106 protein-coding genes, 1 tRNA gene and 2 pseudogenes (2 of these 109 running past the window's edge) are annotated in these 110119 nt (G+C 72.0%); 56 read left to right on the top strand and 53 right to left on the bottom strand.

Going from position 1 to position 110119, the window contains the following annotated elements; all coding sequences use genetic code 11:
* The 12 genes and pseudogenes from purF to ACVWWH_RS00315 form a co-directional block, all read right to left on the bottom strand.
* Positions 1-385, bottom strand: partial view of an amidophosphoribosyltransferase gene (gene purF, locus ACVWWH_RS00260; protein ID WP_066500220.1) — the 5' end (the start) only. 1208 nt of this gene lie to the left of the window's left edge; only the first 385 of its 1593 coding nucleotides appear in the window; its start codon is at positions 383-385; its stop codon lies off the left edge, out of view.
* Between the two features lie 12 nt (positions 386-397).
* The gene (locus ACVWWH_RS00265) at positions 398-811 is read right to left on the bottom strand and encodes a hypothetical protein (RefSeq protein ID WP_457315209.1); all 414 of its coding nucleotides are present in this window, start codon (positions 809-811) and stop codon (positions 398-400) included.
* A 103-nt stretch (positions 812-914) separates the two neighbouring features.
* A complete protein-coding gene (locus tag ACVWWH_RS00270; protein ID WP_457315210.1) occupies positions 915-2408 on the bottom strand; it encodes a nucleobase:cation symporter-2 family protein in 1494 nt (497 codons plus the stop codon).
* Between the two features lie 241 nt (positions 2409-2649).
* The gene (gene pucL / locus ACVWWH_RS00275; protein WP_457315211.1) at positions 2650-3582 is read right to left on the bottom strand and encodes a factor-independent urate hydroxylase; all 933 of its coding nucleotides are present in this window, start codon (positions 3580-3582) and stop codon (positions 2650-2652) included.
* Between the two features lie 6 nt (positions 3583-3588).
* Complete coding sequence (gene uraH, locus ACVWWH_RS00280) at positions 3589-3930, bottom strand: hydroxyisourate hydrolase (RefSeq protein ID WP_066500213.1); 342 nt, start codon at positions 3928-3930, stop codon at positions 3589-3591.
* Positions 3927-4469, bottom strand: coding sequence for a 2-oxo-4-hydroxy-4-carboxy-5-ureidoimidazoline decarboxylase (uraD, locus tag ACVWWH_RS00285; protein WP_457315212.1), 543 nt, complete (start codon positions 4467-4469; stop codon positions 3927-3929). Before uraD ends, uraH begins: the two co-directional genes overlap by 4 nt.
* A 355-nt stretch (positions 4470-4824) precedes the next feature.
* On the bottom strand, positions 4825-5298 hold the full coding sequence (gene bcp, locus ACVWWH_RS00290) for a thioredoxin-dependent thiol peroxidase (protein ID WP_457315213.1): 474 nt from the start codon (positions 5296-5298) through the stop codon (positions 4825-4827).
* Between the two features lie 32 nt (positions 5299-5330).
* On the bottom strand, positions 5331-6674 hold the full coding sequence (gene allB, locus ACVWWH_RS00295; protein ID WP_457315214.1) for an allantoinase AllB: 1344 nt from the start codon (positions 6672-6674) through the stop codon (positions 5331-5333).
* A complete protein-coding gene (locus tag ACVWWH_RS00300) occupies positions 6671-7816 on the bottom strand; it encodes a glycerate kinase (protein ID WP_457315215.1) in 1146 nt (381 codons plus the stop codon). Before ACVWWH_RS00300 ends, allB begins: the two co-directional genes overlap by 4 nt.
* A gap of 20 nt (positions 7817-7836) precedes the next feature.
* A complete protein-coding gene (gene gcl / locus ACVWWH_RS00305) occupies positions 7837-9624 on the bottom strand; it encodes a glyoxylate carboligase (RefSeq protein WP_457315216.1) in 1788 nt (595 codons plus the stop codon).
* Between the two features lie 141 nt (positions 9625-9765).
* A pseudogene (locus tag ACVWWH_RS00310) lies at positions 9766-10647 on the bottom strand (2-hydroxy-3-oxopropionate reductase); the annotation flags it as partial.
* 34 nt (positions 10648-10681) lie between these two features.
* Entirely contained in the window at positions 10682-11473 is a 792-nt protein-coding gene (locus tag ACVWWH_RS00315; protein ID WP_457315217.1) for a hydroxypyruvate isomerase family protein, read from the bottom strand.
* A 168-nt stretch (positions 11474-11641) separates the two neighbouring features.
* Here ACVWWH_RS00315 and ACVWWH_RS00320 point away from each other — a divergent pair, with 168 nt between their 5' ends.
* Positions 11642-11947 (top strand): Cof-type HAD-IIB family hydrolase, encoded by a 306-nt coding sequence (locus ACVWWH_RS00320; RefSeq protein ID WP_141305656.1) that lies wholly within the window; start codon positions 11642-11644, stop codon positions 11945-11947.
* A 410-nt stretch (positions 11948-12357) separates the two neighbouring features.
* On the opposite strand, the gene ACVWWH_RS00325 is transcribed toward ACVWWH_RS00320, so the two are convergent.
* From ACVWWH_RS00325 to ACVWWH_RS00340, 4 genes are all read right to left on the bottom strand, one after another.
* A complete protein-coding gene (locus tag ACVWWH_RS00325) occupies positions 12358-13170 on the bottom strand; it encodes a bifunctional allantoicase/(S)-ureidoglycine aminohydrolase (protein ID WP_457315218.1) in 813 nt (270 codons plus the stop codon).
* A 16-nt stretch (positions 13171-13186) separates the two neighbouring features.
* Positions 13187-14551 carry a DUF6986 family protein gene (locus ACVWWH_RS00330; RefSeq protein ID WP_457315219.1) on the bottom strand — a complete coding sequence of 455 codons (1365 nt, stop codon included), beginning with the start codon at positions 14549-14551 and terminating at the stop codon, positions 13187-13189.
* Entirely contained in the window at positions 14551-16149 is a 1599-nt protein-coding gene (aceB, locus tag ACVWWH_RS00335) for a malate synthase A (RefSeq protein WP_457315220.1), read from the bottom strand. The genes ACVWWH_RS00330 and aceB overlap by 1 nt, the downstream gene beginning before the upstream one ends.
* A 67-nt stretch (positions 16150-16216) precedes the next feature.
* Positions 16217-17599 (bottom strand): malic enzyme-like NAD(P)-binding protein, encoded by a 1383-nt coding sequence (locus ACVWWH_RS00340; protein WP_457315221.1) that lies wholly within the window; start codon positions 17597-17599, stop codon positions 16217-16219.
* 213 nt (positions 17600-17812) lie between these two features.
* On the opposite strand from ACVWWH_RS00340, the gene ACVWWH_RS00345 reads away from it, so the two are divergent.
* The 3 genes from ACVWWH_RS00345 to ACVWWH_RS00355 all read left to right on the top strand — a co-directional run bounded on the left by ACVWWH_RS00345 (position 17813) and on the right by ACVWWH_RS00355 (position 19632).
* A complete protein-coding gene (locus tag ACVWWH_RS00345; protein ID WP_457315222.1) occupies positions 17813-18568 on the top strand; it encodes an IclR family transcriptional regulator in 756 nt (251 codons plus the stop codon).
* A gap of 262 nt (positions 18569-18830) precedes the next feature.
* Positions 18831-19022 carry a hypothetical protein gene (locus tag ACVWWH_RS00350; RefSeq protein ID WP_141305657.1) on the top strand — a complete coding sequence of 64 codons (192 nt, stop codon included), beginning with the start codon at positions 18831-18833 and terminating at the stop codon, positions 19020-19022.
* Positions 19023-19161: 139 nt separating this feature from the next.
* Positions 19162-19632, top strand: coding sequence for a hypothetical protein (locus ACVWWH_RS00355; RefSeq protein WP_457315223.1), 471 nt, complete (start codon positions 19162-19164; stop codon positions 19630-19632).
* Between the two features lie 155 nt (positions 19633-19787).
* Here the strand turns inward: ACVWWH_RS00355 and aceE are convergent, their stop codons facing one another.
* On the bottom strand, positions 19788-22541 hold the full coding sequence (aceE, locus tag ACVWWH_RS00360) for a pyruvate dehydrogenase (acetyl-transferring), homodimeric type (protein WP_457315224.1): 2754 nt from the start codon (positions 22539-22541) through the stop codon (positions 19788-19790).
* A 176-nt stretch (positions 22542-22717) separates the two neighbouring features.
* Between aceE and ACVWWH_RS00365 the strand changes: the two genes are divergently transcribed.
* Positions 22718-23488 (top strand): SDR family oxidoreductase, encoded by a 771-nt coding sequence (locus ACVWWH_RS00365; RefSeq protein ID WP_066502734.1) that lies wholly within the window; start codon positions 22718-22720, stop codon positions 23486-23488.
* Here the strand turns inward: ACVWWH_RS00365 and ACVWWH_RS00370 are convergent, their stop codons facing one another.
* Positions 23489-23926, bottom strand: coding sequence for a sterol carrier family protein (locus ACVWWH_RS00370; protein ID WP_457315225.1), 438 nt, complete (start codon positions 23924-23926; stop codon positions 23489-23491).
* 12 nt (positions 23927-23938) lie between these two features.
* Positions 23939-24946 carry an asparaginase gene (locus ACVWWH_RS00375; RefSeq protein WP_457315226.1) on the bottom strand — a complete coding sequence of 336 codons (1008 nt, stop codon included), beginning with the start codon at positions 24944-24946 and terminating at the stop codon, positions 23939-23941.
* Positions 24947-25027: 81 nt separating this feature from the next.
* On the opposite strand from ACVWWH_RS00375, the gene purD reads away from it, so the two are divergent.
* Together purD and ACVWWH_RS00385 are read left to right on the top strand one after the other, a co-directional pair.
* Positions 25028-26338: a phosphoribosylamine--glycine ligase gene (gene purD / locus ACVWWH_RS00380; protein ID WP_457315227.1), complete on the top strand. Its 1311-nt coding sequence runs from the start codon at positions 25028-25030 to the stop codon at positions 26336-26338.
* Entirely contained in the window at positions 26335-27249 is a 915-nt protein-coding gene (locus tag ACVWWH_RS00385; RefSeq protein WP_457315228.1) for a phosphoribosylaminoimidazolesuccinocarboxamide synthase, read from the top strand. Before purD ends, ACVWWH_RS00385 begins: the two co-directional genes overlap by 4 nt.
* Here ACVWWH_RS00385 and ACVWWH_RS00390 read toward each other — a convergent pair.
* A complete protein-coding gene (locus tag ACVWWH_RS00390) occupies positions 27242-28537 on the bottom strand; it encodes a helix-turn-helix domain-containing protein (RefSeq protein ID WP_457315229.1) in 1296 nt (431 codons plus the stop codon). The two genes, ACVWWH_RS00385 and ACVWWH_RS00390, sit on opposite strands and share 8 nt — an antisense overlap.
* A 210-nt stretch (positions 28538-28747) precedes the next feature.
* Between ACVWWH_RS00390 and ACVWWH_RS00395 the strand changes: the two genes are divergently transcribed.
* The 3 genes and pseudogenes from ACVWWH_RS00395 to ACVWWH_RS00405 all read left to right on the top strand — a co-directional run bounded on the left by ACVWWH_RS00395 (position 28748) and on the right by ACVWWH_RS00405 (position 31896).
* A complete protein-coding gene (locus ACVWWH_RS00395; RefSeq protein WP_457315230.1) occupies positions 28748-28981 on the top strand; it encodes a hypothetical protein in 234 nt (77 codons plus the stop codon).
* 187 nt (positions 28982-29168) lie between these two features.
* Positions 29169-31355, top strand: a pseudogene (locus ACVWWH_RS00400) (cation-translocating P-type ATPase); the annotation flags it as partial.
* A gap of 70 nt (positions 31356-31425) precedes the next feature.
* Complete coding sequence (locus tag ACVWWH_RS00405; protein WP_457315513.1) at positions 31426-31896, top strand: cation transporting ATPase C-terminal domain-containing protein; 471 nt, start codon at positions 31426-31428, stop codon at positions 31894-31896.
* A gap of 49 nt (positions 31897-31945) precedes the next feature.
* On the opposite strand, the gene ACVWWH_RS00410 is transcribed toward ACVWWH_RS00405, so the two are convergent.
* From ACVWWH_RS00410 to ACVWWH_RS00430, 5 genes are all read right to left on the bottom strand, one after another.
* Positions 31946-32022: transfer RNA gene (locus tag ACVWWH_RS00410), tRNA-Pro, on the bottom strand.
* Positions 32023-32121: 99 nt separating this feature from the next.
* Positions 32122-33978 carry an ABC transporter ATP-binding protein gene (locus tag ACVWWH_RS00415; RefSeq protein WP_457315231.1) on the bottom strand — a complete coding sequence of 619 codons (1857 nt, stop codon included), beginning with the start codon at positions 33976-33978 and terminating at the stop codon, positions 32122-32124.
* Complete coding sequence (locus tag ACVWWH_RS00420; protein WP_066502729.1) at positions 33975-35858, bottom strand: ABC transporter ATP-binding protein; 1884 nt, start codon at positions 35856-35858, stop codon at positions 33975-33977. The genes ACVWWH_RS00415 and ACVWWH_RS00420 overlap by 4 nt, the downstream gene beginning before the upstream one ends.
* An 85-nt stretch (positions 35859-35943) precedes the next feature.
* Positions 35944-36864, bottom strand: coding sequence for a metallophosphoesterase (locus ACVWWH_RS00425; protein ID WP_457315514.1), 921 nt, complete (start codon positions 36862-36864; stop codon positions 35944-35946).
* A 69-nt stretch (positions 36865-36933) separates the two neighbouring features.
* Positions 36934-39249: a transglycosylase domain-containing protein gene (locus ACVWWH_RS00430; RefSeq protein ID WP_457315232.1), complete on the bottom strand. Its 2316-nt coding sequence runs from the start codon at positions 39247-39249 to the stop codon at positions 36934-36936.
* Positions 39250-39285: 36 nt separating this feature from the next.
* On the opposite strand from ACVWWH_RS00430, the gene ACVWWH_RS00435 reads away from it, so the two are divergent.
* From ACVWWH_RS00435 to ACVWWH_RS00445, 3 genes are read left to right on the top strand one after another with little or no spacing between them, the layout of a single operon-like run.
* The gene (locus ACVWWH_RS00435; protein WP_084249599.1) at positions 39286-39444 is read left to right on the top strand and encodes a DUF4177 domain-containing protein; all 159 of its coding nucleotides are present in this window, start codon (positions 39286-39288) and stop codon (positions 39442-39444) included.
* Positions 39441-39941, top strand: coding sequence for a RidA family protein (locus ACVWWH_RS00440; protein ID WP_066500151.1), 501 nt, complete (start codon positions 39441-39443; stop codon positions 39939-39941). Before ACVWWH_RS00435 ends, ACVWWH_RS00440 begins: the two co-directional genes overlap by 4 nt.
* Positions 39925-40863, top strand: coding sequence for an NUDIX hydrolase (locus tag ACVWWH_RS00445; RefSeq protein ID WP_457315233.1), 939 nt, complete (start codon positions 39925-39927; stop codon positions 40861-40863). The genes ACVWWH_RS00440 and ACVWWH_RS00445 overlap by 17 nt, the downstream gene beginning before the upstream one ends.
* Positions 40864-40969: 106 nt before the next feature.
* Here the strand turns inward: ACVWWH_RS00445 and ACVWWH_RS00450 are convergent, their stop codons facing one another.
* Positions 40970-41647 carry a Crp/Fnr family transcriptional regulator gene (locus ACVWWH_RS00450; protein WP_066500145.1) on the bottom strand — a complete coding sequence of 226 codons (678 nt, stop codon included), beginning with the start codon at positions 41645-41647 and terminating at the stop codon, positions 40970-40972.
* A 171-nt stretch (positions 41648-41818) separates the two neighbouring features.
* Between ACVWWH_RS00450 and ACVWWH_RS00455 the strand changes: the two genes are divergently transcribed.
* On the top strand, positions 41819-43000 hold the full coding sequence (locus ACVWWH_RS00455) for a MarP family serine protease (protein WP_141305429.1): 1182 nt from the start codon (positions 41819-41821) through the stop codon (positions 42998-43000).
* Here the strand turns inward: ACVWWH_RS00455 and aroQ are convergent, their stop codons facing one another.
* The 7 genes from aroQ to ACVWWH_RS00490 all read right to left on the bottom strand — a co-directional run bounded on the left by aroQ (position 43001) and on the right by ACVWWH_RS00490 (position 52004).
* Entirely contained in the window at positions 43001-43468 is a 468-nt protein-coding gene (gene aroQ, locus ACVWWH_RS00460; RefSeq protein WP_066500141.1) for a type II 3-dehydroquinate dehydratase, read from the bottom strand.
* A gap of 77 nt (positions 43469-43545) precedes the next feature.
* Entirely contained in the window at positions 43546-44325 is a 780-nt protein-coding gene (locus tag ACVWWH_RS00465) for a DeoR/GlpR family DNA-binding transcription regulator (RefSeq protein WP_066500139.1), read from the bottom strand.
* Positions 44326-44327: 2 nt separating this feature from the next.
* Entirely contained in the window at positions 44328-45236 is a 909-nt protein-coding gene (locus ACVWWH_RS00470; RefSeq protein ID WP_084249598.1) for a carbohydrate ABC transporter permease, read from the bottom strand.
* Positions 45233-46144 carry a carbohydrate ABC transporter permease gene (locus ACVWWH_RS00475; RefSeq protein WP_218030568.1) on the bottom strand — a complete coding sequence of 304 codons (912 nt, stop codon included), beginning with the start codon at positions 46142-46144 and terminating at the stop codon, positions 45233-45235. The genes ACVWWH_RS00470 and ACVWWH_RS00475 overlap by 4 nt, the downstream gene beginning before the upstream one ends.
* An 82-nt stretch (positions 46145-46226) precedes the next feature.
* Positions 46227-47531 (bottom strand): ABC transporter substrate-binding protein, encoded by a 1305-nt coding sequence (locus tag ACVWWH_RS00480; protein WP_066500132.1) that lies wholly within the window; start codon positions 47529-47531, stop codon positions 46227-46229.
* Positions 47532-47655: 124 nt separating this feature from the next.
* Complete coding sequence (locus ACVWWH_RS00485) at positions 47656-49695, bottom strand: beta-galactosidase (RefSeq protein WP_457315234.1); 2040 nt, start codon at positions 49693-49695, stop codon at positions 47656-47658.
* A gap of 101 nt (positions 49696-49796) precedes the next feature.
* Entirely contained in the window at positions 49797-52004 is a 2208-nt protein-coding gene (locus ACVWWH_RS00490; RefSeq protein ID WP_066500129.1) for an alpha-galactosidase, read from the bottom strand.
* A 134-nt stretch (positions 52005-52138) separates the two neighbouring features.
* Here ACVWWH_RS00490 and ACVWWH_RS00495 point away from each other — a divergent pair, with 134 nt between their 5' ends.
* Positions 52139-53137 carry a LacI family DNA-binding transcriptional regulator gene (locus ACVWWH_RS00495; protein WP_066502724.1) on the top strand — a complete coding sequence of 333 codons (999 nt, stop codon included), beginning with the start codon at positions 52139-52141 and terminating at the stop codon, positions 53135-53137.
* A gap of 118 nt (positions 53138-53255) precedes the next feature.
* Here the strand turns inward: ACVWWH_RS00495 and acs are convergent, their stop codons facing one another.
* The gene (gene acs / locus ACVWWH_RS00500) at positions 53256-55241 is read right to left on the bottom strand and encodes an acetate--CoA ligase (RefSeq protein ID WP_229710835.1); all 1986 of its coding nucleotides are present in this window, start codon (positions 55239-55241) and stop codon (positions 53256-53258) included.
* 314 nt (positions 55242-55555) lie between these two features.
* Between acs and ACVWWH_RS00505 the strand changes: the two genes are divergently transcribed.
* Genes ACVWWH_RS00505 through ACVWWH_RS00515 form a run of 3 tightly spaced genes read left to right on the top strand, consistent with a single transcriptional unit; the run spans position 55556 to position 58574 of the window.
* Complete coding sequence (locus tag ACVWWH_RS00505) at positions 55556-57001, top strand: hypothetical protein (protein ID WP_457315235.1); 1446 nt, start codon at positions 55556-55558, stop codon at positions 56999-57001.
* A gap of 35 nt (positions 57002-57036) precedes the next feature.
* Entirely contained in the window at positions 57037-57900 is an 864-nt protein-coding gene (nth, locus tag ACVWWH_RS00510) for an endonuclease III (protein ID WP_084249801.1), read from the top strand.
* Positions 57897-58574, top strand: a complete 678-nt coding sequence (locus ACVWWH_RS00515) for an NUDIX hydrolase (protein WP_066500126.1) — start codon at positions 57897-57899, stop codon at positions 58572-58574. Before nth ends, ACVWWH_RS00515 begins: the two co-directional genes overlap by 4 nt.
* A gap of 19 nt (positions 58575-58593) precedes the next feature.
* Here the strand turns inward: ACVWWH_RS00515 and ACVWWH_RS00520 are convergent, their stop codons facing one another.
* On the bottom strand, positions 58594-60258 hold the full coding sequence (locus tag ACVWWH_RS00520; protein WP_457315236.1) for a bifunctional 3'-5' exonuclease/DNA polymerase: 1665 nt from the start codon (positions 60256-60258) through the stop codon (positions 58594-58596).
* Positions 60259-60380: 122 nt separating this feature from the next.
* Between ACVWWH_RS00520 and ssd the strand changes: the two genes are divergently transcribed.
* The 7 genes from ssd to ACVWWH_RS00555 all read left to right on the top strand — a co-directional run bounded on the left by ssd (position 60381) and on the right by ACVWWH_RS00555 (position 65590).
* The gene (ssd, locus tag ACVWWH_RS00525; protein WP_457315237.1) at positions 60381-61550 is read left to right on the top strand and encodes a septum site-determining protein Ssd; all 1170 of its coding nucleotides are present in this window, start codon (positions 60381-60383) and stop codon (positions 61548-61550) included.
* A complete protein-coding gene (locus ACVWWH_RS00530) occupies positions 61547-62731 on the top strand; it encodes a TadA family conjugal transfer-associated ATPase (RefSeq protein WP_457315238.1) in 1185 nt (394 codons plus the stop codon). The genes ssd and ACVWWH_RS00530 overlap by 4 nt, the downstream gene beginning before the upstream one ends.
* Positions 62728-63513 (top strand): type II secretion system F family protein, encoded by a 786-nt coding sequence (locus tag ACVWWH_RS00535; RefSeq protein WP_457315239.1) that lies wholly within the window; start codon positions 62728-62730, stop codon positions 63511-63513. The genes ACVWWH_RS00530 and ACVWWH_RS00535 overlap by 4 nt, the downstream gene beginning before the upstream one ends.
* The gene (locus tag ACVWWH_RS00540; protein ID WP_066500113.1) at positions 63510-64124 is read left to right on the top strand and encodes a type II secretion system F family protein; all 615 of its coding nucleotides are present in this window, start codon (positions 63510-63512) and stop codon (positions 64122-64124) included. The genes ACVWWH_RS00535 and ACVWWH_RS00540 overlap by 4 nt, the downstream gene beginning before the upstream one ends.
* 409 nt (positions 64125-64533) lie before the next feature.
* Positions 64534-64791, top strand: a complete 258-nt coding sequence (locus tag ACVWWH_RS00545; RefSeq protein WP_457315240.1) for a DUF4244 domain-containing protein — start codon at positions 64534-64536, stop codon at positions 64789-64791.
* The gene (locus ACVWWH_RS00550; protein WP_447419820.1) at positions 64788-65171 is read left to right on the top strand and encodes a TadE family type IV pilus minor pilin; all 384 of its coding nucleotides are present in this window, start codon (positions 64788-64790) and stop codon (positions 65169-65171) included. Before ACVWWH_RS00545 ends, ACVWWH_RS00550 begins: the two co-directional genes overlap by 4 nt.
* Complete coding sequence (locus tag ACVWWH_RS00555) at positions 65168-65590, top strand: Rv3654c family TadE-like protein (RefSeq protein WP_457315241.1); 423 nt, start codon at positions 65168-65170, stop codon at positions 65588-65590. Before ACVWWH_RS00550 ends, ACVWWH_RS00555 begins: the two co-directional genes overlap by 4 nt.
* 100 nt (positions 65591-65690) lie before the next feature.
* Here ACVWWH_RS00555 and ACVWWH_RS00560 read toward each other — a convergent pair whose 3' ends face one another.
* Together ACVWWH_RS00560 and ACVWWH_RS00565 are read right to left on the bottom strand one after the other, a co-directional pair.
* Positions 65691-68036: a DEAD/DEAH box helicase gene (locus ACVWWH_RS00560; protein WP_066500103.1), complete on the bottom strand. Its 2346-nt coding sequence runs from the start codon at positions 68034-68036 to the stop codon at positions 65691-65693.
* 58 nt (positions 68037-68094) lie between these two features.
* Entirely contained in the window at positions 68095-68784 is a 690-nt protein-coding gene (locus ACVWWH_RS00565; RefSeq protein WP_066500100.1) for a GNAT family N-acetyltransferase, read from the bottom strand.
* Positions 68785-68877: 93 nt separating this feature from the next.
* Here ACVWWH_RS00565 and trhO point away from each other — a divergent pair, with 93 nt between their 5' ends.
* Entirely contained in the window at positions 68878-69822 is a 945-nt protein-coding gene (gene trhO, locus ACVWWH_RS00570) for an oxygen-dependent tRNA uridine(34) hydroxylase TrhO (RefSeq protein WP_066500098.1), read from the top strand.
* Here the strand turns inward: trhO and ACVWWH_RS00575 are convergent.
* Positions 69809-70402, bottom strand: a complete 594-nt coding sequence (locus tag ACVWWH_RS00575) for a hypothetical protein (RefSeq protein WP_457315242.1) — start codon at positions 70400-70402, stop codon at positions 69809-69811. The genes trhO and ACVWWH_RS00575 overlap by 14 nt on opposite strands.
* 51 nt (positions 70403-70453) lie before the next feature.
* On the opposite strand from ACVWWH_RS00575, the gene ACVWWH_RS00580 reads away from it, so the two are divergent.
* The 7 genes from ACVWWH_RS00580 (at position 70454) to proC (ending at position 79442) form a co-directional block, all read left to right on the top strand.
* Positions 70454-72094, top strand: a complete 1641-nt coding sequence (locus tag ACVWWH_RS00580; protein ID WP_457315243.1) for a DUF7059 domain-containing protein — start codon at positions 70454-70456, stop codon at positions 72092-72094.
* A gap of 57 nt (positions 72095-72151) precedes the next feature.
* Complete coding sequence (locus ACVWWH_RS00585) at positions 72152-72886, top strand: ArsR/SmtB family transcription factor (protein ID WP_084249595.1); 735 nt, start codon at positions 72152-72154, stop codon at positions 72884-72886.
* Positions 72887-73049: 163 nt separating this feature from the next.
* Positions 73050-75827: a type I DNA topoisomerase gene (gene topA, locus ACVWWH_RS00590; RefSeq protein WP_457315244.1), complete on the top strand. Its 2778-nt coding sequence runs from the start codon at positions 73050-73052 to the stop codon at positions 75825-75827.
* Positions 75824-76360, top strand: coding sequence for an SseB family protein (locus ACVWWH_RS00595; RefSeq protein WP_457315245.1), 537 nt, complete (start codon positions 75824-75826; stop codon positions 76358-76360). The genes topA and ACVWWH_RS00595 overlap by 4 nt, the downstream gene beginning before the upstream one ends.
* Positions 76361-76367: 7 nt before the next feature.
* Complete coding sequence (locus tag ACVWWH_RS00600; protein ID WP_457315246.1) at positions 76368-77387, top strand: Ppx/GppA phosphatase family protein; 1020 nt, start codon at positions 76368-76370, stop codon at positions 77385-77387.
* Entirely contained in the window at positions 77384-78286 is a 903-nt protein-coding gene (locus tag ACVWWH_RS00605) for a sugar phosphate isomerase/epimerase family protein (protein WP_084249594.1), read from the top strand. The genes ACVWWH_RS00600 and ACVWWH_RS00605 overlap by 4 nt, the downstream gene beginning before the upstream one ends.
* 310 nt (positions 78287-78596) lie before the next feature.
* Positions 78597-79442, top strand: coding sequence for a pyrroline-5-carboxylate reductase (gene proC / locus ACVWWH_RS00610; protein WP_066500084.1), 846 nt, complete (start codon positions 78597-78599; stop codon positions 79440-79442).
* A gap of 11 nt (positions 79443-79453) precedes the next feature.
* On the opposite strand, the gene ACVWWH_RS00615 is transcribed toward proC, so the two are convergent.
* Positions 79454-80965, bottom strand: a complete 1512-nt coding sequence (locus ACVWWH_RS00615) for an HD domain-containing phosphohydrolase (protein ID WP_457315247.1) — start codon at positions 80963-80965, stop codon at positions 79454-79456.
* A 121-nt stretch (positions 80966-81086) separates the two neighbouring features.
* Here ACVWWH_RS00615 and ACVWWH_RS00620 point away from each other — a divergent pair, with 121 nt between their 5' ends.
* Positions 81087-81863: an alpha/beta fold hydrolase gene (locus ACVWWH_RS00620; protein WP_457315248.1), complete on the top strand. Its 777-nt coding sequence runs from the start codon at positions 81087-81089 to the stop codon at positions 81861-81863.
* A 22-nt stretch (positions 81864-81885) separates the two neighbouring features.
* Positions 81886-82719, top strand: a complete 834-nt coding sequence (locus ACVWWH_RS00625) for a uracil-DNA glycosylase (protein ID WP_457315249.1) — start codon at positions 81886-81888, stop codon at positions 82717-82719.
* 36 nt (positions 82720-82755) lie between these two features.
* Here ACVWWH_RS00625 and ACVWWH_RS00630 read toward each other — a convergent pair whose 3' ends face one another.
* Positions 82756-83454: a potassium channel family protein gene (locus tag ACVWWH_RS00630; protein WP_066500073.1), complete on the bottom strand. Its 699-nt coding sequence runs from the start codon at positions 83452-83454 to the stop codon at positions 82756-82758.
* Positions 83447-84859, bottom strand: a complete 1413-nt coding sequence (locus tag ACVWWH_RS00635; RefSeq protein WP_457315250.1) for a TrkH family potassium uptake protein — start codon at positions 84857-84859, stop codon at positions 83447-83449. The genes ACVWWH_RS00630 and ACVWWH_RS00635 overlap by 8 nt, the downstream gene beginning before the upstream one ends.
* A gap of 122 nt (positions 84860-84981) precedes the next feature.
* Here ACVWWH_RS00635 and ACVWWH_RS00640 point away from each other — a divergent pair, with 122 nt between their 5' ends.
* Together ACVWWH_RS00640 and ACVWWH_RS00645 are read left to right on the top strand one after the other, a co-directional pair.
* A complete protein-coding gene (locus ACVWWH_RS00640; protein WP_457315251.1) occupies positions 84982-86220 on the top strand; it encodes an acetoin utilization protein AcuC in 1239 nt (412 codons plus the stop codon).
* Between the two features lie 36 nt (positions 86221-86256).
* Complete coding sequence (locus ACVWWH_RS00645) at positions 86257-86805, top strand: ArsR/SmtB family transcription factor (RefSeq protein WP_457315252.1); 549 nt, start codon at positions 86257-86259, stop codon at positions 86803-86805.
* Positions 86806-86815: 10 nt separating this feature from the next.
* Here ACVWWH_RS00645 and ACVWWH_RS00650 read toward each other — a convergent pair whose 3' ends face one another.
* Positions 86816-87796, bottom strand: a complete 981-nt coding sequence (locus ACVWWH_RS00650) for a squalene cyclase (RefSeq protein WP_457315253.1) — start codon at positions 87794-87796, stop codon at positions 86816-86818.
* 83 nt (positions 87797-87879) lie between these two features.
* Between ACVWWH_RS00650 and ACVWWH_RS00655 the strand changes: the two genes are divergently transcribed.
* The gene (locus ACVWWH_RS00655; RefSeq protein WP_457315254.1) at positions 87880-88617 is read left to right on the top strand and encodes a dienelactone hydrolase family protein; all 738 of its coding nucleotides are present in this window, start codon (positions 87880-87882) and stop codon (positions 88615-88617) included.
* Between the two features lie 53 nt (positions 88618-88670).
* Here the strand turns inward: ACVWWH_RS00655 and ACVWWH_RS00660 are convergent, their stop codons facing one another.
* The gene (locus ACVWWH_RS00660; protein ID WP_457315255.1) at positions 88671-89447 is read right to left on the bottom strand and encodes an IclR family transcriptional regulator; all 777 of its coding nucleotides are present in this window, start codon (positions 89445-89447) and stop codon (positions 88671-88673) included.
* 180 nt (positions 89448-89627) lie between these two features.
* On the opposite strand from ACVWWH_RS00660, the gene ACVWWH_RS00665 reads away from it, so the two are divergent.
* From ACVWWH_RS00665 to ACVWWH_RS00675, 3 genes are all read left to right on the top strand, one after another.
* Entirely contained in the window at positions 89628-90344 is a 717-nt protein-coding gene (locus tag ACVWWH_RS00665; protein WP_066500055.1) for a CoA transferase subunit A, read from the top strand.
* A gap of 122 nt (positions 90345-90466) precedes the next feature.
* Positions 90467-91168, top strand: a complete 702-nt coding sequence (locus ACVWWH_RS00670; RefSeq protein WP_457315256.1) for a 3-oxoacid CoA-transferase subunit B — start codon at positions 90467-90469, stop codon at positions 91166-91168.
* Positions 91168-92358 carry an acetyl-CoA acetyltransferase gene (locus ACVWWH_RS00675; protein WP_066500051.1) on the top strand — a complete coding sequence of 397 codons (1191 nt, stop codon included), beginning with the start codon at positions 91168-91170 and terminating at the stop codon, positions 92356-92358. The genes ACVWWH_RS00670 and ACVWWH_RS00675 overlap by 1 nt, the downstream gene beginning before the upstream one ends.
* Positions 92359-92410: 52 nt before the next feature.
* Here ACVWWH_RS00675 and ACVWWH_RS00680 read toward each other — a convergent pair whose 3' ends face one another.
* From ACVWWH_RS00680 to ACVWWH_RS00690, 3 genes are all read right to left on the bottom strand, one after another.
* Complete coding sequence (locus ACVWWH_RS00680; RefSeq protein ID WP_457315257.1) at positions 92411-93466, bottom strand: zinc-dependent alcohol dehydrogenase family protein; 1056 nt, start codon at positions 93464-93466, stop codon at positions 92411-92413.
* A 22-nt stretch (positions 93467-93488) separates the two neighbouring features.
* On the bottom strand, positions 93489-93794 hold the full coding sequence (locus tag ACVWWH_RS00685; RefSeq protein WP_457315258.1) for a hypothetical protein: 306 nt from the start codon (positions 93792-93794) through the stop codon (positions 93489-93491).
* Between the two features lie 160 nt (positions 93795-93954).
* Positions 93955-94545: a hypothetical protein gene (locus ACVWWH_RS00690; protein ID WP_457315259.1), complete on the bottom strand. Its 591-nt coding sequence runs from the start codon at positions 94543-94545 to the stop codon at positions 93955-93957.
* A 334-nt stretch (positions 94546-94879) separates the two neighbouring features.
* Between ACVWWH_RS00690 and ACVWWH_RS00695 the strand changes: the two genes are divergently transcribed.
* The 3 genes from ACVWWH_RS00695 to ACVWWH_RS00705 all read left to right on the top strand — a co-directional run bounded on the left by ACVWWH_RS00695 (position 94880) and on the right by ACVWWH_RS00705 (position 96391).
* On the top strand, positions 94880-95617 hold the full coding sequence (locus ACVWWH_RS00695; RefSeq protein WP_457315260.1) for a LuxR C-terminal-related transcriptional regulator: 738 nt from the start codon (positions 94880-94882) through the stop codon (positions 95615-95617).
* Between the two features lie 88 nt (positions 95618-95705).
* On the top strand, positions 95706-95966 hold the full coding sequence (locus tag ACVWWH_RS00700; protein WP_457315261.1) for a hypothetical protein: 261 nt from the start codon (positions 95706-95708) through the stop codon (positions 95964-95966).
* Positions 95963-96391 carry a hypothetical protein gene (locus ACVWWH_RS00705; RefSeq protein ID WP_066500040.1) on the top strand — a complete coding sequence of 143 codons (429 nt, stop codon included), beginning with the start codon at positions 95963-95965 and terminating at the stop codon, positions 96389-96391. The genes ACVWWH_RS00700 and ACVWWH_RS00705 overlap by 4 nt, the downstream gene beginning before the upstream one ends.
* Before the next feature lie 54 nt (positions 96392-96445).
* Here the strand turns inward: ACVWWH_RS00705 and ACVWWH_RS00710 are convergent, their stop codons facing one another.
* Entirely contained in the window at positions 96446-97168 is a 723-nt protein-coding gene (locus tag ACVWWH_RS00710) for an ANTAR domain-containing protein (RefSeq protein ID WP_066500037.1), read from the bottom strand.
* 433 nt (positions 97169-97601) lie between these two features.
* Between ACVWWH_RS00710 and ACVWWH_RS00715 the strand changes: the two genes are divergently transcribed.
* From ACVWWH_RS00715 to ACVWWH_RS00725, 3 genes are all read left to right on the top strand, one after another.
* On the top strand, positions 97602-98747 hold the full coding sequence (locus tag ACVWWH_RS00715; protein ID WP_457315262.1) for a 3-deoxy-7-phosphoheptulonate synthase: 1146 nt from the start codon (positions 97602-97604) through the stop codon (positions 98745-98747).
* A 10-nt stretch (positions 98748-98757) separates the two neighbouring features.
* A complete protein-coding gene (locus ACVWWH_RS00720; RefSeq protein ID WP_066500031.1) occupies positions 98758-98961 on the top strand; it encodes a helix-turn-helix domain-containing protein in 204 nt (67 codons plus the stop codon).
* Between the two features lie 120 nt (positions 98962-99081).
* Positions 99082-99180 carry a 30S ribosomal protein bS22 gene (locus tag ACVWWH_RS00725; protein ID WP_003792170.1) on the top strand — a complete coding sequence of 33 codons (99 nt, stop codon included), beginning with the start codon at positions 99082-99084 and terminating at the stop codon, positions 99178-99180.
* A 125-nt stretch (positions 99181-99305) separates the two neighbouring features.
* On the opposite strand, the gene ACVWWH_RS00730 is transcribed toward ACVWWH_RS00725, so the two are convergent.
* Positions 99306-100115 carry an HAD family hydrolase gene (locus ACVWWH_RS00730; protein WP_457315263.1) on the bottom strand — a complete coding sequence of 270 codons (810 nt, stop codon included), beginning with the start codon at positions 100113-100115 and terminating at the stop codon, positions 99306-99308.
* 54 nt (positions 100116-100169) lie between these two features.
* On the opposite strand from ACVWWH_RS00730, the gene ACVWWH_RS00735 reads away from it, so the two are divergent.
* Both ACVWWH_RS00735 and ACVWWH_RS00740 read left to right on the top strand, forming a co-directional pair.
* Positions 100170-100424, top strand: a complete 255-nt coding sequence (locus ACVWWH_RS00735) for a glutaredoxin family protein (protein WP_457315264.1) — start codon at positions 100170-100172, stop codon at positions 100422-100424.
* A gap of 140 nt (positions 100425-100564) precedes the next feature.
* Entirely contained in the window at positions 100565-101317 is a 753-nt protein-coding gene (locus ACVWWH_RS00740; protein ID WP_457315265.1) for a redox-sensing transcriptional repressor Rex, read from the top strand.
* Between the two features lie 78 nt (positions 101318-101395).
* Here ACVWWH_RS00740 and ACVWWH_RS00745 read toward each other — a convergent pair whose 3' ends face one another.
* The 4 genes from ACVWWH_RS00745 to ACVWWH_RS00760 form a co-directional block, all read right to left on the bottom strand.
* A complete protein-coding gene (locus ACVWWH_RS00745; protein ID WP_457315266.1) occupies positions 101396-102082 on the bottom strand; it encodes a hypothetical protein in 687 nt (228 codons plus the stop codon).
* A 4-nt stretch (positions 102083-102086) separates the two neighbouring features.
* Positions 102087-102959 (bottom strand): hypothetical protein, encoded by an 873-nt coding sequence (locus tag ACVWWH_RS00750; RefSeq protein WP_457315267.1) that lies wholly within the window; start codon positions 102957-102959, stop codon positions 102087-102089.
* A 169-nt stretch (positions 102960-103128) separates the two neighbouring features.
* On the bottom strand, positions 103129-103305 hold the full coding sequence (locus ACVWWH_RS00755; RefSeq protein ID WP_157089140.1) for a hypothetical protein: 177 nt from the start codon (positions 103303-103305) through the stop codon (positions 103129-103131).
* A gap of 139 nt (positions 103306-103444) precedes the next feature.
* On the bottom strand, positions 103445-104089 hold the full coding sequence (locus ACVWWH_RS00760; RefSeq protein WP_218030570.1) for an NADPH-dependent F420 reductase: 645 nt from the start codon (positions 104087-104089) through the stop codon (positions 103445-103447).
* 201 nt (positions 104090-104290) lie between these two features.
* Here ACVWWH_RS00760 and ACVWWH_RS00765 point away from each other — a divergent pair, with 201 nt between their 5' ends.
* The 3 genes from ACVWWH_RS00765 to ACVWWH_RS00775 all read left to right on the top strand — a co-directional run bounded on the left by ACVWWH_RS00765 (position 104291) and on the right by ACVWWH_RS00775 (position 106532).
* Positions 104291-105070: an SDR family oxidoreductase gene (locus ACVWWH_RS00765; RefSeq protein WP_457315268.1), complete on the top strand. Its 780-nt coding sequence runs from the start codon at positions 104291-104293 to the stop codon at positions 105068-105070.
* A 122-nt stretch (positions 105071-105192) separates the two neighbouring features.
* Positions 105193-105549, top strand: a complete 357-nt coding sequence (locus ACVWWH_RS00770; RefSeq protein ID WP_457315269.1) for an SPW repeat protein — start codon at positions 105193-105195, stop codon at positions 105547-105549.
* 116 nt (positions 105550-105665) lie between these two features.
* On the top strand, positions 105666-106532 hold the full coding sequence (locus tag ACVWWH_RS00775; protein ID WP_457315270.1) for an SDR family NAD(P)-dependent oxidoreductase: 867 nt from the start codon (positions 105666-105668) through the stop codon (positions 106530-106532).
* A gap of 51 nt (positions 106533-106583) precedes the next feature.
* On the opposite strand, the gene ACVWWH_RS00780 is transcribed toward ACVWWH_RS00775, so the two are convergent.
* On the bottom strand, positions 106584-107132 hold the full coding sequence (locus tag ACVWWH_RS00780) for a YceI family protein (RefSeq protein ID WP_066500006.1): 549 nt from the start codon (positions 107130-107132) through the stop codon (positions 106584-106586).
* Positions 107133-107342: 210 nt separating this feature from the next.
* On the opposite strand from ACVWWH_RS00780, the gene ACVWWH_RS00785 reads away from it, so the two are divergent.
* The 4 genes in view from ACVWWH_RS00785 to resB are tightly spaced (at most 18 nt apart) and all read left to right on the top strand, a layout consistent with a single transcriptional unit that may run on beyond the window.
* Positions 107343-108011, top strand: coding sequence for a histidine phosphatase family protein (locus ACVWWH_RS00785; protein WP_457315271.1), 669 nt, complete (start codon positions 107343-107345; stop codon positions 108009-108011).
* An 18-nt stretch (positions 108012-108029) separates the two neighbouring features.
* Positions 108030-108668: a TlpA family protein disulfide reductase gene (locus tag ACVWWH_RS00790; protein ID WP_084249591.1), complete on the top strand. Its 639-nt coding sequence runs from the start codon at positions 108030-108032 to the stop codon at positions 108666-108668.
* Positions 108668-109417 (top strand): cytochrome c biogenesis CcdA family protein, encoded by a 750-nt coding sequence (locus ACVWWH_RS00795; protein ID WP_066500000.1) that lies wholly within the window; start codon positions 108668-108670, stop codon positions 109415-109417. The genes ACVWWH_RS00790 and ACVWWH_RS00795 overlap by 1 nt, the downstream gene beginning before the upstream one ends.
* On the top strand, positions 109417-110119 hold the 5' end (the start) of the coding sequence (gene resB, locus ACVWWH_RS00800; RefSeq protein WP_457315272.1) for a cytochrome c biogenesis protein ResB. 1124 nt of this gene lie beyond the right edge of the window; the window shows 703 of its 1827 coding nt (coding positions 1-703); the start codon lies at positions 109417-109419; the stop codon falls past the right edge of the window. Before ACVWWH_RS00795 ends, resB begins: the two co-directional genes overlap by 1 nt.

Here is a 110119-nt window from a genome sequence, read left to right on the forward strand (position 1 = left end):
TGGTCAGGTTGCCGTTGTGGGCGAGGGCCACGGTGCCGTTCGCGGTCGCGCCGAGCGTGGGCTGGGCGTTGGCCCAGTGGCTCGCGCCGGTCGTCGAGTAGCGGCAGTGGCCCACGGCCAGGTGGCCCGTGAGCGTGTTCAGTGTCGACTCGTCGAACACCTGGGACACGAGACCCATGTCCTTGTAGACGTTGATCCGGGTGCCGTCGCTCGTCGCGATGCCCGCGGATTCCTGCCCGCGGTGCTGGAGCGCGTACAGGCCGTAATAGGTGAGCTTGGCGACTTCTTCGCCGGGTGCCCACACCCCGAAGACGCCACAGGCGTCCTTGGGACCTTTGTCGTTTGTGTCTAAGTCGAGCGAGAGGAGTCCGTCACCACGTACCACTGGTCGATTGTCTCATGGAGCCGGGGCCGGGCCCGCCTCGGGGCCGTCCTCGTCCGTGGATGACGTGCCCGCCGCGGCCGGCGAGTCCGCGGACGACGGCGAGTGGCCGCCGTCGTGCGCCAGGGCGCCTTCCGCCGTGGCCTCCGCAGGAGGGGCCGGCTCCTCGACCTCCTCGACGGTGGCCCGCCGGGCGCGGCGCAGCGAGACGCGGTCGAGGACGAGGGCCGCCAGGCCGCCCAGGAGCACCCCGCCAGCGGCGAAGAGGACCAGGAAGTAGCCGAACACCGAGCCCTGCGTGTAGTTCTGCGGAGCGGGCTCCGCGTAGGACGTGATCGCCGCGACGATGACGCCGAGCACGCCGCCGGCCACGAGGAACGGCACGTACTTGGGGGCGCGGCGGACGCTGATCTGGCGCTGGGAGGGCATGGGACAAGCCTATCCGCCGCCGGCGGCACGCACGACGCCGCCCCGTCACCGGCGGATGGCGGTGACGGGGCGGCGCGGGCAGGGGTGCGAGCCCCAGTCGGGGTCAGTGCGCCCCGTGGGCCTCCTTCACGGGGAGCTCGTTGCCGTCCTTGTCCAGGACCTTGCCGTTCTCGCAGCGGTCGCCCTCCTGGAGGCAGTCGAGGACCTGGATCGGGATCATGCGGGTGGGGGCGGCGGCGAACACCGAGGGATCGTGCGGGGTGCCGCGCTTGACCACGTTGAAGATGATGTTCAGCAGGACCGCCATGATCGCCGCGGAGGAGATGCCCGAGTCGAAGATGACCTGGAACCACGAGGGGAAGCTCGCGTAGAACGTCGGGCTGACCACCGGGATGAGGCCGAAGCCGATCGAGGTCGCCACGATGATCAGGTTCATGTTGTCCCGGTAGTCGACCTTGGACAGCGTCCGGATGCCGGAGGCCGCCACGGTGCCGAAGAGGACGATGCCGGCGCCGCCGAGGACGGGCATCGGGATCGCCGCGACCACGCGGCCGAGCACCGGAAGGAGGCCGAGGATCATGAGGACGCCGCCGCCGGCCGCCACCGCGAAGCGGCTCTTGATGCCGGTCACGGCCACGAGGCCGACGTTCTGGGCGAACGCGCTCTGGGTGAAGCCGTTGAAGATCGGCGACACCGCGGAGGAGAGCATGTCGGCGCGCAGGCCGTTGGCGATGCGCTTGGAGTCGACCTTCGCCCCGGTGACCTCGGCGACGGCGAGGATGTCCGCCGTGGTCTCCGTGAGGATGACGAGGACGACGATGACCATGGAGATGATGCCGGCCGGCGGGAACGTCGGCAGGCCGAAGTGGAAGGGGTCCGGGAAGGCGAAGATCGGGCCGTTGGCGACCTGGGAGAAGTCGGCCTTGCCGAGGATGGCGGCGATGACGGTCCCGATGACGATCGCGAGCAGGATCGACAGGCGCGAGATCATGCCGCTGCCGAGCTTGCTGAGGACCATGATGATCACGAGGGTGAGCGCCATGAGGCCGATGTTCGCCATGCTGCCGTAGTCCGGGGCCTTGGCGTTGCCGCCGAGGGCCCAGCCTGCCGCGACCGGGACGAGCGAGAGCCCGATGGTGGTGATGACCACGCCGGTGACCACGGGCGGGAAGAAGTGGACGATCTGGGCGAAGAACGGTGCGACGATGAGGCCGATCACCGAGGCGGCCATGACGGAGCCGAAGACCGCGGGGAGTCCGCCGCCGCCGTTCACGATGGCGAGCAGCGTGGCGACCGAGGCGAACGAGGTCCCCTGGACGAGCGGCAGCTGGGAGCCGAACCACTTGATCCCGAGCGTCTGGAGGAGGGTCGCGAGCCCGCCGATGAAGAGGCAGGCCGTGATCAGGAGGGCGAGGTCGGGACCCTTGAGGCCCGCGGCGGAGCCGATGATGAGCGGCGGCGCGATGATGCCGCCGTACATGGTCAGGACGTGCTGGAAGCCGTAGGCGAAGGCGGTGCCGATGGGCAGCTTCGTGTCTTCCGGGCGTGCCGCCTCGGCGCTGTGATGGCCTGGTGCGGGCGCTTGATTTCGGGACATAGCGGACCTCCTTGTCAGCTGGATATTCCGAGTGCGCAACTTCTCTGTGGGTGGGTGATGTGCCGCGGGCGGCCGGCGCAGGGAGTGCCGGGCCGCCCGCGGCGGTCTGTGGCCCCCCGGAGGGGACGGTCCCGCCTCGAGGTGAGGCGAGTCGGAGGGAGGACGACGGCGGCCGGAGTTCACCGCCGTCGTGCCTCTCCCCGTGGGCGGGAGGCTGGTGCCGAGAGGTAGTGGCGCCGGCTCAGCAGAAGCCGGTGATGCCGTCCCAGGCGTCGTTGTCCGCCGAGATGGACTCGCGCTGGAAGTTCGCCTCGATGAGGCCGTACGGGCGGTCGGCCGCGTAGAAGACCTCGTTGGGGTTGTCCAGGCCGAACGGAGTCAGGTCGACGAGGAAGTGGTGCTTGTTCGGGGTCGAGAAGCGGATCTCCTCGATCTCGGCGTGCGCATCCAGGACCTTCTGGGCCATCTGGAAGAGCGTCTGCTGGAGGGCGTACGAATAGCCCTCGGTGAACCCCTCGAGCAGGAGCGCCTTGACGTCGTCGTAGGACTTGTTGAAGTCCACCGACCCGTTGGCGACCGCCTCGGGGCTGTACCGCCACCGGGCCGAGACGTCGGTGGCAAGGATGCGCTCCGTGGTCTCCGCGAGGGTGGTGAAGCGGTCCTTCGGGTAGCCCACGAACCCGGACTGCGTGGACTTGAGGACCGTGAGGTCGTTCAGGCCGGAGATCACCTGGACGGCGTCACCGTCCTTGACGACGACCGCGTTGCGGACCTCCTGGCCCTTGCGGAAGAACGAGTGGTCGTGGCCCTCGGCCTTGCCCTGCCCGGGGGCGGAGATGCGCTCCCAGGCGTACTGCTCCGCCTCCCAGCGGCCGCCCGTGACCCATCCGAACTCGGAGGTGAAATGGTTGGCGAGGCGGAGGAGGAACTGCTCGGGCGAGCCGACGCCCTCACGGGCGAAGCCGTAGACGGTGTTCTTCTGGGTGTCCGTCGGGACCACGTGGCCGTTGTCGCCGTCGAAGTGGGCGGCGTCGAAGTCGCCCCGCAGCTGCGAGGTGACGCTGAGGTCCTCGATCTCGTGGCGGTCGGTGTCGCGGGTGATCTTGACGACGCGGACCTCGGCCTTGCCGTACTGGTTCTTGCCCAGGACGATCTTGGTGTTCTCGGTGCTCATGGGTACTTAGCTCCCTCGGTACGTGGAAAAGGCGAAAGGACTCAGCAGAAGCGGCACGTGGTAGTGCGCCTCGGCCGCGTTGACCGTGAAGGCCAGCGATACCTCTGGGAAGAAGGTGTCCTGCCCGATGCCGGCGAAGTAGGCGCCCGTGGCGAACGTGAGGCGGTACTCGCCGCTGTCCAGCCGTTCGGGGCCAAGCTCTTTCACCCGCCCGTCAGCATCGGTGATGCCCGCTCCAATCTGGGACCATGCCTCGCCGTCGCGGGCGTAGAGTTCGACGGCGACACCTGCGGCCGGCTTCCCGGCAGCGGTATCCAGAATGTGGGTGGTCACATGGGAGACGCTCACGCGCTCAGCTCCTCTCGGAATGCGCCGTCCTGCACGCTCTGCTGCAGGCGCAGCACCGCGATCTCGCGGAGCTGCTCGGCGACGATGGGCTCCTCCTGCTCGGGCGTGTGGCCCAGGCGTTCCTGGAGGGCGGAGAGCATCTCCTCGGCACTGCGGCCGGCGGCGCGGATCAGGAAGACCCGGCCGAACTTCTCCTCGTACGCCCGGTTCCCCTCCGCCAGGGCGGCGGCGATGTGCTGGTCGTCGGGATTGACGCCGGCCTGCTCGCTGCGCGACATCGAGGCCTCGGCCGAGGCGCCGGACGCCCTCTCCCCGATGCGGGGATGGTGGGACAGTGCGCCCTCCAGCTCCTCGGGGGTGAAGGGGTCCGCCGCGCGGCGCGCTGCTGCCAGGAGGTCCTCGACGCCCGGGAACGGGCGTGCTGCGGTGATCTCCTCGACCCAGCGGTCGATGTTGAGGCACGGCTTCAGGAGCTCTCGTGCCTCAGGGGCGGGGGCGGCATTGAACTGTTCAAGCAACATGGCTTGTCGGGTCCTCAACTGCTCAATGCTGGCATCCACGGTGACGGCTATACGGAACGTCGGTTTCTTGGGTTCCGCATCGTGGAACTGTTATTTCAGCATGTGCAATTATTCTGACCTACGAACGGTGTGACTGTCAACACGTCCGGGTGATCTGGGATACAGGGATTGTGCCATAGGGGCACTCCACAGCCGAGGGGCCCCGCCGAGGCCACCCCTGGGGCCTGAGGCCACGAGTGTGCGGCTCACGCGGGTGCTGAGACTTCGAACCCGCATCAGCCGCACACTCGACGGTGACTCCCGGGGGGCGGCGCGCAGAAGGGCCCCGGACGCAGCAGCAGCCGGTCCGGGGCCCACGGGCGGGCTCAGCAGGTCAGAGGCCGAGCCTGGTGCGCAGCGCGGCCACGTGGCCGTCTGCCTGCACGTTGTAGTCGACGGACTCGATCTCGCCCTCGGGGGACACCACGGCCGTGGACCGCAGGATGCCCTCGCGGACCTCGCCGTTGACGATCTTCTCGCCCCAGGCGCCCCACGCCTTGGCGACGGCGGCGCCCTCGTCCGCAAGGAGCGGGAACGTGAGCGAGAAGTCCTCGGCGAACTTCGCGATGTCCTCCACGGGGTCCGGCGAGATGCCGATGACCTTGACCCCGCCGGCGTTGAGCGCGTCGAGGCTGTCCCGGAAGTCGCACGCCTCGGTGGTGCACCCGGGGGTGGCCGCCTTCGGGTAGAAGTAGACGACGACGCGGCCGCCGCGGTAGTCCTCGAGCGAGACCGGCGTGCCGGTGGCGTCCGGCAGGGTGAACGCGGGGGCCTGCTGCCCCGCGCTGAGCTTGGTCAGTGCTGTCATGGTTCCTCCTGTAGGCAGATCTGCGAGTCGTCTCACGCGGAGCCGCGGCGGAGCAGCTGGCCCTTGGGCTCGCTGAAGTCCACTTCGGTGCCGCGCACGAACGTCCGCCGCACCACACCGGAGAGGGACTTGCCCTGGTACGGCGTGATGTGGTTCTTGTGGTGCAGCTTCTCCGCGTCGACGACGAACGTCTCGTCCGCGGCGAACACGGCCAGGTCCGCATCGTAGCCCGGCGCGAGGTGGCCCTTGCGCTGCAGCCGGGCGAGCTCGGCCGGGCTGCGCCCCATCCACTCGACGACGCGCTCGAGCGGGATGCCCCGCTGCCGGGCCTCGGTCCAGATGAGCGGCAGCCCGAGCTGGAGGGAGGCGACGCCGCCCCAGGCCACGCCGAAGTCACCGTGCTCGGGATCCTTGAGGTCCACCGTGGAGGGGGAGTGGTCCGAGACGATGCAGTCGATCACGCCGTCCTCGAGCCCCTTCCACAGCAGCTCACGGTTGGAGGCCTCGCGGATCGGCGGGCAGCACTTGAAGGCCGTGGCGCCGTCGGGGATCTCCTCGGCCAGCAGCGTGAGGTAGTGCGGGCACGTCTCGACGGTGAGCTTCACGCCGTCGCGCTTGGCGCTGGCGATCATCGCGAGCGCGTCCGAGGAGGACAGGTGCAGGATGTGGGCCCGCGCGCCGGTCCAGCGCGCCCGCTCGATGACCCCGGCGATCGCGACGTTCTCGGCGCCGCGGGGCCGGGAGTGGAGGAACCGCTCGTAGACGGCGCCCTCGGCGGAGGGGGCGTGGTCGATCGCCTGGGAGTCCTCGGCGTGGACGATCATGAGGCCGTCGAACGAGGCGATCTCCGCGAGGTCCTTCTCCAGCTCGTCGATCTCCAGGTGCGGGAACTCGTCGACGCCGGAGTGGAGGAGGAAGCACTTGAAGCCGAACACGCCCTCCTCGTGCAGCGGGCGCAGGTCCCCGGTGTTGCCCGGGATTGCCCCGCCCCAGAAGCCCACGTCCACGAACGACTGCGTCTCGGCGGAGCGGCGCTTGACGTTGAGCGCGTCCACGCTGACGGTGGGCGGGATCGAGTTCAGCGGCATGTCGATGATGGTCGTGACGCCGCCGGCCGCCGCGGCCTTGGTCGCGGAGGCGAAGCCCTCCCACTCGGTGCGGCCGGGCTCGTTGACGTGCACGTGGGAGTCGACGAGGCCGGGGATGAGGGTCTCGTCCTCCGCCAGCTCGATCACGTCCCGGCCGGCAAGCCCGGCCCCGAGGGGCTCGACGGCGGCGATCCGGCCGCCGGAGATGCCCACCTCGCGGGGGTGGATGCCCTCGTCCGTGAGGACCCGCTGCCCGCGGACCACGAGGTCGTATTCGATATCAGTCACCGCACAGGTTCCCTTCCGCTCTTGTCTCCAACGATAGATGCGGCCAGATCGATCCCGACCTGCCGCACGAGGCTGCGCGCCCCGCGGATGCACGCCTCGACGTCCGGCTCGAGGTCCGTGAGCGCGTGCACGGCGTCGAAGCCGGCCGCGGCGGGGTCCGCGAGCTGGCTGCGCCCGCACACCGCCACCACCGGGACGCCGAAGGCCCGGGCCTCGGCCGCGACGCCCACGGGGGCCTTGCCGGCGAGGCTCTGGAGGTCCAGGCTGCCCTCGCCGGTGACGACGAGGTCGGCCCCGGCGAGCTTCTCGCGCAGGCCGGTGAACTCGACGACGACGTCGATCCCGCGCCGCCGCGTCGCGCCCAGGGCCAGGGCCGCGTAGCCGACGCCCCCGGCCGCACCGGCCCCGGGCTGGCCCTTGGCCGCGGCGGCCGCAGGCCCCATCGCCGCCCCGAGGACGGCCGCGAACGCCTCGAGGGCGGCGTCGAGCTCCTCGACGTCCGACGGGGTGGCCCCCTTCTGCGGGCCGAACACCGCGGCGGCGCCGCGCGGGCCGGTGAGGGGATTGTCGACGTCGGCCGCGAGGGTCAGGCGCGCCCGGTCCAGGCGGGTGTCGAGGTCCGACAGGTCCGCCTCGGCGATCCGCGCGAGGGCCGCGCCGCCGAGCGGGAGGCCGTTGCCGGCGTCGTCCGTGAAGCGCGCGCCGAGCCCGGCGAGCATGCCGGCGCCGCCGTCGGTGCAGGCGCTGCCGCCGACGCCGAGGACGATGTCCCGGCAGCCGGCGTCGAGCGCGGCGCGGACGAGTTGGCCGGTGCCCAGGCTCGTGGCGCCGCGGGCGTCCTTGACCCCGCCCGGGAGGACGTCGAGTCCGGAGGCGGCGGCCATCTCGATGACCGCCCGGGTGCCGGACACGGCGAACTCCGCCGTGAGCGTGGCACCGGTGGGGCCGGCGACGGCCGCCCGGCGCGGGGTGAAGCCCGCGCCGAGCGCCGCGGTCACGGTGCCCTCGCCGCCGTCGGCCACGGGGACCAGGACGAGCTCGGCCTCCGGGAGCACCGCGCGGATGCCCTCCGCGAGCGCCTCGGCCACCTCGGGGGCCGTGAGGGAGCCCTTGAACTTGTCGGGGGCGAGGACGATCTTCATCAGTTCTGCTCCGTGCCCTCTCAGTCCAGCAGGGCCACGATGGCGGTCGGGGCGTCCTCGTGCCGCGCGGCGAGCTCCTCGAACTCCACCACGTTGTCCAGCTCGGTGCCCATGGCGATGTTGGTCACGCGCTCGAGGATGGCCTCGACCACCACGGGGACCTTGTACTCGGCCATGAGGGCGCGGGCCTTCTCGAAGGCCGGGCCGAGGTCGTCCGGGTGCTCGACCCGGATGGCCTTGCAGCCCAGGCCCTCGGCCACCTTGACGTGGTCCACGCCGTAGCCGGCAGCGGTGCCCTCGCCCTCGGAGTTGATGTTCTCGAACGCGAGGGAGACGTGGTAGTCCATCTCGAAGCCGCGCTGGGACTGGCGGATGAGGCCGAGGTAGGAGTTGTTCACCACCACGTGGATGTAGGGCAGCTGGAACTGCGCGCCGACGGCGAGCTCCTCGATCATGAACTGGAAGTCGTAGTCGCCCGAGAGGGCCACCACGGTCTCGCCCGGCTTGCCCCGGACCACGCCGAGGGCCGCGGGGCCGGTCCAGCCGAGCGGGCCGGCCTGGCCGGCGTTGATCCACTTGCGGGCGCCGAACACGTGCAGCATCTGGGCGCCGGCGATCTGGGACAGGCCGATCGTGGTCACGTAGGTCGTGTCCGGCCCGAAGGCCCTGTTCATCTCCTCGTAGACCCGGAACGGCTTCATCGGCACGTTGTCGTAGTGGGTCTTGCGCTGCATGCGGCCGCGCTTGTCCTGCGCCGAGGCGGCCCAGGCGCTGTAGTCCGGCAGCGAGCCGGCGGCCTTGCGCTCGCGGGCCACCTCGAGGATCTCCTCGAGGAAGGCGCCGGCGTCGGAGACGATGCCGAAGTCGGGGGAGAACACGCGCCCGATCTGGGTGGGCTCGATGTCCACGTGCACGAACGTGCGGCCTGACGTGTACTTCTCGACCGAGCCGGTGTGGCGGTTGGCCCAGCGGTTGCCGATGCCGATCACGAAGTCGGACTCGAGGAAGGTCGCGTTGCCGTACTTGTGCGAGGTCTGCAGGCCCACCATGCCGGCCATGAGGCGGTGGTCGTCCGGGATGGCGCCCCAGCCCATGAGGGTGGGCACCACGGGGACGTTGAGCGTCTCGGCGAGTTCGACGAGCGCCGGGGCGGCGTCGGCGTTGATGATGCCGCCGCCGGCCACGATGAGCGGCTTCTGGGCGGCCGTGAGCATGTCGAGGGCCTTCTCAGCCTGCTTGCGGCTCGCGCGGGGCTTCTGCACGGGGAGCGGCTCGTAGGCGTCGATGTCGAACTCGATCTGGGCCATCTGCACGTCGAACGGCAGGTCCAGGAGCACGGGGCCGGGGCGACCGGTGCGCATGAGCTGGAAGGCCTTCTGCACGGCACCGGGGACCTGGCCGGGCTCGAGGACGGTCATGGCCATCTTCGTCAGGGGCTTGGCGATGGACTCGATGTCCACGGCCTGGAAGTCCTCCTTGTGCAGCTTGGCCACGGGCGCCTGGCCCGTGAAGCACAGCATCGGGATGGAGTCCGCCTGCGCGGCGTAGAGGCCGGTGATCATGTCCGTGCCCGCCGGGCCCGAGGTGCCGAGGCACACGCCGATGTTGCCGGCCTTGGCGCGGGAGTAGCCGTCGGCCATGTGCGAGGCGCCCTCGACGTGGCGGGCCAGGGTGTGGCGGATGCCGCCGTGGGCCCTCATGGCCGAGTAGAGGGGGTTGATCGCGGCGCCGGGCAGGCCGAAGGCCTCGGTGGCGCCCTCCTTCTCGAGGATGGCCACGATCGCGTCGACAGTGCGCATCTTTGCCATGTCGGAAGCTCCTTGGTGGTGAAGTGGGGTGGAAGAGGCGGGAATGGGGCCGGCCCCGAGGTTGCGCGCCCGGGGCCGGCTGTCTGTGGGGTACGCGCCGCTGGTGCGGGGCGCACGACGGCGAGTGGTCGCCGTCGGCGGTCAGCTCTTGCCGGAAAGTTCGGCAGTGAGCTTGAACAGGCCCGAGTGGTCGAGGCCGCCGTCGCCGCGGGCCACGAGGGCCGAGACGAGCTGGGCGACCGCCGCGCCGAGCGGCACCACGACGCCGGCCTCGCGGGCCGCGGAGGTGACGATGCCGAGGTCCTTGTTGTGCAGGGCCAGGCGGAATCCGGGGTCGAAGTTGCGGTCCAGCATCTTCTGCCCCTTCTGGTCCAGGACCTTCGAGCCGGCCAAGCCGCCGCCCAGGACCTTCAGCGCGGCGTCGGTGTCCACGCCGTAGGCCTCGAGGAACACGATGGCCTCGGAGAGGGCCTGGATGTTCACGGCGACGATGAGCTGGTTCGCGGCCTTGACGGTCTGGCCGGAGCCGGAGGGGCCGACGTGGACGATGGTCTTGCCGACAGCCTCGAGGATCGGCAGGGCGGCGTCGAAGTCCGCCTTCTCGCCGCCGACCATGATGGACAGGACGCCGTCGATCGCACCCTGTTCGCCGCCGGAGACGGGGGCGTCGAGGGGGCGGATGCCTGCCTCGCGGGCCTCGGCGGCGAGGCGGGCGGAGACGTCGGGGCGGATCGAGGAGGCATCGATCCAGAGCGCGCCCTGCGGGGCGTTCGCGAAGACGCCGTCGGGGCCGCTGACGACGCCCTCGACGTCGGGGGAGTCCGGGACCATCGTGATGATGACCTCGGCGTCCTTGACGGCCTCCGCGATGCTCTTGGCACCGGTGCCGCCCTCGGCGGCGAGCTTGTTGACCTTGTCCTCGCTGCGGTTGTAGCCGGTGACGGCGTGGCCGGCCTTGACGAGGTTGACGGCCATGGGGAGGCCCATGATGCCCAGGCCGATGACTGCGACGTTGCTCATGCTGTTCTCCTTGAAGTCTGGTGGGTGGGGCCGCTGGTCAGGCGACGGGGCGGATGGCCCACTTGAAGGCCTCGGCCTGGGGCGCCTTGTACTCGAGCCCGATGTAGCCGGCGTAGCCGAGCTCGCGCGAGCGGCTGATCCACTCGCCGAGCGGGAGGGCGCCCGTGCCGGGGGCGCCGCGGCCCGGGTTGTCGGCGATCTGGATGTGGCCGAAGTCCTTGGCGTGCTCCTCGATGACGGCGGCGACGTCGTCGCCGTTGACCGCCAGGTGGTAGAAGTCGGCGAGGAGCTTGACGTTCTCGACGCCGGCGACCTGGGTCCTGGCGATCACGGCGAGGGCGGCCGCGGCGGTCTTGAGCGGGTAGGCCGGGGTGCCGGAGACGGGCTCGAGGAGGACCGTGCCGCCGACCTTCGCGACGCCCTCGGCAGCGGCGACCAGGTTCTCCAGGCCGAGCTCGTCCTGCTCCTGGTCAGTGGCGCTGTCGAGGCGGTTGCCGTAGAGCGCGTTGAAGGCCTTGGTGCCGGTGCGCTCGGCGATGCCGACCACCACGTCGATGTTGTCCTTGAACTCGCCCGAGCGGCCGGTCCACGAGACGAGGCCGCGGTCTCCGGCCGGCATGTCGCCGGCGAAGAAGTTCAGCCCGGAGAGTGCCACGCCCGCGTTGTCGAGTGCGGCGACGAACGCGTCGACGTCCTTGTCCGCGGGGACGGCCTCGCTGAACGGCCACCAGAACTCCACGGCGTCGAAGCCGGCGGCCTTCGCGGCGGCAGGGCGCTCGAGCAGGGGCAGTTCGGTCAGCAGGATGGAGCAGTTCACCGTGTAGGTCATCGTCGGGTCCCTCTCGATCGATCCACCCAATTTCAGACGGTGGAAATAAATTCTCTCTGAATGAAAGTGTAGGCGCGGGTGTGACCGCGGTCAACTCTTTTGGATACCAAATGGGGATGAGTCTTCGGTCTCTGGTTAACAGAGGCCGCCTCAGGGAAAGATGGGGGCATGGCCACGTACAGAGCAATGGAGCACGCGTCGAGCAAGGATCCGCATGATTGGGGCCGCGCCATGGCGGTCGCCCTCAAGCGGCTGCTCGAGGCAGCGCAGACGGACCGGGACTACCTCGAGCATCAGCACCTGATCGGGCAGGACATCGTGATGCGCATCGAGGCGGAGGAGGGCGGCGCCTGCGTGCACCTGAGCTGGCGGCCGCAGAACCAGGAGGATGCGCCCCCGGACGACGACGAGCGCGCGCCCATCCTCGACGACGGGGCCTCCGAGGTCGTCGAGGGCTCGGGCCGGGGCGGCTGAGCCGCCCACCTCTCCCAGCCCACCTCCCCGCCCGTTTCGGGTACGCATCTCGTCCGGTTTTCCCCGTTTCGGGTACGAGGCGGATACACGACGCCGCTCCTCGCCCCCCGTTCCCTCGGCTCACCGAGGGCGCGCCTTGCGGCAGCTGTACCCGGAACGCCGAAAGGGCGACGAGATGCGTACCCGGAACGCCGAAAGGGCGACGAGATGCGTACCCGGAACGGGGAGTGGGGGAGGGGCGACGCATCACCGGGCCCCCGGATGCTCGAAGCGTCCGGGGGCCCGGGAGTGGGTACGACGGCGCCGGCCGACTCAGTGCCAGGCCGACCAGCGCCGTCGCGCTGGAGGGGCCCGCCGCGGCGGGCCAGCGCACGGGAGGCGAGGAGCCGCCGTCGTGCGCGGAGGACGTGTCAGGTGAGCTTCACCTGGCGGTTGACGTCCTTGTAGAGGAGGTAGCGGAACTCGCCCGGGCCGCCCGCGTAGCAGGCCTGGGGGCAGAAGGCGCGCAGCCACATGAAGTCGCCGGCCTCGACCTCGACCCAGTCGTTGTTGAGCAGGTACATGGCCTTGCCCGACAGGACGTAGAGGCCGTGCTCCATCACGTGGGTCTCGGGGAACGGGATGACCCCGCCCGGCTGGAACGTCACGATGTTCACGTGCATGTCGTGCGCGAGGTCATCAGGGTCGACGAAGCGGGTGGTCTTCCACACGCCGTCCACGTCCGGCATCTCGCGCGGGGCCACGTCGGCGTCCGAGGTCACGAAGCTCTTTGCCTCGTAGCCCTCGAGCCGCTCGTAGGCCTTGCGGATCCAGTGGAACGAGACGATGTCCTCCGAGACGTTCTCGAGGCCCCACGCGTCGCCGGCGGCCAGGTAGGCGTAGCCGCCCTCGCCGAGCTCGTGGACCTCGCCGCCCAGGGTGAGGTTCACAGTGCCCTTGACGACGAACACCACGCCCTCGACTCCCGCCTCGAACTCGGCCTTGGGGGCACCGCCGCCGGGGCCGATCTCCACGATGAGCTGCGAGAAGGTCGTCGCGAACCCGGAGATGGGCCGGGCGATGATCCACGACCGCGTGTTCGTGAAGCCGGGGAGGTTGCTCGTGACGATGTCCGTCAGGACGCCCTTCGGGATGACCGTGTACGCCTCGGTGACGATGGCGCGCTCGGTGGTCAGGTGCGTCTGGGGCGGCAGCCCGCCCTCGGGGTAGTAGTACTTGCCCATGTGTCCCTTCCTTGGGTCAGTTCGAGGTGGCGGCCGGATGTGTGTCGGCCAGCCGCGGGTGTGCCAGGTGCGTGAGCTCGCGTTCGCCCAGGCCCGTCGAGGCGAGCACCTCGTCGGCGCCGACGGCGCCGCACTGGACCCCGCGGAGCACGAACGCCGCGAGCGCGCGGGCCGTGGCCGGCTCGTCGAGGACGGCGCCGGAGGTCTGCTGCACGTAGTTGCGCAGGCGCGTCGTGGCGGCGTCGAGCCCCTCGCGGTAGAACGCGTAGGTGGCGATGTACCGCGTGGGCAGCTGGTGGGCGTGGAGGTCCCAGCCCTGGTAGTAGCCGCGCTCGAGGGAACGCCGGACGAGCCGCGCGTGGAGCCTCCACGCCTCGGCGCGCTGGTCGGCGTCGCCCAGCGGGAGGATGTTGGTCGAGCCGTCGGAGAGGCGGATCCCCGTGCCGGCGACGGCGAGCTGCATGACCTCCTTGGCGAAGTCCGCGGCCGGGTGCTCCATCGACTGGTAGGCAGCGGCGATCTGCAGCGACGCCGAGTAGTCATAGGTGCCGTAGTGCAGGGCCGTGATCCGCTTGTCGGCGATGTGCGGCAGCTGGGCGACCGGGTGCGAGCCGTCGGGCCCGATGATCAGCTGCGGCGTCTCGACCTGGACCTCGAAGCCGAGGCGGCCCTGCGCGAGGCCGAGGGCGGACTCGAGCCGCTCGAGGGCGAACACCATCGCCTTGACCTGGTCGACCGTCGTGACCTTCGGCAGGGTCAGGATGAGGCCGTCCGGGAGGCCCTCGGGTCCCCGCCGCTCCACCAGGCGCGCCACGAACAGCTCGAGCGTGCGCAGGCCGCGCCGGCGCGTGGGCTCCTCGAAGCACTTGAAGCGGATGCCGACGAACGGCGTCGTGCTCCCGGTGCCGCCGGCGGCCGCCGCGAGCGCGTCGGCGACGCCGTCCGCCGCCCGGAGCGCCTCGGCGTCCTCCGTCGCGTCGGCGTCGCCACCGGCCTTCGCCGCCCGCGCAGGGGCGAGGTAGCCGTCTTCGAAGTCGATCCGGAGGTCCTCGATGGGCTCGGTGCGCAGCTTGGACTCGACCCGGGGTGCGACCTGGGCCGCGAGGTCGGGGGCGAGCCCCACGCGGCGGGCGAGGGCCTCGAGGCCGCCGGCCTCGTCCGCGGCGGCGAGCGCCGCGGCCCCCCACTCCGCAGCGAACTGCCCGGTGACGCGGTCCGCGGGCACATACACCGTGTGGACGGGCTGGCGGGTCCCGGAGTCCCCCGGGTAGCCCTCGTGGAGCAGCCGGTCGGTCTCGGCGAGGCTGGCGTCGATGCGGGCGAGGTCGGCGTCGTCCAGCACTCGGGCCGTCAGGCCCAGGTCCGCGTGGGGCTCGCTCATCAGCCCACCAGCTCGTAGGCCGGGGTGGTGAGGAAGTCCGTGTAGTCCTCGGACAGGCAGATGTCCGCGATGAGGCGGCTCGCCGGCTCGTAGAACTTCGCGAACATCTTCGGGTCCACCTCGCCGCGCAGGCGCTCGGTCTCCTCGGCGAGGATCTGCTCGACGAGCTCGCGCGTCACGGTGTTGCCCGTGTCGGCGAGGACCACCCTGTTGTGGATCTGCTGCCACACCTGGGAGCGGGAGATCTCGGCGGTGGCGGCGTCCTCCATGAGGTTGTGGATGGCCACGGCCCCGTTGCCCGAGAGCCACACCGCGGTGTAGGCCACCGCGACGTAGAGGTTGAGGTGCAGGCCGGCCTCGGTGGCCTCGCCGGCGGCGGAGGAGACGTCCAGGAGCTGGTCCGCGGTGACCGAGACCTCGGGGCGCTGGCGGTCCACCTGGTTCGGCTTGTCGCCGAGGACGGCGTCGAACACCTCGCGGCAGGTCGGCACGAGGTCCGGGTGTGCCACCCACGAGCCGTCGAAGCCGTCGGTGGCCTCGCGGGTCTTGTCCGCGCGGACCTTCTCGATCGCCGCGGCCGTGATGTCCGGCTCCTTGCGGTTCGGGATGAACGCGGCCATGCCGCCCATCGCGAAGGCGCCGCGGTGGTGGCAGGTCTTCACGAGGAGCTCGGTGTAGGCGCGCATGAACGGGGCGGTCATGACCACCGAGGCGCGGTCGGGGAGGGTGAACGTCGAACCGGCGTCGCGGAAGTACTTGATGATGCTGAACAGGTAGTCCCAGCGGCCGGCGTTGAGGCCGGAGGCGTGGTCGCGGAGCTCGTAGAGGATCTCGTCCATCTCGAACGCGGCCGGGATGGTCTCGATCAGCACGGTGGCCCGGATGGTGCCCTGCGGGATGCCGAGGTAGTCCTGGGCGAAGACGAAGATCTCGTTCCAGAGGCGGGCCTCGAGGTGGCTCTCCATCTTGGGCAGGTAGTAGTACGGGCCGCGGCCGGAGGCGATGAGGGGCTTGGCGACGTGGAAGAAGTGCAGGCCGAAGTCCACGAGCGCGCCGACGGCCGGCTCGCCGTCGATGAGCACGTGCCGCTCCTCCATGTGCCAGCCGCGCGGGCGGGTGACCACGACGGCGAGCGGCGCGTCGGTGCGCAGGCGGTACTCCTTGCCCTCGGCCGAGGTGTAGGAGAGGGAGCCGTTCGCTGCATCGCGCAGGTTGAGGACTGAGTCGACCACGTTGGCCCACAGCGGGCTCGAGGCGTCCTCCATGTCGGCGAGCCAGACCTTGGCGCCGGAGTTGAGGGCGTTGATCGCCATCTTGGCCGGGCTCGCCGGCCCGGTCATCTCGACGCGGCGGTCCTGCAGCGCCGCGGGTGCCTCGGCGACCTTCCAGTCGCCGGCGCGGATCTCTGCGGTCTCCGGCAGGAAGTCGAGCCTGCCGGTGCTCGCGGCCTCGGCGCGGCGGGCCTTGCGGGCCTCGAGCCGGGCGTTGCGCTCGGCGGCGAAGCGCCGGTGGAGCTCCTCGACGAAGGCGAGGGCCTCGTCGGTGAGGATCTCGTCGGCGCGCGCGATGGGCGCGTGGTCGGTCACAGTGATGGCCATGCCATCCTCCTTCTTCTCCCGGTCCCCGGGGTCTCTTCCTGGGCCTGGTGTCTCTGCTGCTGGGGGACTACGCCTGCACGGCCGCGACGATGGCGGCGGCGACGTCCTGGGCGACGTGCGGATCGAACACGCTCGGGATGATGAAGCTCGCGTTGAGCTCCTCGTCGGAGACGCGGGCGGCGATGGCCCGGGCCGCGGCCACCAGCATGGCAGGGGTGATGTCCGAGACGCCAGCGTCGAGCAGGCCGCGGAAGACGCCCGGGAACGCGAGGACGTTGTTGATCTGGTTCGGGAAGTCGCTGCGGCCAGTGGCGACGACGGCGGCATGGTCGGCGGCGGCGATGGGGTCGGTCTCGGGGTCCGGGTTGGCCATCGCGAAGACGATCGCCTTCTCGGCCATGGTCGCGACCTCCTCGGGGCCGAAGAGGTTCGGGGCCGAGACGCCGATGAACACGTCCGAGCCCTTGAGCGCCTCGACGAGGGTGCCGGAGAAGGCCTCCGGGTTCGTGTTCTCCGCGATCCAGATGCGGTGCGCATCGGTGTGCTGCTGGCCGCGGTGGATGGCGCCCTTGCGGTCGCACGCGATGATGTTGCGCGCGCCCTGCGCCTTCAGGAGCTGGATGATCGCGTTGCCCGCGGCGCCGACGCCGGAGACGACGATGCGGACGTCCTCGATCTTCTTCTGAACGATCTTGAGGGCGTTCACGAGGGCCGCGAGCGTGACGATCGCGGTGCCGTGCTGGTCGTCGTGGAACACCGGGATGTCGAGCTCCTCGCGGAGGCGGGCCTCGATCTCGAAGCAGCGCGGCGCCGCGATGTCCTCGAGGTTCACGCCGCCGTAGACGGGGGCGATGGCCTTGACGATCCGGATGATCTCCTCGGTGTCCTTCGTGTCGAGGCAGACGGGCCACGCGTCGACGTTGGCGAACTGCTTGAAGAGCGCCGCCTTGCCCTCCATGACCGGCAGGGCCGCGGCGGGGCCGATGTCGCCGAGGCCGAGCACGGCGGTGCCGTCGGTGACCACCGCGACGGTGTTGCGCTTGACGGTCAGGCGGCGGGCGTCGTCGGGGTTCTCCGCGATGGTGCGGCACACGCGGGCGACGCCGGGGGTGTAGGCACGCGAGAGGTCGTCGCGGTTGCGGAGGGGAACCTTCGGGACGACCTCGAGCTTGCCGCCGAGGTGCATGAGGAAGGTGCGGTCCGAGACCTTGCGGACGGTCACGTCCTCGAGGGCCTCGAGCGCTGCGGCGACCTGCTCCGCGTGCTGCTCCGAGGTGGTGTTGCACGTGATGTCGACGACGAGCTGGTCGTGGTGGGACTCGCTGATGTCGAGCGCTGTGACGGGCGCGCCCGCCGCCGCGACGGCTGCCGCGAGCTCGCTCGTGATGCTGATCCGGCTGGGGGCGTCGACGCGCAGGGTGATGGAGTTGCCGGGGCTGGGACTCGCCATTGAATCGTCCTTAGGATCGGGGAGGCATCGGCCTCAGTGGCTCTTTTTCCGTAGTACGGATATTATTCTCTGTATCTTGGAAAAACAAGTACGGCACCCCAGCCTCGGTCACCTAGGCGCGCTGTTCCCGGTGGGGTATCGTGGGAATGCCGCAAGTTTCCGGGATGCGGATAATTTTTGCCGGAACAGTCCGGCGGCACCCAGGAGGGAACCATGGCCGAGAAGGCATCAGGCGGCGTCCAGTCGGTCGAGCGGGTCTTCGAGCTGCTCGAGCTCATCACCGATGCGGGCGGCGACGTCACCCTCAGTGAGCTGTCCTCCTCCACGGAGCTCCCGCTGCCCACGATCCACCGGCTCCTCCGCACGCTCGTCAGCCTCGGCTACGTGCGCCAGCTGCCCAACCGCCGCTATGCGCTCGGCCCGCGGCTGATCCGGCTCGGTGAGGGCGCGAACAAGCAGCTCGGGGCCCTGGCGGCACCGCAGCTGGCCATGCTCGTCGAGCGACTCGGGGAGACCTCGAACATGGCGGTCCTCGACTCGGACATGGTCATCTACGTTGCCCAGGTCCCCTCGCCGCACGCGATGCGCATGTTCACCGAGGTCGGCCGGCGCGCCCACACCCACGACACCGGCGTCGGCAAGGCGATCCTCGCCCAGCTCGAGGACGACCAGGTCCGTTCGATCGTCGCGCGCCAGGGCATGCCGACCCCGACCCCCTACAGCCTCGGCGACGTCGAGTCCCTGCTGTCGGACCTCGACAAGATCCGCGCGCGCGGGTACGCGATCGACGAGCAGGAGCAGGAGATCGGCGTCCGCTGCTTCTCCATGGCCGTCCCCAATGCCCCGACGCCCACGGCCATCTCGGTCTCGGGCCCGGTGTCCCGGGTCGACGAATCGTTCGGCGAGCGAGCCGTTCCCCTCCTGCGCGAGGCGGCCGCGAACATCTCGGCCGAACTCAACCGAACCTGAGCCGGGCGCCCCTGGGCGCCCGAGCCGAACTGCACCCGGAGCGGGGGTGCGCCGTCCGCGGCGCACCCCCGCTCCCGCGTCTGCGCAGGAAGATCTCTTGACCCCTCCCCTGGTATCCCAGTAGAATAATTCCATATATCAATAAAGTTCTTCCGTGAAGTGGAAAAATATAGGGCTGAAAACCTCCGCGTCCTGCGGATCCAGCCCACGAGGAGGAGCTGCGAGCATGATCGCCGACCACGAGCCCGGAAAGGGGAGAGAGATGTCCACCAGCACGACCGTCCCGCGCCCATCTGCCACGGAGGCATCCCGCCTCGCCCAGCCGCCTGCCGAGCGCTACATCCCGAAGGTCACGCACATCGATCCGGACCTCGCGCTCCGGCCCGCCCGCGAGGGGGAGCGCCGCGGCTGGGCCGCGCGCGTGCCCTTCCTCAACTGGTTCGTGGGGCGCTGAGCCAGCCGCCACCGATCTCCCGCCGGTGCGCCCTACCCGTAGTGGCCCCGTTCCCGCACCGTGGGAGCGGGGCCGCTTCACGTGCCGGGCGGGACGAAAGCCTCTCGCGCGCCTCGGCCCTGGAGGATGTGATGGGCCCATGGAACGGGCCGAGCGGAGGAGAACGGGGCGCGAGGGCGCCGTCCCGTCGATCATCGTGATCGGGGTGCTGCTCTACGCCGCCAACGTCTGGCCGGGCTGGTGGTCGGTGCCCTTCGTGACCCCGGAGGGGTCCGAAGTGATCGGCGCGGTGAACGCCGCCTGGATTGCGGGTCTCGTTGCCAACGCCGTCTACCTCGTCGCCGGCACACCCGCCCTCCGCGCGGTCGGGGAGATCGTGGTGCTCATCTTCGGCATCGTGGCGACCGTCAGGGTGTGGGAGGTGTTCCCGTTCGTGTTTCCCGGGGGTCCCCCCGACTGGGCCGTCGTCGTGCGGGTCCTGCTCGTGATCGGCATCGTGGGCGCCCTGGTGGGGATCCTCGCCCAGCTGGTCGCCTTCGTGCGCGCGCTCATGCACCTCGGCCGTCGCCCGGGCCCGGGGCGGCAGTCAGGTCCCCGGTGGCACGTCTGAGATGACGGTGGCGGCCCTCCCGTTGCGCGAGGAGGGCCGCCATGGGGCGACCGTGTGGATCGGCCGCCGGCCCCCGCACCGTCCAACCAGGCCCCAGGGGGCGGTGCGGGGGCAGCCTGCGGGCCGGCGCTCGCCGGCCGTGCTGCGGGGAGGGGCTAGCTCTCGCCCCCCGTGGTCCCGGTGGTGCCGGCGTTCACATCGAGCAGGCGGTACCGCTCGAATGCCTGGCGGGGCGCGTCGGCGTCGACCTCGCCGCGGCGGGCGAGCATCTGCAGTGCCCGCACCACCACGGAGTGCGCGTCGATCTTGAAGAACCGTCGGGCAGCGGCGCGGGTGTCCGAGAAGCCGAAGCCGTCTGCGCCGAGCACGGCGTAGTCTCCCGGGACGAACTGGCGGATCTGGTCCGGGACGGACTTGTTGTAGTCCGTGACGGCCACGATCGGGCCGGAGGCGCCCGCGAGCTGGCGGGTCACGAACGGCTGGGGCGCCTCGAGCTCGGGGTGCAGGAACGCCTGCTCCTCGGCGGCGAGGCCGTCGCGGCGCAGCTCGCTCCAGCTCGTCACGCTCCACACGTCGGCGGCCACGCCCCACTCGTCGGCGAGGATCCGTTGGGCCTCGAGCGCCCACGGCACGGAGACGCCCGAGGCGAGCAGCTGGGTCCGGGCCGCGTTGGCGCCGAGGCCGGACGCGGCGTCGGACGCCAGGCGGTACATGCCCTTCAGCAGCGCGTCGACGTCGAGGCCCGCGGGCTCGGCCGGCTGGACGATCGGCTCGTTGTAGACGGTGAGGTAGTACATGACGTTCGGGTCGGGGTGCTTGCCGCCGTACATGCGCTCGAGCCCGGCGCGCACGATGTGCCCGATCTCGTACCCGTAGGCGGGGTCGTAGGTGACGACGGCGGGGTTGGTCGCCGCGAGCAGGGGGGAGTGCCCGTCGGCGTGCTGGAGGCCCTCGCCCGTGAGCGTGGTCCGGCCCGCGGTGGCGCCGATGATGAACCCGCGCGTCATCTGGTCCGCCGCGGCCCAGAAGGCGTCGCCGGTGCGCTGGAAGCCGAACATCGAGTAGAAGACGTAGACCGGCACGAGCGGCTCGCCGTGGGTCGCGTAGGCGGTGCCGGCTGCCGTGAAGGCCGCGACGGCGCCGGCCTCGTTGATGCCCGGGTGGATGAGCTGCCCGGCCGGCGACTCCTTGTAGGCCAGGACGAGGTCGCGGTCCACCGAGAGGTAGTTCTGGCCCTTGGGGTTGTAGATCTTCGCCGTGGGGAAGAACGCGTCCATGCCGAACGTCCGGCTCTCATCGGGAACGATCGGCACGATCCGCTGGCCGAAGTCCGCATCCCGCATGATGTCCTTGAGCAGGCGCACGAAGGACATCGTGGTGGCGGCCTGCTGCTTGCCCGAGCCGCGCTTGGCGATCGCGTACGCCTTCTCGGCCGGAAGGGCGACGGCGCGGTGCTCCTTGCGGCGTTCGGGTACCGGACCGCCCAGCTCGGCACGGCGGGCGAGGAGGTAGCGGATCTCCGGGGCGTCGAAGCCCGGGTGGTAGTACGGGGGCTCGTAGGGGTTGGCCTCGAGCTGCTCGTCCGTGATCGGGATGCGCAGGTGGTCGCGGAAGTCCTTGAGGTCGCCCAGCGTCATCTTCTTCATCTGGTGGGTCGCGTTGCGGCCCTCGAAGTGCGGGCCCAGGCCGTAGCCCTTGACCGTCTTCGCCAGGATGACCGTGGGCTTGCCCTTGAACTCGGTGGCCGCCTTGTAGGCCGCGTAGACCTTGTGGTAGTCGTGGCCGCCGCGCTTGAGGTTCCAGATCTGCTCGTCCGTGTAGTCGGCGACGAGCTCCTTGGTCTGGGGGGTCTTGCCGAAGAAGTGGTCCCGGACGAATCCGCCGGACTCCGCCTTGTACGTCTGGTAGTCGCCGTCGAGCGTCTCGTTCATGATCTTGACGAGCTGGTTGTTGTCGTCGCGGGCGAGCAGGGAGTCCCACTCGCGGCCCCAGATGACCTTGATGACGTTCCAGCCGGCGCCCCGGAAGAACGCCTCGAGCTCCTGCATGACCTTGCCATTGCCGCGCACCGGCCCGTCGAGGCGCTGGAGGTTGCAGTTCACCACGAACGTGAGGTTGTCCAGGTTCTCGTTCGCCGCGAGCTGGAGCAGGCCGCGGGACTCCGGCTCGTCCATCTCCCCGTCGCCGAGGAACGCCCAGACGTGCTGGTCCGAGGTGTCCTTGATGCCCCTGTGGTGCAGGTACCGGTTCGCCTGCGCCTGGTAGATCGCGTTCATCGGGCCGATGCCCATGGAGACCGTGGGGAACTCCCAGAAGGCGGGCATGAGCCGGGGGTGCGGGTAGGACGAGAGGGCGTGGCCCTCCTTCGACTTCTCCTGGCGGAACCCGTCGAGGTCCTCCTCGGTGAGGCGGCCCTCCATGAACGCCCGGGCGTACATGCCCGGGGAGGCGTGGCCCTGGAAGAAGACCTGGTCGCCGCCGCCGGGGTGGTCCTTGCCGCGGAAGAAGTGGTTGAAGCCCACCTCGTAGAGCGTGGCCGCACCGGCGTAGGTGGAGATGTGGCCGCCGACGCCGATGCCGGGGCGCTGGGCCCGGTGGACCATGATCGCGGCGTTCCAGCGCATGTACGCGCGGTAGCGGCGCTCCACCTCTTCGTCGCCCGGGTACTCGGGCTCCTGGTCGGAGGGAATCGAGTTGATGTAGTCCGTGTTGTGGACCATCGGGACGCCGACGCTCTGCGCGCCCGCCCGCTGCAGGATGTTCTTGACCATGAACTGGGCCCGTTCGGTGCCCCGCTCTGCCACGAGCGAGTCGAAGGACTCGATCCACTCGGCGGTCTCCTCCGGGTCGCGGTCCACGGCGGCCCCGGCGCCGCCGAGGAACTGCTGGATAGGCTCTGACGTGAGCACGGCCAACCTCCTTCTGCGCGCGTTTGGTGCCGCGCGTCGAGCGTCGGCAGGGAGGTCCCCGCCGCTCCTCCGCCGCTGTCTTATTTCATATGGCGGAAGGGAAATACTGTAATGTGAAACTAGCGTGGCGTGTGGACGTGATGCGCGTCAAGTCGGTGACGGAGTGGAGGCAGCAGATGAGCGAGCAGACCGCATCCCGGGTGGCCGTGGTCACGGGCGCGGGCAGCGGGATCGGCCGGGCCGTGGCGCGCCGGCTGCTGGCCGACGGCTGGCGCGTGGCCCTCGCGGGGCGCCGCGAGGCCGAGCTGCACGCGACGGCCGGGGGAGCCGAGCACGCCCTCGTGGTGCCCTGCGACGTCACGGCCCCGGCCGACGTCGAGCGGCTCTTCGCGGACACCGTGGGCGCGTTCGGGCGCGTTGACGTGCTGTTCAACAACGCCGGGACGTTCGGCCCCTCCGGAGACGTCGGCGAGATCGACCTTGCCGGATGGGAGTCCACGGTCGCCGTGAACCTCACCGGGAGCTTCCTGTGCGCGGCGGCGGCGTTCCGCGCCATGAAGGCCCAGGAGCCGCGCGGTGGCCGGATCATCAACAACGGCTCGATCTCGGCGCACGCGCCGCGCCCGCGCTCCGTTGCCTACACGGCCACGAAGCACGCCATCACGGGCCTGACCAAGAGCATCGAGCTCGACGGGCGCCCCTGGGGGATCACGTGCGGGCAGATCGACATCGGCAACACGCGCACTGAGCTCGTAGAGCAGCTCAACTACACGCTGGGTGTCGGCGAGGGCGCCCTCCAGGCGGACGGCTCGCGCCGCGTCGAGCCCACCTTCGCCGTCGAGGAGGCCGCACAGGCCGTGGCCTTCATGGCCTCGCTGCCGGCCGAGGCGAGCGTCGGCAGCCTGCTCATCACCGCCTCGGGCATGCCGTTCGTCGGCAGGGGCTAGCTACGCGAGCGGCAGGAACTCGCTCAGGTCGGTCCTGATGCCGGAGGCGGTCAGCCGGCCCGAGGCCACGGCCCCGGGCCACGCGAGGGTGCCGGTGGCGAGGGCGAGCCACGTCTCGGCGTCCGTCTCTACGACGTTCGGGGGCGTCCCGCGGGTGTGCCGGGGGCCCTCGACGCACTGCGCCACCCCGAAGGGCGGCACGCGCACCTCGACCGAGTTGCCCGGCGCGCGCTCCGCGAGTTCCTCCAGCAGGTAGCGCACGGCGGTGGCGGTGGTCTGCCGGTCCACCACGGGGCGCACGACGCCGGCCTGTGTGCCGCCCGCCGGCACCTCACCGGAGGCGTCGCCGACCGTGCCGTCCGGGCCACTGCGGGCGGCGAGCCAGGCCGCGACGGCGGCGCGGCCGGCGTCGTGCGCGATCCTGCGGCGGACAGCCATGGTGGGTCCCCCTCAGTCCAGCAGCGCCGAGACGGCGCGCCCCAGCCGGATGCGGCCGACCTGCCGGCCGCCGCCCAGGACCGGATCGACGACCCGCTCGAGGACGCGGGCCACCTCCGGCACGTCCACGGCATCGGCCGCGGCGAGCATTGTCAGGCCCACGAGGGTCGTGGCGCGGACGTTGCCGTCCAGGATCTTCACGGCCGCCGTGGCGCCCTGCGGGGTGGCGAGCACGAGGAGCCCTTCGGTGCCGACCTTGGCGAGGATCCCCAGCTCCTCCATGACGATCGTGTTCTCCTTGTCGTGGCCCTGGACCGCCCACGGGTAGTCGAGCATCGACGTCGCAATCGTCGCGGCGCGCGCGTTGGCGCCGTGGTCCCCGGGGGACCTGGCGAGGCGCGAGTAGGCCTGGGCGAGGCCGCGCAGGGACAGCGCGGCGACCGGGGCGCCGCAGCCGTCGATCCCGAGGTGCGCGATCGGCTCCTCGGCATACTCCTCGATCGTGGCCCGGACCCGCTGCTGCAGCGGGTGGTTGGGTTCGAGGTAGCTGCGCCGGTCCCATCCGTTCTGCACGCACGCCCACAGGAAGGCCGCGTGCTTGCCCGAGCAGTTGTACGCGAGCTTCCGCCGGCCCTGCCCGGAGCGGATGAGCCATGCGCGGGCGTTCTCGTCCGCCGGCCATTCGGCCGGGCAGCCCAGGTCCGCCTCGCCCAGGCCCGCCGCGTGGAGCATCCCCTCGACCACGTCCATGTGGTCCAGCGAGCCGGTGTGGGACGCGCACGCGAGGGCAACCTGCGTTCCCCGCAGTGGCACGCCGGCCTGCATGGAGGCGAGGGCCTGGAACGGCTTGAGCGTGGAGCGGGCGAGCACGGGCGTGCGGATGTCCCCGAGCTCGGTGACCACGGAACCGTCACCGGCCAGCACCACGGCCGAGCCGAGGTGGCGGGACTCGATGAAGCCGCTGCGCTCGACCACGGCGAGCTCGACGGCGTCGTCCGCGGTGAAGGTTGCGTGGGGCATGGCCTCAGTCTAGGTGTGCGGCCGCGGGTTGCCGGGGATGCCCGGGTGCGCCGCGCAGGGGCTGGCCGATACCCTTGGGGCGTGAAGGTTCTCGTGATCGGCCCCGGCGGCCGCGAACACGCCATCGTCCGCTCCCTCCTCGCCGATCCGGCCGTCTCCGAGGTGCACGCCGCGCCCGGCAACGCCGGCATCGCCCAGATCGTCCCGACGCATCCCGTCAACGCCAACGACCCGGACGCCGTCACGGCCCTCGCGCGGGCCCTCGCGGCAGACCTCGTGGTGGTCGGCCCGGAGGCGCCGCTCGCCGCCGGAGTCTCCGACGCGGTCCGCGCGGCCGGGATCCCCGTGTTCGGGCCCAGCCGGGCAGCCGCCCAGCTCGAGGCGTCCAAGGCCTTCGCCAAGCAGGTCATGGCCGAGGCCGGGGTCCCCACAGCGATGGCCCGCGTGGCCGTCAACCCCGGCGAGGCCGCAGACGCGCTCGACGCGTTCGGGGCCCCCTACGTGGTCAAGGACGACGGGCTCGCCGCCGGGAAGGGCGTGGTCGTCACCGACGACCGCAGCGCAGCGCTCGCCCACGCCCAGGCCTGCTTCGAGGCCGGCGGCACCGTGGTCATCGAGGAGTACCTCGACGGCCCCGAGGTCTCCCTCTTCGTCCTCTCGGACGGCCACACAGCCGTCCCGCTCGCCCCCGCCCAGGACTTCAAGCGCATCTTCGACGGCGACGAGGGCCCCAATACCGGGGGCATGGGCGCCTACAGCCCCCTCGAATGGGCCCCCGCCGGGCTCGTCGAGGAGGTGGTCGAGCGCGTGGCCCAGCCGACCATCGACGAGATGGCCAAGCGCGGCACACCGTTCGTCGGTGTCCTCTACTGCGGCCTGGCGCTCACCTCCCGCGGCACGCGCGTCATCGAGTTCAACGCCCGGTTCGGCGACCCCGAGACGCAGGCGGTGCTCGCCCGGCTCCGCACGCCTCTCGGCGGCCTGCTCCTGGCCGCCGCCACGGGCCAGCTCGGGACCGCTGGCGACCTGCGGTGGGCGCCCGAGGCCGCGGTCGCCGTCGTCCTCGCGTCGGAGAACTACCCCGGGACCCCGCGCACCGGCGACCGCATCCGCGGGCTGAAGAAGGCAGAGAAGCTCGAGGGCGTCCACGTCCTGCACGCCGGGACCGCGCTCGACGCGGACGGCAAGGTGATCTCCGCCGGCGGGCGGGTGCTCGCCGTCGTCGCCCTCGGCGAGGGGCTCGAGCAGGCACGCGAGCGGGCCTACGAGGGCATGGCCCTCATCAGGCTCGAGGGCGGACAGTACCGCCGCGACATCGCGGCCAAGGCAGCACGCGGGCAGATCAGCGTGCCCAGGGTGCGCAACGGCGCAGGGACGGGAGCAGAGCGATGAGCATCGACAAGCCGGGGTTCTCCACCGAGGTCCTGGAGCTGCCGGGCTGGCGGCACATCTACTCGGGCAAGGTCCGCGACCTCTACGAGCCCGTCGACGGCCCGGCGGACCAGGTGCTCGTGGTCGCCAGCGACCGCATCTCCGCCTACGACCACGTCCTCGCGAGCACGATCCCGGATAAGGGCCGGATCCTCACCCAGCTGAGCCTGTGGTGGTTCGAGCAGCTCAACGTGCCCAACCACGTGGTGGCCTCCACGGTCGACGACGGTGTCCCCGCCGAGGTCGCGGGGCGCGCCATCGTCTGCCGCAGGCTCGAGATGTACCCCGTGGAGTGCATCGCCCGCGGCTACCTCACCGGGTCCGGCCTGGCCGAGTACCGCGAATCCGGAACGGTGTGCGCGATCCCGCTGCCCGAGGGGCTGGTGGACGGCTCGCGCCTGCCCGAGGCGGTCTTCACCCCCTCCGCGAAGGCGGAGTTCGGCGAGCACGATGTGAACATCACCTACGAGGACGTCACCGGAATGGTGGGGGACGAGGCCGCGGCGCAGCTGCGCGACCTCACGCTCGAGATCTACCGCGAGGCGGAGCGGATCGCCCGCGAGCGGGGGATCATCCTCGCGGACACCAAGGTCGAGTTCGGCGTGGATCCGACCACCGGCTACATCACCCTCGGCGACGAGGTGCTCACCCCGGACTCCTCGCGCTTCTGGGACGCGGCCACCTGGGAGCCGGGACGCGCACAGCCCTCGTTCGACAAGCAGTTCGTCCGCGACTGGCTCACGTCCGCAGAGTCCGGCTGGGACCGCACTTCCGGGCAGGAGCCGCCGGCCCTGCCCGAGGAGGTCGTCAAGCGGACCCGGGACCGCTACGTCGAGGCCTACGAGCGGCTCACCGGGCGCACCTTCAGCTGACGCCGTCCTTCTCGGGGGCCTTGGCGCCGGCCGAGGCCTCCTTGGCGGCGCGCTGGCTGGCGAGCCGGATCTCGAGGATCGCGTCCATGACCTGCTGGACCTTGTCCGAGGCCCCCGCGTAGCTGAACTGCTCCCGCGCGTCGGCGAGGAGCTCGAGGGCCTCGTCGTTGCGGCCCAGGGCCTTGAGCGCACGGCCGTACAGGAGGGCGACCTCGCCGGCGGTGTGGCGGCCGAGCACGCCCTTCTCGGCGTGGATCGTGCGCAGGAGCTCGATGGCTTCCGGGATCTGCCCGTTGAGGTAGAGCCACCGGGCGCGGATGAAGCTCACTTCGAGCTGCTCAGAGCGCGAGCCGCCCACGATGCTCAGGGCCAGCTCGGCGCGCTCGATGGCCGCGAGGGTCTCCGGCTCGATGATGCCGCCCGAGAGCCGCACCGCGGCCGAGGCCTTGTTGAACCGGGCCCAGAGCTCGATGTCGTTGGCGGGGGAGAGGAGCTTCGCGGCCCGCTCATGGTGCTTGACGCCCTCGGCGTAGTCGGCGCGCATGAAGGCCACGTTGCCGATCACCCACTCGATCTCGCCCGCGAGCTGGCCCATCGACTCCTCGTCGACGAGCGTCTCGAGGATGCCGCACTGCTCCCAGGCCTCGTCCAGCTTCCCGCTCTCCGCGAGGGCGCCGATGAGCGCGCGCAGGGCGCCGATGTAGATCGTGGACCCGGCGGGAAGCTGCGACGCGAGCCGGACCGCCTCGCGGGCGTGCTCCACCGCGGTGCTGAGCTGGCCGAGCCCGTGGCACACGGCCGCCAGCATCTGGCGCGCGCGCACCGCGAGACCGGCGGACTCGGCGACGATGGGGTGCTCGAGGAGGTGCTGGACGATCCGCTGGCATTCCGCCAGCTCGCCCTGCTTCATGAGGCACTCCGCCTGCATGTAGGTCATGTTCCACCACGCGCTGTTGTTCTTGCCGTCGAGGGCGAACTGCGCTGCCGTGGCGGCGTGCGTCGCCGCCTGCGCGTAGTCGCGCAGGTCCCAGGCCTGCCGCGCGTAGAGGCCGGCCAGGACGTACTCGGCGTCGTTGGCGCTCACGGGCTGGCTCCAGGCCTCGAGGGCCTTCGGGGCGAGCTGGAGCCTGCGCGCCAGCTCCTGGATCACTTCGGCGGTGGGCTCGCGCCGGCCGGTCTCGAGCAGCGAGATGTAGCTGGGCGAGTAGAGGTCCTTCCCGAGTTCGGCCTGAGTGAGTCCGCGCTCCAGTCGCTCGGCACGCAGCTTCTCGCCGAATCCGCTCCCCACGATGACCTCCTGGCCCGGCCCGGAACCTCGTGAACCGGCGCACGCTTGTCTCTAATATCCATCATGGGCCGTCAAGAGGGCGACGGTATTCCTTGACAGGCAATGTGGGAGATATTTTACTGGGAATGTCAATCATGACAAAGCACGCTCTGCCCCGTTCGACGCACCCTGTCCCCCCGGAGCGGCGGGACTCATACAAAGGACAAGCTCATGCTGAAAAAACTGATTGCGACTCTCGCACTTGGCGGTGCGCTCGCGGTGTCCGGCGTTGCCGGCGCCCCCACGGCGATTGGCAACTGGCCCGATCCCATGAAGTCCACGGCCATCGGCAACTGGCCGGACCCGATGACGTCCACCGCGATCGGCAACTGGCCCGATCCGATGAGCTCCCCCACGGCGATCGGCAACTGGCCCGATCCGATGTCCGTCAGCAGCAGCCTCTGACCGGACGCGGCGCAGCCGCCTCACGCTGACCCGGCCCGTCAGCCCAGTACACCTGTGGGGGAGTGCTGACGAACCGTCGCAGAAGTGCCCCGGACCCTGGTCCGGGGCACTTCTGCGTTCTGCAGCCCGGCGTGGTGGGGCCTTCCTTCCCTTCCGCCGCCGCGGCCCGGTTCGGAAGAATGGCACCGTGAGCGTCACCCCGCGCCTTCCCGCCGGTCCGCGGCGTCCGGGAGCGCCGGGCCCCGCCCCTCCCGCAGGGCTTGGCGACGCGGAGGTCGCGAGGCTGCGGGCCCGCTACGGCCCCAACAGCCTTCCGCGGGAGCGGGCGCGCCCCTGGTGGGTCCGGCTCGGCGCCGAGCTCGCCCACTTCTTCGCCCTCATGCTGTGGGCGGCCGCGGCCCTCGCCTTCATCGCGGGAATGCCCCAGCTCGGCTGGGCGATCGCCGCCGTGGTCGTCATCAACGGCCTCTTTGCCTTCGTCCAGGAGGCCCGCGCCGAGCGGGCCTCGGCGAAGCTGCGCGAGCTGCTGCCGAGCAACGTCCAGGTCCGGCGCGGCGGCCGGACCACGGTCGTCGGCGCAGTCGAGCTCGTCCCCGGGGACATCGTCCTGCTCGCGGCCGGGGACCGGGTCCCGGCGGACCTCGAGATCCTCAGCGCGTCTGCGCTGTCCCTGGACGAGTCCATGCTCACGGGCGAGAGCGTGCCCGTGGCCAGGGAGAGGGGCGGGGCGGCGACCGGCGGCACGTTCGTCGCGACGGGAGACGCCGTGGGGCGCGTCGCGGCGACCGGGGTGTCCACGCGGCTGGCGGAGATCGCCCGCCTGACCACCCGGGCCGAACCGCCGCCGAGCCCGCTGGACCTCGAGCTCAAGCGCGTGGTGAAGGTCATCGCCATGGTCTCCGTGACGGTGGGGGCGGTGTTCTTCGTGGTCTCGTTCCTGATCGGCAATCCCCTCGCGGGCGCCTTCCTCTTTGCGATCGGCGTCACGGTGGCCCTCGTTCCCGAGGGGCTCCTGCCCACCGTGACCCTCTCGCTGGCCATGGGCGCCCAGCGGATGAGCGGACGGCACGCCCTCGTCCGCAACCTCCAGGCCGTGGAGACCCTGGGGTCCACGACCTTCATCTGCACCGACAAGACCGGCACGCTCACCCAGAACCGGATGAGCGCCGTCCGGGTGTGGACGCCCGCCGGGTCCGTCACCCTCGAGGGGCGCGGCTACGCCCCCGAGGCCGCGGTCAGCGGGCCCCCCGCGGCGATCTCCGCGGCCGCGCGCCTCGCTGCCGGCGCCCGTGCGGCCTCGCAGGGCGACATCGAGGAGCACGCCGGCGAGTGGCGGGCTGTGGGCGACCCCATGGAAGGCGCGCTCACGGCCCTCGACCGGCGGCTCGGCGGCACGGCGGAGGCGCCGGCGCCGCTTGCGGGCTTCGCGTTCGACGAGGAGCGCAAGCGCCAGAGCGCCGTGCTCCCGGCCCGAGCGGGCGGGGCGGCGGAGCTGTGGGTCAAAGGGGCCCCGGAGACGCTCCTCGGCCTGTGCGTGGTCGACGGCCCGCCCGGCATGGGATCCGACGGCGGCGACGAGGCGGCGGGGCTGGAGGGGGCGCGCCGGATGCTGGCGGACCTCGCCTCGCGCGGCCTGAGGGTGCTGGCGGTGGCGTCACGCGAGCTGACCGCCGCCGAGGCCGACGCCGCCATCCGGGGCGAGGCGGACGCCGTCGTGCTTGAGCGGGAGCTCGTGCTGCGCGGCCTCATCGGTCTGCACGACCCTCCGCGGCCTGCCGTGGCAGGCGCGATCCGGCAGGCGCGCGAGGCGGGGATCAGGGTGGCGATGGTGACGGGGGACCACCCCGCGACGGCCGCGGCGATCGCGCGCGAGATCGGGCTGATCGGCCGCGGCACGGGGACGGAGGCGGTGCTCGAAGGGGCCGTGCTGCCGGAGGACCTCCAGGTCCTCGGCGCGCTCCTGGACCGGGACAGCGTGGTCATCTCGCGGGTCACGCCTGAGCAGAAGCTCCGCGTCGCGCACGCCCTGCAGGCGCGGGGCCACTGTGTCGCGATGACGGGCGACGGCGTCAACGACGGTCCCGCCCTCGAGGCCGCGGACATCGGGGTCGCCATGGGCAGGAGCGGCACGGACGTGGCGAGGAATGCCGCCGACCTCGTGCTGCTCGACGACGACTTCGCGACGATCATCGTCGCGGTCGAGCAGGGCAGGGCCACCTACACGAACATCCGCCGGTTCCTGACCTACCACCTCACGGACAACGTGGCAGAGCTGACCCCGTTCGTGCTCTGGGCCCTGTCTGCCGGGCACTTCCCGCTCGCGCTCGGTGTGCTCCAGATCCTCTGCCTCGACATCGGCACGGACCTCCTGCCCGCCCTCGCGCTGGGCGGGGAGAGGCCGAGCGAGGGCGTCCTCAGGCGGCCCCCCCGAACGGCGGCACCTCATGGACGGAAGCCTGCTGTTCCGGGTGTTCGCCGTCCTGGGACCGGCGGAGGTGGTGTTCGAGATGTCCGCGTTCGTGGCCGTGCTCTGGCTCGGCGGGTGGCGTCCGGGGGAGACACTGCCCGGCGCGGGGGTGGTCGCCGCGGCCTCGGGGGCAGCCTTCACCGCGGTGGTGCTGGGCCAGCTCGCCAACGCCTATGCGTGCCGCAGCGCGAGCAGGCCGGCGTGGAGGCTGCCCTGGGGGAGCAACCGCATGCTGCTCGGTGCCATCGGCGCGGAACTGGGCCTCCTGGCCGTGTTCCTCGTGGTCCCCCCGGTCGCCGCGCTGCTCGGCCAGGCGCCCCCTCCGCTCGAGGGCTTCGCCGTTGCCCTGCTCGCGATCCCCGGCGTGCTCGCCGGCGATGCGCTCCACAAGGCGTTCCGCCACCGCGTCGGTGCGGGGCGGACGCACCCCGTGCTTCCGCACCACTGAGGACCGGGACATGCGAGAGGCCCCGCGGCAACTGCCGCGGGGCCTTCCGTGGTCGGGATGACAGGATTTGAACCTGCGACCTCTTCGTCCCGAACGAAGCGCGCTACCAAGCTGCGCTACATCCCGATCCGTTGCCCGGGTCACCCCGAAGCAACTCATCCAGAGTACCCGATCGGGGGGCGAACATGAAATCGGGGACGCCCCTCTCCTCCCCTGCAGCGCCGCCTAGACGAGGGAGTCCCGCCACGCGCCGTGGAGGGACGCGAACCGGCCTCCGCGGGCGAGGAGCTCGGCGGGGGAGCCGTCCTCCACGATGCGGCCGCCGTCCACCACGAGCACGCGGTCCGCGTTCTCCACGGTGGAGAGCCGGTGGGCGATGATCACGGCGGTCCGCCCGGCATCCCTGCCAGGCCCCGAGCCCAGCAGCTTGGCCAGCCCGGACTGCACGAGCCGCTCGGAGGGGATGTCCAGGGAACTCGTGGCCTCGTCCAGGATCAGCACGGAGGGGCTCGCCAGGACCGCCCGTGCGAACGAGATGAGCTGGCGCTGGCCGGCCGAGACCCGGCCGCCGCGCTTGGTGACATCCGTGTCATAGCCGTCCGGCAGCGCCGCGATGAACTCATGGGCGCCCACGGCGCGGCCTGCCGCCTCGATCTCCTCCCGCGAGGCGTCCGGGCGTCCGAGGGCGATGTTGTCCGCGACCGAGCCCGAGAACAGGTACGCCTCCTGGGTCACCATCACGACCGCGCGCCGCAGGTCCCGTGTCGAGAGCCGCCGGAGGTCCACGCCGTCGAGCGTCACGGCGCCCGAGGTCGGGTCGTAGAACCGGGCCACGAGCTTGGCGATCGTGGACTTCCCCGCGCCCGTCGCGCCGACGAGCGCCACTGTCTGCCCGGCCGGGATCCGCAGGGTGAACTCCGGGAGGATCTCGGGCCCCGAGCCGTAGGAGAAGGAGACCGCCTCGAACGCGACCGCCCCGCGGGCGTGCGGCAGCGGCACGGGCTCGCGCGGCGGGCGCACCGTGGGGACCTCCTCGAGCAGGCCGGAGACCTTCTCGAGCGCGGCCTGGGCGCTCTGGAAGGAGTTGTAGAACATGGCCATCTGCTCGAGCGGGGAGAAGAACCGCTTGGTGGAGAGCACCACGGCGAGCAGCACGCCCACGGCCAGGCTGCCGTCCAGCACCCGGAACGCGGCGACGAGCAGGATCACGGCCACGGTCACGTTGCCGATGAGCACGAGGCCCGGCTGGAAGACTCCGTTGAGCATCACCGAACGCTGGGTGGCCGCCGCGTAGTCGTCCGCGAGCCGGCCGTACTCGGCGCTGTTGGCGTGCTCCTTCCGGAAGGCCTTGACCGCGCGGATGCCCGTCATCGTCTCGATGAAGTGGACGATCAGCCGCGCCGAGACCACGCGGGAGGCGCGGTAGGCCCGCTGCGAGCGGACCTGGTACCAGCGGGAGAGGAACAGCATGGGGACCGCGGCGGCGAGCATGATGAGCCCGGAGGGCCAGTCGAGCGCGAAGACGGTGATGGCGGTGAAGGCCATGAACAGCAGCCCGGAGGCGAGCGAGCTGATGCCTGAATCGAGCAGCTCCCGCAGCGCCTCGAGGTCCGAGGTCTGCCGCGAGATGATGCGCCCCGACGTGTATGTCTCGTGGAAGTCCAGGCTCAGCCGCTGGGTATGCCGGAAGACCCACACGCGCAGGTCCAGGAGCATGGCCTGGCTCAGCTTCGCGGTCGAGGTCACGTAGCCGGCCGTGAGCACGCCGGTGACGAGGGCCGCCGCGACGTATCCAGCCCCGGCGAGCCACATCTGCGCGGGGTCGCCGGAGACGAGGGACGGCAGCGCCCGGTCGATCCCGAACGCGATGATGGCCGGGCCCGCCGCCCGGGACGCCTGGGACACGACGACCATCGCGAGGGTCGCCCACAGGCGCCCCCGCACCGGCCGCACGAGGTCGCCCAGGAGCCTGAGCGAACGACGGCGGACGGCGCGGCTCGCCTCGCGCGTGAGGTCCACCGCGTCCTCGCCGCGGGTCCCCTGCCCGCCCTGGGCAGCCGCTGTGCTGTGGGGGCGGCTCATCGGGCCTCGGCCTCCTCGGAGAAGACGGTGTCCAGGTCCGGTTCCTCGTCCCTGTCCAGGTCCCGGGGCTCCTCGGGCAGGCTCGCGATGACCCAGCGGTAGTGGTCGCTCCGGCCGAGGAGCTCGGCGTGGGTGCCCACGTCCTCGACCACCCCGCCGCGCAGGAGTGCCACCCGGTCGGCGAGGGCCACCGTCGAGGGGCGGTGGGCCACGATGAGGGTGGTCGTGTGCGCGAGCGCCCCGCGCAGGCCCTCGGAGACGCGCTCCTCGGTGGCGACGTCCAGGGCGGAGAGCGGATCGTCGAGGACCAGCACGGACGGCTGCGCGGCGATGGCGCGGGCCAGGGCGATGCGCTGGCGCTGGCCGCCCGAGAGGCTCAGGCCCTCCTCGCCGATCCGGGTCTCGACCCCGTCGGGGAGCGAGTAGGCGAAGTGGGCCTGGGCGACCTCGAGGGCCTCGGCCAGCACGGCGTCCGCCTCCGGGCCCTCCTGGACGGGGGCGCCGAGCAGGACGTTCTCGCGCACGGAGGAGGAGAACAGGGTGGTGTCCTCGAACGCGACGGCGACGAGCCGGCGCAGCTCGGCCAGGGGAAGGTCCCGGACGTCCACGCCGTCCACCTCCACGGCGCCCCCGTCCACGTCGTAGAGCCGCGGCACGAGCTGTAGCAGCGTGCTCTTGCCCGAGCCCGTCGCCCCCACCAGGGCCATCGTCTCCCCGGGCCGCACCTGCAGGTCCACCCCGCGGAGCACCTCCGAGGGGGAACCGGCGGCCGGTGGGCCGGCGGCGCCCGGCGGCCGCGCGGCGTCGTGCGGGGCGGGAACGCCGAAGGAGAAGCGGACGCCCCGGAACGCCAGCTCCCCGCGGGGCGCGACAAGGTGGCGGGGACGCTGCGGGTCGGCCACCGTGTTCGCGGCGTCCATGACCTCGAAGTGCCGGTCCACGGCCGTCTTGGCGGTGAGGGCCATGCCCACGAGCATCCCGCTGGCCTCGACGGGCTGCGCGACCGCAGCGGCCGTCGCGAAGAAGGCCGCGAGCGAGCCGATGCTCAGGTGCCCTGCGGCGGCGAGCCAGATGCCGGTGACGAGCCCGGTGCCGAGCGCGAGCTCGGGCAGCAGGGTCACGACGAGGCTGAACAGGGCCTGGTGGCGCGCCTTCGCGACCTCCGTCTCGCGCAGGTGCCGGGCCTGCTCCGTGAAGCCCTCGAGGGCCTCGCGGGCCCGGCCGAACGCCTTGAGGACGCGGATGCCGTGGACCGATTCCTCGACAGCGGTCGCGAGGTCACCGGCCTGGTCCTGGCTGCGCCGGGTGGCGAGCGAGAAGCGGCGCCGGAAGATCGCCCCGTACACCATGATCGGCACGGCAGCGGCGAGGAAGATCAGCGCGAGCTGCCAGGAGAGCGTGAACAGCAGGACCACGCCGAGGGCCACGGTGCTGATGGAGACCACGAGGAAGATCGCCCCGAACGCGAGCCAGCGCCGCAGGAACCCCAGGTCCGCGACCGAGCGCGAGAGCAGCTGCCCGGAGCCCCACCGGTCGTGGAACGAGACGGGGAGGTCCTGGAGGTGGTCGTACATGGACGTGCGCATCTGCCGCTCGAGCGTGATGCTCGGCTCGATCACGAGGACGCGGCGCAGGTAGATCATGGTCGCCTCGAGCACCCCGAGGAGGAGCACGACGCCGGCGGCTCCCCACACTGCCGCAGGCTGGGTCCCGCTGCGGAGCAGCTCGTCGATCACGAGCCGCAGGACCTGCGGGACGGCCAGAGCGAGCGCGGACGCGGCCAGCGCCACGACCAGGCCCATCACAAGACGCGGGACGATGGGGCGGACGATCGGTCCGAGCCGCGCAATCGAGGCCCAGTACGGGCTCTGCTGCGTCAGGGGTGCCTGGGGGTCAACGGGGGCGCGCTGTGGCATGCCGGGGCTCACACACCTGGGTAAGAAGTAGTTAGCTGTGGCAACTACCCTACGCCGGGCGGGCGGTGAGCGTGAGCAGGACCGCCTCGGGGCGGCACGCGATCCGCACGGGGGCGAAGCGCGAGGTGCCGATTCCGCCGGAGACGTTCAGCGGCACCGAGCGGCCGCCCTCCTCCCACACGGTGAGGCCCTTGGCACGCCAGGTGGGCAGGTCGCAGTTGGAGACGAGGGCGCCGTAGCCGGGAAGGCAGATCTGGCCCCCGTGCGTGTGGCCGGCGAGGATGAGCTCGGCGCCGGCCTCGGCGAAGTGGTCCAGCACCCGCTGGTAGGGGGCGTGGATGACGGCGACCTTCAGCGCCGGCCCCTCGGAGGGGCTGGGCACCGGCCAGCCGGCGTAGCGCTCGCGCCGCAGGTGCGGATCGTCGACCCCTGAGAAGTCGAGCCGGACGCCGCCCACGCTCATCGACTGCGCGCGGTTGGTCAGGTCGAGCCAGCCCGCGGCCCCGAATGCGGTGAAGAGGCTGCGCCAGTCCAGCTCGATGCGGCGGGGGAGGGGCTTCCGGTTCGAGGGCCCCAGAAGATAGGCGGCGGGGTTCTTCGCGACCGGCGCGTAGTAGTCGTTCGAGCCCGGGACGAACACCCCGGGGAACCGCAGGAGCGGCTTGAGGGCCGTGACGAGCGGCAGGACCGCCTCGGGGTGGCTCAGGTTGTCACCGGTGTTCACCACGAGGTCGGGCTCGAGGTCGGCCAGCCCTGCGAGCCAGCGGACCTTCGCCCCCTGGCCCGGCACGAAGTGGATGTCGCTCAGGTGCAGGACCCGGAGCGGCCCGGAGCCCGGCGGGAGGATGGGCATGGTCTCCTCGCGGAGCGTGAACTGGTCCTTCTCCCACCAACCGTAGGCTGCCGCGGCGGCGCCCGCGCTCAGGCCCAGACCCGCGAGGAGGCCAGCGCGCCGCGCGGCCCTCGCCAGGGCGGCGCCGGACGTGCGCGACTTAGCCCTCAGGCCGGGCGCCGACTGGCGCGCTCCAGCGCCCACGCCTCAGCCCTTGCCCTTGCCCTTGACGGGCGCCGGCGCCGGGGCCGGCTGGGGCGCCTGGGCCGGCGGCTGGACGGGCTGCGGTGCGGGCTGCTGCGCGTTCTGCTGCTGGCCGCCCTGCTGCGACGAGGCCGGGGTCGACCCGGTGTTCGCGCCGCTGATCAGGTTCTGCGGCGGAGCCTCGAAGGCGCCGTTGTCGTAGAGGGGTGCGGCCTTCTGCATGAAGTACGCCCACTGCGGCCCGGCGATGAAGGCACCGTCGACCGACTTGTAGAACCTGCCGTTGATGGTGATGTCGCGCCCGATGGTGGACGAGGCCGGGTCCTTCAGCGCCTCGCCGAAGAACGAGGCGGTCGCGAGGCCCTTCGTGTAGCCGACCACCCAGGTCTGGTTGTTGAAGTTGTTCGTACCGGTCTTCGCGGCATCCGGGTAGGGCAGCTTGATCGTGCTGCCAGAGGCGTCCTTGATGTTGTAGCCGGAGCCCTTCGTGAGGACGTCCTGCAGCACGTTGGTGGCGGCCCTCGCGACCTCGGGCTTGATGGCGTTCTGCTGGCAGGTCGGCGCCTGGCCGCCGATCCGCTTTCCCTGGGCGTCCGTCACATCGGTGATCGAGATCGGGGCGCAGTACGTGCCGTCGGCGGCGAAGGTCGCGAACGCGCTCGCCATGGTCAGCGGGGCCACGTTCATGCCGCCGAGGAGGTTGCCGAGGTAGTGGAGGTCGAGCTTCTTGCCGCCGCCCTCGCCGTCGTGCATCCCGAGCGCGTCGGCCGCCCGCTGGATGTCGCAGAAGTCGTTCAGGCCCGCGGCGGAGGCAAAGGTGGCGGTGTTGATCGACTGGTAGATGCCCTCACGCACTGTCATCGGCCGGTACCAGTTCGGCTCGTCATTCTGGAGATCGGTGGAGCCGGACACCGTGTCGTCATACCAGCCGACGACCGGGTCGCAGGTCGTCTTCCACGGGAAGCCCTTGGGGTAGCGGCGCTGGGCCGCGTTGACGATGGCGTTGGTCGACTTGCCCTCATTGAGCCACGCGGTCAGGGTCACCGGCTTCATCGTCGAACCGGGCTGCATGCCCCCCGCACCGCCGAGCGGGTTGCCCGAGGGGTCGCCGCGTTCGACGTTGACGTTGTACGACGTCACGAAGCTCGAGCCCTGGCCCTCCAGCATGCGTGAGTTCTGGGCCATCGAGACGATCTTGCCGGTGCCCGGCTGGACCGTCACGAGCGAGGCGGCCCACTTGAGCGGGTTGTCCCCGGCGGTCGAGTCGACCTGCTGCTGCGCGGGTGCCTGGAGCCGCGGGTCGAGGGTGGTCTTGATGGTGAGCCCCCCGCGCATGATCCGGGCCGTGCGCTCCTTCTCGTCCGCCCCGTACGCGGGATCGTTGAGGATCTGGTGGAGCACGTAGTCGCAGAAGTACTGCGCCGTCTGGGCGTACGGACATCCCTGCTTGGGCGGGTTGACCTTGGTCTTGACCGGCGTCGCGACCGCGTCGTCGTGCTGCTTCTGGTTGATCTTGCCGTGCTGCAGCATGGCGTCGAGCACGAGGTCGCGGCGCTTCTTCGACGCGTCCGGGTGCGCGATCGGGTCGTACATCGAGGGGCTGTTGACCAGGCCGGCGAGGAGGGCCGCCTGGGGCAGCGTGAGGCTCTTGGCGTCCGTCGAGAAGAAGTACTGGCTCGCGGCCTCGATGCCGTAGGCGTTGGCGTTGAAGAACACGATGTTGAGGTAGCCCTCGAGGATCTGGTCCTTGGTGAACTTCTTCTCGAGCGCGATCGCGAGCTTCATCTCGCGCAGCTTGTCCCCGACGCCCTTGTTGAGGCCGTTGAGGAGCACCTCGTCGGCCTTGCCCTGCGCCACGAGGTTCTCGTTGATGACGTTGTTGACGTACTGCTGCGTGAGGGTCGAGGCGCCCTGCCGGCCGCCGCGGAAGTTGGCCGCCAGGGCGCGCAGGATGCCGGTGGTGTCCACGCCGCCGTGCTCGTAGAAGCGGTAGTCCTCGATGGCCACGATCCCGTCCTTGATGTACGGGGACATCTGGTCGAGCGAGACCTTGGTGCGGTTCTCGGAGAACAGCGTGGCGATCTGCGAGCCGTCCGCGGCCAGGATCTTGGTGACCTGCCCGGGCGGCTCGACCGTGAGCTCGCTGGGCAGGCTGTCGAAGAACTGGACAGAGCCGTTGGCGGCGCTCCCGGTGACGGCCGCGGCGGGCACCAGGAGCCCCGCAACCAGCACGCCACAGACCGCACTCACGCCGAGGAATGCGAGGATCTTGCCCAGAGTGGTGGCCGTGTCAAAGACAGGGTTCTTGCCAGACGCCATGTGGGCCAGTCTAACGGGAGGGGCTAATCTGGGCTCATGACCGCCTGGGAATACGCCACCGTGCCGCTCATCGTCCATGCGACGAAGCAGATCCTCGACCAGTGGGGAGAGGACGGCTGGGAGCTCGTCCAGGTGGTCCCGGGCCCGGGCGGAAACGGACTCGTCGCGTACATGAAGAGGGAGAAGCAGGCATGAGCCAGGAGCAGACCGCGCCGACACAGGCTGAGGTGAGCAGCGCCGTCGAGCGCCGCCTCGCTGACCTGGGCCTGAGCCTGCCCGAGGTCGCCGCCCCCGTGGCCGCCTACGTCCCGGCGGTGGTGAGCGGCTCGACCGTCTACACCTCCGGCCAGCTGCCCTTCATCTCCGGCAAGCTCCCCGCCACCGGCAAGGTCGGGGCCGAGGTGAGCCCCGAGGACGCCAAGGCGTACGCCGAGGTGTGCATCATCAACGCGCTCGCCGCGGTCAAGGCCCAGATCGGTGACCTCGACCGCGTCACGCGCATCGTCAAGGTCGTGGGCTTCGTCGCCTCCGACCCGCAGTTCACGGGGCAGCCCGGCGTCGTCAACGGCGCCTCGGAGCTGCTCGGCAAGATCTTCGGCGAGGCCGGCACGCATGCCCGCTCCGCCGTCGGCGTCGCGGTCCTGCCGCTCGACGCCCCAGTGGAGGTTGAGCTGATTGCTGACTTCGCCTAGGCGCCGTTTCACCCTGCCCAAGCGCCTGCAGGGCGCGGCCCGCAGCTGGCTCGATGAGGCCGACCGCGCCCCGCGCAAGCCCCGGCTCGCCTCCTCCGTCGCGCTCGTGCGGGACGCCCCCGACGGCACCGAGACGTGGCTCACCTACCGCACCGGAGACTCGCCCCTCGGGGTCGTCGCCTTCCCGGGCGGTTCGGTGGAGAACGCCGACCAGGACTCCTTCGACTGGTTCGGGCCCTCCGTGGGCCAGTGGGCGGAGATCCTCGGCACCGACGACTACGCCCTGGCCAGGGTCCACGTGGTCGCCGCCATCCGCGAGCTGTTCGAGGAGACCGGGGTGCTCCTGGCCGGATCCGACGAATCGGTGGTGGTCGAGGGCACCAGCACCGCCGACTGGGTCCGCGCGCGCGAGGCCCTCGCCGGCCAGGAGATCGGCTTCGCCGAACTGCTCGCCAAGCGCGGGCTGGGCCTTCGCACCGACCTGCTGCGCTCCCTCGTGCACTGGGTGACCCCGGACTTCGCGCACCGCCGGTTCGACACGCGCTACTTCGCCGCCACGCTTCCCGTCGGGCAGACCCCGACCCTCCTGCCGAGCAAGGGAGTGTGGGGCCAATGGGTGAGCGCCGCGACGATCATGGCGGAGAAGGAGACGAGCGCCCTGGGCGACGAGGTGGGCGAGCCGGACACCCGCGGCCTCGCCCTGCCCGAGCTGCTCGTGCCCGCCACCGAGATCATCCTCGCCAAGATGGCCAAGGCCAGGGGCTGCATCGCCTACCTCAACCTCAAGCGGAGCAACCACGTCTACCAGGCCGAGCTCGTCGAGGACGCCGGCCAGCTCTACCTCGAGGTGACGGCCCCGGGGGCCGTCGCGCCGCCGACCGAGGCGCTGCGCGCCGTCGCCCGTCCGAGCGAGCAGGCCTAGCGCGGGCAGCGCCGGGCGACGCTAGGAAGCAGCGCACAAGGAAGGAGCCGGACCCCGCGGGGTCCGGCTCCTTCCTGGTGTTCTTAGGGCTCAGCGGGAGCCGCGCTCAGCGGGAGCGCTGGCGCAGGCGCTGCATGTCCAGGATCACGACGGCGCGCGCCTCGAGCCGGATCCAGCCGCGCTGGACGAACTCGGCCAGGGCCTTGTTGACCGTCTCGCGGGAGGCGCCCACGAGCTGGGCGAGCTCCTCCTGGGTGAGCTCGTGGGCCACGAGCACGCCGTCGGTCGCCGGGCGGCCGAAGCGGTCGGCCAGGTCCAGCAGGGCCTTCGCGACGCGGCCGGGGACGTCCGAGAACACGAGGTCCGAGAGCGAGTCGTTGGTGCGGCGCAGGCGGCGGGCGAGGGCCTGCAGCAGCTGCGCGGAGACCTCCGGGCGGGACCGCAGGAGCGCCACGAGGGCCTCGTTCTTCAGCCCGGCGAGGCGGGTCTCGGAGACGGCCGTCGCGGTGGCGTTGCGGGGCGCCGGGTCGAACAGGGCCATCTCGCCGAAGAGCTCGCCGGGGCCGAGGATCGCCACGAGGGACTCGCGGCCGTCGGGGGAGGTGCGGCCGAGCTTCACCTTGCCGGAGACGATGAAGTAGAGCTGGTCGCCCTGGTCGCCTTCGCGGAACACCGACGCGCCCCGGGACAGGTCCACCTCGGTGAGCTCATCCGTCAGCAGGCGGAACCCTTCGTCGTCGAGCGTGGCGAAGAGCGGTGCGCGGCGCAGTACCTCGAGGTCCAATTCAGTCTCCTAGTGTCAGTTGCATTCGCTTGCTTGCGCTGGGCTCATTGTTTCAGATACCGCGGACCTTTTGTGACGAACTTGGCAGGCGACACAGCACACAGCCCGCGCAAGGACGCGCCGCCAGGGGCGCACCGGCCTCCCAGTGAGGGGTCAGGACCCGTCGGTAGACTGCCCAGGATGAATCTCCTCGACGTCCTCCTCGTGCTCGTTCTCGTGGGCTACCTCCTCAACGGGATCCGCGCGGGGTTCGTCGTGAGCCTCAGTGGCATCCTCGGCTTCGTCGCCGGTGGCGTGGCCGCCTTCTTCGCCGTCCCGCTCGTGAGCGGGTGGCTCGCACCCGGCGGCTGGCGCGCGGCCGGGATCATCATCACGGCGGTCCTGCTCATGGCCGCGGGCAACGCCGTCGGCTCCGCGATCGGCCAGCGCATCCGCCGGGGGATCCGCTGGAAGGGGGCCACCGCCGTCGACCGCGGCCTCGGCGGGGTGGTCAGCGTGGTGGTCGCGGCGCTCGTGATCTCGATGACCGCCTTCACCGTCTCGAGCATGGGCGTGCCGCTGCTCACGCAGCAGATCGCCGGCTCCGCCGTGGTCCGGGCGCTCGACGACGCGACGCCGGATCCCGTGAAGGAGCAGGCCGCCGCCCTGCGCGCCTTCGTGATCGGCGACGGCCTGCCGAAGCTGATCGAGGGCATCGCCCCGGCCCAGCCGGTCAAGGTCCCGGACTCCGTGGACACCGCGGCGCTGCGCAGCGCCGCGCCGTCCATCCTGCGGATCACCGGCACCGCCTACCAGTGCGGCCAGAACCAGACGGGCTCCGGGTTCGTCGTGTCCCCGGGGCGGATCGTCACCAACGCGCACGTCGTGGCGGGGGTAAGCGAGCCCGTCGTCGAGCTTCCCGGCGGCGGGGCCCGCAGCGGCCGGGTGGTGTACTTCGACGCGGTCCACGATCTCGCCGTGGTGGCCGTGGACGGCCTGAACGTCGCGCCGCTGCAGCTGACCGGGACGAGCCCGGCCGGCACCTCCGCCGCGTTCGGCGGCTACCCCCTCGGCGGCCCCTACCAGCTGCGCCCCGCCGTGGTGCAGGGCACGACGACGGTGCTCGCCCCGGACATCTACGGCACCAACCAGGTGCCCAAGACCGTCTACCAGATCTCCGGCAACGTCCAGCAGGGCAACTCGGGAGGCCCGCTGATGACGCTCGACGGCCGGGTGACCGGCGTGGTCTTCGCCAAGAGCGATTCCACGGCGAACGTGGGCTACGCAATCACCATGGACGAGCTCGCCCCCGTGGCGTCGAAGGCTCCCGGGCTGAGCCAGCCCGTCCAGCCGGGCGTGTGCACGCGGAAGTAGCTAGACGTCCAGCGGCCTGCGGGTCGCCGTGAGGTCGGCGAGGTACTCGATCGCGAACCGGTAGCCGAGCACCCCGGCCCCCGCGATCACCGCCTTGGCGATGTCGCTGAGGTAGGAGTGGTGCCGGAACGGCTCCCGGGCGTGGACGTTGGTGATGTGCACCTCCACGAGCGGCAGCTGGACGGCCGCGACCGCATCCCGGATCGCCACCGACGTGTGCGTGTAGGCGCCCGCGTTGAGCACGATCCCGAGGGCCGTCCCGCGGGCGGCGTGGATCGCGTCCACGAGCGCGCCCTCGTGGTTCGACTGGAAGCACTCCGCGGCGAGGCCCTGGGCCTCCGCGGCCTCGGCGCACAGCCGCTCGATGTCCGCGAGGGTGTGCGTGCCGTACTTCTCCGGCTCGCGGGTGCCCAGGAGGTTCAGGTTGGGGCCGTTGAGGACGAGGACGGTGCCGCGGGTCTGTTCCATGGGTTCACTGTAGGCGAGCCCGGCGCCGTGCCTGCCCTCCGTGGCGGCCTGCCCCCGGCGCGTGACGCTGGGGGAACTCAGGCCGCGGACGCCCCCGCGACCCGCACCGAGGGGATCCTGTCCCGCAGGTGCGAGATGGCCGCGCGCGGCAGGCCGCTGTCGGTGACGAGGCAGTCCGCCTCCTCGAGGCCGCAGATGCTCCCGATGCCCTGGACGCCCCACTTGCTGTGGTCGGCGACGACGACGACGCGCCGGGCCGCCGCGGCGAAGGCCTGGTTGGCCTCCGCCTCGAGCAGGTTCGGGGTGGTGAACCCCGCGTTCTCGTCCATCCCGTGGACGCCCAGGAAGAGGAGGTCGAGGTGGAGGCGCCGGATCGACGCTGTCGCGAGCGGCCCGACGAGCGCGTCCGAGGGAGTGCGCTGGCCCCCGGTCAGCAGGACCGTGGAGCCGGAGGTCGAGGTGCTGAACGCCTCCATGACCCGCACGGAGTTCGTCAGGACGGTGATGCGCGGCCCGGCCGCGAGTGCCTTCGCGAGCACCCACGTGGTGGAGCCCGCCGTGACCCCCACGGCCATGTCCTCGGTGACGAGGGCGGCCGCCTCGAGGGCGATCGCCTCCTTCGCCTCGAGGTGCTGGGTCGACTTGAGGGCGAAGCCGGGCTCGTGCGTGCCGCCCTCGCCGGGGACCATGACGCCGCCGTGGACGCGGGTCAGCAGCCCCGCGTCGCTGAGGGCGTCGATGTCCCGGCGGATCGTCACGGCCGAGACCCCGAGGCGCTGGGCGAGGTCGGCGACCTTCACGACGCCCTCGCGCTGGACGGCGTCGAGGATTGCGGTGTGGCGCGCTGCTGCAAGCATCGTCAGCCCTTGCTCGAACCGAGCGTCAGGCCTGCCACGAACTGGCGCTGCAGCACGAGGTAGATGATGAGGGTCGGGATGACGGTGATGGTGGCCCCCGCGGCGAGCAGGTTGTAGTTGCTGAGGAAGACGCCCTGGAGGTTGTTGATGGCGGTGGTCACCGGGAGCCGGTCGCCGTTCTGGATGAACAGCAGGGGCCAGAAGAAGTCGTTGTAGATGAAGATGACCTCGAGGGTGCCCAGGGCCGCGAACGCCGGCCGGCACAGGGGCATGATGATGGACCAGTACTGGGTCCAGATCCCGGCGCCGTCCACGAGGGCGGCCTCGGTGAGGTCATGCGAGAGCGCCTTCATGTAGTTCGACAGCACGAACGTGCAGAAGCCGATCTGGAACGCCGTGTCCACCACGATCACGGAGATGTAGGTGTTGAGCAGTGACCCCGAGTCGCTGAACCAGTAGGGCAGCTCGAGGTGTTTGAACATCTGGAACAGCGGCGCCGCGAGGACCTGCGGCGGGAGCAGGTTGCCGGCGGTGAAGAGGATGAGCAGGGCGATGTTGAACTTCCAGCTCACCCGGCTGACCGCGAACGCCATGAGCGAGGCGAAGAACAGGGTCAGGATCACCGTGGGCACGGTGATGAGCGCGGAGTTCCAGAAGTACTTCGAGAACCCGCCCTGGTTCCACGCGGTGACGAAGTTGTCGAAGTTGTACGGGCCGGCGATGCTGAAGTACCCGTGCGCGTTGGTCGACTCGATGGGCCGCAGGGCCGTGTAGAGGGACCAGCCCAGGGGCAGGAGCCACATGACGGCCAGGACGATGAGCACGAGGTGGGTAGCGTAGTGGCGCTTGGGCCTCGAGCCGGCCGGCTCGGCGGCGGTGCGGGCCAGACGGGGAGTCGTGAGCGTGGTCATGATTCCTTGGCCTCCTTCCCGAAGGTGCGCGAGAGGTAGAACGTGATCGGCACGAGGGAGATCACGAGCAGGATGGTGGCGAGGGCAGAGCCGACGCCGATCACCTGGCCTTCGCCGACGAGGTTCTGGATGACGAGGGCGGAGATCAGCTCGAGGCCGTTCGTGCCGCGGTTGATGACGTAGACGATGTCGAAGGCGCGCAGCGACTCGATGATCGTGATGACCACGATGACGATGTTGATGGGCCGCATGGCCGGGAAGATGACGCGGAAGAAGGTCTGCGCCGCGTTCGCGCCGTCGAGGGCTGCGGCCTCCTTGAGCGCCGGGTCGACGCCCTTGAGGCCGGCCAGGTACAGGAGCATGACGTAGCCGGAGTGGCGCCAGGTCGCGGCGACGAGCGCGGCCCAGATGTTGACGCTGCTGTCGCCGAACCAGTCGACGGCCGAGGGCGTGCCCGCCGTGCCGAGGAGGAAGTTCAGCAGGCCGTTGTCGCGCTGGTAGAACAGCTGCCAGATGACCCCGACGAGCGCGAGGGAGAGCATGACCGGGGCGAAGAAGATGCTCTGGTAGATGCGGCTGCCACGGATCTTCTGGTCCAGGAGGACCGCGAGCAGCAGCCCGAGCGGGGTGGCGATGAGGGCGAGGAAGACGAGCCAGAGCACGTTGTGCTGGACGGCCGGCCAGAACGGCGGGTAGTCCTTGACCACGAAGGCGTAGTTGTCGGTCCCGGCGGCGTGGATGTCGTTCACGTCGAGGCCATTCCAGCGGGTGAAGCTGAGGCCGATCGAGAAGAGCGTGGGCAGCCAGACGAACGCGAGCTCGATGAGGGTCGGGACCGCGACCATGAGGGTCAGAACGATCTTGTCCCTTCGCGAGAGACGGCGGACTCTGCGGCGGATGGAGGGCATGGTGAATTCCTGCGGTGGGAGGGCCCGGCGCGGGCGGAACATCGTCCGCCCGCGCCGAAGGGTCGCTGCGTCCGTGGGCTGCCTACTGCGCGGCGTACAGCGCGGCGGCCTGGGACTCGAGGTTCTTGATGTCCACGTTGCCGTCCTTGATGAACGACTGCAGCGCGGGGATCATCACGTTGTTCGCCATGGCCGGCAGCGCGTCCCGGTCGAAGAACTGGCTGATGTTCTTGGCGCCGGCGATCGCGTCCGCGCACTTCTTGTTCAGCGCGGTGAACTTCGAGGTGTCCGCGCCCTTGGCGGTGGCGATGTTCGAGTTGTCGACCGAGTAGTACGCGTTCTGTGCCTCCGGCGTGCCCATGAAGGCGAGGAAGTCCTTCGCGACCTGGTTCTGGCCGCCCTTCTTGGACAGGAGGAGGCCGTCGATCGGGGCCTCGATCGAGTCCTGCCCCTCCACCGCGATCTCGGGGAACGGGAAGAAGTCGATGTCGGCGAGGACCGCGGGATCGGTGAACTGCTGGGTCACGAAGGAGCCGAGCAGGTACATGCCGGTCTTCTTGTCCCCGAGGAGCTTGGCGGCGTCCTGCCAGGTCTGGCCGAGCGCGCCCGGATCCTGGTACGGCAGGAGCGCCTTCCACGTGTCGAAGACCGACTGCACCTTGGGCTGGTTCCACGACTCCTTGTGCGCGCACAGGTCAACATGGAACTGGTACCCGTTCAGGCGCATGTTGATGTAGTCGAACGTGCCCATGGCCGGCCAGCCGTCCTTGTCGGCGAAGCCGATCGGGATGATGCCGTCGCCCTTCATCTTCGCCGCGAGCGTCTTGAGCTCGTCGAACGTCTTCGGGACCGTGTAGCCCTTCTGCGCCCAGAAGCTCTTCCGGTAGAAGAAGCCCCACGGGTAGTTGTAGTTGGGGACGAAGTACATCTTGCCGTCCGGGCCGGTGGAGGCCTTCTTCAGCGCGTCGGAGTAGTTCGCGCCGATCTTCTCCCACACGTCATCGATCGGGGCGAGCAGGCCCTTGCCCGCGTAGTACTGCATGCGGTAGCCGGCGAACCACGTGAACGCGTCGTCGGGGCTGCCCTGGAGGTAGGAGTTGATCTTGTTCTGGAAGTCGTTGTGCGGCACGGTGTTCGTCGTGACGGTGTCGCCCGACTTCTTCTGGAAGGCGTCGACGACGGCCTGGTAGGCGCGCTTGGGCACGTCGTCCGAGGCGGAGGAACCGAAGGTCATGGTCTTGCTGCTGCCGCCGCTGGGGGCCGACCCGCCGGTGCAGGCGGAGAGGAGGGGGACGCCCGCGAGGCCGACAGCGCCGATGCCGAGGGTCTTCAGGAGTGCCCGTCGGTCGAAGGTGAGCGAGGAGGAACCGCTGCGCTGGGTGTTCATGTGCTTCTCCTGGGGTGAAGGACGGGGTCGTCTATGACCTGCGTCACACTGGAAATGGTAGACGTTCGGAAACGTTCAGAAAAGATCAGGAACGAAAGCGTGACCGTCCCGTGACCTTGTCGGTTCAGGCGTGGGCGTCCTCGAGGCGCACGACGGCGACCGCACCGGGCGGCACGGTCAGCTCGCCGCCGACGGGGGTGCCGGAGAGCAGCTCGGTGCCGCTGGCGGGCACCGTCGCCTCGCGCTCGCTGTGGTTGATCGCGAAGAGCCAGGCGGCGCCCTCCGAGACCCGCGTGACGACCTCGAGGTCCTGGCCGGGGGCGCCGTGGGCCGCCGGGCCGAGGCCGGCGTCCTCGAGCACGCGGGGGAGGAAGGTGGCGAGCGCCTCGGCGTCGGGGGACGTGGCGACGTAGTAGGCGTGCCCCGCGCCCGCGGCGTTGCGCGTGACGGCCGGGGACCCCGCCGTCGGCCCTTCCTCGAAGCGCGCCAGGACGTCCGCGCCGGTGGCGCGGCCGAGCTCGCTCCAGCGGTGGCCGCGCCCGCTTCCCAGGCCCACCGTCTCGCCCGCGTGCAGGGGGAAGAACTCCTCGATCTCGACGCCGAGCAGCTCGCGGAACGCCCCCGGATAGCCCCCGCCCGCGACGGGGTCCATGATGATGCGGTCGCACTCGTCGACGATGCCGGAGAAGTACGTCAGCACGAGCGTGCCGCCGCCCTCGACGTACCGGCGCAGGTTCGCCGCGCCGGCCTCCGTGACGAGGTAGAGCATCGGGGCCACGACCAGGGGGTAGGCGGAGAGGTCGTCGGTGCTCTGCCTGACGTCGGCGGTGATGCCGCGGCGGTAGAGCGCGTCGTGCCACTCGCGCAGCTCGCGGACGGGCTGGGCCTCGATGCTCGGGTGGGAGTCCAGCTCGGCGCCCCAGCGGGCATCGGTGTCGAAGACGAGCGCGGCATCCGCGGCCACCCGCGACCCGGCGACTTCCGAGACCGCGCTCAGGGCGTGCCCGAGCTCGACCACCTCGCGCCAGACCTTCGTGTCCGTGCCGGCGTGCGGGACCATGCCCGAGTGGTACTTCTCGGCGCCGGCCCGGGAGGCGCGCCACTGGAAGAACATGATGCCGTCCGCCCCGCGGGCGAGGTGCTGGAACGAGTTGCGGAGCATCTCGCCCGGCGCCTTGGCGATGTTGCGCGGCTGCCAGTTCACGGCCGAGGTCGAGTGCTCCATGAGCAGCCAGGGCCGGCCGCCCGCCCAGCCGCGGGTGAGGTCGGCCGTGAGCGCCAGGTCCTGGTAGTTCCGGAGGTCCTCCGCGATGAGGTAGTGGTCGTTGGAGACGACGTCCATGCTCGCCGACCAGCGCCAGTAGTCGATCGGCGCGGCCAGGCCCATGTTGGTGCCCATGAAGTTGGTGGTGACGGGCTTGTCGGAGTGCGCCCGGATGATCGCGGCCTCGGCCTCGAAGCATTCGAGGAGCGAGTCCGAGGAGAAGCGGGCGAAGTCGAGCTGGTGCGTGGGGTTGACCCACGTGCCCGAGCGCCGCGGCGGCATGACCTCGGCCCAGTCGTAGTAGTGCTGGGACCAGAAGGCCGTGCCCCACGCGTCGTTGAGCGCCTCGAGGGTGCCGTACCGGCGCTCGAGCCAGGCGCGGAAGCCCTGCTCGGCATGCGGCCCGTAGTCGGGCTGGTTGTGGCAGCCGTACTCGTTGTGCACGTGCCACATCGCGACCGCGGGATGGTCCGAGTAGCGCTCCGCGATCGCCGTCGTCAGCGCGGCGGCCGCGCGCCGGTAGTCCGGCGAGCAGGCGGCGAAGGCCTGGCGGGAGCCGTGGGTCTGGCGCACGCCGTCGGCGCCGACGGGGGCGGAATCCGGGTACTTCACCGTGAACCACGGGGGCGGGGAGGCGCTCGCGTTGGCGAGGTCCACCGCGATGCCGTTGGCGTGCAGGAGGTCCATGACCCGATCGAGCCAGCCGAACTCGTACCGGCCCTCCTCGGGCTCGAGGAGGGCCCACGAGAAGATGCCGAGGCTGACGAGGTTGACGCCGGCCTCCCGCATGAGCTCGACGTCCCGGTCCCACACCTCCTCGGGCCACTGTTCCGGGTTGTAGTCCGCGCCGAAGGCGATGCGGGGCGTCCCGTCGCCGAGGCGGCGGGTGAGATCGGTCATGTCCATCAGGAGGCCTGTCTCTTGCTCGGAGGGCTGGGAGGGCGGTCACCCGTGTGACTGCCGTCACCCAGCGTAAGTGATCCGAACAGAAACGTACAGAACTAATCAGAAACGGACTGACTTTCGGGGGTCACCTCGAGCAGGATGGCGTGCTCGGGCCGGAGGACCGGCAGCGGGAGGCCGACCTCGGCGAGGAAGCGGCCCGGGGCCGTGGCCCCTTCGGCGAGCCACGCCGGGGGCGCGGTCTGGATGAACGTGTCCTTCCAGTCAGCGTCCTCGGGCGTCGGCAGTACCGCCCGGACCGTGTAGGTCCGGTTGGGGTCGAGGCCGGGGAGCCCCACGCGGCCGGGCAGCTCCGTTGCGAGCGTGCCCAGGGCGACGGCCGAGAACAGGCCGGACGCGCCGTCGTGCGCCACGACTCCGTGGAGTGACAGGTTCGACTCCGTCAGGTCCGCGTTGACGCGCACGCCCGAGTGGATCAGGCCGCGGTGGCGCTTGTAGAGGCGGATGGCGCGCCGCAGGGTCTCCCGCTCGGCCGGTGCGGCCTGCCGGATGTCCCACTCCATGCCGAAGTGGCCGAACAGGGCGGTGATGGCCCGGAACGAGATGTCGTGGACGCGGCCGGTGGTGTGCGAGTGGGTCGGGCCCACGTGCGCTCCGACGAGCTCTGGCGGCAGGACGGCCTGGGTCCAGCGCTGGATGGTCTGGCGCTCGAGGGCGTCGTTGCAGTCCGAGGCCCACACCCGGTCCGTGCGCTGCAGGATGCCGAGGTCCACGCGCGCCCCGCCGGACGAGCAGGACTCGATCTCGACGTGCGGATGCGCGGCCCGCAGCGCGTCGAACAGCCTGTAGGCGGCAAGAGTCTGCTCGTGCACCGAGGGGCGCCCCGCGTGGCCGTGCTCGGCCAGGTCGCGGTTCTGGTCCCACTTGAGGTAGGCGATGTCGTTCTCGCTCAGGAGGGCATCGAGGCGCTCGTAGATGTACTGCCAGGCGTCCGGGTTCGCCAGGTCGAGGATGTGCTGGTGCCGCCATTCGAGCGGGAGCCTGCCCCCGTCCTTGTGGGAGGCGGCGGTCGGCCGCACGATCCAGTCGGGATGGGCCCGGGCCACGTCGGAGTCGAGGTTGACCATCTCGGGCTCGACCCACAGCCCGAACTCCATGCCGAGGCCGGTGACCCTCTCGACCAGGGGTGTCAGTCCCTCGGGCCACATGGCCTCGTCGACGTACCAGTCTCCGAGTCCCGCGTGGTCGTCGCGGCGCCCCCGGAACCACCCGTCATCGAGGACGAAGCGCTCTACGCCGAGCTCCGCCGCGGACTCGGCGAGCTCGAGCAGCGGCTCGAGCCGGTGGTCGAAGTACACGGCCTCCCACGTGTTGAGGACGACGGGGCGGACGCGGCCGGAGGTCGTGCCGACGTGGCTGGGCCGTGCCCGGAACCACTCGTAGAAGGCCTCGGTGATCCCGTCGAGCCCGCGGTCCGAGAAGGCCGCGTACAGGGTGGGGGTGCGGTAGGCCTCGCCGGGGGCGAGCACCACCTCGCCCGGGCCGAGGAGCTCCGCGGCGCCCAGGATCCGGCGCCCGTCGGCGAGCGAGTCGAGGTACTGCTCGTGGTTGCCGGACCAGGCGAAGTGTGCGGCCCAGACGCGACCGGTCCGGTTGGAGAAGCCGGAGGTGCCGGCGGCCACGAGGAGCGAGGAGTCGTGGCCGGTGCGCCCGTGGCGGCCCGAGCGCACCCAGGTGCCCTGCGCGATTCGGTGCCGCTGCGGGTGGTTCTCGCGGCACCAGCGGCCGGTGAGGTCCAGCAGTTCGACGGCGTCGCCCGGCACCGGGAGCACGGTGCCGAGCTCGTCGAGGCAGTAGGGGGTGGCCCCGGTGTTGGCCAGCTCGTGGGAGACCTCGAGGAGGCCGCCCTCGTGGAGCGTGAGCTCCGACGCCACGCGCACCCCCGCGTCGTCGTCGGCCTGGACGATCCGCGCCCCCCGGCCGTCCGGGGTCGCCTCGGCCGAGACGACGCGGAGGGCGGGCGAGAACGCGAAGCCGGGGACGCCGGCGTCGTGCGCCGCGGTGCCCGCGGGGGCCAGCCGTGACCCGCGCAGCCCGGGGCGGCCCAGCCACCCCGAGGACGCCTGCGGAAGGAGCCCCGCGACCACCGGCACGTCGAGCGCCGAATGCGGAATCGGCGGAGTCAGGAGGGCGAGATCGGGGAGGGCCGCGCCGAGTGCGGCTCCCCAATGGACGATCTCCGCCTCGCCGGAGTCGAAGGCAAGGAGGAGGCTGGTACCGGCGGAACGGAGGTGAAGGGGGTCCATGGGAAGCCCGCTTTCGTAGGACGTGGTGGAGGGGGCCGATCGGGGATCTCCCGAAATCTACACGAGTAACCTTCTGGTGCCAACGGTCATCGGCCTCGGGTGTCCCGAGGCCGGCCGCCACTAGCATGGTCGCCATGCCCCATCCCGCCGCGAAGCCGGCCCCCACCCGCACCGACGTGGCCCGGCTCGCCGGCGTGAGCACCGCCGTCGTGAGCTACGTGGTCAACGGCGGCCCCAAGAAGGTGGCCCCAGCCACCGAGGCGAGGGTCCGGGAGGCGATCGCGGCCATCGGCTACCGGCCCAACGCCGCCGCCCGGGCCCTCAAGCTCGGTTCGAGCGAGATGCTGGGCATGATCGTGCCGGACACCACCAACCCGTTCTTCGTCATGCTCGCGCACGCGGTCGAGGTGGCCGCCGCCGAGCGCGGCTACGCCCTCCTGATCGCCAACTCGGACGCGTCCGTCGCGACCGAGCGCCGGCACGTCGAGAGCCTCGCGAGCCGGAGGGTGGACGGGGTGTTCCTCTCGAGCGTGCTGTTCGAACCGGACCTGCGCGACCTCGAGTCCGCTGACATCCCCGTGGTGCTGCTCAACCACAGCCTCGACAGCCCCGGGTTCGCGTCCGTGGGCGTGGACCTGCGCGCGGGCGGCCGGACCGCTGTCGCGCATCTCGCGGAGCACGGCCACCGCGACATCGGGCTCGTGATGGGCACCACCACCGGGGGCGGCCTCGACGGGCGCGAGGCCGGCTGGCTCGAGGGGATCCGCGCGGCGGGCCTCGTCCCCGGCCCGGTGATCAGGGCACCGTTCCGCCGCGAGGAGGGCTACCGGCTCGGTCTCGAACTCGCGGCGTCCGCCGACCGGCCGACGGCGCTGTTCGCCAGCTCGGACATCCTCGCCGTCGGGATCGTGAAGGCCTTCCACGAGTCCGGCGTGCGCATTCCCGAGGACGTCGCGATCGTCTCCTTCGACGGCTCGCCGGAGGCGGAGTACAGCTGGCCGGGCCTGACGACGCTCGCGCAGCCGATCTCCGAGATGGCCGCCGCCGCCGTCGAGTCCCTCGTGGGCGGCGGCCCCACCACGAACCGCATCTTCGCTCCGGAACTCGTGCGCCGCGCCTCCTGCGGCTGCTAGCGCCGTGGACGACGGCGGCCCGTCGCCCGGGCGGGCGGGCCCACCACACGCGACGGCGCCCTACCGCGAGCGGTGGGGCGCCGTCGTCGTCCGCGGAGTTCCCTCCGCCCTGCCGCAGCTACTTGCGAAGGTCCTGGGCGATCTTGTGCATGACCGTCGGATCCGCCAGCGTCGTGGCGTCGCCCGGATCGCGGCCCTCTGCGACGTCCTTGAGCAGGCGGCGCATGATCTTGCCCGAGCGGGTCTTGGGCAGCTCCGGGACCACGAGGATGTGCCGCGGCTTGGCGATCGGGCCGATCTCGTGGCCCACGTGGGCGCGCAGCACCGCCGCCGGGTCCTCGCCCTCGGGGATGCTCGCCTCGCCGCGCAGGATCACGAAGGCCACGACCGCCTGGCCCGTCGTCTCGTCGGCGGCGCCGACCACCGCGGCCTCGGCGACCCACGGGTGGGAGACGAGCGCGGACTCGATCTCCGTGGTGGAGAGCCGGTGGCCCGAGACGTTCATGACGTCGTCGACGCGGCCCAGGAGCCAGATGTCGCCGTCGTCGTCCTTCTTCGCCCCGTCGCCGGCGAAGTACATGCCGTCGAAGCGGGACCAGTAGGTGTCCTTGAACCGCTGCGGGTCGCCCCAGATGGTGCGCAGCATGGCCGGCCACGGCTTGCGGATCACGAGGAAGCCGCCGTGCCCGTCCGGCACGGGCTGGCCGGCCTCGTCCACGACGTCGACCGCGATGCCCGGCAGCGGAACCTGGGCCGAGCCCGGCTTCGTGGCCGTGACTCCGGGCAGCGGGGCGATCATGATCGCTCCGGTCTCGGTCTGCCACCAGGTGTCCACGATCGGGGCCCGCTCCTCGCGGCGGCCGCCGTTGCCGCCGATCATCTCGCGGTACCACATCCACGCCTCGGGGTTGATGGGCTCGCCCACGGAACCGAGGACCCGGATCGAGGAGAGGTCGTACTTGGCGGGGATGTCCGAGCCCCACTTCATCATGGTGCGGATCGCCGTGGGCGCCGTGTAGAGGATCGAGACCTTGTACTTCTGGACGATCTCCCACCACCGGCCCTGGTGCGGCGAGTCCGGTGTGCCCTCGTACATCACCTGGGTGGCGCCGTTCACGAGGGGGGCGTACGTGACGTACGAGTGGCCGGTGACCCAGCCGATGTCCGCGGTGCACCAGTAGACGTCGGTCTCCGGCTTGAGGTCGAACACCGCAGAGTGGGTGAACGCCGTCTGGGTCAGGTACCCGCCGGTGGTGTGCAGGATGCCCTTCGGCTTCCCCGTGGTGCCGGAGGTGTAGAGGATGAACAGCGGGTGCTCGGCGTCGTGGCCCACCGCGGTGTGCTCCGGCGAGGCGGCGGCCATGACCTCGGACCAGGCCAGGTCGCGGCCCTCGGTCCAGGCCACGTCCTGGCCGTTGCGCCGCACCACCACGACGTGCTGCACGGTGTGCCCGTCCTCGGCGAGGGCCTCGTCCACGGCGGGCTTGAGCGGGCTCGGCTTGCCGCGGCGGTAGGTCCCGTCCGCGGTGACCACGAGCTTGGCCTCGGCGTCGTCGATCCGCGAACGGAGCGCCTCAGAGGAGAAGCCGCCGAAGACGACCGAGTGGATCGCGCCGATGCGTGCGCAAGCGAGCATCGTCACCACGGCCTCGGGGATCATCGGCAGGTACACGGCGACGCGGTCCCCCTTGGCCACCCCGAGGGACTCGAACGCGTTCGCCGCACGCTTCACGCGCTCGGTCAGGTCCGCGTATGTGATCGTCTCGGTGTCGCCCGGCTCGCCCTCGAAGTGGATGGCGACGCGGTCGCCGAGCCCGTTCTCGACGTGCCGGTCGAGCGCGTTGTACGCGGCGTTGACCTCGCCGCCGACGAACCACTTGGCGAACGGCGGCTCCGACCAGTCCAGGGTCTGGGTGAAGTCCTTCGACCAGGTGAGGCGCTCGCGGGCCTGCGCGGCCCAGAAGGCCTCGGGATCAGCGTTCGCCTCGGCATAGATGCCCTCGTGGACGTTGGCCGCCGCAGCGAACTCGGGGGAGGGCGCGAACTGGCGATTCTCCCGGAGCAGGTTCTCGAAGGCGTCGCCCGTGACGGTTTCGTGGGCCATGGTGTCCTTTCGGCTCGTTCCTCGCATGATCCAGCCGATCCTGCCGCCCCGGCCGCGGGGCAGGACGCCACCGTCGGATGTGAGGCCGCACACACCGGCTGCCTGGTGTCAACAGTAGCCCCAAAGGGGTCGCGGCGACGTTGCGAGCGTCACACTCCCGCGCCGGACGGCCGCAGACATGCGGCAGGCGGTAGGCGGCCGACGCCGAATGGGCGCCGCGCGCCGTCGTCCTCCACCGCCTGGACCCGCCCGCGGCCGCCTAGGTGCCCCCCGCGGGAATGGCTAGGCTGAACTCAAGACCGAAGGAGTGACTCATGTCTGACCCCAGTCAGAGCCCGTCCGAGGGGCGCCGCAGCGAATCCGTGCTAGGACCGTTCACCGCACGTGATCTGACCCTGTTCGGGGGCGTCCTCATCACCTTCGTGGCGTCCCTCCTGCCGCTGTTCGGGCCAGGGAACCTGTGGAACGCCGCGGGCCTGTACTTCCTCGGGATCGGGATCCTCGTCCCCGTGACGACGGCGGCCCTGTTCGCGTGGCGCCGCCTCGAGCCCTCGAGGAGGCTGCGGGTCGGCTCCCTCTCGCTGGACCAGTTCGCCTCGGTCGCCGCCATTCTCAGCGCTGCCTTCTACTTCCTCGGCACCGTCACCACGCTCTCGCCCGGTGCCGTGGTGGGCCTGCTGGGCGGCCTCGCCATGCTTGCGGCCACCACCCTGGCACGGCTCATCCCGGCGTTCGCGGTCGATTTCCTGGGCCGGCCGGAGGTGCCGGCCCACGTCGTGGCGCGTGATGCCGTGCCGCCGGCGCCGCGCCCCGCCGCGGCCGGCAAGGCTGGACGCGGACCGAAGCGGGGCGCGGCCGGCTCCAGCGCTGCCGGGAACCCGTGGGGCAGCCCGGGCACGAACGAGTGGGGCGGGCCCCTCGCGCCGCCGTCCGGGCGCCCCGGCGAGGCCGCCGCCGTCCCCGGTGCCGGCCCGGCGACCGGCGCCCCCGTCGAGCCGTTCGGTGGGACGCCCGCGGGGCCGACCGGGCCTGCGGCAGCCGGAGCCGGGCCGAGCGCGCCGGCACCCGAGGACGACGGGGCACCCGAGCGTGCCATCGGTGCCCTCGGCGCAGCCGACGGCGAGGCCTATGGCGCTCCCGTCGCTGAGACCGCGCCCGAGGACCGTGGGCCGACGGCGCCCGGGGAACCCGAACGACCCGCCGAGACGGCGACCGCGGAGCCTGTCGGGTCCGCGGAGACGGTTGCGCCCGCGGAGCCTGTCGGGTCCGCGGAGACGGTTGCGCCCGCCGGGGCCGGGGATCCGGTCGCTCCGACGGCGCCGGTTGAGCCCGAACGACCCGCCGAGACGGCGACCGCGAAGCCTGTCGGGCCTGCGGAGCCCGTCGCGCCGACGGTGGCGGCGCAGCCCGCCGCGCCGACCGAGATCGTCGGGGCGGCCGGCGCGGAACCGGCCACTGCGGTGTTCCCCGCCGCGGGGGCCGGGGGAGCTGCGGACCGCGCCGCCGCCGGGCAGAGGGGCTCCGCCGAGGACATCGGAGCGACCAGGCCCTACGACGACAGCGCGCGCTATGAGGCGTTCTGGTTCGCGGTCAGCCAGCCGCGCACGGCGGTGGACGCCTCGACGGGCCAGCCCGTGTTCAGCCTCGAACCGGGGCAGTGGATCCTCGCGCTGCAGGATCGCGGACAGGAGTTCGTGGTCCAGAGCCCCGACGGGCGCGTCGGGGTCCTGCGCGACCTGTCGGGAATCGAACGCGCGTGAGCGACGCGGCGGCCGCCGAGCCCCGCCGACGGCGGATGAGTCCGGACGAGACACCCCTCGCGCTCAAGCGGCGCGCACGGAAGATCAACCGGGTCCTCGCCGAGGCCTACCCCTACGCGCACGCTGAATTGGACTTCCGGAACCCCTTCGAGCTCCTCGTGGCCACGGTGCTCAGCGCGCAGACGACGGACGTCCGGGTCAACCAGGTCACCCCTGTCTTGTTCGCCCGCTACCCGGACGCGCGGGCCCTCTCGGAGGGCGAGCTCGTCGACATCGAGGAGATCATCCGGCCCACGGGATTCTTCCGGGCCAAGGCGCGCAGCATCCATACGCTGGCCCGCAGGGTCGTCGACGAGTTCGACGGCGAGGTGCCCGGGACGCTGGCAGAACTCGTGACGCTGCCCGGCGTCGGCCGCAAGACGGCCAATGTGGTGCTCGGCAACGCCTTCGGAGTCCCGGGGATCACGGTCGACACCCATTTCGGCCGCCTCGCCAAGCGGTTCGGGTGGACGGCGTCGGAGGACCCCGTGGTCATCGAGCGGGACGTCATGGAACTGTTCGAGCCCAAGGACTGGACGATGCTCTCCCACCGTGTCGTGTTCCACGGCCGCCGCGTCTGCCTCGCCCGCAGGCCGGCCTGCGGTGCCTGCCCGGTGGCCTCCCTGTGCCCCTCGTTCGGCGAAGGCGAGACCGACCCGGTCAAGGCGCGCCGACTCCTCCGGTTCGAGCTGGCGCCGGGACGGGAGGACCTCCAGGCCGAGATGGTCGCCAACGCCTCCGACGCCGCCGCCATCCGGCAGCGGACCGAGTCGCTGGCGGCCGCCGCCGCGTCCGCGGCAGGTCCGGCGCCCAGCCCGGCGGCCACCAGCCCGGAGGCCACCACGGGCCGGCACCGGTGAGCGCCCGAGCGGAGCTCGAGGAGCTGGTCCGCGCCATCCGCGCCGGCCACACCGACCCCTTCGACCGCCGGTGGCACCCGGCAACCCTTCCGGGGGCCTCGCGGAAGGCCGCAGTCCTGGTCCTCTTCGGCGTCCTCGACGACGTCCCGGCCGTTTCGCACCGCCCGCTCGCACCCGCCGATCTCGACGTCCTGCTCCTCGAGCGGGCCTCGACTCTGGGCTCGCACCCAGGCCAGGTCGCCTTCCCCGGCGGCAGCCAGGACCCCGAGGACGCCACGCTCGTGGACTGTGCCCTCCGGGAGGCCAGGGAGGAAACCGGCCTCGACCCCGCCGGAGTCGAGGTTCTGGGCGAGCTGCCCCCGCTCGGCATGGCCGTCAGCCGCTTCCTGGTCACACCCGTGGTCGGCTGGTGGGCCTCCCCGTCCCCCGTCGACGTGGTCGACTACGGGGAGTCCGCCCAGGTGTTCCGCACCCCGGTCCGGGACCTGCTCGACCCGGACAACCGCGTCATGGCCGTGCTCCACCGACGGGGTGCGCGCTTCGCGAGCCCGGGGTTCGAAGTCAACGGGGTCCTCGTGTGGGGCTTCACCGCCATGGTCCTCGATTCCCTCTTCACCGCCCTGGGCTGGGGGGTCCCCTGGGACCGGACCCGGGAGCACCGGGTCGATCCGTAGCTCCGCCCCGCCCCGGGGGTCACTTCGCGTGGTCGTAGGACTCGACGACGGCCACACTCAGGGGGAACTCAACGGGAGCGTGGTGGAAGAGCAGCCGCCCGGCGGTCTGCGCCGCGTCCTGGACGGCGGCGGCGCAGTCCTCGGCCACGGACTCCTCGGCATGGATGACCACCTCGTCATGGAGGAAGTAGACGAGCTCGGCGCGGTGCCCGCGCGACCTGATGCGGCGAAGCCGGCCCCGCAGGTCGGCCATCCAGCACTCGGCCCATTCGGCGGCCGTGCCCTGCACCACGAAGTTGCGCGTGAAGCGACCCCTGTCGCGGGCGATCGCGTCTGCGCGGTGCTGCTCCTGGGCGCTCGTGGTGCGCTGTGAGGCGAGCCAGCGGGGCGACGGGGGAGGGGTGCTGCGGCCCAGGTGCGTCGTCACCGCCAGCCCCCGCTCGCCATCCCTCGCGGCCTGCTCGACGAGGGCGACGGCCTGGGGATACAGGCGGGCGAGCTGCGGCATGAGCCGGCCCGACTCTCCGGTCGTGGCGCCGTAGATCGCGCCGAGGAGCGCGACCTTCGCTTGGGCCCGGTCGCCGCCGAACCCTGCAGCCGCGATGCCCGCATAGAGGTCGCGGCCGCGCGCGGCGCCGGCCATCGCCTCGTCGCCGGCCAGCGCAGCGAGGACCCGCGGCTCGAGCTGCGAGGCGTCGGCCACGACGAGGCGATGGCCCGGGAGCGCGCGGGCTGCGGAGCGGACCTCCGCCGGAATCTGCATCGCACCGCCGCCCCGGGACGCCCAGCGGCCTGTCACGACGCCGCCGACCACATACTCTGGGCGGAAGCGGCCCTCCGAGACCCACGTCTCCAGCCACGACCAGCCGTTGGCGGCGAGCAGCCGGGCCATCTTCTTGTACTCGAGCAGCGGCGCGACCGCTGGATGGGTGAACTTCCGCAGCTCCCAGGCACGGGTGCTGTTCGTCTCGATGCCGGCGCGGTGGAGCGCGCGGAGGAGTTCCTGCGGTGAGTCCGGGTTGAGGTGCGGGGAGGCGAGGAGGCCGCGGAGTTCGGCCGCCTTCGCCTCGAGGAGGGCGGGCCTCGCCGTCCCCCGCGGACGCGGGCCGAGCCTTTCGACGAGGAGGGCGTCGTGGACTTCCGCGTCCCACGGCACACCGGAGCGCTGCATCTCGGCCGCGGCCAGGGCCCCCGCGGACTCGGCCGCGAGCAGGAGGGCGAGCCGTTGGCGCCGCGGTGACCCGGAGACCGCGCCCAGCTGGGCCCCGAGCTCGGCCACGGCCTCGTCGGCGTCGACGCCGGGCGTCCTGGCCTCGAACAGGGCATCCTGGTGCTGCCCGGGCCAGCCGCTGCGCCCGGAGTCCGGCTCGTCGAGGGGGCTGCCCAGCGGGATCGAGGGCGTGTAGCCGCTTCCGGCCACGAAGGCCGAATGAGCGAGGATCGCGGCGCTGAGGGTGAGGTCGTGGCACCGCTGCACCTCGACCCCTGCGGCAAGGAGCCGCGGATACCAGTCGGTGGTGCGCTGCCACACCCACCGCGGGCGCTCCTCCGCCTCGACGCTCTGGGCGAGCGCGGCGAAGTGACTGCCCGGAACGATCTGCGCGGTTCCGGCCGGGGCACCGCCCCGGTCGAGGCGCTGCAGCAGCACTCCGCCGTCCGGTGCGGGGGCGACGAGCTGGTACACATCCCCATTCTTCCCTGTCCGCACGGGTGCAGTTTCCCTCCACAGCCGTCCCCGAGGGATGTCGTCCACATAGGGGGTCGGGCCGGTTCCACGGCTGCCGCGGACTGGGAAGGCTGGACGGCATGGCGAGGAACGAGCAGGAACAGTCGGCCGGCGCCGGGGGATGGCTCCCGGAGGCGGGCCCGATCGTGTGCTGTATCACCGGTGACGCGGCGCTCCGGGACGAGTGCGCGAGGGCCGCCGCGGTGGCGGGCGCCGTCTTCGAGGGCGTCCCGTCCGTCGGTGAGGACCCGCAGCTCTGGACGCGGGCAGACCTTGTGCTGCTCGGGGCGGACATCAGCGAGGTTCCTCCGCAGAGGCGCGGCCCGACCATCCTCGTCGGCGCCGCATCCCAGCGCCATCTGCTGTGGGACAGGGCCGCGGCGCTGGGGATCGACCACGTGGCCGAGCTGCCGGACGCTGCCGGCTGGCTCGTGGACTACATGGGCAGGCGAGGTTCGGAGGGGCCCTCGGGTGTGGTGGTCGGCGTCGTCGGCGGGTGCGGTGGCGCGGGCGCCAGCACGACGGCGGTGCTGCTCGCGGGTGCCGCGGCGCACGGCGGGGCGCGGGTGCTGCTGGTGGATGGCGACAGGCTCGCAGGAGGTCTCGAGGCCGTCCTGGGCGAGCAGCCGCTCGAGGGGCTGCGCTGGCCCGACCTGGCCTCCGCACACGGCGCCATCAATCCCGAGCAGCTGGCCGCCTCGCTGCCGAGGGCGGCCGGGGCCGGGGTCCTGTCCTGGCCCGCCGGGCCGCGTCCTGCCGTGCGGGTTCCGGGGGCCGCCATCTCGGGTGTGGTCGAGGCGGCCCGTGCAGCGTTCGACCTGGTCGTCGTCGACATCGGGCGTGGACGGGAAGGGCTCGAGGACTTCGGGTGGGCCAGCGACCGGATCCTCGTCGTGGTGCCCGGCACCCTGGGCGGGGCGCTCTCCGCTGCCCAGCTCGTCCATGAGCTGCCCCCGGTGCCGCTGGGCATCGTGCTCCGCGGAGGCACCGGGGAAGGGGTCGACGCCGAACAGCTGGCCGGGCTCATCGGCTGTCCCCTGGTGGCCCGGATTCCCCACCTTCGACGCGCCGCGGCCGCGGCGGAGGGGGGCCGCCTCATGGAGCTGGCGCGCTCGGGGCCCCTGCGGCGGCTCGCCGCCGCGGTGTGCGAGGCGCTGCCCGAGCGGGCCCCGGCTGCTCCAGCGGGTGACGGCCCGGCACTCGCCCTCGGCGCCAGGCTCGCCGGGCGCGGGCGGAGGGTCGCGCGGTGAGGGCGCAGGGCAGCGTCGACGCGGAGCTGCTGGACGCCGTGCGCCGATCGGTGCTCTCGACGCCGGGACAGGTGACCCCGGCGCGCGTCGCGGCCGCGCTCCAGGGAAGCGGCCGCGTGCTGGGCACGGCGGGGGCGCTCGCGGCCGTGGAGATCATCATGGCCGAGCTGCGCGGTCTCGGACCCCTGCAGGTCCTCGCCAATGACCCTGAGGTGACGGATCTGTTCGTCAACGCGCCGGACAGCGTCTGGCTCGACAGGGGGCGCGGACTCGAACGGAGCGCGGTGTCCTTCCCCTCGGAGGAGGCCCTGCGAGCGCTTGCCGTCCGCCTGGTGGCGGCGGCGGGACGCCGGCTCGACGACTCGTCGCCGTGCGTCGACGTGCGGCTCGCCGGAGGTTACCGGATCCACGCCGTGCTGCCGCCCGTCTCAACCGCGGGAACCCTGCTGTCCATCCGCATCCGGCGCGCCCAGCCGATGACCTTGGACGAGTTCGAGGCGGCCGGCACGGTGCTGCCCGACCAGAGGACCGTGCTCGAGGCATTGGTCGCCCAGCGGCGGAGCTTCCTGGTGAGCGGTTCCACCGGGTCGGGGAAGACCACCCTGCTGAGCACGCTCCTCGGCACCGTTCCGGCCACCGACCGGATCGTTCTGGTGGAAGATGCCGCCGAGCTGGCGCCCGACCACGGGCACGCCGTCTGCCTGGAAGCGCGCCATGGCAATGTCGAGGGTGCCGGCGGGATCGATCTCGCCCGCCTCGTGCGGGAGGCGCTGCGGATGCGGCCGGACTGGCTCGTGGTCGGCGAGTGCCGCGGCGCCGAGGTCAGGGACCTCCTCTCAGCACTCAACACAGGGCACAGCGGGGCCGGAACAGTCCATGCCAATACGGCGGGCTCCGTCGTGGCGCGGCTCGCCGCCCTCGGAGCGCTCGCAGGGCTCACCAGGGAAGCCACCTTCCTCCAGGCCTCGAGTGCCCTGGATGCGGTCGTGCACATGGAGAGGGCCCCGGCGGGCCGGCGGGTCGCGAGCATCGCCGTCGTCGCGGAGGGGCCGGATGGGCTCGCGGTCGTGGACGCACTCCGTCGCGGGGCCGAGACGGCCCGCACGTCAGAACGAGGACCGGGCTGGGACCGGCTCGCCGCAGAGCTGGCCCTTCCCCGCGCGCTGAGGGCGGCGGCGTGAGCGCCGCATCCGTTGTGGCCGCCACTATCGCCGCGCTGCTGTTCGCGGGCTGGCGCCTCGCAGCCGGGGGAGGGGCGATGGCGGGGACACGACGCCTCAGGACCGGGGCGGCCGCGGTCCCGTCGCCGCGGCGCCGACGACCGGCCCGGGGAGGACTTTGGGCAGGGAGGGCAGGCGCAGGTCCCGCGGAGGAATTCCAGCACGCGGCCATCTTGGTGGGGCAGCTCGCCGCCCTGCTGCGAGCCGGCCGCACCCCCGAGCAGATGTGGAGGCAGGCCTGCGAGGCGTACCCAGCCGGCGAGCGGGGGAGCGCAGACCTTGCACCACGTGTGCTGCGCTCGGCTGCCCTGGCCGCGGACCTGGGCCGGCCCGTCGCAGCCGCGATCCGGACGGCGGTGAGCGAGAGGGAACCGTCCCCTCACCGCTCCACGGGCGCGGCCGCTGGCATCTGGCTCAGCGTGGCGGCCTGCATCGAGGCCGCCGAGGCATCGGGGAGCGCCCTTGCCGACGTCCTGGAGAGGCTCGCCGCCCAGCTCGAGGCCGACGCCGACGCGGTCGCCGCCCGCTCGGTGGCCCTTGCAGGCCCCCGGGCCACGGCGAAGGTGCTGACCATCCTCCCCATTGCCGGGCTGGGACTCGGGATGCTGATGGGGGCGGACCCGTTCGGGATCCTCCTCTCCACACCGCTGGGCGCGATGTGCCTCGGCCTCGGGGCAGCTCTGACGGTGGCCGGACGATGGTGGTCCACTCGGCTCGTGCGCTCGGCTTCGGAGGCACGATGAGCGCCGTCCTCGCCGTGGGGCTCGCTGCAGCCTCCGCAGGCATCGCCCTCTCCTTCGCAGGCAGCCGGCGCCGAGCCGACCGGCTTCTGGCACCGTGCGGTGCCGTGGGCACCGCCGTGCCCGGGGGCGTGGACCGCCGGGAGCAGCCCGTCCACGCCGAAGGCCGGGCGCGCCTGCGGACCACGAGGCCTGACGAGGTGCCCCTCCTGCTCGAGCTGCTCGGTGCCATGCTCGAGGCGGGCCTGGCCCTGCCGCGGGCGCTCGAGGTCGCAGCCGGCGTCGCCGACGGACCAGGCCCGGCGCTGGCGCGGGCCGCCGCTGCCCTACGGCTCGGGACCGACTGGGACCATGCATGGCCGGATGCTGCTGTGGGCTCCTCCGTCGAGGAGATCCGATCGGCCCTGCGCTTCGCAGCGTCCACCGGAGCCCCGTCTGCCGAGCTGCTGTACGCCCGCGCACGGCAGCTGCGGCGGAGCAGGCATCGTGAGCTCGAGAAGCGCGCCGCGGCCCTCGGCGTCAAGCTGGTCATCCCCTTGGGAGTCTGCTCCCTCCCAGCCTTCCTGTGTCTCGGCGTGGTGCCAGTGCTTCTGGCGATGCTGCCGGGCGGGTGATCCCGCCCCCACGATCCCTGCCCATCGGGCAGGCGGCGCCCCTGGGCGCCATGGCCCCGCCGCGAGGAGGGGTCTCCGACGGCGAGCCGGCGGGCCCACCTACGGGCGCGGACACACGGCTGTGCCCGACCACCAAGGAGGAACCATGTCCGCAATGCCTCATCCCGACGACGTCGGGGCACACCCCGACCAGTCACGGGAATCCGCACGGCTCGATCTGACGCCATCCCCGGGTCCTCGCCCCGATGCCCTCGAAGGCCCGGGCGAGCCGTGCCGGGTCATCGAGCTCTTCCCTGCGGCCGGAGCGCCGGACTCCGGGCAGCCGGGCCACCAGAGGGCAGGCACCGAGCCGGGCTTCCCTGGCTCCGCGCATCTCCCGGCCGCGTCTTCCGCACCGCCAGGGGACCGGTTGAGGCGCCGACGGAGCGGTGGGCGGGAGCGAGTCTGGGCCGCCCGCATGCGGCGGAGGGCAGCCATTCGCCTGCAGCTCCTGCGGCTCTGGCTCGGCGCCAGGGCCGCTGGACAGCAGGGGATGGCAACTGCCGAGTACGCGATCGCGACACTGGGCGCCGTGGCCTTCGCGGGGCTGCTCGTGGTGATCATGCGCAGCGACGAGGTGCGGGGATTCCTCCTCGCGATCATCCGCCAAGCACTCGCCCTCCCGTGAGGTGCATCCGTGGGGACGCCGCCGCCCAGGAGGGCCCGGCGTCCCCGCGGGGGTCGGTCACCGCCGAGTTCGCAGTGGCTGTCCCCGCAGTGATCCTCCTGCTCGGCTTCCTCCTCGGCGCCGTTTCCGCGGCCGTCTGCCAGGTGCGGGTCGAGGAAGCGGCGAGGGCCGGGGCGCGATCGGTCGCCAAGGGCGAGGACGCCGGCGCGGTGGCCCGCGAGATCGCGAGGGTTGCCGGCCCCGGCGCGGAGCATTCGGTCGAGGCCTCGGCAGGAGTCGTCACCGTCCAGGTCAGCACGGCGGTACCCGGACCCGTCGCGGCCGCTGCCGGGCTGCGCGCCCGCGCGGCGGCGAGCCTGAGCCTGGAGGGACCGCCGTGACTTGGCAGGCCGGGCTCTGCGGGCCGGGCCCCGGCTGTCGTGGCCGTGCCGGCTGCAGGGGCGGCGCCGAGGCCGGGTCGGGGACCGTCCTGGCCCTCGGGCTGGGGATGGTCCTCATCCTGGCCTGTGCGGCACTGGCAATGCTCGGCCAGGCGCTGGCGGCGTCTTCGCGGGCCGGCGCGGCGGCGGATCTCGCTGCGCTCGCGGCGGCCGACACCGAGCGTGGTCTCCGCCCTGGGGCCGCCTGCGCGACGGCCCGGGAGACGGCCGAACTCAACGGCGCCGTCCTGACTGCCTGCGCCGTGGAGAAGCCCGGCAGCACCGTCCGGGTCACCGTGGAGCTGGAGACGGGCGCCCCGTGGGGTCCCGCCGTGGGGCGCGCCCGGGCAGGGCCGCCGCCCCGCGTCGGCCCCGGCTGACTCCCGTGCCGGGCGGCGGACCAGCCCCAAACGGACGGCCCAGGCGAGCGGGCCGGTCCCGGCGGGCGCCCCAGTCCCGGTGGTGGGGCCGGCTCTGGCGTCAGACCAGCTCGGCCGCGAGGTCGGACTGGAGGAGGACGGCGCGCAGCAGGGCGACCGCCCCGGACTTGTCCAGGGGATTGTTCTTGTTGCCGCACTTGGGGCTCTGGACGCACGACGGGCACCCGGCATCGCACTCGCAGGCCTCGATCGCGTCCAGGGTTGCCCGGAGCCAGACCCGGATGCGCTCGAACCCGCGCTCGGCGAACCCTGCCCCGCCGGGGTGCCCGTCGTAGACGAAGATGGTGGGCTGCTCGGTGTCGGCGTGCAGCGCGGTGGACACCCCGCCCACGTCCCACCGGTCGCTGGAGGCGACGAGGGGCAGGAGGCCGATCGATGCGTGCTCCGCGGCGTGGAGGGCGCCCGGGAACTGGGCAGCGATCAGTCCCGCGGCCGCGAGCGTCGGCTCGGGCAGGGTGAGCCAGACGGCCTTGGTGAAGAGGTCCCGTGCGCCCAGCTCGAGGGGCTCCTCGCCGAGGACCTCGTTGGAGATGAGCGCCTTGCGCTGGAAGGAGACCACCTGCGTGGTCACCCGGACCTCGCCGAAGTGGACCCCCACCGGGCCCCACTGCTCGCAGCGGTCCTCGCCGAGGACCTCGACCGTGGTGAGGTCCCGCGCGGTCGTGTAGTAGTCGGGGTTCACCCGTCGCACCACCACGCAGTGCTCCGCCTCGTTGAGTTCTTCGACGAGGTAGCTCGCGCCCTGATGGACGTAGATGGCGCCCTGGTGGGCCTGGTAGTGCGTCTGCGGCGAATCCATGGAGCCCAGCAGCTGGCCGGTCTCGGCCTCGATGATGCTCATCGGGCCGCCCCCGTCCGCGCGGAGGTTCACCATGGCCGCGGCGCTCTCGGGATGGGTCCAGTACCATCCGCCCGGCCGCCGGCGCAGGTACCCCTGCGCCACGAGCTGGTCGAGGAGCCGCTCGGCGGTGGGTCCGAACAGGGCGAGGTCGGAGCCGGTGAGGGGCTTCTCGGCCGCGGCGGCACACAGGTGCGGGCCGAGGACGTAGGGGTTGGACGGATCCAGGACGGTGGCCTCGACCGAGGTGTCGAAGATCGCCTCCGGGTGGTTCACCAGATAGGTGTCGAGGGGGTCGTCGCTGGCGACGAACGCGGCGAGCGCATCCTGCCCCGAGCGCCCGGCCCGCCCGATCTCCTGGAACAGCGAGGCCCGCGTCCCCGGCCATCCCGCGACGAGGACCGCATCCAGCCCGGAGATGTCGATGCCGAGTTCGAGCGCCGAGGTGCTCGCGACCCCCAGCAGCTCGCCGGAGCGCAGCCGCCGCTCGAGCTCGCGCCGCTCCTCGGGCAGGTACCCCGACCGGTACGCCGCGATGCGCCCCGCGAGGCTCGGGTCCACCTCGTCGACGAGGCGCTGCGCGATCGAGGAGATCGTCTCTGCGCCGCGGCGGGACTTGATGAAGGCGATGGTCCGCACATGCGCCGACACGAGATTGGCCAGCAGGTCGGCGCTCTCGGCGATCGCGGTGCGGCGCTGGGGCGCGCCGTTCTCCCCGCGGGCGTCCGTCAGCGCGGGCTCCCAGAAGGCCACCTCGGTGGCCCCGTGGGGCGAGCCGTCCTCGGTGACCGCGGCGACGGCGTCGCCGATCAGCCGCCCCACCGACCCCTCCGGGTCCCCGGACGTCGCGGACGCCGCGATGAACACGGGGTCGGCGCCATAGTGGGCGCACACGCGCCGGAGCCGCCGCAGGAGGTTGGCCACATGGGAGCCGAAGACGCCTCGGTAGGAGTGCGCTTCGTCGATGACCACGAAACGGAGGCGCCGGAAGAAGGCCGCCCACCAGGGGTGGTTCGGCAGGATGCCGAAGTGGAGCATGTCCGGGTTGGCGAGGATGACGTTCGCGTGGTCCCGGATCCAGCGGCGGGCCGACTGCTCGGTGTCGCCGTCGTAGGTCTCGGCCCGGACCGTGCTGAGCCCGAGGGCGCGGATGGCCGTGAGCTGGTCCGCGGCCAGCGCCTTGGTGGGGGAGAGGTACAGGACGGCCGCGCCGTCGTCGTGGATCCGCCCGGGCTGCTCGGCCACGCGCAGCTCCGAGCGGTGGACGGCGTCCAGCGCCGGGAGCTGGTAGGCGAGGGACTTGCCCGAGGCGGTTCCGGTGGCGAGCACCACGTGGCGTCCCGCATGGGCCAGCTCCGCCGCCTCGACCTGGTGGATGTAGGGCGTCTCGACCCCGAGGCGGCGGTACGCAGCCACGAGGTCCGGGTGCGCCCAGGCAGGCCAGGGCGCATGCCGGGCCGAGCGTGCGGGGATCGTGCGCAGGTGCCGCAGCTCCTCCGGGGCGGAGGACCTGCCCAGGAGCGAGAGGAGGGAGTCGTGCGCGGCCACACCAGCATTCTTCCAGCACCGGCCGGAAGCCTCGGACCCCGGGGCCGCCGGGGCGGGGTCAGTCCGCGGAGAGCGAACCGCCCCCGGTGTTGCCGGGGTTGGTGAGCACGAGCACCTGGGACACGTCGCTCCATCCGAGGTGGTGGTAGAGGTGCTGGCCGTCCGTGGACGCGATGAGCAGGCCCTGGTCGAGGTTGTGCTCGCTCATCGCCGCTGTGAGGGCCCGCATGATGAAGCTGCCCAGCCCGCGGCGGCGGAAGGCCGGCTCCGTGATGATGCGGTCGAAGACGGCATAGCCGTGCGCGACGGCCACGTGGCCGCGGGCGGCCAGGGTGCCGTCGGCGGTCGCGACGGTCACGGTGGCGCTGTGGTCCTCGTAGGCCGTGGTCAGCTTGAGCTCGTCGTCGTTGAGCCAGGGCGCCTCGACGTCCTTGCCCTCGAAGTCCATGATCATGAGCTCCTGGTCCGCAGCGACCTCGACGAGGCCGTGCTTCTCGGCCAGGGCGCGGTAGGCAGGCAGGTCGTCGGTGAGCACGGTCATCAGCCGGGGCGACGACTCCGCGACGAACGCGGCGAGGTCGGCGAACTCATCCTCGCTCGGGTCGGCGGCGAACGCCTCCCAGTCGCCGGACTTGTCGGAGAGCTGCACCGCCCGGAACGCCCCGACCTCCTTGACCGGATAATGGCGCGTGGAGGCCCAGCCTTCGACCCAGATGCCCAGAAGTTCGCTCAGCGATGGCTCTCCCATAGCCACGACGATAACCGCAACCGGAGAACCTGATAAGGGCCGTGACAGAACTGTCACCGGGGCCCGAGGCGGGGGCGCCGGTACCCTTGATGGGTGGCCCAGCACCGTATCGTCCTGTTCTACTGCTTCACCCCGCTGGCGGACCCGGAGGCGGTCCGGCTCTGGCAGCGCACCCTGTGCGAGGGGCTCGGCCTCAGGGGCCGCATCATCGTCTCCCCGGACGGCATCAACGCGACCGTCGGCGGCGAGCTGAACGCCGTCAAGGGGTACCTGCGTGCCACCAAGGAGTACCCCGGCTTCCGGAAGCTCGACGTGAAGTGGTCCGAGGGCACCGCCCAGGACTTTCCGCGGCTGTCCGTGAAGGCACGTGCCGAGCTGGTGTCCTTCGGTGCGCCCGGTGAACTCGAGGTCGGCGCCGAGGGCGTGATCGGCGGCGGCAGCCGGCTCACCCCCGAGCAGCTCCACGAACTCGTCGCCTCGGGCAGCGCCGCCGAGGACACCCGGCGCGAGGTCGTGTTCTTCGACGGGCGCAACGCGTTCGAGGCGCAGATCGGCCGGTTCAAGGGCGCGGTCGTCCCCGACACCTCCACGACGCACGATTTCCTCGCCGAGCTCGACTCCGGCAAGTACGACGACCTCAAGGATCGGCCCGTGGTCACCTACTGCACGGGCGGGATCCGCTGCGAGATCCTCACCGCCCACATGCGGCGCCGCGGGTTCCAGGAGGTGTACCAGCTCGACGGCGGGATCGTGCGCTACGGGGAGGCCTACGGGGACGCGGGCCTGTGGGAAGGCTCGCTCTACGTCTTCGACCGGCGCATGCGCCTGGAGTTCAGCGAGGACGCCGCGACGATCGGCCGGTGCGCCCGCTGCGCCGCTCCGACGTCAGACTTCCACAACTGCTCCGACCCGGCGTGCCGCCGGCTGACGCTCTACTGCCCCCAGTGCGCCGCGTCCCCGGAGACCCTCCGCTGCCCGGACGGCTGCCAGCCGGCCCAGCCGGCCCAGACCCCCGCGCCGAGCGTCACGGCCGGGTGAGCCGGTAGGCCACGTTCGCCACCGCATCCTCAGCGGCACTGAACTGCACGTCGAGGCGTCCCGCGGCCGGGACGTCGACCGGGCGCGCCCACGCGCGGTTGCACTCGAACGTGAAGTCCAGCAGCTGCGCATCGCCCGCATTCACGCGCACGTCCGCGCGGCCCTCGCCCCGGCACGCGATGTGCAGCGTGGCGGGCCCGGGCTGGGTCTGGACGGACATGCGGCGCGCTGGCCTGCCGGGCCACGCCGTGCTCGCATCCGCGGCCAGCGAGACCCCCGAGGTGTCCGGCAGCACGGTGGCCGCCCACGCCTGCAGGGACTCGCCGGCGAGCGGCTGGTCCAGGGGCGCGGTCGTCGCCAGGCCGCGCACCTGATGGGATCTGCGGTCCCGGGCGGCGGCCGCGGCCGAGGCGCTGGCCGACGCCGACGCTGCCGCCGCGGCGTCACGCTGGCCCAGGGGCGGCAGCCCGTCGTCGTACTGGTACGCGCAGCCGGCCGCGCCTGCCGCGAGGAGCGCCGCCACGAGGCAGGCCTGCAGGGGCCTCGCCCTCACCGGGCGCGCGGCAGGGCAGCGGCTCATGGCACCATTCTGCCCCCGCGCCGCCCGGGCCGATCAGCCTAGACTTCCGTGGTGAGTTCACGCACCCAGGACGACGCCCCCGCCTCCGACCGGCCCGAGCTGCTGCGCGCGCTGGCCCACGACCTCGCAGCCGCGCGATACACGGTCGACGAGGTCGCCGAGCTGCTCGGAGCGGAGGCCCACGCCGCGCTCTCACGCGACCAGATCGTGCCGGCGCTCGCGGCGACCCGCGCCGCCGGCGAGGATCCGGCGCGGAACCCGCTCGGCGCCGTCGTGCGCTTCTTCCTCCTCGCCCGGCCCCTGCCCGAGGCCGCGCTCGGGACCGTGTTCCCCGCGCTCGGCCCCCAGGGCCTCCGCGCGCTCGGGCTGGCCGAGCCGGCGGACGACGGCGGGTGGCTCGCCGCGGTCGACCTCCGCCCCTACGGGTGGGAAGTAGGGGACGGCGCAAAGGAGATCTGGGTCGCCTCCGATCTGGCGGCCCACCAGCGCCCAGGGGTCCTGCGCTCCGACCACGTGCTCGGGATCGGGCACGCCTCGGCGACCCTCGTGCAGACCACGGCCAGGCGGCAGGTCGGGCGCGCGCTGGACCTCGGCACCGGCTGCGGGATCCAGGCCTTCCACCTCCTCGGGGACGCGCGCCACGTGGTTGCGACGGACATCTCGGAGCGCGCCCTCGCGTTCGCGCGCTTCAACCTCCTGCTCAACGCCGCTGCCCTCGGCCTCGACCCGGACCGCCTCGAGGACCGGATCGAGCTGCGGCGCGGCAGCCTGCTCGATCCGGTCGCGGGGGAGCTGTTCGACCTCGTGGTCTCGAACCCCCCGTTCGTCATCACCCCCCGCGCGGCGGACGAGCGCGCCGAGGACCAGTTCACCTACCGCGACGGCGGCCTGCCCGGGGACGAGCTCGTGGCCCGGCTGGTCGCAGGGCTGCCCGCCGTCCTGGCCGAGGGCGGCACCGCCCAGCTGCTCGGCAACTGGGAGATCCCGGCCGGCGCCCCGTGGCACGAGCGCGTCCGCTCCTGGGTTCCCGCGGACGTCGACGCCTGGGTCGTCCAGCGTGAGGAGGTCGGCCCCGGCCAGTACGCGGAGACGTGGCTCGCGGACGCCTCGCAGCAGCGCGACCCCGGAGCCTACGAGGACGCCTACGCCGCCTACCTCGCCGACTTCGCGGCCCGGGGGACTGCCGCGATCGGCTTCGGGGCGGTCTGGCTGCGCCGCCCCGCACCTGGCCAGGCGCGCCTGGACCGCTTCGAGGAGCTCACCCATCCGCTCGAGCAGCCGATCGGGCCCTACTGGGCCGCCGCCGTCGAGCGCGCCGACTGGCTCGCCGCCCATCCCGACCTGGCGGCCGAGCGGCTCGTCGTCGCCGGCGACGTCACGGAGGAGCGCCACCAGCGCCCCGGGGCCGAGCACCCGGGGGTGATCCTCCTGCGCCAGGGCGCGGGCTTCCGCCGCACAACCCTGCTGAGCACCGAGCTGGCGGGCTTCGTCTCGGCGTGCGACGGCGGGCTCACGGCCGGGCAGATCGCGTCCGCGCTCGCTGCGCTCCTCGGCCGCGACGATGAGGGCTTCCGCCCGGGCCTCCTCGCCGAGGCCGCGAATCTGGTCGCCGAGGGCTTCCTCGTTCCGGCCGAGACGGCTGCCGGACCCGCCGATGACATGACGCCGGGGAATCGTGAAGAAACAGCTTGACATCGCCTCGAGTGTGGCGTTTATTACACTCCAATACCGGCACAACGAAAAAGCAGCATGACGGACAAGAAGCGCAGTTCCCGCACCGAGAACCCGGTCCGGATCACCGACCCCAAGGCCATCCGCGCGCTGGCGCACGCGGCCCGCCTCGAGGCCATCAACGAGCTCTACTCGAGCCAGGAGAGCCGCACCGCCACTGAGCTGGCGGCGTTCACGGGCCTGACCCCGAGTGCCATGAGCTACCACCTCCGCGCCCTGAAGAAGTGGGGCATCGTGGTGGACGCGCCGAGCGACGGCGACGGCCGTGAGCGGCGCTGGAAGGCCGCCGGCACCGACCTCAACCTGGACACGGCCACGACCGGCCAGACCCCGGGGCTCGCGATCATCGACATGGAGATCGACTCGCTGCGCACCCGGATCGCCAGCCACGCCAAGCACCGCGACGCGGCCAGGCGCCGCGGTGAGCCGGATGAGTCGCCGGTCATGATGATCTCCGGCAACGTCCTCAAGCTCACCCTCGAGCAGCGGGCCCGCTTCAAGCAGCGGATGCTCGAGCTCATGGACGAGTTCGAGTTCGAGGAGCACCCCGCGGGCGAGGACACCGAGCGGATGTACTTCGTCTGGTCGATGCTGCCCGAGGTGCGCGAGGCGGTGAAGTCGGCGCCCAAGGAGACGGGCGAGCGGCGCCGGCCCGCTGCGCGCCGGACGGCGGCCCGCACGCCGGACACCGAGGAGCCTGGCCGCGCGTCCTCGGGCGGGGCGGCGCGCCCCGCCCCGGTCGCCGGTTCCTGAGGGCGCCTGTCCACAGCTGCACGCCCGGCTTGCGCGTGGGCGGCCGTCGTATGGTGAACTAGGGACTTGCGCGGCGCTCCGCCGCGCCCCCTCGTGCCAGGACGCCGGCCTCCATCGGATCTGGCGGGCACGGGAGATCTGCAGCAGTTTGGCGAGGAGTACCGTGGCCACGAAGGCTAGAACCGGCAAGAAGCTCGTGATCGTGGAGTCGCCGGCCAAGAGCAAGACGATCGCCCAGTACCTGGGCGACGGCTTCGAAGTCGACGCGTCGATGGGCCACATCCGCGACCTTCCCCAGCCCTCGGACCTGCCCGCCGAGCTCAAGAAGTCCTCGGTGGGCAAGTTCGCCGTGGACATCGAGCACGGCTTCGAGCCCTACTACGTGGTCTCCCCCGACAAGAAGAAGAAGGTTGCGGAGCTCAAGGCCAAGCTCAAGGACGCCGACGAGCTCTACCTCGCCACCGATGGCGATCGCGAGGGCGAGGCCATCGCGTGGCACCTGCTCGAGGTGCTCAAGCCCAAGGTGCCCGTGCACCGCCTGACCTTCCCCGAGATCACCAAGGAAGCGATCCAGCGCGCCATGGCGGAGCTGCGCGATGTCGACGAGTCGCTCGTCGACGCCCAGGAGACCCGCCGCGTCCTGGACCGCCTGTACGGCTACGAGATCTCCCCGGTGCTCTGGCGCAAGGTCGCCGGCGGCCTGTCGGCCGGCCGTGTGCAGTCCGTGGCGACCCGGCTCGTGGTGGAGCGGGAGCGCGAGCGCATGGCCTTCCGCGCCGCGAGCTACTGGGACCTCCTCGCAACCCTCGCTCCGGCCGGGAAGGGCGCGGACGACGCCGCCGCCCGCCAGACCTTCCAGGCCCGCCTTGCGCAGGTGGACGGGAAGAAGGTCGCCACCGGGCGCGACTTCGACGACCGCGGCCAGCTCAAGGCCAAGAACGCCGAGCTGCTCACGGAGGCGACCGCGACGGCGCTCGCGGAGGGCCTGCGGGACGCCGCCTTCGCCGTCCGCTCCGTCGAGGAGAAGCCTTACACCCGCCGCCCGGCGGCCCCGTTCACGACCTCCACCCTCCAGCAGGAGGCGGCCCGCAAGCTGCGGTTCTCCGCGCGGGTGACGATGCAGGTTGCCCAGCGCCTGTACGAGAACGGCTACATCACCTATATGCGTACGGACTCCACGGCGCTGTCGGACCAGGCCGTGACGGCCGCGCGGCGGCAGGCCTCGGAGCTCTACGGGGCGGAGTACATCCCCGCGAGGCCCCGCGTGTACGCGTCCAAGTCGAAGAACGCCCAGGAGGCCCACGAGGCCATCCGCCCCTCGGGGGACTCCTTCCGGACCCCCGCCCAGGTTGCCAAGCAGCTCTCCGGGGACGAGTTCCGCCTCTACGAGCTCATCTGGAAGCGCACGGTCGCCTCCCAGATGGAGGACGCGAAGGGCTCCACCGCGACCGTCCGCCTCGGCGCGACGGCCGTCTCCGGCGAGGCCGCCGGCCGGGACGCCGAGTTCGCCGCCTCCGGCACGGTCATCACGTTCCGAGGCTTCCTCGCCGCGTACGAGGAGGGCCGCGACGAGGTCCGCGAAGACGCCGAAAATGCTGCCAGCGGCGCGGCGGCAGGCTCCGGCGAGGGCGGCCGCCTCCCGGTGCTCGCCGAGGGGCAGGCCCTCGACGCCCTCGAGATCGCCTCGAACGGCCACCAGACCTCGCCGCCCCCGCGCTACACGGAGGCCTCCCTCGTGAAGACGCTCGAGGAGCGCGGGATCGGCCGCCCGTCCACCTACGCGGCGACGATCTCCACGATCATGGACCGCGGGTACGTCCGCAGCCGCGGCACGGCGCTCGTGCCCAGCTGGATCGCGTTCTCGGTCGTCCGGCTGCTCGAGGAGCACTTCCACGACTACGTCGACTACGACTTCACCGCCGAGATGGAGGAGGACCTCGACAAGATCGCCGCGGGCCAGCAGGCCGGCTCCGACTGGCTGAGCCACTTCTACTTCGGCGACGGCACCAACCCGGGCCTGACCACGATCGTCAACGGGCTCGGCGAGATCGACGCGCGCGAGGTCAACTCGGTCGAGATCGCCCCCGGCATCGTGCTGCGCGTGGGCAAGTACGGGCCGTACCTCGAGAAGCCGCTCCCGGCGGACGCGCCCGAGGGCACGGTCCCCGAGCGCGCCAACGTCCCCGAGGACCTCGCCCCGGACGAGCTCACCGCGGAGAAGGCGCTCGAGCTCATGGAGAGCGCCGGCCCCGAGGAGCGCGTCCTCGGCCAGGACCCGCACACCGGGCACACGGTCGTGGCCAAGAACGGCCGGTACGGCGCCTACGTCACCGAGGTCATCCCCGAGCTGACGCCCGAGCAGATCGCAGCCCAGCCGGTGGAGTACTACAAGAACGGCAAGCCGAAGCCGCCCAAGAAGCCCGTCAAGGTCAAGCCCCGCACGGCCAGCCTGTTCAAGTCGATGACCCTGGACACCGTGACCCTCGAGCAGGCCCTGCAGCTGCTCACGCTCCCGCGCCGCCTCGGCGAGGACGCGGAGGGCACCGCGATCACGGTGCAGAACGGCCGGTTCGGCCCGTACCTGAAGAAGGGCACCGATTCGCGCTCGATCGGCTCCGAGGAGGAGATCTTCACGATCACCCTCGAGCAGGCGCTCGAGATCTACTCCCAGCCCAAGACACGCGGCGGCCGGACGGCCGCGGCGCCGCTGGCAGAGTTCGGGGAGGACCCGGCCTCCGGCAAGCCGATCGTGGTCAAGGAGGGCCGCTTCGGGCCGTACATCACGGACGGCGAGACGAACATCACCGTTCCACGGGCCACCGCCATCGAGGAACTCACCCGGGAGCGCGCCATCGAGCTCCTTGCCGAGAAGCGGGCCAAGAGCCCGGCCAAGAAGCCCGTCCGGCGTTCGGGCGGCCGAGCGAAGGCAGGTGCCAAGTGAGCACGCACGACGGCGAGCCGGTCACCGGCGGCGAGCACGCGCCGTCGTCCGCCGAGACGGACGCGGTCCCCGCACACCTCGACCCGGTCCCGCTGACCGAGCTCGAGGCCTCCCTGGCCGAGGCGACCGCCTCCGGGTCCGACGACGACGCCCAGCAGTCGATCCTGGCCTTCCTCAACAGCCTCGTGTGCCTGCTCGTGCCGGAGCCCGTCCCGGGGGAGACAGAGAGCGGCGCGGACACCGTGGAGCCGCTCGTCCTGACGGGCGGCGAGGGGAAGCCCGTGGTCGCGGCCTTCACCCACCGGGCCCGCATCCGGCCGGACTTCCTCGAGCACGCCCCCACCGTGGTGCAGACGCAGGGCGCCGTGCTGCTGCAGAACCTCGGCACCGAGCTCGGGCTCGTGCTCAACCCGGGCAGCGCCTACGGCTTCGAGCTGAGCAGCGAGCACGTGGCGGCGGTGCTGCGCGACTTCCGCCCGGCCGAGCCGGGTGAACTGGACGCGGACGGTTCGGCCGGCTCAGCCGGGGAATAATGGGCACATGCGGCTAGGCGTCCTCGACATCGGCTCGAACACCGTGCACCTGCTCCTGGTGGACGCCCACCCGGGTGCGCAGCCGGTGGCCTACGCCTCGCACAAGCGCCCGCTCTCCCTCGTGCGGTACCTCGAGGAGGACGGCAGCATCAGCGAGCGCGGGCAGAAGGAGCTCATCGACTTCGTCCAGGAGGCCTGGGCATTCGCCGGCCGGCACCATGCCGAGGACCTCCTCGCGTTCTGCACCTCCGCGATCCGCGAGGCTCCCAACGGCGACGCGGTCCTGGACAGGGTCCAGCAGGAGGCCGGCGTGACGCTCCAGGAGCTCACCGGGCCCGAGGAGGCCGCCATGACGTTCTTCGCCGTCCGGCGCTGGTACGGCTGGGGTGCCGGCACCATCCTCGACCTCGACATCGGCGGCGGCTCGTTCGAGATGGCGATGGGTCACGACTCCCTGCCCGCCGTCGCGACCTCGGTCCCGCTCGGCGCCCAGCGCCTCACCCGCGACTGGCTGTCGGAGGACCCGCCCACGGCCAAGAGCATCAAGGAGCTGCGCAAGTACCTCCGCGACACCCTGAGGCCGGTGGTCAAGGGGTTCGAGAAGGCGGGCCCGCCCAACCTCGTCACGGGGACGTCCAAGACCTTCCGCTCGCTGGCCCGCATCGCCGGCGCCGCGCCGTCGGGCGCCGGGCCGTACGTGCGGCGCGTGCTGCAGCGGACCGACCTCGGGCTGTGGGCCCAGCGCATCTCGGCGATGGCCGCCTCCGACCGCGTCCACCTCCCCGGGGTCTCGGAGGCGCGCGCGCCCCAGCTCCTCGCCGGCGCCCTCGCCGCCGAGGCGGCCATGGAGCAGTTCGAAGTGGACGAGCTCGAGATCTGCCCCTGGGCCCTGCGCGAGGGCCTCATCCTCCGCCGGCTCGACCAGCTCGTCCACGACGGCCCCCTCGAGCCCCCGGCGCACATCGGGCCCATCCAGAGCGAGCGTCGGCGATCAGAGCGCATGCACCCCTCGAGGGCGCGCGCATGAACTCATCCAGCGGCACCGGAGCGGAAGCGGGAACCCACGTGGAGACAGCACCTCAGACGGCCCCAGAGGCGGACGAGCGCGCGGACGGAGGGGAGATCCCCGTAGCCCTCTCGAGTGCCTCGGTCTATCCGCTGAGCGTCCATGACGCCTTCGCGGTGGCCGCCGACCTCGGCTTCGACGGGGTCGAGGTCATGGTCACCAACAACTCCACGAGCCAGAAGGCCGACGAGCTGATCCAGCTCGCCCAGCACTATGACCAGCCCATCGTCTCCATCCACGCGCCCACGCTCCTGCTGACCCAGCAGGTGTGGGGCTCGCCGTGGAACAAGATCAGCCAGTCCTGCCGGATGGCGGTCGACGTCGGGTGCGAGACCGTGGTGGTGCACCCGCCGTTCCGGTGGCAGGGCAACTACGCGGAGACGTTCGCGCACGGGGTCCGGGACCTGGCCGACGCCTACGGGGTCCGGATCGCGGTGGAGAACATGTATCCGTGGCGCGTCCGCGGGCGCGAGACGCTCGCCTACCTCCCGCACTGGGATCCGATCGGGCAGGGCTACCAGGACGTCACGTGGGACTTCTCGCACGCGGCGACCGCGCGCGAGGACAGCCTCGCCGCGATCAAGGCGCTCGGCAGCACGCTGCGGCACGTCCACCTGACGGACGGCTCCGGTCGCTCGTTCCGCGACGAGCACCTCCTGCCGGGGCAGGGGACCCAGCGGGTTGCCGAGTGCCTCGCGCACCTGGGCGGGAACGGGTTCGACGGCGCTGTGGTCGCCGAGATCAGCACGCGCAAGGCCAGGGTGACGGGGGAGCGGGAGCGGATGCTCGCCGAGACCCTCGAATTCGCGCGGACCCATCTGGGCCAGCGCGCCCGCCTCGACGCGGGCAGCGGGATCTAGGCCGGGGCTTCGGCGGCGGCCCCTGCCCGGGGCCGGCGCCGAAGCTGCCTGCACCGCCCGAGGAAGAGGACCCCTTAAACGAGTTCGGCACTGGCAGTTCGGGGAAGGTTAGGGGACCATGCATCCGAACTGCCAGTGCCTGGCGGTCAGTCTTGGGGGGAGACTGACCGCCCCATCACTCGCACCCTGTGAGGTATTAGCAACTCTAGGGACGGAGTATGGGAGAACACCGGGGCGAGGGTGGGAAAAGGCTGGGAAAGGATCCGCCGGCCGGCATGCGGCGGCCGCCCCCGGCTGGCAGGATGGGGGCATGAGCAACCAGATCGCATTCCTCGGCACGGGCTCCATGAACGGGGCCATCATGGGCGGCCTGCTCGCGGCCGGCTTCCCCAAGACGGACATCGTCGCCACCGTGCGGCGCCGGGAGAGCGCCTCGGAGCTGGCCGAGCGCTACGGCGTGACCGTCATGGCCTGGGACGAGGAGAGCGACTCCAACGCGCAGGCCGCGCGCGGGGCCTCGATCGTGGTCATCGGCGTCAAGCCCGTCGGCGTCGCGGCCGTCGCACGCGAGATCGCGCCCGTGCTCAGCCCGGGTGCCGTCGTGGTGAGCGTGGCCGCCGCCGTGTCGATCGAGCAGCTCGAGCGTGAGCTGCCCGAGGGCCAGCCGGTGATCCGCACCATGCCGAACACCCCCTCCCGGCTCGGCAAGGGCGTCGTGGCCCTCGCGCGCGGCACGCACGCCACCACCGAGCAGGTCGAGCACATCAAGAAGCTCTTCGGCGGCCTCGGCCTGGTGGTGGAGGTCTCCGAGGACCAGATCGCGGCGGTGAGCGCCGTGAGCGGATCCGGCCCCGCGTACGCCTTCTACCTGGCCGAGGCCATGGCCAAGGCTGGCGAGTCGCTCGGCCTCGAGCCCCGGCTCGCGCTCCAGCTCGCGCGCGAGACGGTGGTCGGCGCCGGCTACATGCTGGACGAGCCCGGCGCGGACCCGGCCGCGCTCCGGCGCGCCGTGACGAGCCCCAAGGGCACCACTGAGCAGGCCATCCGCGTCTTCGACGAGCGGGGCCTGCCGGGCATCATCGCCGACGGCGCGCGTGCCGCCGTCGAGCGTTCGGACGAGATCACCCGCGAGCTCGGCCGGGCCCCTCGGGTCTGACGGTCCCGGTCTCAGAGGAGATCATGGGCGGCAGCGAACAGGGCTGCTCCCGCCCGGGTCGAGCACCCGGTCTTGACGTAGATGTGGCGCACGTGGTGGTCGGCGGTGGCCGGTGAGACTCCCAGCGCCGCCGCGACCTCTTTCTTGGTCGCCCCGCGGCAGAGGAGCCGCAGGACCTCGACCTCTCTGGCGGTGAGGCCCGCTGGCCATGCGGGACGTGAACGGCGGTCCCTCGCGCCCGCGGCAGCGAGGACAGCGTCCACGGCGTCGCTGTCAAGGCGGTGCGGGGCTTCCCGGGAGAGCGCGTCCGCGGCCCGGGCCGCGGAGGGCTGGGGCCGGCCGGGGGCGGCAATGAGCAGCTCGCGGAAGGCGTCTGCGGCCGCCAGGACCCTGGCCTCCCACGGCTGCTCGCCGGCCGTCGCCCCCCGATAGTAGCCGGAGCCGTCGAGCCGCTCGTGGTGCATGCCTGCGAGCCGGGCCAGCGGGGCCGTGGCGGGAACCCGCGCCAGGATGCGCTCGCTGTAATACGGGTGCAGCCGGAGCCGCTCGCTGGCATCCAGGGACCCGGCGGGGTCACCGGCGGGGACCGCAGCACGTCCGAGATCCTCGACGAGGCCAGCGCCGCGAAGGGTCTCCGCATGGTCCGGGGCTGCCGAGGCCGCGAGGGCGGCGACATCGCGAGAAAAGCCCGCCCGGGCCGGCACCTTGAGATCGGCGAAGTCGGCGAACACCGTCAGGACCTCGTCGATCCGGTCGTCGGGGACAGTTGCGACGGGTGCAGGCTCGCGGCGCAGCGCCTCGTCCCAGGGCTTCTCCGTCTGCGCCGCCTCGAGGAGCCGGTCGAGGTGCCGGAGGGCGGTCTCCGCGAGCGCTGGATCCAGGGAGCCTCCCGACCGCGCGCTGAGCGCATCGCGCAGGGCCTCGCGCCCGTGGAGGCGGTTGATCACCTCGATGTCGCGGGCAGCGAAGGCAATCCGCGCGGGGAGGGGGATATCCTCCCCGGCGAGCCCGTCGGGGAACCCCTTTCCGTCCCAGGTCTCGAACGCGGCCCTCAGGGCGGCCCTCGTCACTGCGGGGAGACCGAGCCGCACCGCGAGGATCTCCGCGGCCTCGCAGTGGGCCCGCACGCCGGCACGGAGCGTGTCCCTCCCCGTCGCCAGGAACACCGTGGCAGCCCTTGCACGCGGCAGGAGGGTACGCCCCGGAGCAAGAGCTGGCACGACCCCGCGGAGGAACTCGTGCGGCGGTGCGCCGAGCACGGGCGCGATGGCTGCCCGCAGCGCGATCTCGTCGCCGCCAGCGAGCGCCGCGGCCTCGTGCGCGTCAGCCGTGCAGCCGAGGAACCTCAGGAGCGCGGTGCAGTACACCTCGGACAGCGTGCCGCGCTCCACGCCCGCGGCATCTGCCAACTCGAGCGCCGTGAGACAGGTCCTCAGGCACTGCTCGAGCGGCTGGCCCATGCCGAGGTCGGTGGCGAGCGAGACCGCGGCCATCACCTCGGCGAGGCGCAGCGGGCGCGTCATGGGTCGATCATCGCGCCCGCGGCCGTGCGCGTACAGCATCCGCGCGCACCAGGACGCCGCGACGGCTCAGATAGCGCGATCGCGCGATGCGCCGGTGCGACCGACGCCGGATCCTAGGTGTATGAACACCGCAACCGCACACCGCGTTCTCCTCCTCCCCGGCAGCGTCCTGCCAGCCGCTCTGGCGTACGGCGCGCTCATCACCGCTCTGCGGGACAGGCTGGGCGACGCCGTCCAGCCCGTCGCCAAGGACCTCGAGGTCTATGCCGGTCCCACACCGCCCGCCGGCTACTCGCTCGATACGGAGGTGGCCGGCGTCGTGCGCGCCGCCCTCGAGCTCGGCTGGGACAGGTTCCACCTGGTGGGCTACTCCGGCGGGGGAGCGGCCGCCCTCGCGGTGGCGGCGGCCCATCCCGAGCTGCTCCAGTCGCTCGCGCTGCTCGAGCCGGCCTGGGCGGGAAACTGGGGATGGAGCTCCGCCCATCGCGCCCTGTGGGAGCAGTACCGGGAGCTGGACGGCCTCGGACCCGATGAGTTCATGGCGCGGTTCGTGCGCCTCGGCGTGCGCCCCGGCGTGACGGCGGGCCTGCCCGTGCCGGGCGGGGAGCAGCCGCCGTGGATGGCGCAGCGCCCCGCGGGCATCCGGGCCTTCCTGCAGACGTTCTCCACCTACGACCTCGACCGGAGCGCCCTCGCGCGCTTCGACCGCCCGGTCTACTTCGCCCTCGGCGGCCTCTCCAATCCCGACGACTACGGGGAGATCGCCGACCGCCTCTCCGGCGTCTTCCGCAGGTTCCGGCTCGAGGTGTTCCCCGACAGGCACCATTTCGATCCCCCTCACCGGGTCGAGCCGGACCGCGTCGCGGCGTCCCTCGCGGCGCTCTGGGACGAGGACTGACCCGGGCGGCTAGCGTGAGGGGATGAGCCTTGAGCCCCACCCCGTCACCGGAGCGCCGTTCCCGTCCCCGGTCCCGCCGGGCACCGGATGGCCGGGGGACCCGGCGACGCCCAGCACCCCCGTCGCCCACGACCCGGGCGAGGTCTCCCGCCTCGCGGCCGCGGCGGAGACGGTGGAGGACGTGGACGCCCTGAGCTCGGTGTGCCGCGCGTGCCCGCGCCTCGTCCAGTGGCGCGAGGACGTCGCGGTCTCGGGGCGCCGCGCGGCGTTCGCGGACCAGCCCTACTGGGGCCGCCCGGGCCCCTCGTTCGGCGACCCCTCGGCCTCGAAGCTCGTGCTCGGCCTCGCGCCCGCGGCGAACGGGACGAACCGGACCGGGCGCATGTTCACGGGCGACCGCTCCGGCGACTGGCTCTACGCCGCCCTCCACCGCACGGGGTACGCGAACCAGGCCACCTCGGTCGCGGCCGGGGACGGGCTCGTGCTGAGCGGCATCCGGATCGTCGCCTCGGTACGCTGCGCGCCTCCGGCCAACCGCCCGACGCCAGCCGAGCTCGCCACGTGCGGGCACTGGCTCGACCGCGACCTCGCCCTCACGGCCGCCTCGCCCGGGGGACTCGACGCCGTCCTGGCACTCGGCGGCGTCGCCTGGAACGCGGCGCTTGCCGCGGCGCGCAGGCTCGGCTGGGCCGTGCCCCGGCCCAAGCCCGTGTTCGGGCACGGGGCCGAGGTGGTCCTGGGCCTTCCGGGCGGCGGCGGTGTCCGGCTGCTGGGCAGCTACCACGTGAGCCCCCACAACACGTCCACGAAGCGGCTGACCGAGGAGATGCTCGACGCCGCCCTCCGCCGCCTCTGAGGGCGGCGGAGGGCGCCGGCCGCGGGCGACAGGCGCCTACGGACGCGCCGCGAACCGCTCGAGCAGGTCCACATGGCCGGAGACGATGAGCATGTCCCGGCTCGTGACCTTGGTGTGGGGCTGGGCGTAGGTGAAGTCCTCGCCGGGGCTCTTGACCCCCACGATGGTGACGCCGTACTTGGAGCGGACGGCCGACTCGGCGAGGGTGAACCCCTGGGTCTCCTTGGGCGGGTACATCTTCACGATCGCGAAGTCGTCGTCGAACTCGATGAAGTCCAGCATGCGCCCGCTCACGAGGTGCGCGGCCCGCACCCCCGCATCGGCCTCCGGGTAGATCACGTGGTTCGCCCCGATGCGGGAGAGGATCTTGCCGTGCGAGGGAGTGATCGCCTTGACCCACAGGTGCTCGATCCCGAGGTCCACGAGATTGGCCGTGATGAGCACCGAGGACTCGATCGAGGTGCCCACGCCCACCACTGCGGACTGGAACTCCTGCGCTCCGAGCTGGCGGAGGGCGTCGATGTTCGTCGCGTCCGCCTGCACCACGTGGGTCAGGGTCCCCGACCACTTCTGGACGAGGTTGATGTCCCGCTCGATGGCGAGGACCTCGCGGCCCTGCTTGACGAGCTGCTCGGCGGTGGCCGCGCCGAACCGGCCGAGGCCGATGACGAGGACCGGGGCCGAGGGGTTGGGCCGCCGGCTGGCGCCCGTGGCGCTGGGCGTGGGATTAGCCAATGATCGGCCTCTCTTCCGGGTAGTGGTACAGCTGGATGCGCTGGCGGACCGCGAGGGCGGAGGCGAGCGTGATCGTGCCGAGGCGGCCGGTGACCATGAGGGCGGTCAGGACGTACATGCCGGCGGGGGGTGACTCCGCGCTCAGGCCCGAGCTCAGCCCGCAGGTCGCGAAGGCGGAGATGACCTCGAACAGGACCCGGTCCAGGGACTGCTGGGTGATGGCGGACATCAGGAACGAGCCCACGAGGACGAGCGTGGCCCCGGCGACGATCACGGAGATCGCCACCCGCAGCGCGCTGTCGGGGATGGTGCGCCCGTAGACCTTCACGTCGCTGTCCCCTCGGCCCTCGGCGACGATGGCGAGGAACAGCACGGCGATGGTCGTGACCTTGATGCCGCCCGCCGTGGAGGCGGAGCCCCCACCGGCGAACATGAGCGCGTCGGTGAGCAGCCGCGTGGTTCCCTCCAGATGGTTCTGGTCCACGAGGTTGAACCCGCACGAGCGGGTCATGATGGAGGCGAAGACGGCGTGGATGATCTTCTCTGCGACCCCCATGCCGCCGATCGTGCGGGGGTTGTCCCACTCCATCCAGCCCCACAGGAGGCTGCCGACCGCGACGAGGATCGCGGAGACCTGGATGGTCAGCTTGACGTGGAGGCTCCATTTCCGCCACCGGAAGCCGGCCTGGCGCAGCCCGAGGATCACGGGGAAGCCGAGGGAGCCCACAAACGCGCCCAGGGCCAAGGGGACGAGGATCCACAGGTCCGCCGCGTACGGCACAATCCCGTCCGAGTGCGGCGTGAAGCCGGCGTTGTTGAAGGCGGAGATCGAGTAGAAGACCCCATGCCACACGGCCGTCCACCACCCCTCGCCGAGGGCCAGGAACCGGCCCGTCAGCACCACGGCGAGGGAGCCCTCGATCACGACCGAGGTCATGATGACGATCCGCAGCAGCTCTCCGACCTCGCCCAGGCGGCTTGAGTTGTTCAGTGCCTCCTGCGCGATGAGCTTGCTGCGCAGGCCGAGCCGGCGGCTCACCATGAGGGTCAGGAGCGAGGCGATCGTGAGCGTTCCGAGGCCTCCCACGAAGATGCCCAACAGGATCACGAACTGGCCGAAGAACGTCCAGTGCGCCGCCGTGGAGACCACGGTGAGCCCGGTCACGCAGACCGCGGACGCGGCGGTGAAGAGGGCCTCGTGCAGGGGCGTGACCTGGCCGTCGGCGGAGGAGGCGGGCAGCGAGAGCAGGAGCGTGAAGACGATGATGACGGCGGCGAACGCGAGCATCGCCAGCCGTGCCGGCGACGACGCCGCAAGCCGGTCCACGAAATCCCGCAGGCCCGTGAGGGGGCCGAGGCCCTCGCGCTGCGGCATGGGCTGCCATGTCGGCTTCGTCTGGGCCATGGAAAGCGTGTCCTGTGTGCGTCCTGGCCGTCCGGAGGGCCCGGGCGGCGGCTTCGTGTCACAGTAAACCACCAACGGCCCCCGAGGGCCGCACCCGAAGGGGTGTCCGGTAGCCTAGGCGCATGTCCGACGGCGCAGCGCAGCAGGCCAGCGGCCCCGCCAGCGCCGTCCGCAGGGTCGAGTACCCCACCCTCGTCGCGTGGAGCGAGGAGGTCCTCGCGTACGACTTCGGGCCGCACCACCCCATGAGCCCGGCGCGCCTGGACCTGACCGCACGGCTGTGCGAGGACCTCGGACTGTTCGGGCTGCCCGTGGTCCGCGTCGTCGAGCCCCCCGTGGCCACCGACGACGAGCTCGCCACCGTCCACACCCGCGAGTACATCGCCGCGGTCCGCCGTGTCAGCGAGAATCCCGCCGAGCCCGAGCCGGGCCGTGGGCTCGGAACCGAGGATGACCCCGCCTTCGCCGGCATGCACGCGGCGAGCGCCCGGATCGTGGGAGGATCGCTGGCCGCCGCGGAGGCCGTCCTCGACGGCTCCGCAGTGCACGCCGTCAACTTCGCCGGGGGCATGCACCACGCCGCCGCCGACCGCGGCAGCGGGTTCTGCATCTACAACGACGTCGCGGCGGCGGTCCAGCGGCTCCTGGACCGGGGCGTGCAGCGTGTGGCGTACATCGACACGGACGCGCACCACGGCGACGGCACGGAGCGCATCTTCTGGGACGAGCCGCGCGTCCTGACCATCTCGCTCCACGAGAGCGGGCTGACGCTCTTCCCGGGCTCGGGCTTCCCGAACGAGGTGGGCGGTCCGCACGCGGAGGGCACCGCCGTCAACGTCGCCCTGCCCGCCGGGACCCGCGATGCGGGCTGGCTGAGGGCCTTCCACGCCGTGGTCCCCCAGCTCGTCGAGGCGTTCCGGCCCGAGGTGATCGTGAGCCAGCACGGCTGCGACTCCCACCACCTCGACCCCCTGACCAACCTGAAGGTCACCGTGGACGCCCAGCGGGAGGCCGCGCTGTCCATCTCGGCGCTGGCGCGCCGGTTCTGCGAGGGCCGCTGGATCGCCACGGGAGGGGGCGGGTACGAGGTCGTCCAGGTGGTCCCGCGGGCCTGGGCCCATCTGGTCGGGATTGCAGCGGGCCACCCCGTGCACCTGCGCACCCCGACGCCTCAGCGGTGGCGCGACTACGTACACGAGAAGTACGGCAGGAACGCCCCGGCGCTGATGGGGGAGGACGCCGACACCTGGTGGCGCTCGTGGGAGATCGGCTTCAACCCGAACGATCCGGTGGACCGGGCCGTCATGGCCACCCGCAAGGAGATCTTCCCCCTGCAAGGCCTGGACCCGTGGTTCGACTGAGTCCGCGGCCCTCGCCGGGATGGGTAGGCTGGAAGCATGGTGACTGACATCTTCGCCGTCATCGCTGACCGCACGCGGAGGGACATCCTCGACACGCTGCGGACCGGTGACAAGGCAGTGGGCGAACTCGTCGAGGCCCTCGCCGCGAGCCAGCCGACGGTGTCCAAGCACCTCAAGGTCCTCCGCGACGCGGGACTCGTGAGCACCCGCGCCCAGGGGCAGAAGCGCTTCTACGCCCTCCGGCTCGAGCCGCTCGACGAGGTCGGCGGCTGGCTCGCCGGGCTGCGCACGACGGCGCCGTCCCCGCCCGCCGCCGCTGCCCCGCCCTCCGCGGTGGAACAGGCAGCGCCCGAGGCCGGCCCGGCGCAGGCCGAGGAACCGCCCGCCCGGGCCGCCCCGCCCAGCCCGCGCACCGGCGAGGAGGCCGCGCTGGTGCCGGCCGCCGTCGTGCCCGGCCCGGCCGAGCGGCTCGAGGCGAGGCCCGAGGGGAGCCGGCCGGCGCAGATCCAGCGCACGGTCGAGCGCGCCGCCGCGCGGGCCACGGAGCTCATGGCGAACCTGCCCAAGTTCGGGCGCCGGAAGTAGCTCGAAGAGCTCACGCGCGGCCGTCCCACCAGCCGAGGACCCGGGCGGCGTGGAACGTGAGCCACTTCGAGGGCTCTCCGGGAGGGACGTCGACGTCGAACCACGTCCGCCCCGGGTACCGGTGCTCCTGCACCCAGGTCCCGTCGGGCCCTCGCCTGCCCCGGACGAGCTCGACGGCCTCCTCGAGCCGCGGGTCCGGCGCGGTGCCGTCGTGGAGGGCGGAGGCCCGGAAGTAGTCCAGCGCCCGGAGCACGGTGTACTGCCAGCGGAACGGGTAGCCGAAGACCTGGAACCGCGGCCGGATCAGGTCGCCGGTGCTCGCCCGGTACATCAGGCGCCGGGCCAGGAGGTACTCTTCGCCCGCGGTGCGCGCCAGGCGGAGGCCCTCCGGGGACGCCGAGGCGCCCTGCGGGGACTGTTCGTAGGCGAGGATGCCGCGCAGGCAGCTGAGGGTCGAGTCGAACGACGAGCGGATCGAGCCGTTGACCCATTCGCAGTTCCAGCCGCCCTCGGCCGTCTGGTGGTCCACGAACCACTGCGCGAGCGCCCCGACGTCCGCGCCGAGCCACGCGCCGTTGGCGAGCGTGGCGGCGTTGATGCACGCGTCGACCTCACCGCCCCAGTAGGGCAGATCGTCGTACTCCCACCGGCTGTTGGCCGCGAGCTTCTCCGCGGTCCCGGCCAGCGCCGCGGCGTCGAGGCCCCACTCGCGCAGGGTGGTGAGGGTCCACGTCGTCGCCGTCCAGGGCTGGCCCGCATCCGGCGCGGCCTCGGGGCCGTGGACGTCGAAGTCCGCGGGGAAGAACGCCCCTCCGGCCCACTGCCCGTCGGGGTCCTGGAGTGCGAGCAGGCGTGCGCCGTGGCCCTCGGTCGCCACCCTGGCACGGGTGGCCTGCCACACCTCGGGCGCGGCCCCGGCGAGATCGCGCTCGACCTGCCAGCGCAGGGCAGGATCGGCGTCGAGGAGCCACCCGGTGAGATCGTCCCCCATGGGGGCTAGGCTACTCGCACCCGTGGGGCGGCAAGCCCCCCCCACGGGACCTTTCACGGCGGGGGTTCGAGAAGGAGGCAGACATGCTGCAGTACACGGATCCGGCGCCGGCAGGCGCGGCGGGCAGGCGTGCATTCCGGATGGGGGACAGCACCACCGGAGTCCTCTGGGGCCCGGACGACGCCGCGGGGCGCCCCCTCGTGCTCCTGGGCCATGGGGGAGGACAGAGCACCCAGGCGCCGGGGATGCGCGCCCGGGCCGAAGGCCTCGTGCACAGCGGCTATGCGGTGGCCGCTCTGGACGCCCCCGGCCATGGCGGCCGCCCCAGGACGGCGGAGCTCGAGCGGCGGATCGAGCGCATGCGGGACGCGCAGGGCAGCCCGGACTTCGGCGCCGCCGTGGCGGACCTCAACGCGGCGGTGGCCCAGGAGGCGGTGCACGAATGGAGCCTGCTGCTCGACGACCTCGAGGCCGAAGGCATGGCCGGCGCCGCGCACGCGGGGTACTGGGGCTACTCCCTCGGAGCGGCCATCGGGTTCCCGCTCGTCGCCGCCGAAGGGCGCATCCGGGCTGCCGTGCTGGGCTTGATCGGCGAGACCGTGGCCGAGAGCGCGGCGGCGATCCGGGTGCCCGTCCAGTTCGTCATGCAGTGGGACGACCCGCTCGTCTCGCGCGTGAGCGCGCTGCGGCTCTTCGACCTGGTCGGCTCGAAGGACAAGACGCTGCACGCCAACCCCGGCGCCCACGGCGAGGTCCCCGACCACGAGGAGGCGAGCTCCGTGGCGTTCTTCGCCCGGCACCTCGGTGGCGCGGCGGCCTGAGGGGGCTCGGGGAGCACCGTCCCCGTGCCCGCCGCACGGCCCGGGGGCGGCCGTCAGGGCCGCGGTGAGGCGATGGCCGTGGAGAGCCGGTGGGCCTCGGCCAGGAGCTGCTCTCCGAGCTCCTCGCGCCGGCCCGGCCGGAAGCGCGGCTCGATCCCCGTGAGGGAGAGCGCCCACGCCGGCCGCCCGGAGGGATCGAACACCGCCGCGCCGAGCCCATAGGAGCCCTCGACCACGAGCCCCGGGTTCACGGAGTAGCCCAGCTCGCGGGTCTCGGCCAGCCGCTCCCGTAGGGGGCCGGCGGCATGCGTCGGGCCGTACTCCGCGGTGCGGGCGGCGTCGTCCGCGATGATCGGCTCGGCCTCGCCGCCGGGCAGGAAGGCGAGGATCGCGATCCCGGCCGAGGCGACGCCGAGCGGGAAGCGCTTGCCCTCGTAGAGCACGAACGAGCGCACCGGGAAGCTGCCCTCCTCGCGGGCGAGGCACACGGTCTCGTCGCCCCGGCGGATCGAGAGGAACGCGGACTCGCCGGTCGCCTCGGCCAGCCGCCGGAGGGCGGGGCGGGCGAGGTGCTCGACCGCGAAGCGGCCCGCGGCGACAGCACCCATGACGTACAGCTCCGGCCCGAGGTGCCAGCGACCGGCCCCCTCGTCGAAGTCCAGCAGGCCGTCCGCGGCGAGGGCCTTGAGCAGCCGGTGGACGGTGGGCCGGGTGAGTCCGGAGGCGCGCACGATCCCGGCCAGCGACAGCCCCGCTCCGCCGGCCCGCGCGATGACCCGCAGGACGAGCGCCACGCGGCCCACGACCTGCGTGCCCTGGATCCCGGACATGGCCTCCCTCACAGAAATCCGCCACAATGTGGACATTCTACGCAGCCGTCGCCACGACGTGAACAGCTCCATCGGTACTCCCTTGTGACGCGGGCAACACCTGCTTACGCTCGCTGAGCAGAAGAGTCCACAACGTGGCCGCAGCGGGCCACGGGACGCAGCCAGCTCGAGGAGGAGCCCATGCCCACGATGTACACCGACGCCGCCGAGGCCCTCGCCGGGGCCCTCGCCGACGGCATGACCCTGGCGGTCGGAGGGTTCGGCCTCAGCGGCATCCCCGCAGACCTCATCGACGCCGTGCGGGACTCCGGGGTGACGTCTCTGACGGTCGTCTCGAACAACATGGGCGTGGACGGCAAGGGCCTCGGCGTGCTCATCGAGGCCGGGCAGGTCGCCAAGGTGATCGCGAGCTACGTCGGCGAGAACAGGCTGTTCGCGGAGCAGTACCTCGCCGGCCGCCTCGAGGTCGAGTTCACCCCCCAGGGCACGCTCGCCGAGCGGCTGCGCGCCGGCGGCGCCGGCATCCCGGCCTTCTACACGAAAACCGGCGTGGGGACCCTCGTGGCCGAGGGCAAGCCGCACGAGACCTTCGACGGCGAGCTCTACGTCCAGGAGCGCGGCATCGTGGCCGACGTCGCCCTGGTCCATGCCCACACGGCGGACACCGCGGGCAACCTCGTCTACCGCTACACGGCGCGGAACTTCAACCCGGTCGTCGCCACGGCCGGCAGGATCACCGTCGCCGAGGCCGAGCAGATCGTCCCCGCCGGAGCGCTCGACCCGAACCACATCGTGACCCCGGGCGTGTACGTCCAGCGCCTCCTCCAGGCGACCGACCGGGTGAAGCACATCGAGCAGGTCACCACGCGCCCCCGGCCGGCCGCCGTCGTCGGCTGACCCGCGCCCATCTGAAGGTCAGCTTCTGGGAGTCACCTCGCGTGACCCCCAGAAGGTGACTCCCAGAACCTGACTCCCAGAACCTGACTTCCAGAACCTGACTTCCAGAAGGAGGGCCTCCCATGGCCTGGACCCGCGACGAGATGGCGGCCATCGCCGCCACCGAGCTCAGCGACGGCGACTACGTGAACCTCGGGATCGGCATCCCAACCCTTGTGGCCAACCACCTCCCCGACGGCGTGACCGTGCACCTGCAGAGCGAGAACGGGCTCCTCGGCATGGGCCCCTTCCCGTATGAGGGCGACGAGGACGCCGACCTCATCAACGCCGGCAAGCAGACCGTCACCGTGCTTCCGGGCGGCTCGATCTTCGACTCTGCGACGAGCTTCGGCATGATCCGCGGCGGCCACGTCAAGGTCGCGATCCTCGGCGCGATGCAGGTCGCGGGCAACGGCGACCTCGCCAACTGGCAGATCCCCGGGAAGATGGTCAAGGGCATGGGCGGGGCGATGGACCTCGTCGCGGGGACCCCGCGCGTCGTCGTCCTCACCGAGCACGTGGCCAAGGACGGCACGCCCAAGATCGTCGCCGAGTGCACCCTGCCGCTCACCGGGGTGGGCGTCGTGGACCGGATCGTGACGGACCTCGCCGTCTTCGACGTGGTGAAGGCGGACGACGGCGGGCGGCGGCTCACGCTCGTGCGGCGGGCCCCCGGCGTCGGCCTCGGGGAACTGCGGCAGAAGACGGGCGCGGAATTTGACGTCGCGCCCGAGGCGGACGATGCGGCCTCGGCGGACGAGGCGCGCGTGGAGGTGGCGCTCTGATGGCCCTCAAGGACCAGTTCGGAACCGACGTCCTGCTCACAGGCTGGGGGCACACGCGCTTCGGCAAGCTCGAGGGCGAGACGCTTGAATCCCTCGTCGTGGCCGCGGCCGCCGAGGCCATCGCCAACTCCGGCCTCGAGCCGGGCCAGATCGACGAGATCTACGTGGGCAACTACAACGCCGGCATGGTGCCGCTCGCGTTCACGTCCTCGCTCGCGCTCCAGGTCTCCGACGAGCTCGCGAACGTCCCGGCCACCCGCGTCGAGAACGCCTGCGCCTCCGGCTCGGGCGCGTTCCAGCAGGGCGTCAAGGCCCTCCTGGCCGGCACGGCCCGCAACGTCCTCGTCATCGGTGCGGAGAAGATGACCTCCGCCGGAGCGGACACGGTCGGCGCCGCGCTCCTTGCGGCCGGCTACGAGTCCGCCGGGCACCCCTCGCGCACCGGCTTCACCGGCCTCTTCGCCGAGGTCGCCCGCGCCTACGAGGACCGCTACGGCGCCGTCTCCGATGTGCTCGGATCGATCGCCGCGAAGAACCACCACAACGGCATGTCCAACCCGTACGCGCAGATGCACCGCGACTTCGGCGTCGAGTTCTGCCGGACCGTGTCCGAGAAGAACCCGATGGTCGACGCCCCGCTGCGCCGCACCGACTGCTCCCCGGTGTCCGACGGCGCCGCAGCCGTCGTGCTCTCGGCCGGCCACGCGCCGTCGGGCGCCGCCACCGCGCCGGTGCGCCTGGCCGGCTTCGGCCACGCGAACGACTTCCTGCCGGCCGCCAAGCGGGACCCGCTCGAGTTCGCCGGCAGCCGCGCCGCCTGGTCCCGGGCGCTCGGCATGGCCGGGGTGGGGCTGGCGGACCTCGATCTCGCCGAGGTGCACGACTGCTTCACCATCGCCGAGCTGGTCATGTACGAGGTCATGGGCCTGGCCGAGCGGGGCAAGGGCTCCGTCGCGATCGAGGACGGCTCGGTGTACCGCGGCGGCCGGCTGCCCGTGAACCTCTCGGGCGGGCTGAAGGCCAAGGGCCACCCCGTGGGCGCGACGGGCGTCTCCCAGCATGTCATCGCCGCCATGCAGCTGGCGGGGACCGCGGGGGAGATGCAGCTGCCCGGCGCACGCCGCGCCGCCGTGCACAACATGGGCGGCCTGGCGATCGCCAACTACGTCAGCGTGCTCGAGGCGGTCTGACCGCCTCCCCCGCAGGTGAGCGGGGCCGATACCCGGCCCCGCTCAGCCGCGCTCACTCGGCGCTGATGACCACCTTGAGCGCGTGCTCGGAGGCGGCGTTGGCGAAGGTGTCGTAGGCGTCCAGGATCTGCCCGAACGCGAACCGGTGGGTGACGAACTTCGCGGGGTCGATCTCGCCGGCCGTGATCTTCGCGAGGAGCTCCGGCGCCGTCGTCGCATTGACGAGCCCCGTGGTGACGGTGATGTTGTTGATCCAGTCGCGGTCGAGGGGGAACTCGGCCGGCTTGCCGTGGACCCCGACGTTGGCCACGCGGCCGCCGGGCCGGATCGCATCCAGGCACGTGGTGAAGGTCGCGGGGAGGCCCACGGCCTCGATCGCGACGTCGACCCCGAGACCGTCCCGGCTCAGCCGCTTGATCTCTGCGGCGACGTTGACGCCCTCGCCGACCCGGAGCGTGTCCGTCGCGCCGAAGTTCCTGGCCTGCTCGAGCCGGTACTCGTTGCCGTCCACGGCGATGACCTTCGAGGCGCCCGCCGGGCCCGCCGTCATGATGGCGGCGAGCCCCACCGGGCCGGAGCCGACCACCGCAACCTCGTCGCCGGGGCCCACCTTGCCGTAGAGGACGCCGATTTCGTAGCCGGTGGGCAGGATGTCGCTGAGCATCGCGCCCTGCTCCGCGGTGACGCCCTCGGGCAGCGGGATGAGCCCGTTGTCCGCGAAGGGCACGCGCACGTACTCGGCTTGGGTGCCGTCGATGAGGTGGCCGAAGATCCACCCGATGCCCCCGAGGGTGCGGCAGTGGGACGTGAGCCCGGCGGTGCAGAAGTCGCACTCCATGCACTTGCTGATGCAGGAGATGATCACACGGTCGCCGACCTTGACGCGGGTACATTCGGGCCCGGCCTCGGTGACGACCCCGACCCCTTCGTGGCCGAGGATCCGGCCGTCCGTGACCGCCGGGACATCACCCTTGAGGATGTGCAGGTCGGTCCCGCAGATCGTGGTGGTCTCCACCTTCACGATCGCGTCGGTCGGGTCCTTGAGGACGGGGTCGGGGACGTCCTCCCAGGCCTTCTGGCCCGGGCCGTGGTAGACGAGTGCCTTCATAGTGGAACCTCCTTGATGGGTTTCACGCGGAGCGCCCGAGCCACTGCGGCTCGAGGTGCCGTCGCCGTACCTGATCGGACCCGACCCAGAACTCGCGCGCGCCCCGGTAGTAGGACATGCCCCAGAGCACCTGCACGAGCACGTGCTCCCCGTTCCAGCCCAGGGCGAAGCCCTTCTCGGTGCGGGCCGTGCGGCCGTCGTCGAACGTCAGCCGCACCCACACCGGAAGGGGCCGGTGCGCGCGGACTGCCCGCTGCCGGCAGGCCTCTCCTACGGGGGCCACGACCGGGTCCGGTTCGGGCTCGCCGATCCTGTTCAGCTCACTCATGGCTGGATCATGCCTGAGGCCTCCGACATCCGGGCACGGGGACCGACCCGGCCATCTCCTGCTGCGGTCACGCCGCCGTGCGGCGCGTGCCCAGCACCACCACTGGCCGGGCACACGAGGCCGCGGACGTCGTCGTCCGCCCCTCTGCCCGGCGCGCTCCCTAGCTGCGGGGTCCCGACCTGGAAATGTGCCCGCGCCGCGGGCGCGGCCGGGGATCGCCGTCGAAGGCGGCGGCACCCGCGCCCGAGGGCCGCGAGCCGGGGGCCAGGAAGGCCTCGAGCGCCGCGAAGGCCTGCCCGGTCCGTTCGAACGCAGGGTGGGGCCGCTGCAGTCGCTGCAGGAGCTCCCCGTTGTGCTGGAGGCGCAGGCGTGCCTTGGTCACGGCGGTGCGCGCGGCGGGCAGGTCGCCGGGCCGCAGGGTGAGGGGCTGCAGGACCCCGCGGACGGACTGCAGGGCAAGGGCGAACGCGCGGGCGTCCTCGCGCTGGGCCGCGGCGCGGTGCTCGCGGAGCTGGCCCGCGGCCTCGGACCACAGCTCTCCTGCGGCGATGCGCGCCACCTCTGTCCAGGCCTGCTCCTCATCGAGCCCGGCGCGGACCAAGGTGGCGTGCAGCCGGTTCCACCGGCCGGCCAGCTCCTCCTCGGTCGCCGGGCGCGGCGGAACCGTGGGGATGTGGCTCGAGGGGTGGGCGTGCAGCGCCGCTTCTGCGGTGCGGGTGCGGTAGTGTGCGAGTGCTGGGACTCTCTTCATCGTTTTCCGCTCAGCTGGCCAGCCCGTGCCAGCAGGGCTGGGACAGGGGCTGGATCGGGACGTGGTGCAACGGCCGCGGCTCGTCGGCCCCGAAGCTGTGGGGACCCGGATCACTGCGGCTCCATTCCAGAGTCCACAACGGACGCCGGATCCTTGGAGGGCCAAAAGTCCCGTGTCTTCACCGCGAGCCTGTCCCGGGCGCCGCGCGCGCCGCCCAGCAGAGCCGGCCCCACGGCGGCAGTGACCTTTTCCCCTGACCCGCCTCGAGCGCACGGACCTACCATGTCCTCGGCTGCAGCAAGGACGTTGCGGCCGCGGCGAGATGGGGGGCGGCATGGAGCGCCGTGAGTCCCACACCGGCGACAGGAGCCCAGCAGGCGGGGCCGTCCGCGTGTTCATCCTCGATCGCCATGAGGTGGTCCGCCTCGGCCTGCGGGGCCTGCTCGAGGGCGCCGGGATGACGGTGGTCGGGGAAGCGGGATCGGTCCGCGACAGTCTCGCCCAGGTCCCGCAGCTGGAGCCGCATGTCGCGGTCCTCGGGACGCAGCTGACGGACGGGATCGGCATCGAGGTGTGCCGCCGCCTCCGGTCCGCGGCCCCGGGCGTCCAGTGCATCATCCTCAACGACGCCCATGACGACCAGGCCGTCCTCGAAGCGGTGCTCGCGGGGGCGGCGGGATACTTCCCGAAGGACACGCCGGCCGCCACGCTCGTGGAGGCGATCGGCCGCGCGGCGGCGGGGGAGACGCTCTTCGGGCCCGGGGCGGAGGCGCGCGCGAAGGCCCGGCTCTCATCAGCCGAACCCAAGGATCCCCTCGTAGAGTCGCTGACCCCGCAGGAGCACAGGGTGCTGGACCTCATCGCCGAGGGGCTGACCAACCGGCAGATTGCCCGCGAGCTCGACCTCGCGGAGAAGACGGCGAAGAACTACGTCTCCTCGGTCCTCACCAAGCTCGGGCTCAGGCACCGGACCCAGGCCGCGCTGCATGTCGCCACCCGGAACGAGGACGGCCGGAACGGGGACGGCCGGAACGGGGACGGCCACCCTGGGGGGCCCTCGCGCGGGCGCTGAGCCACCGCTGGGACCTTTTCCCCTGTGGACCCTGGGCGCCGGGCAGCGATGCTGGATGGACGCCCGCACGTGCACGAGGAGAACCAATATGCCGCACTACGAGCTCACGTTCATCAATCCTGCCTCCCGCAGGTCGCACCCCCTCCAGTTCCGGGCAGCGTCGCCTGAGTCCGCCCGCATCCTTGCCTCGCAGCTGATCGACCATCAGCTCCGGGGCGGCCGGGTCGCCGAAGCTGTGCTCTCGGCGGCGGCCACCGCGGCCGAGTCGCTGCGGTGGAGGGACGGCGTCTGGGAGACGGACGCCGGGGCACCTGGCCAGCCGGGCGCCGAAGGAGGGGAGCGCCCGTGACGGTCTCGCCCCTGACCCCGCGCGGCCGGCGCGGCCTCCTGGCCCGCTGGGAGAGCGTCCGCACCCTGCTGGTCCTCGAGGGCGCGCCGGACGAGCGCGCCCGCACCGAGGCCGCGTGCCTCGGGGCGCTCGAGGCCTGGGACCTGATCAACCTGCGTCGCCGCCACGAGCGGGACCGGGGCAACGGAAGCGAGGCGAAGATGCTCGAGGCGGCGCTGCGGCCGCTGCAGAGCGTCGTGGTCGGCCTCCTGCGCCACCCTGGGGACACCGAGACGGCCCGCTCCGTGATCCGTGCCGCGCAGCGCCGCTTCGAGCAGGATGCGGGCCTCGGCCCGGTCCAGCGCGCTGCCGGCGCTCGCGTGGCCTACGAGGCGTTCAGCTCGCTCGATGCCCTGCTCACCTCCGGGATGCGCAGGGCCGGCTGAGCCGGGCGCGGGTCGCGCCGGCTTCAGCGTCCCCTGAAGGGCCGGCTGAGACGCTCAGTCCACGAACGCCGTCTGCGGCAGCTCGGGATGGATGCGCCGGACGAGCTCGGCGGCGACGGTGTGCAGCTTGACGTTGCGGTTGTTCGACGCCCTGCGCAGGACATCGAAGGCCTCGTCTGCCGAGCATCGGCTCTGGGCCATGATCACCCCGATCGCCACGTCGATCACGGTCCGGTTCTGCATGGCGTGGGCCCGGTGTTCGGCGAGGTCCGTCTCATCCGCGAGCCGCACCGCCATCCGCAGCGCCCACGACGCCTCATTGCGCACGCGGCCCAGCAGGGCGAGAGCAGCGCGCCGCGTCCCTGGGTCCGCAGGCGGCGTGCCGACGAGGACGAGCGCCGCCGTGGCGGAGGGCCCGGCGGGCACGGGCACCACGAGCAGGCCCGCGTCGACGCCCCAGGCGGTCCCCGACGCCCAGGCGTCGGGCAGCCGCTCCTCGGACGCCGAGCGCGAATGCTCGAGCGCGGAGGCGAGGTACACGTCGTCGTCCGCGAGGCGCTCCTGGGTGAGCCGGACGAGCGAGGGGGCCGCCCCCGCCGTCAGCACTGGCCGGTTGCGGCGGTAGACGGCCAGTGCGGTGTCAGGCTGGCCCAGCGGGGCGAGGCGGCGGCCCGTGCGGTCGGCCAGGGCGGAGAGGAACGCGTCGAGCCCGGAGTACGCCAGCAGCAGGTGGATCAGATCGTGCGTGGCGGGATATAGCTCGGGCCGGGCGGCCATCGGTGCGCTCCTTCGGGGGCACGGCCGCCGCGGGAGCGTAGGCCGTGTGGACTGAAGTCGGCCCTTTTCCTGAGCACGGGCGGCGCTCGGCGCAGCCCCGTCGATCATCTTTGACGAAAGTCCGCGAACCGGTCAAATCTCGAGGCCCCCGGGACCCGCCACGAACGCCTCGATCCACCACGGAAGAGGGGACACCCGGGGCCGGCGTCCACTATGCGGGCTGTCTTTGGCGTCCCGGCGGCCCGGGAGCTACGGTGGGCGCATGTTCAAGCGTTGGTATGCGTATTTTGCGTTGGCTCTGGAGGGCCAAGCGTAGAGTTTCGCGTACCGACTTCCAGAGCCAACAGGGCAGGGACTTCACGGTCCTTGCCCTTTGCCATATCAACGGCAGGCTCTGGACCCCGCGGGGCCTGCAGATGAAGGACAGGACCCCATGAACCCCCAGCCCGCCGCCCCGACCGCCAGCTCCGCCGCGGCCATCTCCTCCACCGGCAACCTCCGTGTCGCCGAGTTCACCGCGCTCCCGTCCCCCGAGGAGATCCTCGGCGAGCTGCCCCTCTCGGACGGCGCCGCCCGGACCGTGGCCCGCGCCCGCGACGAGGTGCGCGCCATCATGGACGGGCTGGACGACAGGCTCCTCGTGATCGTGGGGCCCTGCTCCATCCACGACCCCGAGGCGGGCCTCGACTACGCGCGGCGACTGGCCGGCGTCGCCCGCGGACACCGCGAGGACCTGCTCGTGGTGATGCGGACGTACTTCGAGAAGCCGCGCACCACCGTGGGCTGGAAGGGGCTCATCAACGACCCCCACCTGGACGGGAGCCACGACATCCCCGCCGGGCTGCGCACCGCGCGGCGCTTCCTCCTCGACGTCCTCGCGCTCGGGCTCCCCACGGCCACCGAATTCCTTGAGCCCATCAGCCCGCAGTACACCGCGGACGCGATCGTCTGGGGCGCGATCGGCGCCCGGACCACGGAGAGCCAGATCCACCGCCAGCTCGTCTCCGGCCTCTCGATGCCGGTCGGCTTCAAGAACGGCACCGACGGCGGGCTCGGGGTCGCCGTCGACGCGTGCGGGGCCGCGGCCGCCGCGCAGGCCTTCCTCGGGATTGACGACGCCGGCCGGGCCGCCCTCGTGGAGACCGCCGGCAACCCCGACACCCACCTCATCCTCCGCGGGGGATCCGCGGGGCCGAACTACGGCGCCGAGCACGTCGCCGCGGCCTCTGCCCGGATGGCGGGCAAGGGACTCAACCCGCGCCTCATCGTGGACGCGAGCCATGCCAACAGCGGCAAGGACCACCACCGCCAGGCCGAGGTGGCCCTCGAGATCGGCGCGGAGCTCGCCGCGGGCGGCGAAGCGGCCGGTGCGGTGGCCGGCGTCATGCTCGAGAGCTTCCTCGTGGGCGGGGCCCAGCCGCTCGACGTGGCCGAGTTCGCTGCCGGCCGTGCGCAGCTCGTCTACGGGCAGAGCGTGACCGACAAGTGCATGGAGTGGGGCGTCACCGAGCAGGTCCTCGATCAGCTCGCGGGAGCCGTTCGGGCCCGCCGCGTTCCCAAGGGCCACTCCAGCAACTAGAGTTGTTTGTATGTCTGATTTCTCCTCGTCGCGGTTCCTCACAGTCGCTGAGGTCGCGGAGATGATGCGGGTGTCGAAGATGACGGTCTACCGTCTGGTGCACTCGGGGGAGATGCCTGCCGTGCGCTTCGGCCGCTCCTACCGGGTTCCGGAGGCCGCGGTCGAGCAGTACCTGAAGAACTCGGTCGTGGACGGCAGGACCGAGTCGGCCTGACGCGTACGGTATCCTGTTCAGGAACGTTTTACGTCACGTCACCAGCAGTTGGTTGAACGGCGCCCCTGTGCGCGACCCGGCCAGCAGCCCGGGGCACCAACTACCGGTAAGGAACTTTTCATGGGTTCGGTTATCAAGAAGCGCCGCAAGCGCATGGCCAAGAAGAAGCACCGCAAGCTGCTTCGCAAGACTCGTCACCAGCGCCGCAACAAGAAGTAGGCGCCCGCCCCTGAGGGGCGATGGTGGGTGGGGCCCGTTCCCTTCGTGGGAGCGGGCCTCACGTGCGTCCGGGCACCTTCCTTCCCACGGGGTGACTTCGCGGGAGAGGGGGCAGCCGGGTACAGCTACCGGCGGAAGCGGGCGTAGCCGCGCCACAGCCCGTACAACGCGCCGCCGACGGTGGCGGCCTTGAGCCCGAGCGTCGCGGCCCGGCGCCCGGCGCGGAAGTCGTAGATGGGCCAGTTGTGCGCATGCGCGTGCGCGCGCAGGCGCGCATCGGGATTGATGGCCACGGGGTGCCCCACGAGGGTCAGCAGCGGGATGTCATTGTGCGAGTCCGAGTAGGCCCAGCAGCGGTCGAGGTCGAGGCCCTCCCGCTCGGCGAGCTCTGCGGCGGCGGTCGCCTTGGCCTTCCCGTGCAGGATCTCGCCCACGAGCCGGCCGGTGTAGGCGCCGTCCTCGATCTCGCCCACCGTCCCGAGCGCGCCGGTGAGCCCCAGGCGGTCGGCGATGACGGAGGCGACCTCGATCGGCGTGGCCGTCACGAGCCACACCCGCCGGCCCACGCGCAGGTGCTGCTCGGCGAGGGCCTTGGTGCCGGGCCAGATGCGTGACTCGATGAATTCGTCGTAGACCTCGTGGCCGATCGTCTCGACGTCTACCGCGAGGATCCCGGCTCCGAGCGCGAGGGCCGAGGCCTCGATCGAGCGGACGTCCTCGAGGCTCTCGCCGCGGAACAGGAACGCCACGTGCTTCCAGGCGAAGCCGGCAGCGTCGCGGAGGGTGAAGGCGCCGCGTTCGTACATCTTGCGCGCCACGTGGAAGAGGCTGGCCCCCTTCATGAGGGTGTTGTCCACGTCGAAGAAGGCTGCCTCGCCCGGGCGCCCGAGGGGCGCGGGGCGCACTGGATCCAGCGCCTTCTTCTCTGCGGGCATGGTCCGAGTCTAGCGATTCACGGCTCCGCCACGGTCGCGCGCTACCGTGGAGGCATGCGCATCCCCGAGATCGTCCTCGTGACGAAGAGCCAGTGCCACCTCTGCGAGGCGGCGCGGGACGTGGTCGGACGGGTGGCGTCGGACGCCGGCCTCGGCTGGGAGGAGCGCAGCATCGATGACGACCCGGCCCTGCACGACCGCTTCGCCGAGGAGGTGCCCGTGGTGCTCGTCGACGGGGTCCAGCGCGACTTCTGGCGGATCAACGAGGCCCGCCTGCGCCGGACCGTCGAGGCGGCCCGCCAGGACTGAGTCCCAGCGCCCGGCCCGGCGCCCCGCAGCCCTTTTGGCGGCCGCCCCGCCCCGGTCCTAGAGTGAATGGGGCCGCCCAGACGGCGGCGACCGAGCGTATCGCGCGACAGGCGCAAGGCCCGCGAGGGAATGAGGTGGCAGTGGCAGGACGGTCCCAGTCGGGGAGCCGAGGCGCCGCGCCCGCGCCCGACGGGAAGCAGCTTCCGCCCGCGGTCGTCTCCCGCCTGACCGTCTATCTGCGCGCGCTGAACTCCTTCCTGGCGGACGGCGTGGACCGGGTCTCCTCGGACGCACTCGCCGAGGCGTCCGGCGTCAGCTCCGCGACGCTGCGCAAGGACCTCTCCCAGCTCGGCTCCTACGGCACGCGCGGCGTGGGGTACGAGGTCGAGAACCTCCGCCAGCACCTCTCCGTGGCGCTCGGCCTGACGCGCGACTGGCGGGTCGCGATCGTGGGCGCCGGCAACCTCGGCCGTGCCCTGGCCCGCTACGGCGGCTTCGGCACCCGCGGCTTCGACGTCGTCGCGCTGCTCGACACGGACCCGCAGATCATCGGCAACGAGATCGGCTGGCTCCGGATCTCCGACGCGGCCAACCTCGAGGCCGTCTTCCAGCGCACCCGCGCGAACATGGCGGTCCTCGCCCTCCCGGCGTCCGTGGCCCAGGCCGTGTGCGACCGCGTCGTCGCGGCGGGCGTCCGCAGCATCCTCAGCTTCGCGCCGACGATCCTCCAGGTGCCGCCCGGAGTGACGCTGCGGAAGGTGGACATGGCCACCGAGCTCCAGATCCTCGCCTACCACGCCCAGCGCGGGGAGGCCGGAGGGGAGACGGGGGCCTCTTCGGACCCCGACCCGAGGTACGACGCCGCCCCCCACCCGGGCGGGCAGCCCGCCTGAGGTGGGGGCCGGCGTCGTGCGCCGACTCCCGCGGGGCGTCAGGAAGCGGGGGCGCCGGCACGCCGGGGCGCCGCGTGCTCAGCGCAGGTAGCCGCCGCCGAGCTTGGCCGCACGGCGCGCGGCGATGTACTGGCTCGAGGGGCGCAGCCACGTGAGCACCGCCGCGGCGATGTACAGGGCCGCGGAGAGGAACCCGAGCACGTACACGAAGGCCGGCAGGGGGAAGGTGCGCGCGGTCGGGAGCGCCGTGGCGATGGCGAAGTTGACCACGTAGCCGAGGAGCGAGAGGCCCGCGAACACGGTCAGCAGGATGCGCACCCAGTTCATGCCGGCCCGGATCCCGAGCGCGAGCAGCACGGTGACCGCGACGCCGATGAGCGCGGAGATCCACAGCACGGGGGTCATGATGGCCGTGAACTGGCTGGCGAAGGCGACCGCGCTGGCCCGGTTGGCCCGCGTGGTGGACTGCATGAGGGCGGTGTGCATGTAGGTGCCCATCCAGTCGACGATCGCCGGGATCCCCGCGAGCGGTGCGACGGAGCTCGCGATGAGGAACCAGACCGCGAGCGTGATGGTCAGCGGGCGGGCGATGCCGACGGCGGGCATCCCGGGGAAGGATCCGCTGGGCAGCTGGCTCGGCCAAGGACCCTGGTACGAGCCCTGCGGCGGGGGAGGGCCGTAGTCCGGCGCTCCGTGCGGAGGGGGCCCCGGCTGGTACGCCGGGGGGCCGGACTGGTACGGGGGCGGCGTGGGCTGCTGGCTCATGGCGTCACTGTCCGTAGGGGTTGCCGAAGGTGGGTCCCTTCGGGGTGGTGTAGGGGTTGGCGAACTGGTTCTGGGCGGCGAGGAAGGCCGTCACCGCAGGCCGGAACAGGAGAACGACCGAGGCGACCGCGAGGCCGATGGTGATGAGGGAGAAGACCCCGCCCGCGAGGAACGCGCCGAGGGTGAGGCAGAGGAAGACGGTCCCGAGGATCCGCGCCCAGCGCCGGCCCCGCATCAGGAACACCCCGCAGAGCACGAGCACGGCGGCGTTGACCACGACCCCTGCCATGGCGAGCCACACGAAGGTGCTGATGATCTGGCGGAACTGCTCGAAGGTGATGCCCGACGACGCGCCGCCGGCGTCGTCGAAGAGGTTCCGGAGCGCGGACGTGGGCGTGTTCAGTGTGACGAACGTGGCGAAGAAGCCGATGACGACCTCGGCGGCCGCCGTGATGAAGATCAGCAGGGACGCCCGGCGGACCGCCGTGCGCTGGGCCTCGGGGCTCGGCACGCCGAAGCCCGGGGCGCCGTACCCGGGGGCGGCGGGCTGCTGCCACGGCTGGCCGTAGCCGCCCTGCTGGCCGTAGCCGGGCTGCTGCCCGTACGCCGGGGGCTGCTGCTGGCCGTAGCCGGGCTGCTGTCCGTAGGCCGGAGGCTGCTGCTGTCCGTAGGCGGGCGGCTGCTGCTGTCCGTAGGCGGGGGGCTGCTGCCCCTCCCCGAACCCGGGGGCGTACTGCCCGTACCGGGGGGCGGGCCTGGCGGCCGGGCCTCCGTGGTCGCCGGGCCCCGCCTGTCCTGGCCCGGCCTGCTCGGGCCCGGGCTTCTGATCCCCGTGGTGCTGCTCGGCGCCGTTCGGGGGGACAGGGGGCGTGCTCATGCGGGTCCAATCGTTGAAGGTGGCCCGACGGGGGAGCGTCCACGCGCCCCCGCCGCGTTGACCCCACTGTATCGCCAGAGGGCACCGGCCCGGCACCCCTCCTGTCGCCAGTGAGGGCGTGCCGCGCGCGGCGGACGCACTGCGCCTCCGGCCCGCGTCGGGCCGGCGGTCAGTGGGCCGGTTCGTCCACCGTTGCCGCCGCGATGACGGCAAGGCTTTCTGCGATGCTCAACAGTGCCGTAGTGCGGGCCTGTTCGAGGCATCCTGCGATTTCGGCGGAGCTGGTGCCCTCCCTCTGGGACGCTTCGAAGAAGGCAAAGGCCAGTTCGAGCGGCTCGTGTGCCATGGTCGGGTTCCCTTCATCTGCGTCAGCGAACCCCCCGGGGTTCCTCATTCCGGGGTACCCACGTCAGCTACCCACCGTCGCGAGTCTCAACCGTCCGCCGCGCAGATCGTCCCGCGCGGGCCGACCTACCCGCGACCGCCTAGGGGAAGATCCTCAGGGAGGTGTCCCAATTGAAGTTCTCATGGGCCGGGCTCACCTGGAGGCCGAAGACGAGGAGCATGAAGGCCTCCAGCTCACGCGATCGGCGCAGGGGCCCCGCATCGATCGGCCGCATCCCGGACTTGGCGACCAGGGCGCTCACCTTCTCCTTGGCCGTTTCGGAATCGCCCGCAATGAAGACATCCAGATGCTGGCCTCCCACCGAGCCAGACTCCAAGGTCGAGGCGAAGACCGTGTTGAAGGCCTTGACCACCTCGGCCCGGCCCCGGACCATCACGGCGACCTCCTCGGCCGACGACGTTCCCGCCGGCGTGAGCAGCCGGTCGAAGGTCGAGACGTCCACGGGGTTCGCGATATCCACGACGACGCGCCCGTCCACCCCGTCTCCGAGCTCGCGCACCACGTTCGCGACTTCCCTGTACGGGACGGCCAGGACCACGAGGCCCCCCTCGACGGGGGCGCCGATGATTCCGCCGCTGGCGCCCGCCCCCAGGGACTCGACGAGGTCGCGGGTCTGGCTGCCATCCCGGCCCAGGATCTGGACTGCGCGGCCGGCGCGCAGAGCCATCTGCGCCAGCCCCCGTGCCATCCGTCCGCTGCCGATGATCGTGACCTCAGCGCTCACGTCTGCCTCCTCGATCGCTGGCCTGATGGCACCGAGGGTAGGTCTGCGCCCGCGCAGCAGGTAGGGCCTAAGGCCACTCGCACGGCGCTCGCAGGTCCGGCGCCGCAGCAGGGGCGCCGTCAGGCCCTTCGACTCTGGCCCGCCCCCCGCGGAGGGCCCGAGAGTGGGACACGGGGATCCTCGCGCCAGAAGGAGCGGATCATGCCTCGGACAGCAGTGGTGACGGGGTCGGCGTCGGGCATCGGCAGGTCCACCCGTGAGCTGCTCGGACAGCGGGGCGAGAACGTCATCGGCGTCGACGTCCGTGACGCCGAGGTGGTCGCCGACCTCTCGGGAGCCGGCGGCCGTGACGCCATGGTCGAGGGCGTGCGCCACCTCAGCGGCGGCCGGGTCGACTCCGTGTACGCCATTGCGGGGCTTGCAGCCCCCACGCCGGCCACTGTTGCTGTGAACTTCTTCGGAGCCCTCGCCACGCTCGAGGGACTCCGCCCCCTGCTGTCCGGCTCGCCGTCGCCCAGGGCCGTGCTGGTCTCCTCGATGGCGGCGCTCCTGCCGAGCGATGCGGAACTGGTCTCGCTGCTCACGGCCGAGGACGAGCCGGCGGCGCTGGCCCGCGCAGAGGTTCTCGCCAAGGCCGCCGAGACCACCGGCCTGATCTACTCCTCGACGAAGCTCGCGCTCTCGCGTTGGGTCCGCCGCCGGGCGGCATCGGCGGACTGGGCGGGGGCGGGGATACCCCTCAACGCCGTGGCTCCGGGGATCATCGCCACACCCATGACCGCCGCGATGATCTCGACGGCGGAGCAGCGCCGCGCGCTGCTGGAGAGGGTGCCGATGCCCCTGAACGGCATCGCCGAGCCGATGGTCGTGGCCCGTGCGCTGGCGTGGCTCGGCGGCGAGGAGAACACCCACCTCTGCGGCCAGATCGTCTACGTCGACGGCGGCAGCGACGCCGTCCTCCGCGGCGACGCCGTCTGGTGAGCCCCGAAGGCCGCACCCGAGAGCACCCGCCGCTGGACGGGCATCCACAGCATCTGCCCCGGAAGCCGGGGCAGATCCCGAGGGGCTTCCGCCCCGGGAAGGAAGAAGGGAAAGGAAGAGCAATGAACAGATGGACGCGGTGGGAAGACTACGTCGCGGGCGTCTGCGGCCTCTATGCCGCGATCGCGGTCCTGTGGACCGCTCAGACAAGCACCTCGACGACCCTCATGGTGGTCTTCGGCCTCCTGCTGGTCGTCGCGGCCGTGCTGAACCTGTCGATGCCCGGTACCCCGTGGCTCGAGTACGCGCAGTGCGCCGTGGGCGTGCTGCTCTTCGCCTCGCCCTGGATGGGCGCCTACTCCGACCACACCGGTGCGGCGTGGACGTCCTGGATCGCCGGGATCGTGGCGGCCGGCGTGACCGCGGCAGCCATCCGTCCGGCCATGGAGGCACACCACCGGACGATCCCCTCGCACTGAGGCGCACTGGAGCCCGGGGCGGCCGCCCGCTTGCCTGCGCTGTGGACACCGCAGCCGACGAGCTCCGCGGCCGCCGTCGGGGAACGTCTTCCCGCTGGCGCAATGACGGAGGGACCATGGGCGCTCGGGCCGGAAGCACGGATGCACGGGCCGATCTGGAGGGCCGCGTGGCCGTGGTGACCGGGTCGACCCGGGGCCTCGGGCTCGCCATGGCACGGCTGCTGGGCCGGCACGGCGCCACCGTGGTGATCGCCTCCAGATCGGAGGCCCACGTTCGGGCAGCCAGGGACCTGCTCCAGGCGGAAGGCCTTGCGGTGCACGGGCGCCGCTGCGACACGGGCTCTCTGGCCGACGTCGAGGCGCTCCGGGACGAGGCACTCGGCTACGGCACGGTGGACATCTGGGTGAACAACGCGGGGACCTCGGGCATCTACGGACCCACCGCCTCCACCCCGCCGGACGACTTCGAGCGCGTGGTCCGCACCAATATCCTCGGCACCTTCCACGGGGCCCGCACCGCCCTCCCGGTATTCCTCGCCCAGGGCCACGGCGACCTCGTCAACCTCTACGGGCAGGGCGACCGCGGACCGGTGGCGCAGCAGAACGCCTACGCGTCGAGCAAGCGCTGGGTCCGCCAGTTCACCGAGACGCTGCAGCTGGAGACGAAAGGCACCGGGGTCCGGGTCCACGGGCTGAATCCCGGCCTCGTCATGACGGACCTGCTGGGCCACGTCTCCTCCCAGCGCGGCTACGAGCAGCGGCTGGGGGCGCTGCAGGTCGTGGTGGGCCTGTGGGGACAGACCCCCGACGACGCCGCGCGCCCCCTGCTCCGCCTGGTCACCACCGAGGCCGCCGAGTTCCGCGACCTGCGGGGCCCGACGCTGGTGGCCCGCGGACTGCGCAACCTCCTGGCCGGGCGCCTCCGCAGGGCTCACCGCATGCCGCTCGAGGTCACTGTGGTGGACGGCTCCACGAGGGGCTGAACGCTGCGGAGCCATCGGGGGTGCCGGCCGGGAGCGGCCGGCGAGGATCGATCAGGCCTGGGGCGCGACGAACGCGAGGTCCAGGGTGATCACGACCTTGTCGGACACGAGGACACCGCCGGCCTCGAGGACCGCGTTCCAGGTCAGCCCGAAGTCCTTGCGGGAGATCGTCGTCTCGCCGGAGAGGCCCGCGCGGGTCGCGCCGAAGGGATCGACGGCGACGCCGTTGAACTCGGTCTCGATGGTGACGGGCTGGGTGACGCCCTTGATGGTGAGGTTGCCGGTGACGTCGAACTCGTCGCCCTTCGCCTCGATGGAGGTGGCCTCGAAGGTCATCTCGGGGAACTTCTCGACGTCGAAGAAGTCGGCGCCCTTCACGTGGCCGTCGCGGTTGGCGTCGCCGGAGTCGAAGGATGCGGTCTTGACGACGGCGGTGGCGGTGGTGTCCGCGGCGGTCGAGCCGACCGACACGGTGGCGGTGGCGTCGTTGAAGCGGCCGCGCACCTTGGAGATGCCGGCGTGGCGGACGGTGAAGCCGATCTCGCTGTGCGCGCCGTCGAGGGTCCAGGTTCCGGGGGTGAGGCCGTGGGGCAGAGTCACTGTGGTTCCTCCTGAGTGGGGTTTTGATTGAAGCGTCAACTAACCGCTGACTCAATAAAAACATGCATCTGCATGGACCGCAACCCCCTGTGGCAGGGGTTACACAGGGAACTCTAGGGTGGGCGTGATAGTTCTACCCTTTGTAGAATCGCGGGCAGGGCCGTCTCCCGCGATTTCACGGCCGCCCACCACGTTTGAGAAACTGGAGCCATGCCCTCTTCGACCGTCCATCTGCTGCGCCACGGCGAGGTCTACAACCCCGCCGGCGTGCTCTACGGCCGGCTGCCGGACTTCCACCTGTCCGAGCTCGGCCGGCAGATGGCCAACACGGTCGCGTCCCACTTCGCCCAGCGCGCGCTCGACGGCGCGCGGGTGGTCCTGCTCGCGGCGTCGCCGCTGACCCGGGCCCAGGAGACGGCCGAGCCGAGCGCCAAGGTCCTCAACCTCGTGGTCCGGACCGAGCCACGCATCATCGAGGCCGAGAACCACTTCGAGGGGCTCAAGGTCACCCCGCGCGAGCTCCTCAAGCCGAAGCACTGGCCCTACCTGGTGAACCCGCTCCGTCCCTCCTGGGGCGAGCCCTACGAGAAGCAGGCGGCCCGGGTCCTCGAGGCCGCACGGGACGCCGCGCGCCGGGCCGCCGAGCTGGGCGGCGACGGTGCGGAGGCCATCCTGGTGGCGCACCAGCTGCCCATCTGGATGGCCCGCCTGAAGGCTGAGGGCAGGCCGCTGCCCCACGATCCCCGCAAGCGCGAGTGCACGCTCGCCTCCCTCACGTCCCTCACGATCGACACCCTCACGGGCGCCGTCACTGCCGTCCGCTACACCGAGCCCGCCGCCCGGCTGCTGCCCGGCGCGGCCACGACCCCGGGGGCCTGAATGCCCCAGGAGCACCAGATGTCCCGCGCCGAGCTGTCCCCCCGATCCGCCCCCGCCGTTCCCGGCCGCCCGACCCGCCGGCGGCTGCTCGCCGCGGCGGCGGCGGTCGGACTTGCCGCCGTGCTCTCGGGCTGCGCCGCCTCCGACCCGCTCGCCCAGCAGGCGCGGGCGGGGGACAACAAGAACTACGTGGCGGGCGATGGCTCGGTCACCGAGTATGCGAAGGACTCCCGCAAGCCGCCGGTCGACTTCACGGGCACGCTCTACGACGGCACGAAGGTCAGCTCCAAGGACTTCGCAGGCCACGTGACGGTGCTGAACTTCTGGTTCGCCGCGTGCGCCCCCTGCCGTCTCGAGGCGCCCGAGCTCGAGGCGCTGCACACCGAATTCAAGCCTCAGGGCGTGGCCTTCTACGGCGTCAACCTGCGCGACGAGCAGGGCACGGCGCAGGCCTTCGAGCAGAGCTTCAAGCTCACCTACCCGAGTTTCAACGACAAGGACGGACAGGTCCTCCTCGCGATGTCCGGGGCCGTCCCGCCCGGCGCCGTGCCCACCACGATCGTGCTCGACAAGCAGGGCCGCGTGGCCTCGCGCGTGCTCGGCCAGCTCGACAAGGGCACCCTCAAGGCCCTCATCACGTCCGCGGCGGCCGAGTAGTGGGCGGGATCTTCAGCGATACCGTCCTCAACGGCTCCCTCCTGCTCGCGCTGCCCGTGGCCCTGCTCGCGGGCGTCGTCTCCTTCCTCTCCCCGTGCGTCCTCCCGCTCGTGCCCGGCTATCTCGGGTACGTGACCGGGCTGACGGGCGTGGACCTGGCCAAGCAGCGCCGCGGCCGCATGGTCGCCGGGATCGGCCTGTTCGTGCTCGGCTTCACCGCAGTGTTCGTCGCGACCGGTGCCGTGTTCGGCCAGCTCGGCTCATGGCTCGCCATCTCCTCCGGATGGCTCACGAGGGTGCTGGGGATCGTCGTCGTGCTCATGGGGATCGTCTTCATGGGCGGCCTCGGCATCTTCCAGCGGGAGGCGCGCGTCCACGCCCGGCCGCCCGCCGGACTCTGGGGCGCCCCGCTCCTCGGCATCACGTTCGGCCTCGGCTGGGTCCCGTGCATCGGCCCGACCCTCGCGGCGGTGCAGGTGCTCGCGTTCTCCGACGGCCCGAGCGCGTACAAGGGCGCCCTGCTGACCTTCGTCTACTGCCTCGGGCTCGGTGTGCCGTTCCTGCTCATCGCCCTGGGCCTGCGCCGCGGCCTCGGGGCCATGGCGTTCTTCAAGAAGCATCGCCGCGCCCTCCAGGGAGCCGGCGGCGGCCTGCTGATCCTCGTCGGAGTCCTCATGGTCTCCGGCGTCTGGACCTACTGGATCAGCCAGCTGCAGATCTGGATCGGAACCGTGGAGCTGCCCGTCTGATGAGTGAGACGAAGTCAAAGCCTGACAACCAGGAGAAGAAGAGCCCCAAGCCCGCCAAGGGCCGCAAGGGCAGGCAGGCGGCGCGCACCGACGTCGCACTGCCCGCCCTAGGCGTGGTGGGCATGCTCCGCTGGGCCTGGACCCAGCTGACGAGCATGCGGACGGCGCTCTTCCTCCTCCTGCTCCTGGCCGTCGCCGCAGTCCCCGGGTCGCTGTTCCCCCAGCGGCCCACGAACCCGGCCATCGTGACCCAGTACCTCAAGGACCACGCGGACTACGGCCCGATCCTGGACAAGCTCCAGATGTTCGACGTCTACTCCTCCGTCTGGTTCTCGGCCGTCTACCTGCTGCTGTTCATCTCGCTGATCGGCTGCGTGGTCCCGCGCGCCATCGCCCACTGGAAGTCCTGGCGCTCGAAGCCCCCGCGCACCCCCGCCCGCCTCTCCCGCCTGCCGGTCTACGGCACGCTCGTGGTCCCCGCCGAGCGCGGCCTGGCAGCCGCTGACGCCGCCGAGCAGGCTGCGGCGCTCCTGAAGAAGCGCGGCTACCGCGTGGACCTCCGCCCTGCCGCGCCCGAGGCCGAGGCGACGGACGCGCACGACGGCGGTGCCCGCCGTCGTGCGTCCGCCTTCCACTCGGCCTTCCACTCCGTGGGGGCCGAGAAGGGCTACCTCAAGGAACTCGGCAACCTCTGCTTCCACT

The sequence above is a fragment of the Sinomonas sp. RB5 genome (assembly GCF_054063535.1).

Excerpts from the sequence above, each read along its gene's own strand:
- ACVWWH_RS00435 (WP_084249599.1), top strand. The coding sequence starts at position 39,286 with ATGACCGCCTGGGAATACGCCACCGTGCCGCTCATCGTCCATGCGACG.
- ACVWWH_RS00370 (WP_457315225.1), bottom strand. The coding sequence starts at position 23,926 with ATGGCTGTCCGCCGCAGGATCGCGCACGACGCCGGCCGCGCCGCCGTC.
- ACVWWH_RS00790 (WP_084249591.1), top strand. The coding sequence starts at position 108,030 with ATGTCCCGCGCCGAGCTGTCCCCCCGATCCGCCCCCGCCGTTCCCGGC.
- ACVWWH_RS00300 (WP_457315215.1), bottom strand. The coding sequence starts at position 7,816 with ATGAAGATCGTCCTCGCCCCCGACAAGTTCAAGGGCTCCCTCACGGCC.
- ACVWWH_RS00480 (WP_066500132.1), bottom strand. The coding sequence starts at position 47,531 with ATGAACACCCAGCGCAGCGGTTCCTCCTCGCTCACCTTCGACCGACGG.
- ACVWWH_RS00745 (WP_457315266.1), bottom strand. The coding sequence starts at position 102,082 with ATGAGCCAGCAGCCCACGCCGCCCCCGTACCAGTCCGGCCCCCCGGCG.
- ACVWWH_RS00675 (WP_066500051.1), top strand. The coding sequence starts at position 91,168 with ATGGCCCTCAAGGACCAGTTCGGAACCGACGTCCTGCTCACAGGCTGG.
- ACVWWH_RS00670 (WP_457315256.1), top strand. The coding sequence starts at position 90,467 with ATGGCCTGGACCCGCGACGAGATGGCGGCCATCGCCGCCACCGAGCTC.
- pucL (WP_457315211.1), bottom strand. The coding sequence starts at position 3,582 with ATGAGCACCGAGAACACCAAGATCGTCCTGGGCAAGAACCAGTACGGC.
- ACVWWH_RS00690 (WP_457315259.1), bottom strand. The coding sequence starts at position 94,545 with ATGAAGAGAGTCCCAGCACTCGCACACTACCGCACCCGCACCGCAGAA.
- ACVWWH_RS00470 (WP_084249598.1), bottom strand. The coding sequence starts at position 45,236 with ATGACCACGCTCACGACTCCCCGTCTGGCCCGCACCGCCGCCGAGCCG.
- ACVWWH_RS00615 (WP_457315247.1), bottom strand. The coding sequence starts at position 80,965 with ATGACGCGCCCGCTGCGCCTCGCCGAGGTGATGGCCGCGGTCTCGCTC.
- acs (WP_229710835.1), bottom strand. The coding sequence starts at position 55,241 with ATGGCCCACGAAACCGTCACGGGCGACGCCTTCGAGAACCTGCTCCGG.
- ACVWWH_RS00485 (WP_457315234.1), bottom strand. The coding sequence starts at position 49,695 with ATGACCGATCTCACCCGCCGCCTCGGCGACGGGACGCCCCGCATCGCC.
- ACVWWH_RS00395 (WP_457315230.1), top strand. The coding sequence starts at position 28,748 with ATGCTGAAAAAACTGATTGCGACTCTCGCACTTGGCGGTGCGCTCGCG.
- ACVWWH_RS00685 (WP_457315258.1), bottom strand. The coding sequence starts at position 93,794 with ATGAGTGAGCTGAACAGGATCGGCGAGCCCGAACCGGACCCGGTCGTG.
- ACVWWH_RS00750 (WP_457315267.1), bottom strand. The coding sequence starts at position 102,959 with ATGAGCACGCCCCCTGTCCCCCCGAACGGCGCCGAGCAGCACCACGGG.
- ACVWWH_RS00665 (WP_066500055.1), top strand. The coding sequence starts at position 89,628 with ATGCCCACGATGTACACCGACGCCGCCGAGGCCCTCGCCGGGGCCCTC.
- ACVWWH_RS00625 (WP_457315249.1), top strand. The coding sequence starts at position 81,886 with ATGAGCCTTGAGCCCCACCCCGTCACCGGAGCGCCGTTCCCGTCCCCG.
- ACVWWH_RS00350 (WP_141305657.1), top strand. The coding sequence starts at position 18,831 with ATGTCCACCAGCACGACCGTCCCGCGCCCATCTGCCACGGAGGCATCC.
- ACVWWH_RS00725 (WP_003792170.1), top strand. The coding sequence starts at position 99,082 with ATGGGTTCGGTTATCAAGAAGCGCCGCAAGCGCATGGCCAAGAAGAAG.
- ACVWWH_RS00635 (WP_457315250.1), bottom strand. The coding sequence starts at position 84,859 with ATGGCCCAGACGAAGCCGACATGGCAGCCCATGCCGCAGCGCGAGGGC.
- ACVWWH_RS00695 (WP_457315260.1), top strand. The coding sequence starts at position 94,880 with ATGGAGCGCCGTGAGTCCCACACCGGCGACAGGAGCCCAGCAGGCGGG.
- ACVWWH_RS00365 (WP_066502734.1), top strand. The coding sequence starts at position 22,718 with ATGAGCGAGCAGACCGCATCCCGGGTGGCCGTGGTCACGGGCGCGGGC.
- ACVWWH_RS00620 (WP_457315248.1), top strand. The coding sequence starts at position 81,087 with ATGAACACCGCAACCGCACACCGCGTTCTCCTCCTCCCCGGCAGCGTC.
- ACVWWH_RS00490 (WP_066500129.1), bottom strand. The coding sequence starts at position 52,004 with ATGGACCCCCTTCACCTCCGTTCCGCCGGTACCAGCCTCCTCCTTGCC.
- ACVWWH_RS00735 (WP_457315264.1), top strand. The coding sequence starts at position 100,170 with ATGCGCATCCCCGAGATCGTCCTCGTGACGAAGAGCCAGTGCCACCTC.
- ACVWWH_RS00385 (WP_457315228.1), top strand. The coding sequence starts at position 26,335 with ATGAGCATCGACAAGCCGGGGTTCTCCACCGAGGTCCTGGAGCTGCCG.
- ACVWWH_RS00755 (WP_157089140.1), bottom strand. The coding sequence starts at position 103,305 with ATGGCACACGAGCCGCTCGAACTGGCCTTTGCCTTCTTCGAAGCGTCC.
- ACVWWH_RS00375 (WP_457315226.1), bottom strand. The coding sequence starts at position 24,946 with ATGCCCCACGCAACCTTCACCGCGGACGACGCCGTCGAGCTCGCCGTG.
- bcp (WP_457315213.1), bottom strand. The coding sequence starts at position 5,298 with ATGACAGCACTGACCAAGCTCAGCGCGGGGCAGCAGGCCCCCGCGTTC.
- nth (WP_084249801.1), top strand. The coding sequence starts at position 57,037 with ATGAGTCCGGACGAGACACCCCTCGCGCTCAAGCGGCGCGCACGGAAG.
- ACVWWH_RS00650 (WP_457315253.1), bottom strand. The coding sequence starts at position 87,796 with ATGGGGGACGATCTCACCGGGTGGCTCCTCGACGCCGATCCTGCCCTG.
- ACVWWH_RS00565 (WP_066500100.1), bottom strand. The coding sequence starts at position 68,784 with ATGGGAGAGCCATCGCTGAGCGAACTTCTGGGCATCTGGGTCGAAGGC.
- ACVWWH_RS00645 (WP_457315252.1), top strand. The coding sequence starts at position 86,257 with ATGGTGACTGACATCTTCGCCGTCATCGCTGACCGCACGCGGAGGGAC.
- aceB (WP_457315220.1), bottom strand. The coding sequence starts at position 16,149 with ATGGCCATCACTGTGACCGACCACGCGCCCATCGCGCGCGCCGACGAG.
- ACVWWH_RS00605 (WP_084249594.1), top strand. The coding sequence starts at position 77,384 with ATGAACTCATCCAGCGGCACCGGAGCGGAAGCGGGAACCCACGTGGAG.
- ACVWWH_RS00475 (WP_218030568.1), bottom strand. The coding sequence starts at position 46,144 with ATGCCCTCCATCCGCCGCAGAGTCCGCCGTCTCTCGCGAAGGGACAAG.
- ACVWWH_RS00700 (WP_457315261.1), top strand. The coding sequence starts at position 95,706 with ATGCCGCACTACGAGCTCACGTTCATCAATCCTGCCTCCCGCAGGTCG.
- ACVWWH_RS00320 (WP_141305656.1), top strand. The coding sequence starts at position 11,642 with ATGGCCACGTACAGAGCAATGGAGCACGCGTCGAGCAAGGATCCGCAT.
- ssd (WP_457315237.1), top strand. The coding sequence starts at position 60,381 with ATGGCGAGGAACGAGCAGGAACAGTCGGCCGGCGCCGGGGGATGGCTC.
- ACVWWH_RS00640 (WP_457315251.1), top strand. The coding sequence starts at position 84,982 with ATGTCCGACGGCGCAGCGCAGCAGGCCAGCGGCCCCGCCAGCGCCGTC.
- ACVWWH_RS00270 (WP_457315210.1), bottom strand. The coding sequence starts at position 2,408 with ATGTCCCGAAATCAAGCGCCCGCACCAGGCCATCACAGCGCCGAGGCG.
- ACVWWH_RS00340 (WP_457315221.1), bottom strand. The coding sequence starts at position 17,599 with ATGGCGAGTCCCAGCCCCGGCAACTCCATCACCCTGCGCGTCGACGCC.
- ACVWWH_RS00715 (WP_457315262.1), top strand. The coding sequence starts at position 97,602 with ATGAACCCCCAGCCCGCCGCCCCGACCGCCAGCTCCGCCGCGGCCATC.
- ACVWWH_RS00785 (WP_457315271.1), top strand. The coding sequence starts at position 107,343 with ATGCCCTCTTCGACCGTCCATCTGCTGCGCCACGGCGAGGTCTACAAC.
- ACVWWH_RS00710 (WP_066500037.1), bottom strand. The coding sequence starts at position 97,168 with ATGGCCGCCCGGCCCGAGCTATATCCCGCCACGCACGATCTGATCCAC.
- ACVWWH_RS00720 (WP_066500031.1), top strand. The coding sequence starts at position 98,758 with ATGTCTGATTTCTCCTCGTCGCGGTTCCTCACAGTCGCTGAGGTCGCG.
- ACVWWH_RS00680 (WP_457315257.1), bottom strand. The coding sequence starts at position 93,466 with ATGAAGGCACTCGTCTACCACGGCCCGGGCCAGAAGGCCTGGGAGGAC.
- ACVWWH_RS00355 (WP_457315223.1), top strand. The coding sequence starts at position 19,162 with ATGGAACGGGCCGAGCGGAGGAGAACGGGGCGCGAGGGCGCCGTCCCG.
- ACVWWH_RS00660 (WP_457315255.1), bottom strand. The coding sequence starts at position 89,447 with ATGTCCGGGATCCAGGGCACGCAGGTCGTGGGCCGCGTGGCGCTCGTC.
- aroQ (WP_066500141.1), bottom strand. The coding sequence starts at position 43,468 with ATGGAACAGACCCGCGGCACCGTCCTCGTCCTCAACGGCCCCAACCTG.
- ACVWWH_RS00765 (WP_457315268.1), top strand. The coding sequence starts at position 104,291 with ATGCCTCGGACAGCAGTGGTGACGGGGTCGGCGTCGGGCATCGGCAGG.
- ACVWWH_RS00585 (WP_084249595.1), top strand. The coding sequence starts at position 72,152 with ATGACGGACAAGAAGCGCAGTTCCCGCACCGAGAACCCGGTCCGGATC.
- ACVWWH_RS00575 (WP_457315242.1), bottom strand. The coding sequence starts at position 70,402 with ATGAGCCGCTGCCCTGCCGCGCGCCCGGTGAGGGCGAGGCCCCTGCAG.
- ACVWWH_RS00600 (WP_457315246.1), top strand. The coding sequence starts at position 76,368 with ATGCGGCTAGGCGTCCTCGACATCGGCTCGAACACCGTGCACCTGCTC.
- ACVWWH_RS00775 (WP_457315270.1), top strand. The coding sequence starts at position 105,666 with ATGGGCGCTCGGGCCGGAAGCACGGATGCACGGGCCGATCTGGAGGGC.
- ACVWWH_RS00465 (WP_066500139.1), bottom strand. The coding sequence starts at position 44,325 with ATGCTTGCAGCAGCGCGCCACACCGCAATCCTCGACGCCGTCCAGCGC.
- ACVWWH_RS00770 (WP_457315269.1), top strand. The coding sequence starts at position 105,193 with ATGAACAGATGGACGCGGTGGGAAGACTACGTCGCGGGCGTCTGCGGC.
- ACVWWH_RS00330 (WP_457315219.1), bottom strand. The coding sequence starts at position 14,551 with ATGAGCGAGCCCCACGCGGACCTGGGCCTGACGGCCCGAGTGCTGGAC.
- ACVWWH_RS00405 (WP_457315513.1), top strand. The coding sequence starts at position 31,426 with ATGGACGGAAGCCTGCTGTTCCGGGTGTTCGCCGTCCTGGGACCGGCG.
- ACVWWH_RS00415 (WP_457315231.1), bottom strand. The coding sequence starts at position 33,978 with ATGAGCCGCCCCCACAGCACAGCGGCTGCCCAGGGCGGGCAGGGGACC.
- ACVWWH_RS00315 (WP_457315217.1), bottom strand. The coding sequence starts at position 11,473 with ATGACCTACACGGTGAACTGCTCCATCCTGCTGACCGAACTGCCCCTG.
- ACVWWH_RS00265 (WP_457315209.1), bottom strand. The coding sequence starts at position 811 with ATGCCCTCCCAGCGCCAGATCAGCGTCCGCCGCGCCCCCAAGTACGTG.
- ACVWWH_RS00345 (WP_457315222.1), top strand. The coding sequence starts at position 17,813 with ATGGCCGAGAAGGCATCAGGCGGCGTCCAGTCGGTCGAGCGGGTCTTC.
- ACVWWH_RS00325 (WP_457315218.1), bottom strand. The coding sequence starts at position 13,170 with ATGGGCAAGTACTACTACCCCGAGGGCGGGCTGCCGCCCCAGACGCAC.
- ACVWWH_RS00440 (WP_066500151.1), top strand. The coding sequence starts at position 39,441 with ATGAGCCAGGAGCAGACCGCGCCGACACAGGCTGAGGTGAGCAGCGCC.
- ACVWWH_RS00540 (WP_066500113.1), top strand. The coding sequence starts at position 63,510 with ATGAGCGCCGTCCTCGCCGTGGGGCTCGCTGCAGCCTCCGCAGGCATC.
- ACVWWH_RS00730 (WP_457315263.1), bottom strand. The coding sequence starts at position 100,115 with ATGCCCGCAGAGAAGAAGGCGCTGGATCCAGTGCGCCCCGCGCCCCTC.
- ACVWWH_RS00430 (WP_457315232.1), bottom strand. The coding sequence starts at position 39,249 with ATGGCGTCTGGCAAGAACCCTGTCTTTGACACGGCCACCACTCTGGGC.
- proC (WP_066500084.1), top strand. The coding sequence starts at position 78,597 with ATGAGCAACCAGATCGCATTCCTCGGCACGGGCTCCATGAACGGGGCC.
- ACVWWH_RS00655 (WP_457315254.1), top strand. The coding sequence starts at position 87,880 with ATGCTGCAGTACACGGATCCGGCGCCGGCAGGCGCGGCGGGCAGGCGT.
- ACVWWH_RS00495 (WP_066502724.1), top strand. The coding sequence starts at position 52,139 with ATGCCCCATCCCGCCGCGAAGCCGGCCCCCACCCGCACCGACGTGGCC.
- ACVWWH_RS00505 (WP_457315235.1), top strand. The coding sequence starts at position 55,556 with ATGTCTGACCCCAGTCAGAGCCCGTCCGAGGGGCGCCGCAGCGAATCC.
- gcl (WP_457315216.1), bottom strand. The coding sequence starts at position 9,624 with ATGGCAAAGATGCGCACTGTCGACGCGATCGTGGCCATCCTCGAGAAG.